Below are 111790 nucleotides of genomic sequence, written 5' to 3' on the forward strand. Positions count from 1 at the left end.
GGGGCGTGCGCAAGTGGCGACTGATCGAGGCCGCCGGCGTCATGGAACCGCTGGCGGGGTTGTACGTGCAGCGCTGCGGGCTGAGTCCCGAGGCGGCGCAGAGGCTCCTGGAAGACCAGCGCGTCCATAGCCGGTTGCCGGAACCACTGCGGGTGGCGCACATGATCGCAGGCGGTGTGACGACCGGGGCGAGTCGTCACCGTCCGTGACCGGGGGCGCGAGCCGTCCGGGAACGGGCGGACATTGGGCCGCCCGCTTTCCGCACGCGACTCCACTGCATGAGTGCAGGCGAGATTGGGGCACCCTCCGGATAGGGCGTCAGGCCTGTGGCTACACTCGTTGCAGGCAAGCCTGAAGGAGGTCTCGATGGCCTGTGCGTATGTCGGGACGTCCGGCTGGAACTACCGGGCGTGGAAGGAAGACTTCTACCGCGGGGTTCCACAGCGCGAGTGGCTCGCCCACTGTGCGCGGTATTTCAGCGGGCTGGAGATCAATGCCACCTTTTACCGCCTGCCCGCGAGTACGACCGTGCGGCGGTGGGCGGAGCAGACGCCGCCGGATTTCGGCTTCGCGATCAAGGGCAGCCGCTTCGTCACGCATATCCACCGACTGAAGGACGCCGGGGACCCGGTTCGGCTGCTGCGCGACCGCATGCAACCGATGGGGAGCCGGCTGCGGGCGGTCGTGTGGCAATTGCCGCCGAACTTCGCGGTGAACCAGGAGCGTCTGGAGGCGTTCACCAACGCGCTGGGCTTCTGGCCGGAGGTGCGGCATGCGATCGAGTTTCGCCATCCCAGCTGGTTTACCGTGGCGGTGGCGGGGCAGCTGGACGCGGCCGGAGTGGGGATCTGCCAGTCCGATGCCCCGGACTGGCCGTGCTGGGAGGCCATAGCGGGCCCGCTGGTCTACTGTCGTCTGCACGGGCATACCCGCACCTATGCCTCGGCCTACAGCGACCGCCTGCTGGACCAGTGGGCCGACCGCGTGCGGCAGTGGCTGGCACAGGGGCGCGAGGTGCATGTCTACTTCGATAACGATGCCGAGGGCGCCGCGCCCCGGGACGTCCAGCGCCTGATCGAACGGCTGCGGGATGCAGGCTGATGGCTCAGGCATCCGCCTCCGCGCGATGGCGGCGGTACAGCCGCAGGGCCGTTAGCCCGACCAGTAGCGAGGCCAGTCCACCGATCACGAACACATGTGCGGGCGTGGCACCGGCGGGCCCGGTAAGCAGCCAGAACAGGACCGGTGCCACCAGCATGGCGGAGAAAGCCAGGAAGTTGCTGGCGGCGATGAAGCGGCCGCGCCGGTCAGCGGGGCTGTGACCCTGCAGGTAGGCGGTGATCGGTACGATGAAGAAACCGGAGGCAATGCCCAGCAGGGCCATCAGCACCAGCGTTGCGGGGTAACTGTCGGTGGCGAAGTACAGCAATGCGCTGATCAGGGCCGCCGCGATCATGCCGGCCGGGGCATGGTGCATGGCGATGCCGCCACGCGACAGGTAGCCGGCAAGGATGCTGCCGGTTCCGATGCCGAGCGCCAGCGTAGTCAGGATGATGCCGGTCGCGAGCTCGCCCAGCTCCAGATGGACCTCGGCGAACAGTGGGACGTTGAGTTGGTACAGCGTGCCCAGAGCCCAGAACCATGCGATGCCGAGGATCACCATGAACAGGACGCGGTGTAGCCGGATCTCGGTGACCGACTGCATGACGGTCGCGAACGGGTTCAGGCGGAACGGCGCGGGGTTGTCGGTGGCCAGGGTCGGGGCGATGAACAAGCTGGTCACCAGACCGGTGACGGACAGCGCCACGATCAGGGCCGCCGGGACCCACAGCGCCTCGCCGGCGAACTCCATCACGAAGCCGGCCAGCGCGGTGCCGAGGATGATCGCCAGGAACGTCCATAGCTGGATGTGTCCGTTGGCGCGCGATAGCTGCGGGTAGCGCACCAGCTCCGGCAGGATGCCGAACTTCGCCGGGCTGAAGAACGTGCTTTGCAGGCCCATCAGGAAGGTGGTCACCAGCAGGCCGGGGAAGTTGTCGGTGATCAGCATCAGCGCGGCGGTCAGCAGCACCGCGGCCTCGGCCATGCGGGTGCAGACGATCACGATCTTCTTGCTGTAGCGGTCGGCGATGTAGCCCGCCCATGGCGAGAACAGCACGAACGGAAGCAGGAACACGAAACCGACCAGGCTGTAGTAGAAGGTGCCTTCGCCCTCGGCGACGAACTCGCGGATGGCGATGAAGATGACCACCAGCCGGAAGAAGTTGTCGTTGAGGGCGTTGATGAAGACCGTCGCCATGTGGGCGACGAAGCTCTTCCTGCGGATGTCCGAGGTCTCGGTCATGGGATCTGCGGCGCGGCGGGGTTTTTGAAAGAACTATAGGTCAGGTTTGAGCGCAAAACGGGGCGGAACACGCGCAATGTCGAAAATAGAGATGAAACGAGGTTAAATCGGGTGTCATTGGCGCTCGAAGCTGCAATTTCTGCCGTCGAATGGGTATTCCAGGGAGGGGCCCATGCGACGAGCCCATCGCCACTACGTACCGGGTCATTGCTGGCATGTCACCCGCCGCTGTCAGAAGCGGGAATGCCTGCTGAAGTTTGCCCGGAAACCACGGCCGGCAAACAAGAAGACACCCATGACCTTGTTTGCGGACTGCATCGTCGGTTTTTGCAGTGAGTCCCGGATGCACGCGACCCGAGGAGAAGAAGGGGGCACCCATCATCCTCCATGAGCAAGAATTCACGTGGGCCGAGCTCATATGGCACTCCCGCGCCTACCAGGCGAGCGCCAGCAAGCCGGCCCCGAGGCAGACGACGATGACCGGGATGATGGTCTCGCGGATCACCTGACCCTCGCGGGCCTGCAGGCCGGCGGCCCCGGCCGCCATGGCGATGTTGTGCAGCGAGATCATGTTGCCCACCCCGGCGCCGATCAGTTGCAGGGCGAGGACGGTTGGGAGCGCCATGCCCAGGGCATCGGCAGTGTCTGCCTGGAGTTGTGCAAACAGCAGGTTGGAGACGGTCGCGCTTCCGGTCATGAACGAGCCCAGGGCGCCGAGGAAGGCACTGAACATCACGAAGGTCCCGCCCAGTGATTCCGCCAGGCCCTGCCCCAGCACCTGTGGCATCGACGGCAGGCCGGCGGCGTTGGAGCCGGAGCTCAGCAGGAGCTGGGTGAGGGCGATGATGAACGCCAGCACGATGGCCGCCACGCGCAGCTTGCCCCAGGTGGCGGCCACCGCCTGACCCAGCGTGGCGCGGCTTACGCGGAACAGGATCAGCGCGGTGAGCAGGGCCAGGCCAAAGTAGAAATAGGGTGTGTACAGCGGGGCGAGGCTTTGCCCCAGCTCAATGCCGTGGAACTCGCCCGGTGACCAGCGCACGGACTGCAGGGCCTCGCGCAGCGGCATGATGGTGCGCGAGGCGATCAGTGCCACGGCCATGACCGCGAACGGCACAAAGGCCAGGAGCACGCGCCCGACTGGGGCCCGCTCGACCTCTGGGCGCCGTTCGTGCCGGGGTAGCAGGAAGCCGCGATGGGCCGCCAGGGCAATCACCGCCATTGCCACCACGCCGCCGATGATCGCGGGCAGTTCCGGCCCCACCAGCCAGGCAACCAGCAGATAGGGGATGCCGAACGCCAGCGCCGACAGCACGGCGAAGGGCACGAACTCGCGGAAGCGCCCGCGTTCCTCGCCGAGGGTCGCCACCCAGACCATGAATAGCGTAATGAACGGTGCGAGGACGGTGTGGATGACCGCCGTCTGCAACACGGCCGAGCGGGTGGTCTCCGCATCCAGGCCGAGGCCGGCGAAGCCGATGATCACGGGCGTTCCGGCCGCACCGAAGGGGACGGCGGTGCTGTTGCCGATCAGGGCGATGGCGACCGCCTTCAGGGGCCGCATGCCGAAATACACCAGCAGCGGTGCCGCCAGTACCGCGGGGGTGCCGAAGCCGGCGATGCCCTCTACGAAACCGACCAGCCCCCACCCCAGCAGCATGGCCAGCACCCGGTGGTCGCGCGAGACGCTGGCGATGACTGACTGGATTGCACTCATGTGCCCGGTCCCGATCATCACGTTCAGCACCAGCAGTGCCATCAGGATGATCAGCAGGACCTCCACGAAAACGATGGCAGCATCCAGCAGACTCGCTACCAGCACCGTGCCCGATATCTGCCAGACCAGAACGGCCAGCACCAGGGTGGCGAAATAGGCGATGGGCGCCGCTTCAAAGGCCGGCCGCCGCAACGGCACCAGCCACACGAACAGCAACACGAACGGCACCAACGTGAGCCAGAACAGCACGATCCCTCTCCCGTTATGCGCAAGGCGTCATCCTAACCCGGGGCTCGGTTCGGGAATAACCGAATCAGGCTGCCACAAGGCCCCTTGGCGTTATGCCCCGCGAAGAGCTCGCAGGGTCGCGCAGCGTCCTGGAGGTCAGGGCCGGACGCTCGGCCCCATGGGCCGTGGATACTTGTCTATAGTGACGCTGAATTGCTCACGTCCGGGTCTACATGATGCAGAACTCCGAAACCCAGTCATCCGGGGGCGCCGCGGATGCCCTTGATACGGACTTCTTGAAGAAACTTCCGAAGGTGGTCGATGACCTCCGGGACCGCTGGTACATCGTGCGCCAGCGCGGGTTCCGGCCACAGGACGTGATGGATGTCCGGGGCATAACGCGGGCTTTGGTGAGCGGTCTGACCGGCTCGGCCATGGTTGACTCTTTCACCACCGCTCGCCGGATTGATGAGCGGCTGGCGCAGTATGCGGCCACCACGGTGCGTCCCAACCCGGCCGATCTCGAGACCATTGGAGCCCTGGTTCTGCGGCTGCGCGAAAGTGTGCGCGGCGAAGTGCCGTTCGCCGCGGACGACGCCGAGACGGCCGCGTCGGGCCCGATGATCCAGCGGCCTCTGGTATGCCTGTTCGGGGCGGATGCTTCGCCGGAGAGCGAGACCGCCTTGCTGCTGGGAATACACGGCTATTCGGTTGTTGCGTGCGCCGATGAGGCAGCCCTGCCGCATCCGGGCGACGCGACCCCACCCGACGTGATGATCGCCGAACTGGCGGCGATGGATGACGCCGAACTGTCGCGGCTTGTCCATCTGCGTGACGCTTCGCTGCCGGGCGTGCCGCTGGTCATCCTGGCGCCAGTCAGCGGAGGAGCCGCAGGACAGGCCGAGCTGCATGTGCTCCGCGCCGGTGCCGATGCCCTGTTGAAGCGGCCCGTGACGGACCTGGACTTGGTGGGGGCCATACGCGGGCTGGTGCAGGACGACTTTCTGATCCCGTACCGGGTGCTGATGCTCGGCGCGGACACCGGGTCTGTCGAGGAGCCGGCGTCCATGTTGCGGCAGGCCGGCCTGGAGGTGGGCATCAGCGTGGACCCGCTGGAGGTGGTTGATCGAGTGGCGGATCGTCGGCCAGAGGCGGTAGTGATCGCCGGGTCTTTGCCGGGGGTCACCGCGGAGGAGATCAGCCGTCTGTTGTTGCCCCACGACATGTCTCTGGATATCCCCCTGTTGGCTTTGGATGTGCCGGGGGCACCGGATGGCTCGCCCGGCAATGGGATGCTCGACTACCTGCCGCCCGCCAGTACCGATGCGGACATCGTCTGCCGGGTTCGTGCGCGGGCTGCATGGCACCGCCGTACTCGGTCGCGGGCGCACGGCCAGGCCGAGCGTGTCCGATCGCCGACACTGGTGCATCCCCTGGAGTTCGAGCGTCTCGTGTTATGCCATCTCGACGGCCTTGATCCTGCGCAGGGGGCCGCGGTGGTCCTGCAGTGGGCGTTCGATGACCCGGGGGCGCTACTCGCCCGCCTCGGTCCGATCGACTACCAGCAGACTCGCAACCAGTTCGTGCGCCGGATTCGCGGGGCCATGGCCCCGGGTGATCTGGTGGTGAGCCATGGTGAGGCGGGCTTGATTGCGATTGCCCAACGCAAGGACGTGAAGGAGATCGTCGAACTCGCGCAACGCGTGCATGAGCAGACTGCCGGTGCCGCTGTGTCCGGTCTCCCCGGTGGAACCGTTGCGGCCAGCATCGGTGTCGGACAGGTGATGTGGGAACGTCCGCTCAAGGCTTTGGACCGTGCCATCGCGCTTTGTAGCGAGGCCCGCGACAGCGGCGGCAACCGGGTGCAACTGGATCCGGAGTTGCTGACGCCGGATCTGGAGGTCGAAGAGCGCAATCACTGGCGGCGCACCATTGCCCATGCCATCAAGGAAAAGCGACTGTTCCCGGTGTTTCAGCCGATCGCGAATATCAGTGGGTCCGATCAGATCGAACGCCATGAGGTGCTGCTGAGAATCCGCGAGCCGAATGGCAAGATCCTGTTGCCGGGACAGTTCGTCGAGATGGCGGAACGGCTCGAGCTCGACCGGCATCTCGATCGCTGGGTCATCAGTAATGCCCTTGGCATCCTCAATGCCCGAACCGTGAGCCATCCGCAGTCGCGGCTGTTTGTGAAGATGTCCCGCGGCTCGCTCGGCGATTCGAGCTTTTTGCCCTGGCTGGGCAAGCAACTTGCCGTGCACCCGGTATGGCCGGGAAGCCTGGTTCTGCAACTCCGCGAGGGCGATGTGCTGGGCCGGATGGATCAGCTCTCGGCCTTTGGCGATGCGCTTCGGGATTTGGAGATCCGCATCGCCCTGGAACACTTTGGCGCCAGTACCGATGCCGATACGCGCCGGATGCTTGCCGAAATGCGGCCCGACTACGTCAAGATCGCGCGGGAACTCACCGTGGGGCTGCATCACTCCGCCACGCCTTCGTTACGGCTCAACGGCCTCCTGGGTCAGGCCAAGGAGGTCGGTGCCTACACCATGGCCAGCTATGTGGAGGATGCCGATGGTCTGGCCTTGTTGTGGCAGGCCCAGATCGACCTGGTTCAGGGGAACTTCATCCGGCAGCCAGAGGAAGAGCTGCGCTACGAACTCGAGTTTCCAGGCCTGGACGACGCGGGCTGATCGGCTCGGTCAGACAGGACAGTACGCCTGCGAAGAATGCGGTCAGGCCGGCAAGGCGCAGGGGGCGGTCACGAGCAACGGATGGTCCAGGACGGTAGGATCGGCAGGCGGGGTCGCCAGGCCCCGCAGCGACGGACCGTTCCAATCACATGACGCAGGGAGGCGTTCATGATTCTTCTGGTTGTATACAGTTTCGCGGTACTGGCCGCATTGGTGATGCTGTTATCGCGACGGCGCGCCGCGCTTGGCGTGCGGGTGTTGTATGCCTTCGCGACCTTGGCGCTGCCCTTTGCCACGGTATTGCTCGCGCATGCGCTGAACGGTGGCGAGGCATCCGGGGCGGGGGCTTTCGGGCTGGTGCTGTTCGCGTTCCTTGGGAGCCCGTTGTTGATGTGGTGGGTGTTTGCCTATCGCCACCCTGCAGGGGTCCCCGAGGACCCTGCTGAGAGGGGCATCGCGCCGGGCTCACCGCCGCCGGAGGCGGCCAGATCGGCCGCGCCGGATGCCGTCCAGGAGTCCGCGGTGGCCGCGGCACAGCGGTCGACTGCGCGGATGCACCCCTTTCACCGTGCGGCGCTGGTGCAGACGCCGGGGTCGCTCCTGCTGGGATTGGGACTGGCTGAAAAGCTCGGGGGTAATGACGGTCCGATCTTTCCGTTTCTGGCGAATGGCTGGCTGGTCGACGGCATGCTGGTGCTGGGGACGGTTCTGTTTGCCGTATCGCTCCGTATGATCGTCGCAGAACTGCGCCGGCCGTCCGAACCGCAACGGGATACCGAAGCGCTGGGAATCCGTAACCCGCGTCGCTGAGCCACCCGCAGACGCAGTTCGCCGCGACCGCTTCTCGTACGCCCGGTGACTGTTCCGGTGGACTGGATCTTGTGAGCTCTCTAACGGAACGGCGCTTCCGGGTATGACGGATCGGTAGCAAGCCTCTCTGGCGCGGGCTATGTTCTGGGTGGAGCCGCTGTGGTGGACGAATTCCTCGACTCGCGGGATCGGCCCTAAAATGGTCGGTCGGCGTGGACGGAGGACTTGTGTGGGGTCGTGGGTATGGATGAGTAGCGCGGTACGGAGGGTTTCGTCATGCAGAGATACGTCGTCGGCAGGGTGGAATCCGATTCGCGGGCAGGGCCTGGCTTGCGGTACCCATGACGTCGGTGGTTGTCACCGCGGCTGGCTGGGGGACGAAGGTATGACGACCGCATGGGGTGACCCCGCTTGAAGGTGCTCGTCATCCTCGGCCACCCGCGCGCCGATAGCCTGTGCGGGGCGCTGGCCGAAGCCTACAGCGAAGGGGCGCGCGCGGCCGGGACCGAGGTGCAGTCCCTGAATCTGGCGAGCCTGGAGTTTGATCCGCACGTCCACACCCCTTCGCCCAATCAGCAGCCACTCGAAAAGGACCTGGAGATCGCGCGCGGCCTCGTCGAGTGGGCCGATCATCTGGTGTTTGTCTATCCCACCTGGTGGGGCACCATGCCGGCGCTGCTCAAGGGCTTTCTGGACCGGATCATGATGCCGGAATTCGCCTTTCGCTCCTGCGAGGGCGGTACCGGGTACGAAGGGTTGCTGCAGGGCCGCTCGGCGCAATTGATCACGACCATGGATACGCCGCCGCTGATCCACCGGCTGGTGTATCGCCAGCCAGGTGCCAATGCGATGGCGCGCGCCACGCTGGGGTTTTGCGGCGTCCGGCCGGTGCGCTCGTTGATGTTCGGTTCGGTGCGCCATAGCGACGAGGCCCAGCGCGAGGCCTGGTTGCAGCGCGCAGGCCAGGAAGGGCTGCGTCTGGCCAGGGGGCGCGAAAGTGCGGGCGAGTGGCTCGCGCACAAGGCCGGTGCCTGGCTCCAGGCGTTGCGCTTGCAGTTCTATCCGATGACCTTTGTGGCCTACGCGGTGGGGGCGCTGGCCGCCGCCCCGGCGGGTGGGGTGTTCGGCAACCCGGTGTTCTGGCTCGGGTACCTGTGCCTGTTTCTACTGGAAGTGGCCACGGTGCTGGTGAACGAACGCGTGGATTTTGGCTCGGACCGGCAAAACCGGTTCTATGGCCCCTTCACCGGTGGGTCGCGCGTGCTGGTGGAGGGGCTGTTGTCCGCGCGCGAGCTGGGCGGTGGGATTGCCCTCGCGCTGGTGGGCTTCGCCCTCGCGTTCGTGGCGTTGCTGGCGACCGCACCCGGGGATTCGGGGCCGATCCTGGTGGTGATGGCCGTCCTGGCGGTCCTGGCGATCGGCTACACGGCGGCGCCACTGAAGCTTAGCTATCGGGGGCTGGGGGAGCTGGACGTTGCGCTGACGCACAGCCTGGGTGTGCTGCTGTGTGGCTATGTGTTCCTGGCGGGCGACTGGGCCGCACCCTTGCCCTGGCTGCTGAGCCTGCCGCTGTTCCTGGCGATTCTGCCCTCGATCACGCTATCCGGCATTCCCGACCGCGAGGCGGACGCCGCGGTGGGCAAGGGCACCCTGGCCGTGCGCCTGGGGAACGACGGTGCGCTTTGGGTGGCGTTGTCGTTCACCATCCTGGCGGCCGCCAGCGGCGCGTTGTTCGATGCGCTGGGATGGGCGCAGGGGGCCTATGCCGGGATCGGGTATGTGGTGGTTCCGTATGCCGCCTGGCTGGTCTGGCTCCTGTGGCGTGCGCTGCACCGCGAAGGCCCTAGGGGCCGCATTGACGGATTGATGGCGGCATCCCTGGGCTATGTGCTCTGGTTCGGACTGTTCCCCCTGGTGAACCTGGTCAAGGGCTGATGGTGGGTGGCTCCGGGGCGATGATGGGGGGGCATCGTGGGCCAGTGCGTGGCACGCGTTATTCGGACGGCGGTTCACTGGTGAAGCGCTGCTGGCTGCTGACATCGGGGGTGCCGCGCAGCCTTCTCTGGGCCTTCCCGCGCCAGTTGGGGACCAGGGCTTGGCAATTGGCGGCAGGTCGATCTTGGCCGCACCGGTACGTGCAGAAAGCCTTTTCCGGAGTACCGAAGCCGATGGGCTGTTGCCTTTCCGCGGGTCGCCTTCTTTCGGCCCGATCAGGCACCCGTTATAGTCACAATGATCGGGGGGCATTTCCACCGCTATTGCGGGAAGGCCCCGTTGATGCCAGACGACGCATCGACACGCAAGGGGAGGGGGGATGCGGGCACAACTCCGGTTACGGAACACCTGGCCGGCCTATGCGCGGTTCATCGGCATTTCGGTCGCGATCGTCACTCTGCTGGCGGTGGTCCAGATCCTGTTTGTCTATGGGGCCGATCGTTTCGAGTCGCGCTTGCTGGCGATCCCTTCCGTTGTCGGGATCCTTTTCGGGTTCATGCTGGCGCGCATGCACCTGCTTCGGTCGCAGACCGACCTCCTGAATACCTTTGTCGAAGCGACCCAGGCCAGCAGTGACCACGAGGAGGCCATTCGGCATTTGCTGCGGGTGGTTGCCGAGCAGCTGCGGATGGACGGGGTTGTCCTCTATGAATTGGACCCGGTCGGGGTGAGCGTAAGGCGACTCCGGCACTACCCGCCGCACCGCGCCTCGCCGTTGTCCGAACGTGCGCTACAGGAGCTTTCGGCATTGTCCCTTGAGGAAGGCCGGTCCGGTACCTGCGAGGAACTGCGCTCCCGGGGCCTGGATTCGCTTCCGGCTTGCCTGGAGACGATGGAGCTTTCGCTTCCCGACAACCAGCGTGGCTTGTTGGTGCTCTATCGTGACGATGCGAGGCGCAAGCCACCGGACGCGCTGGAACGGCGGTTCCTGCAACTCAGCGCCGACTGGCTGAGCATGACCCTGACCCACATGCACCAGCGGGAGATCATCGCCACGGAACGGGAACAAAACCGGCGCGAGAAGGAGCGGGCCCAAACCACGCTGGAGTCGATTGGCGACGCGGTGATTACCACCGACGACCATGGGCGGATCGACTACGCCAACCCGGTGGCCAGCTTGTTGCTGGGCGAGCCCGCGGCACAACTGGCGAAACGGCCCCTCGACGAGGTGGTATGTCTGGAAGACGAGAGCGGCGGGGACTCGATGTCCGCGCGGCTCGAATCCAGTGGTCAGGTGCTCGCGGAAGCAGGCCACCCTGCCCATATGCGCCTGCACACCGCGAACGACCAGACCCGCCCGGTCCAGCTTTCCTTTACCCCGATCCTGAATCGCGCCGCCGACAGCCAGGCAAGCGTCCTCGTGATGCGTGACATCAGCGAGCTGCGCGAGGTGATGCGCCGGCTCGACTATCAGGCCACACACGATGCCCTGACAGGGTTGCTGAACCGGCCGGCGTTCGAGGCGTGCCTCGAGGAACAGCTACGTTCCGCGCGCACGCACGACACCCGGCACACCCTGTGCTATCTCGACCTCGACCAGTTCAAGATTATCAATGACACCCGTGGGCATACCGCGGGCGACGAGCTCCTGCGGCAGATTTCGGCCCTGTTGCTTCATTTGTTGCACGAACGCGATATCGTCGCGCGCCTCGGAGGGGATGAATTCGGGATCCTGATGGTTGACCGGGACATCGAGGACGGACGAACCCTGGCCGAGGAGATCGGCCGTGAACTGGCCAGCTTCCGTTTCTACTGGGACGAGGCGACCTTCTCCGTGTCCGCCAGTCTGGGGCTGGTCGAAGTCAGCGGGGCGAGCGAGTCGACCCAGTTGATCCTGCAGCAGGCGGATGCGGCCTGCTACGTGGTCAAGGACACGGGACGCAACCAGGTGCGCGTGTTCCGGGCGGAGGACGAGGACTTGCGTGACCGGGCGGGCGAACTGCACTGGGTCAGCAGCATTCCGGACGCAATCGAGCAGGAGCGTTTCGAACTCTGGGCACAACCCGTTCGCACGCTGGCGGATGACACGGATGCCTATTTCGAAGTCCTGCTTCGCCTGCGTGACCGCGATGGCCAGTTGGTCCGGCCGGATACCTTCATCCCGGCGGCCGAACGTTATGACCTGATGGGGCAGGTCGACCGCTGGGTGGTGTCCCGGACGCTGGCGTACATGCAGCAACTCCAGGCTGCCGGGTGTGGTGCCCTTCCGGTGATGGGGATCAACCTCTCCGGCTCGTCACTGAATAACGATGCCTTCCTGGTGTTTCTGCAGGAGTCTGTGGCGAGGTCCGGCCTCCCCGGTGACCGCTTGTGCTTCGAGATCACCGAGACCGCTGCGGTCCGGCACCTGCAGCGAACCGCCCGGCTGATGACCGAGATGCGGCGAACGGGTTGCCACTTCGCGCTGGACGATTTCGGCAGCGGCCTGTCCTCGTTTTCCTACCTCAAGCATCTGCCGGTGGATTATCTGAAGATCGACGGTGACTTTGTTCGGGACATCAACACCGATCCGGTCGATCTCGCAATGGTGCGTGCCATACACGAAGTGGGACAGATCCTGGGGCTGATCACGATTGCGGAACACGTGGAAAATGATGCCATCCGGGCGCGCCTCGCGGAGGTTGGCGTTACTCACGGGCAGGGCTACGGCCTGGCGCGTCCGGAATCATTGGCCGGTCCGGTACGCGTCCATCGGGCGGGCGAATGGGCTACGCCCTGATGCGGAAGATGTATCCCGGATGGCCAACCGGGTTTACCCGTGATTCCTCGCGACCCCGGGAAGGATGAGTTCGCGACGATGGTCTCGGCCGTTCTCTACCGGCATAAAGTGGTCGCCCGGCAAGGGAGCGCAGGCGTGCGAGGGCGGATGCGAGTGAGGGCAACTGGCTGATCAGGCGGGAGGGGGTTCCGACGCCGATGATGGAATTCCAGTGCGGACGGACATGAGGGCAATCCCTGTCTCGCCTGCTCGGGCCATCGGAAAACGGGACGTGAAAGCCTGGTGACCGGGAAAATCGCCGGGTCTCTTCCGAGGCCCGGCGAGTTGATGGGCGTTGCCCTGCGTCAATCGATCTTGATGTAGGCAAAGCCCTTGTCATTTTGTAGTTCGGCGAGCCGAACTACACCGGATGGCACGAGATCCACGTTGCCGTGGACGTCACTTGCATCCAGACGGACACGGGTCCGGGTGATGTCACACAGTTCGTACTTGACCCCATGCGTCTGGTGCAGGCCGGATAGTCGTGTGCGCAGTTCGTCGCGCTCCTCCTGAAATTCGGCATCCACCTCGAATGGGGTTTCCTCAAGGTTGTCGTCGGTGGCAAAGCGGATGCCATCCGACATGAACACGACCCGCACGTCCACATCCATGAACTCGTTCTGGTAGTGCGTCATCATGTTGTTGATGCTGGTAAGCATCGAAGAAAGCCGCTGGGGATCGCCATAGTCCACGTGGTAGACGACCTTGGCCTCGGGCTCGAAAGCCCCCGCGGATGCGCTCCATCCGAGTCCGACAAACGCGGCACAGGCAAGTGCGGCCAGAAGCCGGGGTCGCGGCCTGGCGGGAGCCCGGCGGTTCCTTGCCGGGGATTCCGAATATTTCATTTGAGTCTCCTTTGATGAGTTTTCAACGTTCGTTATTGGTTTTTTTTGGTGATTCGCCCGTTACACCCCTGTTCCGGGCATGGGTACTCTAAACCGAGCCTATCGGTGGCGCCAGCTCAGGCGCGGGGGGCTGTCCCGGGGGGGGGGAGCAGAACGGCAGAAAGCAACCTCGGCAACACGGATTGACGGAACTCTTCAGATCCGCGGTCGGGGGGTTGTTGGCCGGCCTGTTGCCGGCAAGCATCCTGAAGGCGCTTCGCTTGCACGTGTCGAATGTCATTTCGAGGTTTCGGTGCCGGGGCGGACCGAGTCCCACGTGAAGCTGGGGGTGGAGCTGGAGCGGGTGCTCTGCGCGGATGGAATGGCTGGTGATGATGGGCAAGCGTGCAGGCGCGGGATTGCGGAAGGTGAAGTGGTGCTTGCAGCTGTTACGGAGGGTGCCGAATTGCGTGTGCCGGGCGCCCGGCTTCATTCGCGCTGGGCGGAGCACGGGGCCATGGCACCCGAGGGTTTTGCCGCTACAAGCGGTTGGGGCTTCTTCCGACCGTAGGCGTCACATCGCTCGAGCGGATGGTCGCGGCGCTTGAGGGGTCGGAACGAGACCTTCGTCGTCGCCGAAGCGCGATTTTCTGCAACGGCGCGCGCGGGCGGGACGCACGTTCTCTCGTTTCCTAGGGGGCGGATTAGCGATTGGCGGGCCCACCGGCGAGGCGCTGCTGGCTGCTGGCATCGGGGGCGCGGCGCAGCTTTCTCCGGGCCTTCTCGCGCCAGTTGGGGGCCAGGGCTTCGCAATGGGCGAGTTGCTGCAGGTGCTGGTGGTTCGGCTGTCGATAGATCGCGGCCATTGCGGCGGCGATGCTGAGGCCTTCCGGCTGGCGTTCGAGCCGTTCGATGGTGTCGCCCGGAGTAAGGGTGCCGGGCTCCAGAACGCGGTAGAACCAGCCGCAACGCCCGGTTTCCTGGACCCGGCGTGCCAGGCCGGGGATGTCGAAGCGGACGTCCAGCTTCCAGCAGGGTGTTCGGGGCTGGCTGACCTGCACCCGGACGGAGCCGATGCGATAGACATCGCCGATGTGCACGCTGTGCTCGTCCATGTCGCGGCTTGCGAGGTTTTCGCCAAAGCCGGGGGGCTCGAAGCGCGTGGCCCGCGCCGGGTGCTCCGTCTGCCACCAGGCGTAATGGTCGAGGCAGTAGTGGAGCAGCGCCCGTTCGGGACCGCCGTGATTGTCAGGGTCGGCCTGTTCGTCACCGGTCAGGCCGAGGCGATCCACTGATACCTCGCCTGGCACGGGTTGCTTGTCGATGGCGCTGGCGCGGCCCTTGGCGTAGTCGGGGGCCACGCGGCCGGTGTAAAGGCCACTGAGGGTGGAGATCGTCATCTGGGACCTTTCCCTGTTGTCGTGACGTTGACCATACAACAGCCCGGGCGCGCCGATAGAGGCCGAGAATGAGCGATCCGTTGGGCCTTCATCGCCCGCTCAGGTAGATCAGGCGGGCGATGAAGGCGATTCCCAGGATGATCCAGCCGACCGGGTAGGGCAGTATGCCCGAAAAGAATGCGGTCAGGCTGGCGACGAGCAGGACGCCGATGACGAGCAGAGGGATATCCATCCCCTTGAGAGCCAGGATTCCGGTAGACGTTCCGCGCGGGCGGGACACGCCGGGCACTTGCGCTTACGGGTCGCCTTGCCACTGATCGAGGATCTCCAGGATCGCGTCGATGGCCGGGGGTTCGTCCGTCAGCGGGCCGGGTACCAGCAGCCCACGATGCGAGGCCTCGAGGATCAGCGGGTCCGGATGCCCGTCCAGGTGCAGGGATTCGACCGGCACCACGCCGTCGCCCAGTTCGTCGTCGGTCTGCTCCCACCATTCGCTGATGCGCCCGGCCACCGCCTCGAGGTCGATCTGTTCGTCCAGCGCGGCGAGGCTCTCGCGCATGGCGGGGGTGGGTTCGGGCAGTTTGCCGCCGATGATGCGGACCGGTATGCCGTCCGGCCAGGGGCGTGCGTTGAGTTCGGCCAGGAAGTGGCTGCCCGGGCGCAGGTCGATCTTGGCCGCGCCGGTGCCGTCGCGCAGGCCGGCAAACAGCGAGAAGCGCTGCTGCTGGATGTCGGCCAGCCACTCGCGTACCTCCAGCCAGACTCGCAGCCGGGCCCACTCGGAGCCATGATTGGGGGTGGCCACCAGGATCACGCCGTCGATGCGGGGTCCCTTCGCGCTCGGCGCGGCGCCTACTGGGTGGCGGTAGCGGGTGATGAAGTCGCGAATCACCAGGCCGCCCATGCTGTGGCCAATCAGGATCACTGGATGGTCCGGATCCAGTTCGCCCCAGTATTCGGCCAGCAGGTCGGTGCTGTGCTCAATGGCCTGATCGTTGGGGTAGCGAAACTCCCAGCCGTTGAGCTCGGCTGCATCCAGGGCCTGCGCCAGTTCGTCCCAGATGTTGCCGGGTTCATCCAGGCCGTGCAGCATCAATACATCGGGTGGCGCGGATGTGCCGAATGTCTCGGAGCGGGGCACGAAACCCACCAGTTCCTCCGGCAACTCCATTGCCTCGGGAAACCACTCGTGCAGGCGATCCTGTACTTCAATGCGCAGCTCGCGTTCCTGTTCCGGGTGCTGTTCCGTCCAGCTTAGCCAGGCCGCCAGGACCATTAGCGGCAGCACGACGAGCATGCCCACCACAATCAGGCGAGTGCGCAGGCGAGGCTTTGGACGTGTGCGGCGGCTCATGGCGTATCACCATCCGACATGTGTCGCGCCTCGGCAAGGGTCGGGTCAGCTTTCTCTTTCGGAGCCTGCTAGGCACAGTGCACATGGAGATTTCGCCGAACAAGGAATTCACGATGGCGGGAAAGTCACCTTTAAAAGCCAAGCCTCTGCGTAACCCTGGGGAGTCGTTGGCACGTCACATCGATGAAACAGTTGACCGGGAAGCGATGAAGTACGTGCTTTTCGCTCTCGTGCTTCTGGCGTTCACGGCTTTGGAGTGGATCCGAAGCGTTACCGGGACGGAGCCGATCCCTGGGGTGTTCTCCGTCGTGGCGTTGGTCGCTGTGATGGTTGCTGCCTACAAGGTCGTCCGGACAAAAAAGAAGGTTCGGGCGATGAAGTTGGGTTTGGATGGAGAAAAAGCGGTTGGGCAGTATCTTGAACGCCTGCGGGCTAACGGTGCGCAAGTGCTTCATGACTTTCCAGGGGAGGGTTTCAATGTGGACCATGTGGTGGTCCATCCAAGCGGTGTATACGCCATTGAGACGAAGGCTTATTCGAAGCCAGTGACAGGTGAGCCGCAGATCGTGTTCGATGGCGAGCACGTCGAGATTATGGGGCGACGGCCCGAAAGGGATCCGATCCGACAGGCTCGAGCCTGTGCTTCCTGGGTGCGTGAGAGGATCGAAGAAACTACGGGGAAGAAGGTTCCGGTGCGCCCGGTTGTCGTGTTCCCCGGTTGGTTCATCCAGCCCACGGCTCAGTCCAAGAAAAGCGACGCATGGGTGCTGAACCCCAAGGCCCTGCCCGCATTTATCGCGCATAGTGACACGGTTTTGGCGGATTCGGACGTACATTTGATTGCGTCTTCGCTGGCTCGTTATGTCCGTAACTCGTAGTTCTGGAGACGCTCCATGAAGATCCCGGTTTTGCCTTTTTTGCCCCTGTTGCTGATCCCGTTTCTGCTGACCGCGTGCGCCGGGCTGGATGTCCGCGACTTCGGCCTCGACGGGGGTGGTGGTGATCGTGCCGACGAGGCGATCCGTGAGGCCCTGCGGGTGGGCACCGAGCGCACGGTGGAGCGGACCGGCCGCGAGGACGGCTACTGGGGCAACGCGTTGATCCGTATCGGTCTTCCGCCAGAGCTGGAGCAGGCCGGCGATACGCTGCGGCGCGTCGGGTTTGCCAGCCAGGTGGACGATCTGGAGCGGCGGATGAATCGTGCAGCGGAGTCCGCAGCGCAGGAGGCCGTTTCGGTGTTTGTCAGTGCCATCCGCGGGATGCGGCCGGAGGATGTGTATGGGGTGCTGCGCGGGGCCGATGATGCCGCCACGCAGTATCTGCGCGATGCGTCGGAGTCCACCCTGCGCGAGCGCTACATGCCGATTGTGCAGGAGCAGATGGAGCGGGCCGACGTCTATCGGGTGTACCAGCCGCTGCGCGACGCGGCGGGCCGCATTCCGGGCCTGTCGGGGCTGGACGTCGATCTGGATCGCTACGTGACCGATCACGCCCTGGATGGCCTGTTTACCATCCTCGCGGACGAGGAGCGTCGCATCCGCGAGGACCCGGCCGCCCGCACGACCCAGCTCCTGCGTGACTATTTCGGTCAGTAGCGCACTGCGTGCAGATGGCCGGTGTGCGGCGTGTCGGAAAGCAGCAGGGATGGGATCTCTTCGGCCCGTAACGGGCGGGCGAAATAATAGCCCTGGATGCAATCGAATTTCAGTTCGCGGCCGATTGCCAGTTGTTCCTTCGTCTCCACGCCCTCGGCAATGGTCCGTAGGCCCAGCGACTCGGCCAGCAGGACCATGCCGCGCGAGAGGTCGTGGGCGGACGGATCGATCCCGAGTCCGGAGATCAGCTGGCGGTCGATCTTGAGGATGTCGATGGGGAAGCGGTTGAGGTAGGCCAGCGAGGAATAACCCGTGCCGAAGTCGTCGATGGCGAGCTGGATGCCGAGTGACTTGAGCTGCTTCAGGGCATCGGTGGCCGCGTCCATCGCCAGCACCGTTTCGGTCAGTTCGATGTGCAGCAACTCCGGCGGTAGCCGATGGCGATCCAGCGCGGCCGCGACATGGGCCGCCATTTCGGGGCGGACGATGTCGTGCGCCGAGAGGTTGATTGCCACATACCATGCGGGGCGGCCGTGTTCGGCGGCCAGAGCGTTCCACGCGGCCGCCTGGCGGCAGCCCTCGTCCAGGGCCAGATCGCAGATGTCATGGATTAACGTGGAATCCTCCGCCACGTCCAGAAACTCCGCCGGGGATAGTTCTCCGCGGATGGGGTGTTGCCAGCGGATCAGCGCCTCGACGCCGACATGGCGCTCCTGCGCCAGGGAGTAAATCGGTTGGTAGCGCAGGAAAAACTCGTTGTGCCGCAGCCCGCGCCGGATATCAAACTCCTGGCGCATGCGCCGCAGTTCCTCGGTGACCGGGTGCAGCGCGGGGATGACCAGCCAGGCCATCAGCTGGCCGATGCCGACGAAGAATCCGGTACGGGTTAGCCAGCGTTCGGTCTCCTGCGCGATGCCGGCGGTGACATCCACCGGCGTCATGGGTCCGGCCAGCACGCCGGCCACCAAGGCCACGACCAGGGCGGCGCCCGCGCCGAAGCGCGCCGCGGCGAACAGGATGGGCACATAATAAAAGTGCGGGACGATACTGTCGGCGCCACCCGCGGTGTAGACGATCAGCCAGGACAGGGCGAGCCCGCCGAGGATCAGCAGACTAGCGCCCACGAATGACATGCCCACCCAGGCACGGAGTGTGGTGCGCGCGAGGTAGTCGGTGTAGCGGATGCCACCGGTGGAGGGCAGGGCCGAGGGAAACCTGGACATCGCGCTCTTCCTTTGGCCAATCCCGGGCCGGTTATTACACCTTCGGCTGTGCGACAAGGCGGCACGGCTTCAGGGTGGCATGTCCAGTCGTCCAAGCGACCGCGCCTGTATCCCGAGTGTAGTACATGTGAGTCAGAACACCGTTCTGCAGATCGGCAGCGCGGATCTGGCAAATCGGTACCCCAGGAACGCTGCGGGGGCGTTCCTGATACACCTAAAAGGAAGCGATTGCCGGGCGCGAGGATCCTTCCGTCTGGCCGTTCGCGGACCTTGAGGAACTTTGGTCCGGGCTCCTGGCAGACCGTCGATAGATCGCGGGCGCACGGTGGACGCGATTCAGGCGAGCAGGCGCAGGACGAGCCGGGGTGCCAGGTTGGCCTGGGCGAGGATGGCGATTCCGGCCTGCTGGAGGATCTGGGCACGGATGAGCGCCGCGACCTCGGCGGCGTAGTCGGCATCCAGGATGCGGCTGCGCGCGGCCTGGAGGTTCTCGCTGCCGATGCCCAGGTTGTCGATGGTGGACTCCAGGCGATTCTGCACCGCGCCCAGACGACTGCGCCGGGCGCTGATCTGGTCCAGGGCCTGGTCGAGTCGGGCGAGGGCGTCGCTGGCGCCCTGTGCGGTGCCCAGGTCGATCCCGGCGAGGTGGCCCTCGACCGCGCGGGTGGCGGGCATGTCCAGGGCATTGAGACCGGCGTCGCCGCTGATGGTGATGGTCTCGCGTGCGGTGATGTCGAGGCGCCCATCGAAGCTGGCGGAGGCGCGGCTCGGGTCTCCGAGCTCGCGGTTGATGGCGGTGGCCAGGGCCGCGACCGAGTCATAGTCCCCGTCCGGGACGTCGATCGCCGGCCGCTCGCCGATGCGGATGCGGAAGTCGCCCGCCACCGTGAACGGGCCGCTGGCGAACAGCGCTGTCAGATCCCCCGACCGGCTGGTCGCGATCGCGCCGAGCTGGCGCGTGCCCATGCCGTCGCCGAGGTCCACGGCGAGGGTCTGCCCGGCGTTGGCACCAACCTGAAAGAACGCGGTGGGGGCGCTGCCATCGAGCAGGGTCCGTCCATTGAAGGTGGTCTGGGTAACCACCCGGTCGGTCTCGGCCAGCAACTGCCGGGCCTCGCGGTTCAGGGCCTGGCGGTCGGAGGCGGACAGGGTGCCGTTGGCCGCCTGCAGGGCCAGCTCGCGGATGCGCTGGATGTTGCCGCTCATGGAGCCCAGCCCGCCCTCGGCGGTGCGGGCCAGCCCGATGCCGTCCTGCGCATTGCGCATGGCCTGGTTCAGGCCACGAATCTGGGTGGTGAAGCGTTCGCTGATGGCCATTCCGGCGGCATCGTCGCGCGCCGAGTTGATGCGGCGCCCGGAGGCCAGGCGTTGCAGGGCCACCTGCAGGGCGCCCTGGGAAAGCCGCAGGTTGCGCTGGGCGTTGAGCGACAGGAGATTCGTGTTGATCACCTGGGCCATGTTGTCGGGTCTCACGGCCCGTCACCGGGCCTGTCGGTACCCGGTGCCATGCCGCCGGGATCATGCAGCCGAAGTTTCGCGGCTACAGTGCGTTAACGGCGGTCTTGAACCTAACTTTAGGCCCGGGAAACCCAATCATTTCCATGGTGGCCCCAACCTGTTCGGTACGCCCCATAGCGCTTGCAGGCGCTCCTCCAGGCCGCAATGGGTCACGTAGTCGGCGTAGCGTTCCGGGTGGTTGCGGTAGTAGTTCTGGTGTTCGTCCTCGGCCCGATAGAAGGGTGCAGCGTCCCGTATGCGCGTCACGACCGGTTGGTCGAAGCGGCCCGAGCGGTTCAGCTCGGCCCGTGAGGCTTCGGCGATGGCGCGCTGGGCGGCATCCTGCGGAAAGATGGCGGTTCGATAGTGGGGCCCGCGATCACAGAACTGCCCGTGGGGATCCAGCGGGTCAATACTGCGCCAGAAGGCCTCCAGGATCTCGCTGAAGCCGATGCGCTCGGGGTCGAAGAGGATACGCACGGCCTCGACGTGGCCGGTGCGCCCGGTGACCACCTGCCAGTACCCGGGATCGAGGGTATGCCCCCCGGTATATCCAAGCTCGGTTTCAAGCACGCCTTCCAGCGTGTCGAAGGGTGCTTGCATGGACCAGAAGCATCCGCCGGCCAGCACCGCCTGTTCGGGCTCCTCGGCCTGTGTCAGGGCCGGCGCCAAGAACAGGAGCAGGGCGGCGAGCCAGAGTGTGCGAGTGAAGGACATGATGCCTCCCCAAGATGTGTGGGCCGTTGGTGAGACCCGTCCCCGCGCGGATGGTGCCCGCCCCGGGAGGATGCGGACTCCCGAAGCAGTCCCTACGGGTGATCGCGCGGGATGGAAGAGATGGATTCCACGACCAGGTTGGCGCCGTCGCGGATCTCGTCGACGATGCCCTGGACGGTCTGGACCTGGGCGTCGGCCTGCTCGGCGACCTCACGGACCGTGTCGATGCGATCGGCGATTTCGCGTGTGCGTTCCAGGTTGCTGTTGATGACCTCGGCGATTCGGGTGGTTGCTTCGCTGGTGCTGGCGGCGAGCTTGCGCACCTCCTGGGCAACCACGGCAAAGCCGCGGCCCTGTTCGCCGGCGCGAGCAGCCTCGATGGCGGCGTTCAGGGACAGCATCCGGGTGGTCTCGGCCACGGTGCGGATGGTCTCTATGATGGACTCGATGTTGCGTGCCTCGGCGTTGAGCCGTTCGACTGCCTCCTGGGTGCTGGTCACCTCGGCACGAATCTGCACGGTGTGCTGTGCGTTGAGCCGCAGTGAGTCCTCGCCGCTGCGGGCGTGATCGGCGGTCTTGCGGGCCATGTCGTGGGCGACGGCCGAGGCCTCGCGGGTGCGCTGCGCCGTATGCACGCTGGCGGTGATGTCGGTGGCGAACTTGATGACCTTCTCCACCCGGCCTTGTTGGTCGAGAATCGGATTGTAGGTGGCCTCCAGCCACAGCTCCTGGCCGTTGGCCTTCAGCCGCCGGAACTTCCCGCTCATGAGCTGGCCCTGCGCCAGGCGCTCCCAGAAATCGGGATGATCGCGATAGAAGGTCTCGTCGCAGAAGATACGATGATGCTGGCCGCGTATGTCGTCGAGGTTGTACCCGACCGCTTGGAGGAAGTTGTCGTTGGCCTTGAGGATCTCGCCTTCCGGGGTGAACTCGATCACCGCCATGGAGCGGTCCAGTGCGGTGAAGACGGCTGCCTGGTCGCGCAGCTGTTCCTGCTTTTCGGTGACGTCGTAGGCGATCTTCGCGATCTTCTCCACCTGGCCCTGGGTGTCGCGCACGGGGAAGTAGGTGGCTTCCAGCCAGATGGTTTCGGCCGTGCGCGTCACTCGGGGGAAGGTTCCGGTATGCGATTCCCCGGCCGCCAGGCGGCGCCAGAAGTCGCGGTACTGCACAGAGCGTGCGTACTCGGGGCTGCAGAACATCCGGTGGTGCTGGCCGATGACGTCCTCGCGCGGGTGGCCTATGGTCTTCAGGAAGAGCTCGTTGGTATCGAGGACCTGGCCGCGCGGGGTGAACTCGATGTAGGCGACGGCCTCCCGAACTGCGTCTAGCACGGCCGCGTCGGTGGTTCCCGTAGCAGGATGGGCCGTCGGCGAATCGGCGGGGTTGAAGAACATGGCGAGCTCCTTGTGACCGGGTGCGGTAGAGGCCGTTGAAAACAATGTACAGGTCATGTACAAGAAAAGTACAGATATTTCCTGTTAGGAGCGATGCATGGTTGATTGGGCAAGAATCACGGTGCCAGCCGCCGCCCTCTGGCTGGGAGTCGCGGTCCTGCTGGCCGGGTGTGGGGGCACCTTCCCGCAGCCCGGTCCGGATCCGGAATTCGACGACGGACTGAGTGCGCAGGCCCTGTTTCAGCGAACGCTTGCGGCCCACGGCGGGGACCTGCGCGAATACCCGGGTGATCTGAATCAGGCGACCGATGGCGAGTGGGGGCGCGTGATCCAGCGCCTACAGCCGCTGGTAGCCGACGGCGACTACCGCGGCCAGGGCGAAGAGCGTTATCGCCCCGCCGATGATCTGTATGCGGTCCACTACACCGGTCCCGAGGGCACCAAGAGCGTCTTCCGCCACGGTGACGAATTCCGCTTGTACTACGATGGCGAGCGCAGTTCGGACCGCGACCGGATTCGCGCCAGCGCGATGACCACGGACGCCGGCGAGCTGTTCCACTACGGTCCGAGCTTCGTCAAACACCGGGCGACCGACATGGAGCGGCTGGCGGACCAGCGCGAGGGCGGTGTGAACTACCGCCGGGTACTGGCCACCATTGAGCCCGGGTTCGGCGAGGCGGACGAAGACCGGGTGGTGATGTGGATCCACCCCGAAACCGACCTGCTTTATCGCGTGCATGTCACCCTGAACGGCTTTGGCCCCACCCAGGGTGCCCACGTGGATACGACCTTCCTGGAGTACGCGGAGATCGAGGGGTACACCCTGCCTACGCGCTTCGAGGAACGGGTGCGCGGGCCGCTGCGGCTGTTCGTGCACGAGTGGTGGGTGACCGGTCGGGACAGCGGACGCGACTGGGCGCCTGCGGATGTCCGTGGGCCCGGTTTCTCGGGGGCTGCGGCGCCCCCCGCGGCGGACACTGCTGCACCGTAAGGGGATATGTTCGGGTGTGCCGTCATCGGCTCGCCATGAACGACGTGAGCCGACCCAGGGCCGATCTGCCGCCTCCGAATGCCCCTGCGGTTCCGGATGCGCCGGCGGTCGCCGATTGCTTGTGGGTCGCTGTGCGGCCGAGGCCTACTGGCTGGAGGTCGCGGAAGCGCTCGAATCCGCCCCCGACGGGATGTCGGACAAGCCACCTTCCTGAAGGCGCCGGACCACGGCCAGTGCCGTGCGGCGGCTGTAGTCGTGGATCTTCCAGTGATCCGGCATCCAGCCGACCAGGAAGCGGTAGAAGTCGGCCTGGGCAATGGGGAACAGCGCACGCCACTCGTGCTCGATGGCGTCGGCTTCCGTGCCCTTGCCCCGTTCGTTCAGGGCCTCGCGCAATGCCGCGAAATAGGCATCCAGCAGGTCGGCCTCCCAGTTCTCCTGTTCCCGTTCGTCCAGGCAGCTCCCGAGGAAATAGGCCACATCGCGCATGCCGCAGCCGCCCCCGACATACTGGAAATCCACGGCGGCAACGGCGTCGCCCTCTGGCGCAAAGCAGAAGTTGGCGACCTTGGCATCGCCGTGGACCAAGCTGCGGTAGCGGGCGCCGGTCAGGGCGTCGTCGAGGGCCGCCGCCGTCTCGCGAATCGCCGGGTCCTCGATGGCGGCCCATTCGTCCGGGCGGGTGGCCAGATGCCAGTAGCTGCCCTCGGGCCACAGGCCGGTGGGCTCCCGCCCCATGAAACGCGCGTGGAAGCGGGCGAGCCAGCGCAGGCAGAGCCGCGCCTCGGCGCGGGTCAGGTGGTCCCTGCGCTGCGGGAAACCGGCAGCGTCGAGGTCCTCCAGCACGATCAGGTGCTCGTCGCCGATGGTCGCGGTATCCAGACAGCGGGGCACACGGCTGGTGGCGTCGCATTGGTTGGCCCAGTCGCGGTACCAGGCCATCTCCACCTGATAGGAGCGGAGCTTGCGCTGATGCGAGCGGTTGTTGCTCCAGCCGCGCGGATGGTCCAGCTCGTCGGGGAACACGATGTGCTTGAGGATGACTGTGGGGGAGTCGCCGCCTTCAAGAAGGTAGCGCACGATCTCGCCGTAGCCGCTCCAGAGGGTCTGGATGACCGGGCCGCGCACCGCCGTGCGGGCACAGGTGGCCTGCAGGACGAAACGGGTCGCTGCGTCGGTCATCCGCGGTCGGGCAGGGCGCGACAGCTCCAGAACACGCCCAGCATCTCGAGCATGGCGGCGTCGTCGCGGGTCCAGAACACGATGTCGTCGGTGGGATTGGCGTAGCGCCCGCCGTAGGCCGTCTCGGTGGCTTGTAGTCGGGCGCGGGCCCCGTTGAAGGCCAGGACGGCCTGCTCGTCCTCGAAGGTGGCGGTGAGTTCGGGGCCGTAGGCGCAGATGTAGGCCACCTCGCGCGGGGCATCATCGCCCCGCGGCAGCGCGCTGCAGCCGGCGATCAGCATGATTCCTGCCAGTACGATTGCTAGGCGCACGCGGTGCTCTCCGGTTGGTGATGGTCCATCGTAGGGAAACACGGATCGATGTGCATGCTCGCTGCGTCGTCGCTTGGGCGCGCGAACATGGCGCGGGGAACCGCTCAGGCGCTGCGGCCCGGGTGCGCTGCGGCGGACGAAGCGGGCTCGGCGAGCATCCGTTGGCAGTCGGCGGCTGGCTGCGGGCGGGCAAACAGGAAGCCCTGCAGGGTCTGGCAACCGGCCTCCTGCAGGAAGGCTTGCTGCGCCTCGGTCTCCACGCCCTCGGCGACGGATTCGAGGCCCAGGTTATCCGCGAGGCTGAGGATGGTGCGCACGATGGCGCCCGCGCTCGACTCGGTCTCCAGGTCCGCGGTGAAGCAGCGATCGATCTTCAGCACATCCAGCGGAAAACGGCGCAGATAGGCCAGCGATGAATACCCGGTGCCGAAGTCGTCCAGGGCCACGCGTACCCCGCGCTCGCGAAATTGCCCCAACGTGCGGATGACCTGATCGGTATCGGCCATCAGCATGCTCTCGGTGACCTCCAGCTCCAGGGCGTCCGCACTCAGGTGGGTGTGTTCCAATACCCGGTCGATGTTGTGTGCCATCTGGCGATCCCGAAACTGGGGGGCGGCCAGATTGACGGACACGCGGACCGGTGGCAGCCCGGCCTGATGCCAGCTCCGACACTGACGGCAGGCCTCGGTCAGTATCCACTGGCCCAGTTCGACGATCAGCCCGGTCTCTTCGAGGATCGGGATGAAGGCGCCTGGCGAATGCACGGTGCCGGCTCCATCCTCCCAGCGCAGCAGGGCCTCGACGCCGACGATACGGCCATCGCCGGCCGCCACCCGTGGCTGGTAGTGGAGAAAGAAACCTTCCTGGTGATCGACCGCGCGCCGCAGTTGGCCCTCCAGCGAGACGCGTGTCCGCACGTCGTTGTTGAGCTCGCCGGAACAGAACTGGATGGAATTGCCCTCGGTGCGCTTGGCCTGGTGCATCGCGGATTCGGCGCGGCGCATCAGGTCGGACGCATCCTGGGTGTCGTGGGGATACACGGCGACCCCGACGGAACCGGGCACATAGAGCTCGTGCTCGCCAGCCTTGATGATCTGGCGCAGCGGCTCCAGCAGGCGGGTGACGGCGCCCGCGACCGAGCCGGGAGACTCCACCGGGAGCAGAGCGCCGAACTCGTCGCCGCCCAGGCGTGCCAGCACGCCACCGACCGGCAGACGGTTTTCCAGGCGCCGGGCCACATGTTGCAGGACCTCGTCGCCGGTGGCCTGGCCCATGCCTTCGTTGACGCTCTTGAAGCGATCCAGGCCGATGTGGGCCAGCACCAGTGGACGCCCCAGGCGCTCGGCATCGGCGACGGCCTGGTCGGCGCGTTCGGCAAAGCGGGTGCGGTTGGGCAGGCCGGTGAGGGCGTCGTGGTAGGTGATGAAATGGAGGTGGCGCTCCGCCTCGCGCCGTTCGGTGATGTCGTGCACCACGCCGGCCATGCGTTGGGGCCGGCCCTGGGTATCGAAGTCCACGCTCCCGCGCTGGTAGACGATGCGGACGGAGCCATCGGGGCGGACGATGCGGTGCTCGATGTCGTATTCCGGTCCTCCGGGGGTGAGGGCGTCGTCGACCGCGCGCTGCACGCGCTCGCGGTCGTCCGGGTGCACGGCCTGCATGAACGCCTCGTGGGTCGCACCCCATTGGTCGTATTCGAGGCCGAAGATGCGGAACACCTCGCTGGACCAGCGGATGCCCCCGGCGTCGAAGTCCGAGATCCAGTTGCCCAGATGGGCGATCTGCTGTGCCTCCTGCAGTTCCGCCTCGCGCCGTTCCAGCGCCTCGCGCGCCGCGCGACGCTCGGTGATGTCCTGGAACGAGACCACGGCGCCGGTAACACGGTTGCGGGCATCGAACAGCGGGGCGGCGTTGATCAGTACCGGGAACCCGTGTCCCGCGCGGCTCCAGAAATACTCCTCGCAGGCCTGCAACGGCTCGCCGGTGCGCAAGACCCGGTAGACCGGGCATTCCGTGGCGGGGAAGGCCTGGCCGTCGGGCCGGCTGTGGTGCGACAGTTCGTGCGAATTGTGGCTCAGGGCCTCGTCTTCGCTGGCGAACCCGAGCAGTTCGCAGGCCGCGGGGTTGAGAAAGGTGTAGTTGCCATCGGCGTCGATGCCGAAGACGCCCTCGGCCAGGCTCCCCAGCAGGTTCTCGCGCAGGAGTTCGCCCTGCTTGCGGTCCGTGACGTCGATTCCGAGGGTCTGAAAATGGGTGATCTCGCCGGCCTCGTTGAAAAAGGCGCGGCTGGTCCAGCGGATCCAGCGGTCGGCCCCGTCGCCGCGGCGCACCGGGTTCTCGATGGTGCGCACGGGCGCGTCGGGGGTATAGCGCAGCAGGTCGGCGCGGTTCTCGGGCTGCCGCTCTTCGGGGAGGTCATGGATCCAGCGGTGCCCGAGCAGGCTGCCGGCGGGCGCCGCGAAGTATTCGTGGGCCGCCCGGTTGGCATAGAAGATGGTGGTGTCGGGTCGATAACAGATGATGATGAAGGGGTGGTTTTCCACCAGGTCCTCGTACTGGACCTTCACCCCGGACGAATTGCTCATGCATTTCCCCTGTCGGACGCGTCCTGCTGGCCCCTTCCACCCGAACGCGTTGTCCCGAGTCTGTCAGGGGAATTCTGAAGGCGCAAACCGTATTCAAGAGGCAGATTTCAGGGGCGGCCAAGCGGCGTCAATGCGGCGCGGTTCAGTGGGGCGCGGGTACGGGCGGAGATGTCAGCGCGGGCGTTCGCGGGAATCGAGTTGATCCAGCGGGTCGTGGGCATCCTCGCGCTGGCGGACGCGTTGTTCGTGTGTCCGGGGGTCGGTAAGGGAGGGATCCGCCTGCACGTTTCGCACGACCAGGAAGGTCCATACCGTCGCAAACACCCACAGGAACAGACCGATTGCCAGCGGGAAGCCGCCGTAGCCGGAGATGCCGGCCAGGCCGGTCAGCAGGGCATAGGCGATCGACACGAGGGCGGCCGCCCAGGCAATGGCGATCGGCGCGGCGCAGCTGTGGGCGGCGGCGCCGTAGCGGTACGCCGCCACCGGTGGCAACACGATGCCGAGAAAACGGTAGAGCGCAGGTTCCCGCGCGGGTTGATGCAGGCTGGTCATGTCGATCCCTCCCTCCGAGGTGCCGCTTTCCCCGGAGTCTGGTCCGAATCCGGGATGTTTTCCACGTGGCCCGGCGCCCGCTGCGCGAGGACTGGACGTGGATCACGGCCCTGGCGCTCGGCCCGGCCGCGAATGGACTGCGTTCCGGCCCCCGTGCGGGGCTTGGGCCGGTTGCTATCCGTTCAGATCACCGGCGATGGGGATGGTTCAGGGCCTGGGTTTGGCGGTGTCGGCCGCGGCAATGGCGACCCGGTCGCGCCCGCCGCGCTTGGCCTGGTACAGGGCGCGGTCCGCGGCCTCGACCACCTGCGTGGCGTGGCGGGTCTCGTTGGGGGTGAGGCAGCCGACCCCGGCGCTGGCGGTCAGTGTGGGGGCCACGCGGGAACTCGCGTGCGGGATCGCCTCCTCGCGGATGCGCTGCAGGCAGCGCTCGGCCAGCGCGTGAGCCGCGTCGATATCGGTGTCCGGCAGGATTAGTACGAACTCCTCCCCGCCCAGGCGTGCCAGCAGGTCCTGTTCGCGGCCGACGACGCCGGCGAGGCAGGTGGCGATCCGCTGCAGGCAGCCGTCGCCGGCCGGGTGGCCGTAGCGGTCGTTGTATTCCTTGAAATGGTCGATATCGAGCATGATGGCGGAGAGCGGGCGCTGGTCGCGCCGGGCGTGGGCCCACTCGCGTTCGAGTACGAGGTCGAACTGCCGACGGTTGGCGATGCCGGTGAGCGAATCGCGGTAGGACAGGGCCTCCAGTTCGGACTTCAGGCGCAGCAGTTCTTCTTCCTGTTGCTTGCGCTCGCTGATGTCGAACATGAACCCGACCAGGGCCTCGACCTCGCCGTTCTTGCGCATTACGTGGACGACGTCGCGGATCCAGATGTAGTGCCCGTCCCGTGTCAGGGCGCGGTAGTCCGCTTCGTGGTCGACCCCGGACTGCGACTGGGTGACGCAGAAGTTGACGACTGATTCGCGATCGTCCGGGTGCATGCGCTCCACCCAGTCGTCGATGCTGACCCAGCTCTCCGGCGTCCAGCCCAGCAACGCCTCGATCTGCGGGCCGATATAGGTGAAGCGCATGGTGGCCCAGTCGATCCTCCACGGGATGGCACGGGTGGACTCCAGCAGCGTGCGATAGACGGTGCTGTCCGGTTCCATCTCGGGGTGCGTGGTGGGCGATTCGATGCCTGGTCCCGGGGCCGTCCCTGTGTTCTCCGGCTGGTCGGCTGCGGTCGCGTTCATGGCGAATCAAGTCCTTCTTCGGGGCGCAGGCGGTATTGCGTGGTGGTTGGATTGATCAGCTGGCGGCGAGGGGCTGGATCAGCAGCTCGATCTGCGGGGAGAACGCCTCGCTGCCGAGGTTCCCGGCCGGAGTGGTGGTGCCGAAGACGCGCAGGACCAGGCGTTCGGGGGCGACCCCGGCGTTCTCCAGGCGGCGGCCCGCCGCCATCACATCGTCCTCCGTGCCCTCCGACGAGGTGTCGGATGCGTCCATGCCGTGTCCATGCGCGATGACGGTCACCAGGCTGGCACCAAACTCGTCAAGCAGCCGGCCGATGGTATCCAGGGCGCGGGCCTGGTCGGCACCTTCCGGCAGGGTCACGCGGATACCCGAATCCTGATGATCGATCGCGCTGGGTTGTCCGGACAACTCCTGGCGCAGGCGGGCCCCCAGGACGTCCATGTAGTAGCCCAGGCGGCCGGGGTCCAGGGTTTCGTGACCCTGTTCCCTCAGGAAGACGCGTCGTTCGCTTTCGGCACTGGACGAGCGGGCGATGTGCAGGCCCAGCGACGGTTCGGTGGGTTCCGTCGAGCGGGTTTCCGTCTCCGTCTCGGTATCCCTATCCGTACCTGCGGCCGTGTCCGTGTCCGTCTCCGTTTCGGGCCGGCTATCGGTGCCTTCGGGTGGCGCCGTATCGGTTTCCGGCGCGGCGGGTTCGGAGGCGGGGCGGTCGCCAGTGGGAGCCGGTGCATCCTGCTCCACCGGCCACAGGGCACAGCCCGAGGCCATCGCGGACAGTAACAGGGGGAGCGCCAGGATGCGGCCCGAGCGACGGGTGTTCGAAGATTGGAACATGGTCTCCTCAGTGTTGGCGGCACCAGTCGAGGAAGGCCTCGGCGGACAGGGGACGGCTGAAGTGGTAGCCCTGTCCGCCTTCCACGCCCTGCGCGCGCAACCATTCGACCTGGTGGGCCGATTCGATGCCCTCGGCGACGATCTGCAGATTGAGCGAGCGGGCCATCTCGATGATGTGGCCGATGACATGGCTGGTCACCGCTTCGTGGGCGATGGCATCGGCAAAGGTCTTGTCGATTTTTAGTGTATCGAGTTCGAAGCGTTCCAGGTAGGCAAGGCTCGAATATCCGGTACCAAAGTCGTCGATGGCGATGTGGTGGCCGCGCCGGCGCAGTTCCCGCAGGCGGGCGCGTATGGCGTCTTCGTTGAGCAGGGAGCGTTCGGTCAGCTCCAGCTTGATCGCGGAGGGTGCGACACCTGCCTCGCGCAGGGCCTTGCGCAGCGCATCCCCGAAGCGGTCGGAGGCCAGGTCGTGGCCGGTAATGTTGAGGTTGATGGTCTGCTCGGGATGCGCCCGCAGGTTGTCGCCCAGATCGCGGAGGATCGCGCGCAGGATCGCCAGGGTCAGATCGGTGGCCTGCCCGGTGTCCTCGGCGAGCGGCACAAAGACATCCGGGCGGATGGTCTCGTCGCCCTCGCGATGCCAGCGGGCCAGGGCCTCGGCACCCCGGCAACGGCCGTCCGCGAGGTCGACGATGGGCTGGTACTCGACACTCAGGCGCTCGTTGGCAATGGCCTCGCGCAGCTCGCTGGCCAGGCTCAGGTGGCGGCGCAGGTAATGCAGGACCAGGAGTAGCCAGAGGGTCACCAAGAGCAGCCCGAAGATGCCCGCCACGATCAGGGTGGACAGGTAGCGATCCCAGAAGGCCGCCAGCGGCTGCGCGGCAATGATGTCGATCGGGAAGATCGTGTCCAGCGAGAAGCGGCTGACGATGCGCCCCTGGGCGCGGTCGACGCTCAGGCCAATGGGAGTGGTGTCGGGTGATGGCAGGTTGGCGTCAGCGGGATAGCGGCTCATGGGAAGGCCTTCGACCCACAGGCCGACCCGTTGCTTGTCCAGCAGGCCCGGACTGATCAACAGGCGTGGGTCGATCGCGACATCATGCTGGCCGAAGCGCATCAGGAACAGCTCCACACCGCCCACGGCGGTGTCCGCGCTCGGCCACCAGGCGACCACGCCGGTGTCGTAGATGCGGCTGGCACGCGGTGGTGTGAGGGCCTCGCCCTGGACAAACCCCGCACCGCACTGGCGTTCGGCCGCGCGCCAGTAACCGATGGCACGCACATGAGGCCGCGCGATGGCCGCGTCCTGAAGGCGTTCCAGGTGCTCCGGGGAGCAGGGCTCCAGGTCCAGCTGGTTGAGGCTGTCCAGCAGTTCGCGGGCGTCTACCAGCGCGGCTTCGGTCTGTTCGCCCAGGCGCTGGGAGAGTTCGGCCAGGCGCTTCTCCTCGGCGACCACGGATTCCTGCCACAGGAACCAGGCCAGGGCGGCGAGCGGCAGCAGGATGCCGAGCAGGGTCGCGGCGGAGACCGAGAGCAGGACCTTGTCGCGTCGGGTGACCATATTCACCAGGGGCCGGGATCGAACGGATCGAGAGTAGCACGGGGCGGACCTCAGGCCCGTACCCGCAATCCCACGGAGATTCGGCAACGTCTATGGTCAGAATGAGGAGTCCGTGTCGGGAGGTGTTGTCATGAACCAGGATCGGGAAGAGGGCGGAGATGGGGGCGCGACGATGTCGCACGAAACATCCGGAACGCGAATGCCGCAGGCCCTGCGCAGCCGGATCAGCATGCATGACGGTGTCACCGTCTGGTGCGACTGCTGTTCCTGCGAGGCCGAGCCGTACTGGGCGGAGGTGGCGGAGGAGCTGGGAATCGATCCGGATCCGGGCGTGGCACGTGGAGGGCGCGCCCGCGGGTCAGTCGCAGCTCCCGACTGAGTCACGGGCGCAGATGCGGCCGTCGGTCCAGATGCTGCGGCTTAGGTAAGCAGCGTCCAGCCGGGCACCGGAGAGGTCGGCATCGGTCAGGTTGGCGTGGGCGAGATTGGCATTCTCGAGGTTGGCATCGACCAGGCGAGCCTGGATCAGGTCCGCGCCGGTCAGGTTGGCGCCAGCGAGATTCGCGCCCTCCAGTCCGGCCAGGGCGAGGTCCGCGAAACGCAGATCCGCGTCGGTCAGCCGGGCACCATGCAGGCGCGCCCCGGCCAGGCGGGTGCTGTGAAGTGACGCGCCCGTCAGGTCGGCATCGCGCAGGTCGGCGCCGGCCTTGTCACAGTAGTTCCAGTTGACCCCGGGCCCCGCGGCCTGTTCGCAGTTGGGCCCGGGGTCGCGCTCGAAGGCAATCCCGAAGGCGAGCAGCAGGCCGACGGCCAGGGTGACTGCAAGGCCACCCGCGATCCAGGGCCGCGGCCCGCGGACCCACTGATTCCAGGGCGGCGCTGGCCGTTCCAGGATCTCGGCCCATTGTTGGCGATGGGAGATCATCGCGGGCGATTCGGGACAACGGCGGTCCCCCTTGCGGCGCTCGCGGATCTCGGCGGGCGGGTTGTCGTCGCGCCGTTCCCGCCGGCGTTCGTCCTCGCGCAGGCGGGCCTGGTTCAGGCGTTCGCGGCCCTCCGGGGTGTGGGCGTTCTGCAACTCTTCGGGGATCAGGTGAGGGCGCTGGTCGATGCGCCACCAGGTCTCGCGGTCGAGGCTGACCTGGTCATCCGGGCGCAGCCGGCCCAGGATCAGGAAGCGGCTGATCGAGCGCTGAGGGTAGGGCCCGCAGACCTGATCATCGCGTCGGGTAAACCACAGCTCATGGCGTCCGTCGCCGGTTCCCGGGGGCGGATCTTTTGCATCTGGCCGGGGATCGGGGTTATCGCTGGTCACGGTTCTTGCAGGCTCCCCTTGGCACCGCGTCCGTTACGGTGGATGCCGCGAGTATAGGGCATGAAACCGGGCTTCTGGGCACGGATTACCGGCTGGGGGCCGGGGGCTGGATGCCCCAGGTATCGAGCTGGTCGCGGAGTTCCCCGGCGGCGGGCTCCGCCTTCTCCAGGATTTCGTCGATCCGGTTGAAGTGCAGCAACCGGATGCCACCAGTATCCGGTACCAGGTAGAGATCCGGCGGGTCGAGGCGGGTCATGTGGCGGATGATGGAGCCCTGCATGATGCTGAAGCTCTTGAACAGCAGGTCGGTGATGCCGAGCTCCTCGGTGGCGTTCGGCGAGCCATTGCCGGACACGTCCACGGCGATCACGTAGTCGTATTCGCCCTGCAGCAGATCATAGGGCAGCGGATTGGAGGCTCCGCCGTCGATCAGGGTCTGGCCGTCGTCGTGCCGGACCGGTTCGAACAGGCCGGGCACTGCCATGCTTGCCTCGATCGCCAGGAACAGGTCGCCCTGGTCGATCACCACGCTCTCGCCGGTGCGAAAGTCGGTGGCGACCACGGCGAAGGGGATGCGCAGGTCGTCGAAGTCGCGCGCCTCGGTGTGCTCGGCGAGGAAACGCAGGAACTCGCCCGAATCGAACAGGGCATTGCGGCCCAGTCGCAGGGGGACCAGGTCCAGCAGCTTGATCTCGGAGCGCGCCAGCCCGGTCAGGGCATCAAGCTCGGATCCGGAAAAGTCGTCGAACAGGTCGAAGATCTCGTCGGCATCGAGCCCCGCGGCGTACAGGCCGCCGATCACGGCGCCGATGCTGGTGCCGGTGATGCGGTCGGGCAGGACCCCCCGGTCGTCGAACACCTGCAGCATGGCGATATGCGCCAGCCCCCCGGCCCCGCCCGAGCCCAGCGCCAGGCCAATGGTGGGGGCGGGGGCGTCAGCGGTGTCCGCAGCCAGTGCGACCGGGGCGGTGGCCAGGAACAGGGCGAGGAAAAGGAACGACAGGCGTCTCATGGGGCGATGCGCTTCCGGGGCGTGGGGGTGTCATGCTGCTACCCTGAGCTCGAATGCACGGACGGGCAAGCAGAGGGTCGCGCATGCGGGTCACAACAGGGAGTGGCGAGAGGGTCCCGCGCGGCTTCAAGTGGAGCTATCTCGCCTTCGTGCTGGTGCTGGTTCCGGTGTATGCCGTGGTGCACGGCTGGTTCAATTTCCTCTGGTTTTCCAACGTGGCGTTACTGGGCGGGCTGCTGGCGGCCTGGCTGGAGAGTCGCCGGATCGCGAGCATGATGCTGGTGGCCGTGGTGCTTCTGGAGCTGGGCTGGGTGCTGGATTTCCTGCTGAGCATGGCGGTCTGGGGCTGGGCCCCGCTGGGAGCTGTGCACTACATGTTCAACCCCGAGATCCCGCTGTTCGTGCGCCTGCTGTCGCTTTACCATCTGCCGCTTCCGTTCGTGCTGATCTGGATGGTCTGGCGTCTCGGGTATGACCCCCGTGCCTGGCGTTACATGGTGGTGCTGGGCTGGGTCATCCTGTTGCTGACCTTCGCGCTCGCGGATGCCGACAACAACGTGAACTGGGTGCTGGGTCCGGGTGGGCAGGTGCAGGAGTGGATGCACCCTGTGGCATGGCTCGCGGTGGTCATGGCGGTATGTTCCGGGGTGTGGTGGCTGACGCATCTGCTGTCTGCCTGGCTGTTGCCGCAGCGCAGCATCGCGCGCTGCGGGCGGGCTTGGTAGGCTGACGGGCTTCCCCGAGCGAGGAAACGGGAGCGGAAATGATCGAGACTACGCCGGTAGAGCGGGTCGGGCTTGTCGAACCGGACACGTTCCTGCGGCAGTACAAGGCGGTCGCGCAACCGGTGATCCTGGAGGAGCTGACCCGAGAGTGGCCGGCACGGGAGCGCTGGACACCCGACTATTTTCGCGAGGTCGCCGGGGATGCCGTGGTGCCGCTGTACGACAGCCGGCCCGCGCGCGACAACGAGCATCAGCACGCCGCGTCCCTGTACCTGCCGCTGGCGGAGTATCTGGACCTTCTGGAAGGGGGCGAGCGCGATCTGCGCCTGTTCTTCTTCAACCTGTTTGCCGCCCGGCCGACGCTGGCGCGCGACTTCGAGTTTCCCGACATCGGTTTGCGACTGTTCCGCAAGCTGCCCGTGCTGTTCATGGGCGGCAAGGACGCGCGCGTGCAGATGCACTTCGACATCGACCGCCCGGATATCCTGTTGTGCCACTTTGGCGGGCCGAAACGCGTACTGCTGGTCGCTCCCGAGTACACGCCGTACATGTATCACGTGCCTTTCTCGTTCAGTGCGCTGGCCTCGGTGGACTTCGAGGATCCCGACTACCAGCGCCATCCGGCGCTGCGGCATGTGCAGGGCCACCTGGCCGAATTGCACCACGGGGACGTGCTCTATATCCCGCCGGGGTTCTGGCACTACGTGCTGTATGACGACATCGGCTTTTCCATGGCACTGCGGGCGTTTCCGCGTGACCTGCCGAATGTCGCGCGGATGCTGAGCAACCTGCTGGTGACGCGGACCATCGAGGGCACCATGCGCAAACTGGTCGGGCAATCCTGGAACGACCGCAACGAACGCCGCGCGGTGGAACGCACCGAACACTTTCTCGCCCGGCATCCTGCGGCCTGATGGATCCATGCACGCGCTCGCGGAGTAAGATCAGGGTGCTGGCCTTTTCTTCTTCTGCCTGGAACGAGGTGCTGCTGTGAGTGAAGCCCTGCACGTGGTCTGTCCGCATTGTGACGCGGTGAATCGAATCCCTGCGACACGGCTGGGTGCCGGCCCGAAGTGTGGCCAGTGTCATCGGTCGTTGTTCGGCCAGGATCCGCTGGAACTGACCGCCACGAACTTCCTCCGCCACCTCGAGCGCAATGATATCCCGCTGTTGGTGGACTTCTGGGCGCCGTGGTGCGGCCCCTGCAAGATGATGGCTCCGCAGTTCCGCCAGGCCGCGGCGGATCTCGAGCCGACCGTGCGGCTGGCGAAGGTGAATACCGAGGCGGAGCCGGAGCTGGGCCGGCGGTTTGCGATCCGCAGTATCCCGACCCTGGCGCTGTTCCGCGGCGGACGCGAAGTGGCGCGCCAGGCGGGCGCGATGGGGGCGGCGGATATCGTGCGCTGGACCCAGAGCCAGGTTTAGCCGGGCAAAGGTGGCTTCGTCGCGGTCGTCAGCACCGTAGGATGCCGACGGTAATCAATCAGCGGCTGCCCAGTTCGCGCCAGGCCTCGTGGCCGCAGCTCATGCAGTGGTATTGCGCCTCGAAATGCCCCGGCTGGTTCGCACGTTCCCGGATCGTACCGTCCTGGAAGGTGAAGCTGCGCAGGGTGCAGCGCGGGCATTTTTCGACCGGGTCGCGGGGCGCACGTGGCTCGCTGGCCGCAGGCGTGTGGGTGCCATCGGTCCTGTCGGCGGCGTCCTCGATTGCCTGATTGAGCTCCCGGGTCAACTCGGCCGTGACCCGGTGGGCGGCCTCTGTGGTGTCCTCGCGGGCCATGGCCTCCAGCTCGGCCAAGCGGTCACGGATGTGCTTTAGACGGGTTTCGAGTTCGGTCACGGGCGCCTCCAGGGTGGTATGCCCAGCATAGTCGGTTCGCGTTCGACGGGGGTTAATCCAGCCGGACTACTGTACGGCCGCGGATCTGGCCCTTCAGGATCGACTCGCCGTAGTCCGGCAGGTCTTCCAGGCCGATCTCGCGGGTGATGGCGTCAAGATCATCCCCGGGGAGCAGCGCCGCCAGGCGCTCCCAGGTGCCCCGCCGCCGCTCGGCGGGGCACCGGACCGAGTCGATCCCCAGCAGGTTAATCCCGCGCAGCAGGAACGGCAGGACCGTGGTCTGGAGCTGCGCGCCGCCGGCCAGGCCACAGGCGGCCACCGAACGTCCGTACGCCATCCCGGCGAGTACATGGGCCAGCATGTCGCCGCCGACCGTGTCCACACAGCCCGCCCAGCGTTCGCCCAGCAGCGGCTTGGCCGGCGCGTTGGCCAGCGCCTCGCGAGCCACGATGGTGCTGGCGCCCAGTTGGTGCAGGTAGTTGGCGTTCTCCGGGCGTCCGGTCACGGCGGTGACCGTGTAGCCCAGGCGTGCCAGGAGGCGCACGGCGATGCTGCCCACGCCGCCGGAGGCACCGGTGACCAGAACCTCGCCGGTGCTCGGTTGCAATCCGTGGTCTTCCAGGGCCTGCACCGCCAGCATGGCGGTAAAGCCGGCGGTGCCCGCGGCCATCGCCTGGCGCGCGCTGTAGCCGGGCGGCTGAGCGATCAGCCAGTCGCCGCGGACGCGCGCGCGCTGGGCGTAACCGCCCCAGTGGGCCTCGCCGACACGGTAGCCGGTCAGCACGACGGGATCGCCCGGGCGGTAGCGCGGGTCCGCCGATTCGAGCACGGTCCCGGCCAGGTCGATGCCCGGTACGTGGGGATAATCCCGCACCAGGTTGCCCAGCCCCTGCAGGATCATGCCGTCCTTGTAGTTGAGCCCCGAATAGTGAACCTGGAGCAGGACCTCGCCCGCGGGCAGGTCGTCGAGGGTGAGTGTCCGGATCGTGGCCACCGGGCCGTCGAGCTGCTGTTCCAGGAGCAGGGCCTTGAAGGATTCGGTCATGCGAATCAGCGTCTCGTCAGGGAATGCAACGGCAGCCTAACAAACGGCCGTCTTTTCTGGCGCGAAGGGCGGGGAATGTTGCTAACCTCATTGAGATGGGCGAACGGGATTGCGCATGTTCGCCGGGCGGCGTTGCGCCACGCGCCGATTGTTTCCCGTTGCGAGGATCATCATGGCGGCAGACCCCTCCGGGTGTTTCCATTCACAGATCATTGAATACGCCCCGGTCTGGGTGAATACCCTGGATCCCGAGGGGCGGGTGACGCTGTGGAATCGGGCGGCGGAACGGATCAGTGGCTATAGCCGCGAGGAAGTTGTGGGGCACGCGAGTGTTTGGGAATGGCTTTTCCCCGACCCGGACTATCGCGTAGCGGTCTACGCCGAGGGGCAGGCCATCATTCACGAAGGCCGCGAGATCGCGGGCCTGGAGTCCACCATCCGCACCCGTAGTGGCGAACAGCGCACGCTGTCCTGGTATGCCCAGCGGTTTTTCGATGCCGAGGGCACGCTGCTTGGGGCCAGCGTGATGGGCGAGGACATCACCGAGCGCAAGCAACTGGAACTCAGGGCACAGCACCAGTACCGGTTGCAGGAGGTGGTCTCGGCGATCTCCGCGCAGTTTGCGGACCTGTCGGCGGACGCGGTGGACGCGGCCGTTGTGCAGGCCCTGCAACGTCTGGGCGAGTTCTTCCGGATGGGGCGAGCCTACGTGATCTGTTTTCGCCCGGACCATGAGACGATGGACCTGGTGAGCGAGTGGTGCGCGCCCGGGGTCGCCCCCTTCCTCGACGAGATGCAAGGGATACCCATGGAGGCGCATGGTTGGGTGACCCGCCAGATTCGGCAGGGACACCCGGTGCACGTCCCCGATGTGGGTGCGCTCCCCGAGGCTGCGGTGGTGGAGCAGGCCGAGTTCCGGCGCCAGGATATCGAGTCCCTGTTGCTCATCCCGTTGATCAGTGATCAGAAGGCCTTCGGGCTCTTGGGCCTTGATTCGGTGGCCCGGCACTACGAGTGGAGCCCCGAACAGATCGCCGTGCTGCAGGTGGTAGCCGATATCATCGCCGGCACCTTCGCGCGCAAGGAGGTGGAGGCGGAGCTGGCACGCCAGGCGCGGGTAGACGGCCTGACCGGCCTGGCCAACCGGCGCGAATTCGATGCCGTGCTGGAGCGCGAGTGCGGTTCGCGGCGCGAGGTGAACCTGGCGCTGTTGATGATCGATATAGACCACTTCAAGCCGTACAACGACCGCTTTGGCCACCAGCGTGGGGATGACTGCCTGCGCCAGGTCGCGGAGGTATTGCGCGCCGCGGCACACCGGCCCACCGATCTGGTGGCGCGTTATGGCGGCGAGGAGTTTGCCTGCATCCTGCCGGACACCACCCTGGAGGGTGCGCGGGCGGTCGCCGAGCGGGTGCGCCGCAAGGTCGAGTCGTTGCAGCTGGGCCACCCGGATAACGTGACGGATGCGGTGACGGTCAGTATCGGGGTATCCGCGGTCGACGGGGGACGATCCGTGGCGCCGGAGGATCTTCTGGGGGAGGCGGACCGGCAGCTTTACCGCGCCAAGCGCGAGGGACGCAACCGGGTCTGCGCGGCGGGGCTCTGATTACCCCCGCCGGGGTTATTCTGCGCCGGCGGCGCGCGTCGGGCGTTCGCGCGGATCGGCGGAGCGGGCATCTTCGCGCTCAAGCAGGGTGACGACCGGGACCGACTCGCTGTCTTCGTTCACCAGCTGATCGCCTTCCATCCACGGTGGCGGCAGCTGCGGACGCATGTCCTGGACCTGGGCGAAATTCGGGAACTCCACCTTGGAGAACAGTTCCGCGGCGGATTCCTGCGCTTGCGGGTTTTGCAGGGTCAGCACGAAGCCGGTGGCCAGCACCAGCAGGGAAAACTGGAAGCGCTGATCGCTGTAGGTGGAACGTGAACGCAGCAGGTCGAGCATTGGATGGTCTCTCGGGAGTCTTGCCTGCATAGACAGTACGCCCGGACGAGGGTTTCCATCAAGCAGGCCCGGTGCGGAGCGGGACTTTGAGTTGCCACCGACCCGGGTCGTGTCAGGGGCAGCCGGGGGCGTGTTGCTTCAGGATGCGCGACGGCAGACCAGAAAGACCTCTTCGACGCCGTCGGTGGCGACCATGCCGGGGGTCAATTCGAGGGGCTTTTGCAGGCGCAGTCCCAGGGGCATCAGGAAGCGGTTGTAGACCTTCATCGCGACCGGCCGATGACGTTGCAGGAACCACATGCCGAGGTCATTGAGGCGCGAGGATTTGGGCTTCATGCCGAAGATTGCGCTTTGCTCGATCTGTAGCTGGTGGCGTTCCAGCAGTTGCGTCAGCTTGGCCGGTTCATAGCGCCGGTAGTGGCCGACGATGTCGTCGAACGGCGTCCAGTATTCCGGGTGTAGCGGGGTGGAGAGCAGTACCCGGGCCCCGGGTGCCGCCACCCGCGAGAGCTCGGCCAGGGCCGCCTCGTCGTCTTCCACGTGCTCGACGATGTCCAGCGCGCACACCAGGTCGAAACTCTGGTCGGCGTAGGGCAGGGCGGAGATGGGGGCGGTGTGGGTGATGCCGCCCGCGCTTTCCAGTGCCGCCAGGGCCGGTGGGCTGATATCGACAAAGTGGGTGCCGGCGATCGGCAGGCGCGGGCGCATGCCGGGCCCTACTTCGAGCCGGCGGGTATGCGATTCGGCCAGGCTGGATACCAGGCCCCAGGTGTTGAAGCGCTCCGGGTGCACCAGACGCGTGTCCGCCCACAAGCCATCGTAGAAGCGCTGGTTGACGTCGCCGATGTCCGAATGTTGCTGCGGGGCAGTATCGTGGGTCACGCGGTGGCCGGGCTTGAATGGTGCGCCACAGTGTAACCAACCTGACGGGCGGTCACAGGCTGGCTGGGTAGACTCCGGGAAGCCGTTCTCGGTTTGGCGGGCGGGTCAGCGCCATTCGCTGTGTCATTCGTCGGTCTCAATGCGCCGTGAGTGGCGGCGCTGAATCCGGTGGCGCAGCGCGGCGCCCAGTAGCAACAGCACCGCCAGCGCAAACAGGGGCAGGAGGGTTTGCGGTTGCAGGGCCTCGCCGCTCGCGAGGGCGTCGGTGGCCCCGTGGATGGCGGTGGCGTACACGCCCCACTTGACGGCGAGCCCGAGCACGGCTGCCAGCAGGAAACGGCCAAGTGGAAGGCCCAGCGCGCCGCCGGCGTAGTTCACCATCGAATGGGGAAAGCCGGGGAGCACGCGCAGCGCGATCTGCGTGGCGAGGCCACTGTGGCGGTGCAGGAAATCGGCCAGCCAGGCGTCTTCGCGGCGTTCGTGATCGGGATGGCGCGCCAGGCGGGCGGACACGCGGTACGCACCCCAGGCACCACTGACGCTACCTGCGAGGAGCAGACCGATGGCTAACAGGGGCGGATGGAACGGGGCGATCAACCAGAGGATGAGCGTGCCGGGCAGGGCAAAGATCAGCATCAGGGCCATCAGGAGCACCAGCCCTGCCGTGGCCCAGGGGCCGCCCGCGACGGCATCGCCCCAGGCCAGCAGGCGGACCGGATCGCCCACCCACAGCGCGATGCCGATGCCCAGCGCGATCAGCAGCACCAGCAGGCCGCGCCCGATGTTGGCGCGGGAACACCCGTTGGGTCGGGGGAGGGGGTGCGTCATTGAGCGGGGCCTCCGGGGAGCGTCCGGCGTGATGCGGTCAGAGTAGCGGATGCGCAATCACAAGGTTCGGTGGGCAGGTCGCATCGGCGCCGCGGATCGGTACACTCGGCTCAGGCACCCGGGGAGGAGACGCGCATTGAGCAACAAGCTGGAGAATCAGACGGCACACAAGATCCTGCGCGGGCTCAAGTCGCACTATCCGGTGTTCTACCTTCTCGGCTGGGACGAAGATCGCATGGAGCGGCTGCTGCGTTCGGTCGCACGCTCGTTCTACGGCGAAGACGGCCATCTGGAGGTCTGGTCGGCGAGTCACGGGTTTGGCGAGCACGACGACCCGAATGCACTGACGACGGACCCGGTAGCGGCAGTGGCGCGGGTGGCGGCCGGCGAGACGGATGCCCCGCGCATGGTCCTGCTGAAGGATCTGCCCATGTGGTTCGATGACAACCCGGCGCTGGTGCGCGGAGTGCGCGACCTGTACTACCAGCTGAAGAAGGGACGCAACGTGGTGTTCCTCAGCTGCCCGTTGCTGAAGCTGCCGGAGATCCTGAAAAAGGAGGTCTTCCTGGTCGAGGTGGACCTGCCGTCCGAGGTCGAGGTGCTGGAGCAGCTCGAACACACCCGCGGCGCCGAGGCGGTCCCGCGCGAGCAGTTGTTCCGGGTGGCGGCGGGAATGCGCGGCCTGTCGCTCAACGAGGTCGGGCACCTGAGTGCGCGGCTGTTCCGCGGCAAGCCGCTGCCCGAGGCCGACATGCTGGCCGAGATCCAGGAGGAGAAGGGCCAGATCCTGCGCAAGGAGAGCTGCCTCGAGTTCTATCCGCCACAGCGCTCGCTGGAGGATATCGGCGGTCTGGAGAACCTCAAGGAATGGGTGCGTACGCGCGCCGACCTGTTCACCGAGAAGGCCTGGAACGACAACGTGCCGCTACCCGCCGGGGTGCTGTTCATGGGGGTCAGCGGCTGCGGCAAGAGCATGGCCGCCAAGGCGATCGCCACCGCTTGGGGGTTGCCGCTGGTGCGGCTGGACATGAGCCTGGTGCTGTCCGGCAGTTTCGGTACCCCGGAATACGCCTTTGCCCGGGCCACCCGGATCGCCGAGGAGATCGCGCCGATGGTGTTGTGGGTGGACGAGCTGGAGAACGCCTTCGGTTTCGACAGTCACGCCGCGGGCAGCGCCGGCAATGTAAACATCTTCTCCAGCTTTCTCACCTGGCTGCAGGAGAAGTCGCCCCGGGTGTTCGTGGCGGCGACCGCGAACCGCATCCAGCAGCTCCCGGCCGAGCTGATGCGCAAGGGGCGCTTTGACCAGCTGTTCTTCCTCGATCTGCCGAACGTGGAGGAGCGCAAGGAGATCCTGCGCATTCACGTCCAGCGTCACGGCGGTAACCTGGAGGACTTCAACCTGAACTACATGGCGGCCAGCACCGAGGACTGGAGTGGGGCCGAGATCGAGCAGGCGGTGAAGTCGGCGCGGATCGACGCCTACCAGGAGGGGCGGGTGTTCAACCAGCGCGACGTGATCCGCAACGTCATCAACACGGTACCGCTGTCGCGGACCATGGTGGAGCAGATCCGCGAGATCAAGAGCTGGGTCTTCCAGCGCGCGATCAATGCGTCGAAGCCGGAGCCGAAGGGCGCCGCGTCCGGCCCGCCGAAGCCGCCCGGCTGACCGCCGAGCCTGGTTTTCCGGGCGCCGGAGAGTGGGCCCCGGGTGGCCTATACTCCGGTCAGGGGGACGCCAGAGCCGGTACGGGTCCCGGTCCCCCACGGGTTCGGATACGGGTCGCCGGTGGAGGAATGCTCATGTGGCGCAATGTTTCTTTCGCGATTGTCCTGGCGGCGGTCCTGGGTCTCGGCGGCTGTGCGACCTATCAGGGGTCGCAGGAACAGGCCGGGATGGTGATCGGCGGCGTGCTGGGGGGCGTGCTTGGCTCGCAGGTCGGCTCCGGGCGTGGCCGGACCGCGGCGATCATCGCCGGCACCCTCGCGGGCGCGGCGATCGGTGGCTCGGTGGGCCAGTCCATGGACGAGGTCGACCGGTTGAAGACGGCCCAGACCCTGGAGAGTGTGCGGACGGGTGTGCCCTCGCGGTGGGTCAATCCCGACAGCGGCAACCAGTACACCGTGGTGCCGACGCGGACCTACGAGACCACCGCCGGCCCGTGCCGCGAATACACCATCGACGCGGTGATCGGAGGCCAGACCGAGCAGGTGTACGGGACCGCCTGTCGGCAGCCGGACGGCAGCTGGCGTATCCAGGGCTGAATGGCGGGCCTGGTCCGCGCCTCAGACAGACGCTTCCGGGGTCGGTTGCCCCGGCCCGGCCGAGTCGTCGGCGGTCCGGGTGTCCTGGAAGTCGGATTCGGCTCCAGCATCCAGGGTGCGCGAGACGACGCAGTCACGCCCCTCGCTCTTCGCCTGGTAGACGGCCTGGTCGGCGACCCGGAAGAGGTCGTTCATGTCCACCTCGCGACCACAGGGACGACTGGTCACGCCGAAGCTGGCGGTAATGGTCAGTCCGGCGGGCTTGAGTTCGCGCAGTTGCTGGCGTAGTTCCTCGGCACGGGTATGGGCATCAAACAGGTCGCACTCGGGCAGGACCAGCAGGAATTCCTCGCCGCCGAAGCGCAGGGCGACATCGACCTCGCGCCCGGTGGTACGTAGCAACTCGCCCACGCCAACCAGGACCTCGTCGCCCACCAGATGGCCGTGGCTGTCGTTGATCTGCTTGAAATGGTCGATATCCAGCAGGATCAGGCTGAGGGCCATGTCCTTCTGGTTGGCTTCGGTGAAGAAGCGTGCGGCGCATTCGGCCAGGACATTGCGATTGCGCAGGCCGGTGAGGGGATCGATCATCGCCATGTCGTAGAGTTTCTGGCGCTGGCCCTGGACTTCCTCGAGCAGGCGCTTGTTCGCCAGGAGGTTGCCGATGCGGGCGCGGACCTCGTCTTCCAGCACCGGCTTGGTCACGAAGTCGTTGACCCCCAGGCGGAAGAGCTCGGCGCGTCGGTTCGGGTCGTCGAGGCCGGACATCGCGACGATCGGCAGGCTGGTCTTGTCGGGGAAGCGGTGGCGCAGGCGGCTGACCAACCCCATGCCGCTGATGTCGCCCTCGACCAGGATATCGCTCAGGACCAGATCCCAGGTTCCCTCGTCGAAGGCATTCAGGGCGGCGGAGGCGCTGCGAAAGTGCGCTACTTCCAGACCCATGCCCTCGAGGATGCGAGTCATCACCCGGGCGACGGTGGGGCTGTCCTCGACATACAGCACATGCCCCTTGTGGGCGTGTTCCACCGGCCGGCCGTAGCGTGCGGCCTGGTGGAACAGGTCACGGATGTTGGTCTTGTCGTGGAGATCGGTGGCGCCGGCCTCGAAGGCCGCGCGGCGTATGTCGTGGTCCTGCTTGGTGGTCAGCAGGATCAGCGGCAGATCATGGCCGGCGGGTTTGGCGCGTGCCTGGCGGCAGAACTCGATCCCGCTCATGTCGGGCAGGGTAATGGAGGCGCAGACCAGCTCGAGGTCGTTTTCCTCGATGCGGGCGAGGCCCTCCGCACCACTTGCGGCCATGATCGGCTTGTGTCCGGCGGCCAGGACCATTCGGCTCCACAGCGCCCGGAATACGCGGGAGTGATCGACGACCAGGATCTTCATGGCCGGCCGTCCATTGGGCGGTCTCGCCGGGGCGCGGTCGTGACCGGCGGTCGGAGCGTGTCTGCCGTCATGCTGGGCCCTGACTCCATTCAGTGATCCGCAGGCAAATCCGGATAATGCGCGTCTTCGCACCGGGCTTCAAACGAGCCGTCAAGACGCGCTGGACAGCGCGTGCGGGCACGGGAACAATGAGGCCATCTGGCGTGCGACGAAACACTACAGCCAGGGGAAAGGAGTCCGGCATGAGCTACATGCAGCGAATGGGGAGTCTGCTGCGGTTCGGCAAGGCCGGCGAGCGGCGTACAAAGGCACGCCAAGAGGCCGCTCGCGGGCTGCGGGTGCTGGTGGTGGATGATTCGCGCACGGTGGTCGCGCTGCTCACCAGCATGCTCAAGCAGAACGAGCTGGAGCCGATTGGCGTCGGCGATGCCGAGGAGGCGCTGGCTTTGGCGCGCGAGAATCCACCGGACCTGATCTTCCTGGATATCCTCCTGCCCGGGATGACCGGGTTTGCCATGCTGCGTCAACTGCGCCGGGACCCCGCCACCGCGAAGGTGCCGGTGATCATGATCAGCGGCAACGAGGACGCGGTCGAGCAGTTCTTCCTCGATCGCATCGGCTCCGACGACTTCATGAAGAAACCCTTCGGCCGCGGAGAGGTGTTCACCCGCATCGAGCGCCTGGTGGCGAAGGGGCGTCTTCCGGCCCGCCCGACGCGCTTCTCCGGGTAGGAATCCCGGACCCGCACTCGCGTTTCAGGCGGCGTGCCGGGCCCGCCAGTCGCCGATCTCGTCGTGCAGGCGCTGTTTTGCGCTGGCTTCCAGGAACGCGGCGTCGACGGCGTTGCGTGCCAGTTTTTCCAGGTCATCCAGGTCCAGCTGCAGGGCCGCGGCCGTGGCGCGGAAGTTTTCCCCCACGTAGCCGCCGAAATAGGCCGGGTCATCCGAGCTGATGGTGACGCACAGCCCCGCGTCCATCAGGCGCTTCAGGTTGTGTTGTTCCAGGCGCTCGAACACGCACAGCTTGATGTTGGACAGCGGGCAGACGGTCAGCGGGATCTGCTCCCGCGCCAGGCGCTGCATCAGGTCGGGGTCCTGCTCGGCCTGGACGCCGTGGTCGATGCGCGCGACCTTGAGCAGGTCCAGTGCCTGCCAGATGTAGTCCGGTGGCCCCTCCTCGCCGGCATGCGCGACGGCGGGGAATCCCTCGGCCCGCGCGCGCTCGAACACGGCCTGGAATTTCTCCGGCGGGTTGCCCAGCTCCGCGGAGTCCAGCCCGACCGCGTGGATGTGCTCGCGCCAGGGCAGGGCGGTCTCCAGGGTCTCGATCGCGGCCTCGGCGCTCAGGTGGCGCAGGAAACAGAGAATCAGGCGGTTGGTGATGCCGAGCTCCCGTTCGCCGTCGGCCAGCGCGCGGTGGATGCCGTCGATGACCGTCGCGAAGGGCACGCCGCGTTCGGTGTGGGTCTGCGGGTCAAAAAAGATCTCGGTGTGGCGGACGTGGTCGTCCCGGCAGCGTTCGAGGTACGCCCAGGTCAGGTCGTAGAAATCCTGCTCGGTCAGCAGGACGCAGGCGCCCGCGTAGTAGATATCCAGGAAGGATTGCAGGTCGTGAAACTGGTAGGCGGCCCGAACCTCCTCGACCGAGGCATACGGGAGATCGACATCGTTGCGCTCGGCCAGGGCGAACATCAGCTCGGGTTCCAGGGAGCCCTCGATGTGCAGGTGCAGCTCGACCTTGGGGAGCGTGGCGATGGCGTCTTGCATGGCGGGATCCTGCGGTGTCGGGGAGGAAAGTGCGCAGAGGCTAGAACTGCCCGGGGCGCCCGACAAGTAACCGGGGTCACCCGAGGGGCGAGAGCAGTTCCCGGAAGAACCGCGCCAGCAGGCCGGGTTCCAGCCACAGCATGAAGGCGATGCCCCAGGCGCCGCCCCACAGGTGGGCGCTGTGGTTGATGTTGTCGCGGTTCTGGCGCTGGGCATAGAGCGAATAGCCGACATAGACCGCCGCAAACACGATGGCCGGGACCGGGATAAAGAACACGAACAACAGCGACCACGGCTGCAGCAGGATGTAGGCGAACAGCACCGCGGAGACCGCGCCGGAAGCGCCCAGCGAGCGGTAGCCCGGGTCACGCAGATGGCTCAGGTGGCTTGGCAGACTGGCGAGGACGATGGCGGCCAGATAGAACAGCACGAAGCCGCCCATGCCGATCGCGGGCACCAGCACGCGCTCCATGGCCATGCCGAAGAAAAACAGCGTGATCATGTTGAACGCGAGATGGGTGCCATCGGCATGGATGAAGCCGTGGGTTACCAGGCGCCAGTATTCGCCGCGCTGCACCGACGGTGGATGATGGATCATCGCCTGCAACCAGCGCGGGTTCTGCCATGCGAGCAGGGAGACCGCGACGGTGGCGACGATCAGGTACAGCGTCACACTCGGTTCAAAGTTCACCGGCAACCTCCAAGGACCCGTAGCGCCAGGCCTGCAGGCCGTCGGGCCAGCCGCCCGGCGCCAGCCCGGCCTTTTGCAGCAGGGCATCGAGGAAGGTCTCGGGATCGGGCAGTTGTTCCCAGACCGCAGGGAGGAAGGTGGCGCGGCGCGCTCCGGCCTGAAGGACCAGGCCGTCCCGGCCCGGTTGTAGCTGATCCAGCAGGCCCTTGCGCTGCGCGGCCTCCATGGGTCGCGACGCAGTCAGCAGCGTGACCGAGTAGGCAAGACCGGCCAGTTCCGACGTGCGCAGCGGCAGAAAACGCGGATCATTGAGCGCCGCCGCGCGGGCGTTGTGCAGGACGTCCGCGGCCAGGGGCCGGTGGGCCTCCAGCGTGCCGATGCAGCCGCGCAGGGTTTCCCCTTGCTTCAGGGTGACGAAGCTGGCGCCGGGATCGGGTAGCGGGTCGGGCTCCTGTTCCAGTGCAATGGGGCGGGCGGGGGCATGGTGCGCGGCCCGCCGGATGGCATCCGCGGCCAGTTCCAGCAGGCGTTCGCGCGCCGGCGCGGGCAGGTCGATGGCGTGCGTCATTGCAGCATCCAGGCGCCGTAGCCGACCACCTGGTCGCGCGGGCCGGCGGTGTCGCCGGAGTTGCGCTGGTCCAGTGTGGTAATGGCAAGACCGCGCTGCCGTGCCAGCCGCAACAGGCCCGCCAGCGGCCGGCAGCCGCAAGCCTGTTCCGGCCCCAGCGCGTGTTCGTCCAGTTGTTCGATGGCGCGGGTGGTGGCCGTGTCCAGGCGGCACGCGGTGGCATAGTCGTGGAAGTGGGAGAGATCCGAACTCACGACGATCAGGGTCTCCGGGCCGCCCCACAGCCGTTCCAGCACGCTCGCGACCTGCTCGGACGAGGCATCCCCGACCACCAGCGGGACGAGTTCGAATGTCCCCAGTGCCACCTGCAGGAACGGCAGGTGGGCCTCCAGGCTGTGTTCCGGTCCGTGGGCGATGTCCAGTAACTGGACGCCGGGCAGGTCCGCGATGGCTTCCAGGGCTTCGTGGTCCACGGGGATGTCTCCCAGCGGGCTGCGGTAGGCCGTTGCCGTAGTGGTCGCGATGCCGCGAAAGGGCACGCGATGCGACGGACCCAAGAGGATGACGCGCTGGATCTTCCCCGCCAGGGGGCGGATGTGCGCATAGACCGAGGCCGCCACCGGGCCGGAGTACGGGTAACCGGCATGCGGCGCGATCAGGGCCTTGGGCGGCGCCGCGTCCGTTACCAGCGGGACGGCATCGAGCAAGCGGGTGACCGTGGCGCGCAGCTCCTCGGGCTCGGCCGGGTAGAACTGGCCCGCGATGGCGGGCTCGCGGATGCGGGGCTGTGCCGTCATTGGGGGGGGGCTCCATCAAACATTATGTTGTTGAATATTGGGATTGTGTCCTCATATTCAAGACCATGAATCACGGTCTGGACTGGATATGAACGACATCCCCGAACACGACGCATTCACCGTCGCCACGCGCTACTGGCATGCCCTGGAGGATGGCCGCGTACAGTGCGATCTGTGCCCGCGCTACTGCAAGCTGAAGCCCGGACAGCGCGGCGCATGCTTTGTGCGCGCCAATCTCGACGATGCCGTGGTGCTGACCAGCTATGGGCGTTCCTCCGGCTACTGCGTGGATCCGATCGAGAAGAAGCCGCTCAATCACTTCCTCCCGGGCAGTCCGGTGCTGTCGTTCGGCACGGCCGGCTGCAACCTGGCCTGCAAGTTCTGCCAGAACTGGGACATCAGCAAGTCACGCGAGATCGACACGCTGGCCGATCGCGCTGATCCCGAGACCATTGCACGTGCCGCCGAGGCGCTGGACTGTCGCGCGGTGGCCTTTACCTACAACGACCCGGTGATCTTTCACGAGTACGCCATCGACGTGGCGGCGGCCTGCCGCGCGCGGGATATCCGCACGGTGGCCGTGACGGCCGGTTACATCACCGAGCAGGCGCGCGGCGAATTCTTTGCCGCCATGGATGCGGCGAACGTGGACCTGAAGGCATTTACCGAGCGCTTCTATCACAAGCTGACCGGGGCCCATCTGCAGCCGGTACTCGACACCCTGGAATGGCTGGTGCACGAGACCGCTACCTGGGTCGAGATCACCACGCTGCTGATCCCGGGGGAGAACGACAGCGATGCGGAGATCACCTCCATGGCGCAATGGGTCCGGGAGCATCTGGGGCCGGATGTGCCGCTGCATTTCACCGCCTTCCATCCGGATTTCAAGATGACCGAACACCCGCGCACGCCGATCGAGACGCTGCAGCGGGCGCGTCGCATCGCTCGCGAGCAGGGTCTGCATCACGTGTACACCGGCAATGTGCATGACACGCAGGGCCAGAGCACCTGGTGTGCGGGCTGCGGGCAACGCGTGATTGGCCGCGACGGGTACGAACTCTCGGACTGGAAACTGAACGCCGATGGTTGCTGCAACGCCTGCGGCGCGTCGGTGCCCGGGGTGTTCGAAGCGCGCCCCGGCAACTGGGGCGCCCGGCGTCAGCCGGTGCGGCTAGCCGATTTTCGGGGGTCTGATTCGCAGGGCTTGAAAAGGCCCTCTCCGCGACCTAGTTAACTCGGTAGACAGGATTTGCAACGGAGGTGATCACCATGGACCTGAAAAAGCTCAAGCCGTGGAACTGGTTCAAGCGCGAGGAGACCGCGAGCACGGAGGTCGTGCCGGCTCGGCGCGAGAGCGCCGACCCCTTGATGCGCATGCACCGCGAGATGGACCGGATGTTCGAGGACTTCTTTGGCTCGGCCCTCGGGATGCGCGGGGGTGATGCCGCCGCCTCGCTGCTGCTCAAGCCCAGTGTGGATATCGCCGAGACCCGCAAGGCCTACCGGATCACGGTGGAGGTGCCGGGGATCGACGAGGACGCGATCGACCTGACGGTGGATGGCGACGACCTGATCATCTCCGGCGAGAAGCGCCAGGAGACCGAGGAAGACGACCAGGGCTACCATCGGGTGGAGCGGGCCTACGGACAGTTTCGCCGTATCCTCAGCCTGCCCGGGGACGCCGATATCGATGCCATCTAGGCGCGGTTCAAGAACGGTGTTCTGAAGATCGACATCCCCCGGCGCAAGGACGACGCCCGGCCGGGCGTGCGCCGGATCGAGATCGGCTCCTGAGGGGGGCGTCACACGGCGGCCTGCCGTGCGCTGAATGATCGCCGGGACCGCCCGACGACAAGGATGTGAGACCAGCGAATGACACGACGGATCGTGATCTGTGCGGACGGAACCTGGAATCGCCCGGAGGAGGACGTCGAGTCGGACGTGCCGACCAATGTCCTGCGCCTGGCGCGGGCCATTGCGCCCGCCGATGCCATGGGGGACCCGCAGCAGGTCTACTACGACTGGGGCGTGGGGGCGTACTACGCAAAGATCTCGGGTGGCGTGACCGGGCGTGGCATCCACAAGAACATCCAGGATGCCTATCGCTACATCGTGCAGAACTACGCCCCCGGCAGCGAGATATTCCTGTTCGGTTTCAGCCGCGGGGCGTACACCGTTCGCAGCCTGTGCGGCTTGATCAACAACTGCGGGGTCCTGAAGCGCCCGGATGCACGGTTGATCGAGCAGGCCTTTCGGCACTACAAGAACACCGGCGCCAGCCATGCGCCCGAGGGCGAAGCCTCGCGTACCTTTCGCGCGAAACATGCACATCCCTCGCGGGAGATCCGCTTTGTTGGCGTCTGGGATACGGTCGGCGCGTTGGGAATCCCGTTCTCTTTGCTGGGAATGTTCGATCGTACGGACGAGTTCTACGACACCAAGCTGGGGCCCAACGTGCGCATCGCCCGCCATGCCATGGCGATCGACGAGACACGAGCCGACTTTGAGCCCACCCTGTGGGATCCGCGCCCGGGGCTGGATCTGAAGCAGCTGTGGTTCAGTGGCGTGCATGCCGACGTGGGCGGCGGCTACGCCCCGGATGCCGAGGGGCGTCTCGCGTCAGAGGCCCCGTTGGCGTGGATGATCGAGCAAGCCCGGATGGCCGGGCTGCAAGTGGAGAGGCATCTGCCGGATAACCTGCGCCCCGACCCGCTGGCGTCGCTGCACCGCTCGCGGCGGCACATCTATCGCCTGCGACGGCGCTATCGGCGTCCGTTGTACCAGTCGGGTTACCCGACCGAGGTGCATCCGAGTGCCCTGGAACGCTACCGGAAGGATGTCGACTACCAGCCCGAGAACCTGCGCGCGTTTCTGGACGAATGGGGCTGGCCGGACGCCGACTGAATTCCCCCGGACGGAGTAAACGCTCGCGTTGGGAGGCCGGGTCTCCGTTATCCTGTAGGAATAGCAGACGGAGATTCCCTCAATGCAGCCATTTCCCTCGAAGAACGTGTTTGGCGGGGCCCTGGAGCCCTGTAGTCGCGGGCCGGTCACCGGTTTTTATCGCGACGGCCGTTGTGCCACCGGCTACGACGACCAGGGCATGCATACCGTGTGCGCCGAGCTCACCCGCGAGTTTCTCGATTTCTCCCTGGCACGCGGGAATGATCTGATCACGCCGGTTCCGGAATTCGGCTTCCCCGGCCTGGAGGCCGGGGATCGCTGGTGCCTGTGCGCCGCGCGCTGGCTGGAGGCCTACCGGGCGGGGGCGGCGCCCGGGGTCTTCCTGCGCGCGACGCACGAGGAGACCCTGGCGGTGATCCCGCTGGACATCCTCAAGGAACACGCGCGCGACCCAGCTGATTGAGATGGAGGCCCTCCTCGGAGGGTCGGTCGGGGGCCGGGGTGGGCCCCGCTGAAATACAGGGAGAAGACGGATGGATCCGTACATGGTGGGGCTGACAATCGCTCGGGTCGATAACGTGGGCATGGGGAATCGGGGGGTGGCCGGTGGTTGACCGCATGGCCGTGCCCGAGATCGAACGCTTCCGGATCACGCGGACGCTGGGTACGAGTGCCCGCGACGGGCTCTATGTCGCGCACGACCCGCTGCTGGATCGGCAGGTCGCGATTCGGACGCTGACCAACGTCGCGGCGGACGCTTCGACCCGCCAGGCATTGCTTGAAGACGCCCGCCGGTTAAGCCGCTTTCGGCACCCGAACATCGCTCCAATCTTCGAGGCGGGGGACTACGCCGAGGGCGTCTATCTGGTGTTCGAGTACGTCGAGGGCGAGACCCTGGAGCAGATCCTGGCGCGCGGACCCTTGCCGATCGATCGCGCCCTGGCCCTGATGCGCGAGCTGCTGGATGCGGCGGCTGCGGCGCACGAGCAGGGCATCCTGCACGGGGCCCTGCAGCCGGCGAACGTGACCGTGAACCCCGAGGGACATGCGCGCATCACCGGGCTGGGCATGGCGCTGCCTGACGTGGCCGCGCGCGGCGAGAGCCACCTGCCGGATACACCCTACTATCTGGCGCCGGAACGGCTGGCGAACGAGGCCGCGACCGAAGGGTCCGACGTGTTCTCCCTGGGGGCCTTGTTCTTCGAGATGCTGACGGGCGAGCGCGCGTTTGCCGGTGATAGCCCCGCGGCGATCCGGCAGGCGATGCAGGCGGGGGCGCTGGAGCCACCCTCCGGTCGCACCGGCAATGGCGACGAACGCTTCGACGCCCTGGTACTTCGGGCCACCCGCCCGGATCCCGCCGAGCGTTTCGCATCGGCCCGCGAGTTTCGCGAGGCGCTGGTGGTGGCCGTCGAGGGCGAAGGCCAGACGGGCGACGGATCGCAGGACTTCATCCTGCGGCGGATCCGACGCAAGCCTGATTTCCCCGGCATCTCCAGCCACATCCGCGAGATTACCCAGTGTTCCGACGACACGATGAAGCGCTCGGTGGCCGAGCTGTCGAATGCCGTGCTGAAGGACTACGCCACCACGCAGAAGCTGCTTCGGCTGGCGAATTCACCCTTTTACAGCAACTTTGGCGGCAATATCCGCACCGTTTCGCGCGCGATCGTGCTGCTGGGCTTCGAGCAGGTGCGCACGGCGGCGCTCGGGCTGGTGCTGTTCGAAAACCTCAAGGGCGGGCGTCATTCCGGACGCCTGATGGAGGCGCTGGTCGGCACCCTGTTCAGCGCCATGCTGGCGCGCGACCTGGCGGAACAGGTCGGCGGGGTGGAGAGCGAGCAGGCCTTTGTCTGTGCGCTGTTCCACGATATCGGCCGCATGCTGGTGTTGTACTACCTGCCGGAGGAGGCGGACGAAATCCGCATTCGTGTGGGTCAGGGTACGAGCGAGGGCAGTGCCGCCCGTCAGGTCCTCGGGATCTCCTACGAGGCCCTGGCGCGCAGCGTGCTGGAGGACTGGAACTTCCCGCGCGAGATCGTTACGTCGGTGGAACGGGCTCCCTCGGGCACGCTGCCGGCAGCGCGGGATGCCGACCAGCGCCTGCACCGCATCGTCACCCTGGCGTCGGAGATGGGGCAATGCATTACCCAGGCGGATCGCGACCAGCAGGGCGCCTTGCTCACCGATCTGCGCAAGCGCTACGAACGTGCCCTGGGCGTGGATGCCCGCGGCATGCAGCGGGCCATCAAGTCCGGGCGCGAGCACATGGATCACTTCCTGACGGTGGTCAAGCTGCCGCCGGAGGGCCGCGAGCCGCTGAACCGGCTGAAGGCGAATCTGGGTGTGCAGATCGATGACAGCGACGCGGCGGATATCGAGCCCGCGGGGGGGAGCGGCGAAGCGGCGGCGGCCGCCACCGCCGATCCTGACGCACAGGCCGCGGCACTGATGGAGACCCTGACCGACATGCTGGACAGCATGGTGGGCGAGTTCGAGCTGAACACCTTGATGCAGGCAACGCTCGAGACCCTGTACCAGACACTCGGTCTGCGCCGGGTAATGCTGATGCTCGCCGATCGCGAGCATCGGGTGCTGGTGGCGCATACCGCCTTCGGAAAGGATGCCGAGACGCTGTCCGGACGGCTGCGACTCACGCTTGCGGGCAAGGGCGACATTCTGTCGCTGGCCCTGGAACAGAAGAAGGACCTGGTCATCACCGACAGCCACGAGGCCTCGATCAGCCGTTATATCCCCGACGAGTTCCGCCAGGCCCTGGACGCGCGCAGTTTTCTGCTGCTGCCGCTGGCGGTGCGCGATCGTTGTATCGGGCTGCTGTATCTGGAATTGCCGGAAGGCGCCGCCGTGGAACCGACGGTCCTGCGGGCCCTGAAGGCCGTTCGCAATCAGATGGCTCTGGCCATTCGGCAGGCGCGCGATTGACGCCGCCTTCACCCGCGCACGCGCGCGGGTGAAGGCGGTCTGCACAGTGTCGATCGCTCCCCCTCAGTCCGCCGGATGGGACCGGCGGATGCCGGCTTTTGCGAACGACTAACGGATTCTGCACTCAATCGCTGTTTCCCCTCGATAAGTGGCGCTAAGGTGGAGATGATGCAAAGCTGGTCGAACATTATGGCGGCCAGATGCGACAGTTGGACAACAGTGGTATGCCCTGGGGACTGTTACAGCAGGAGATCCCGGTTTCCGATCTGCAGGTTGGTATGTACGTCAGCCGGCTCGATCGTCCGTGGCTGGAGACGCCCTATCTGGTCGAGGGGGTGCGGATTCGCTCGCAGGACGATATCGACGAGCTCGCTCGCCATTGTGTGCATGTGTTCGTTGATCTGGATAAGAGCGCGCCGGAGTCGCTGAGCCGGCTGCCACCGGCCGCGGGATCCGCACGGGCTGCCGCGACGGCCTCGAGCCGGGCCGAGGCCGCCCAGTTCCGCGGCATGACGGTCTATCGCGATCACTGCTCGGTGGAGCAGGAGCTCCCGGCGGCAAAGGAGGCTCAGGCGATTGTCGGGCGTGTTCTGGAGCAGATCCGTGCCGGCATGGAGCGCAATCCCGGGGTACCTCTGTCGGCGGCCCGGGAGGCGTCCGAGGCGTTGCGCGAGAGCGTGGAGCGCAACCCGGACGCCCTGCTGCTGCTGGCCAGGCTGAGCCACTCGGACGACGTGCTGTACGCCCACTCGCTCAATGTCGCGATCCATCTTCTGGCGCTGGGCCGGCACATGGGGCTGGATCGAGCCGAATTGTCGATCCTCGGGCTGGGGGGGCTGCTGATGGATATCGGCAAGATGCAGATGCCGCCGACGCTCCTGGGGCGCCGCACGCGGCTGTCCCCGGATCAGCGGCGCGAGATTCAGCGGCACGTGGAATATGGCGAGACCATTCTGCAATGCTCCCACGGGATCCCGGAGGGCGTGCGCGACATTGTCGCCCAGCACCACGAACGCGAGGACGGGCGTGGCTACCCACGGGGTCTGGTGGCCAACCAGATCAGTGCCTATGCGCGCATGGCGGCGATCGTGGATTCCTACGAGGAGATGCTGACGGAGGGCGGCCTGGCCGGGACCCCCTTCGAGGCCCTGAAGGAACTGCGGGAGAACGCGCGCTGGGGGCTGAATTCGGCGCTCGTGGATCAGTTCACCCACTGCGTGGGGCTGTTTCCCGTGGGCAGCCTGGTGGAGCTGGATAACGGCGAGGTCGCGATCGTGCTGAGTCACCGCCGTACGCAGCGCTTCATGCCCCGGGTGATGCGCATCCTCGATCCGTCCCATATGCCGTATCCCGACCCGTGGGAGCTGGATCTGGGGTCGCACGCGCCGGAGTCCGAGGGGGCGCGGCGGCAGATCCTGCGCGACCTTCCGGCGGGTGCCTACGGGGTCGATCCGGCGCGCTATTATCTTTGAGTAGGTGCGCATTCCGTACATGGGATCCGCATCTACTGATTTCGCCGCATGGGCGTAGCCGCCGGAACTCTGCCGATGTCGAAGCTGTTGGATTATCAAGATTTTCTCCGTGCCCTGGATGGGGTTTCCCCGTGCCCGCAGGAGGCCGGGGCGCAAGCAGCCGTGACCGTCATCGAACTGGAGGGGCTAAGGGACGTGGACGCGGCCCTGGGGTATGCCGCGGGAGACGAGCTGATCCGGAACGCGGGTCAGGCGCTGGCCCGCGCCCTGGCGGACGGCCTGGTCGGTATCACTGGACGCCATCAGATCACCTGTGTGCAGCCGGCCGTGGCCGGGAGTGGGTTCGCCGAGCTGGCGGCCCACAAGATGCTGCGGGTGTTGAGTGAACCGTTTGCCTGTGGCGAGCGGCAGGTGCTGCTTTGGCCGCGTGCCGGGCTGGCTCTGGCGGGCCCCCGGATGGCTGCCCCGCAGGAGTTGCTGGCTCACGCCTATGCTGCAGTTCGGCAGGCGCGGCGGGCTCGGGCGCGCCTGCGCCTGTATGCCCCGGAGGCGGCGGCAACCATGCTGGAGGGCGTGGATCTGTGGTCCCAGCTGGGGCAGGCCATCGAGGAGGGAAGCCTGCACCTCGAGTATCAGCCACAGGTCGCGCTGGCATCGGGCTGCGTGCAGTCGGTGGAAGCCCTGTTGCGCTGGGATCACCCGCAGTACGGTGCGATCCGTCCGGACACCATGGTGCGGGCGGCGGAGGGAACGGACCTGATGCCCCGGCTGACGCACTGGGTCTTCAACACAGCCCTGCGCCAGTGTGCCGAGTATCGCCAGGCCGGACTGGACGCGGGGATCTCGGTGAACTTTTCTGCCGATGACCTGCAGGAACGGGAGGTGGTGGATCTGGTGGCGCAGTCACTGGAGGTCTGGCAGGTGCCGGCGGAGAGCGTCACGGTGGAGCTGACCGAAACCGCGATGATGGAGAGCCACGACGCCGAGGCGCGTGCGGCCCTGCACGGTATGAAGGACCTGGGCTTGCGGGTGTCCATGGATGATTTCGGTATTGGCTATTCGTCGATGGAGCGGCTGCTGCGCATGCCGCTGGACGAGCTCAAGATCGACATGACCTTTGTCCACGAACTGGTGTCCAGCCGGCCGCACCAGCGCATCGTGGAATCCATGATCGGGCTCGGCCAGAAGATGGGCTTGAGCGTGGTGGCCGAGGGAGTGGAAGATCAGGAAACCCTCGAGCGCCTGCGCGCTCTGGGCTGTGACCTGGTGCAGGGGTTTTACCTCGGGCGGCCGGCGCGCCTGGCGCAATTCATGCACCAGACGCGTTCGGGCCTTGGCCCGGGCGTGTGCTGAACGCGCCCACCTCGTCCTCGTTGCGGCGCGTCAGCGCATCGCTCCCGCCGTCCGGAAGCCTGTCGCGTGCTCCCGGGTCAGGCAGTCGGTCACGTCGCCCCCCGCCCGTGGATGGTCATCCAGCAGGGGCAAGGCGGGGCTTGTCGGGCCCGTTCTTCGTGGGGGATCCCTGGGTGATCATGCGCCGCGCCTGCCGGCATCGCGCGAACGCAGGTACCAGTGGATGACGATCCAGTCGTACAGGGCATGGGTGACGATCACCACCAGCAGGTTGCCGGTCAGGTGATAGAGCAGCCCGAGGTAGAGCCCGATAACGGTGGCGAACACGAAGTACAGGCGGCTGATCGAATGGGCGAGTCCAAACACGATCGCCGCGGCGACGATGGCCCACTCGGGTGACCAGCGTTCGGTCAGCCAGCCCTGCAGCACGCCCCGCACCAGCAGTTCCTCGCCCACGCCGGCGAGGATGGCGATTAGCAGTACGGCGCCAGGCAGGGCGTGGCGAAAGAGCTGGTGCACGAAATCGCGCACCTGGTCGGCCAGTGCGCGGTAGGGCTCCCAGCCGCTGATCGCGAGCGTGCCGAGCAGCATCAGCATGGGCAAAACGGCAAGGATGCCCAGCGCGGCGGCCTCCAGGCTCCAGTCGATTCGCTCGTCGAGCGGGATGCCGGCCACCCGGGCCAGGATCAGGGCGAGCGGGATCAGCGCGGCCTGAAAGGCCAGCCCGGCCAGCAGCGGGTGTCGCGCGACCGCTTGACGGAGGCTCATGGGTGTTGGGCCGGGGCGTGTGGACTCATCCGCGAGAGGATGCCCGATTCCGGGGGTGGTTGTCCCGAACGGAACGACCCCCGCGGCGCCGAGACCGGCGGGCGCGGGGGCCGGGTGGGGAGGCTGGATGGCCTGTGGTGGCCATCCAGACGGGGGCCGGCGTCAGGTCTTGGCTTCCTCGATGCGGATCAGGGCCAGTTCGTGGAACAGTCCCTTCATCAGGCTGACGCACATCAGCAGCAGCACGATGACGAATGGCAGGCCGGTGCTCACCGCCCCCGCCTGCAATGCATTGAGGGCCGCCGCACCGCCAACCGCCAGCAGGACCCCCGCAACCACGCCCTCGGTGGTGGCCCAGAACAGGCGCTGGGATTGCGGGGCGTCGGTCTTGCCGCCCGAGGTGATGGAGTCGATCACCAGGGAGCCCGAGTCCGAGGAGGTGATGAAGAACACCAGCACCAGGGCGATCGCCAGGAACGAGGTGATGGCGGTGAACGGCAGGTGCTCCAGCATCTGGAACAGGGCCAGGGAGGAGTCGGAGATGCCGTCTGCCAGGGCCCCGATGCCGTCCCGCGCCTGGGCCAGGCCGGAACCCCCGAAGGCGCTCATCCAGACCACGGTGACCAGGGTCGGCACCAGCAGTACGGCGGTGACGAACTGGCGTACCGTGCGGCCGCGGGACACGCGGGCGATGAACATGCCGACGAACGGCGACCAGGAGATCCACCAGGCCCAGAAGAAGATGGTCCAGGCGTGGTAGAAGGTCTCGTCCTCGCGCCCAACCGGGTTGCTGAGCGGGATGAAGTACTGCACATACCCGGTGACCGTGGTGCCGATGTTGGAGAGGAATGCGAGGACGCCCCCGGCCACCATCACGAACAGCAACAGCAGTGCGGCGAACACCAGGTTGATGTTGCTGAGCACCTTCACCCCGCCGTGGATGCCGCGCATGATCGACAGCAGAGCGATGATGGTCACGCCGATGATGATGGCGACCTGGGTGTTCAGTCCGGAATCGATGCCGAACAGGAACTCCATGCCTGAGGCGGCCTGCTGCGCGCCGAGGCCCAGCGAGGTGGCCAGACCGAACATGGTGGCGAGCACGGCGAGGGTGTCGATCACGTGGCCGATCGGGCCCCAGATGCGCTCACCGAGGATCGGATAGAACGCCGAACGGATAGTCAGTGGCAGGCCCTTGTTGTAGGCAAAGAACGCGAGCGCCAGGCCGACGACCGCGTAGATCGCCCAGGGATGCAGGCCCCAGTGATACATGGTCGCCCCGAGCGCCGCCTGCCGGGATTCCTCGGTCCCGCCTTCGATCCCCAGCGGTGTTCCGAACCACTCGGTGAAGTAGCCCACCGGCTCGGCCACGCTCCAGAACATCAGGCCGATGCCCATGCCCGCGGCGAACAGCATCGAAAACCAGGAAATGACCGAGAATTCCGGCTTGGCGTCCTGGCCACCGATGCGGATGCGCCCGATGGGCAGGACGATGAGGGCCAGGCAGAACAGGACAAAGATGTTGCCGGCCGACAGGAACAGCCAGTCGAAGGTGCGGCCGATCCACTGACGTGTGTTGTCGAGGTGCTCGTTCGCCTGTTCCGGAAAGACCAGGGACAGGATGACGAATACGACAATCAGCAGGGCGCTGACCACGAAGACCGGGTTGTGCAGGTCCAGCCCCAGCGGGTTGATGTTCTGCTCGCCAATCTCGTGGTCGGTGTCGTATTCGGCTTCCAGTTCCTTTTTCTGCTCTTCGAGATCGTGCGGATTCTCGCTCACCGTCTTCTCCTCGCTTCTTGGTCTTGTATGGCGGCCACACCAACTGCCGCGGTGGCAATCTCGTTGAGTAAAGACCGGCAATCGGCGGATTGCAAAGGCCGCGGCCGGTTCTTGTTGGGCCGGCGTAAGAAAACACTGATCAGTGTTTCCCTAGCGGCGCGGGGCCTCACAAAGCGCGCGCACATGGGCCGCCGCACTTCGACCCAGGGCCGGGAGGGCGTAGCCGCCTTCCAGCATCGAGACCAGACGCGCGCCGGCATACCGCGCGGCGATGCGGGTGAGTTCGTGGGTGATCCACGAAAAGTCGTCCGCGTCGAGGTTCAGGCCCGCGAGGGCGTCGTCCTGATGCGCGTCGAAGCCGGCCGAGACGAGCACCAGTTGGGGGCGGAACTGTTCCAGTGCCGGCAACCAGTCGTGGCGGACCGCCGCGCGGAATTGCGCCCCGGTCGTGCCGGCGGCAAGCGGGGTATGTATCAGATGGTCCCGTTCGGCTCGCGGCGTGTCCGGGTAGAACGGGTGCTGAAAGCTGGAGCAGTAGAGCACTCGGGGATCATCCCGGAAGATGTCCTCGGTGCCGTTGCCGTGGTGCACGTCGAAATCGGCGATGGCCACGCGCGACAGCGCGTAGTGCTCCAGGGCATGCGCAGCGGCCACCGCGATGTTGTTGAACAGGCAAAAGCCCATCGCGCGATCGCGTTCGGCATGATGGCCGGGCGGACGGATGGCGCAGAAGGCATTGTCCACGTCCTCCTCCATGACGGCCCGCACGCCCTCGATGCCGGCCCCGGCGGCGCGCAGGGCGGCCTGTAGCGAGTGTTCGCCCATGGCCGTGTCCGGGTCCAGCAGCGCGTGATGTCCTAGGGCGGGGGCGTTGGCGCGAATGCGGGCGACGTGCGCCGGGGTGTGCACCCGCTGGAGCTGCGCATCGGTGGCTGGCGGGGCATCCAGAAGGTGCAGGCCTTCCATCAGGCCTTCGTCGAGCAGGGCGTTGCGAACGGCGTGCAGGCGGTCGGCCCGTTCCGGGTGGTGGGGCCCCGAGTCGTGCAGCAGGCAGTCGGGATGCGAGATATACGCCGTATGGGTCACGGAAAAGCCTCCGCGCGATCATCTCCAGAGAGTATAGGTGCATGCGGAGTACGTGTGCGGTGGCCGCGCGGCCGCCGGACCTTTACCGTGGTACCGACGATGAACCACCCGTGCAGAGGGGAACCGCATGAAGGCCTTGTTGATTGATCCGGAGCAGCAGACGATCGAAGCCGTGGACGTCGAAGGACGTGACGACATCGCCCGGCTGATCGGGTACGACACGCTCGAGTCCGACGAGATCGGGCCGGATGGTGATCGCCTGTTCTTCGACGAAGAGTGTTTCCTGCGCGGAACCACCGGGCGCTTTCAGATCGACAGCGTGATCCCGGTTTCCGGCAAGGGGCTCGTGGTTGGCAGTGACGACGCTGGCGCGACCCTTAAGGACGTCGCATCCGATCTGGAGTCCATCCGGGGCCGGATGAAGTACCTCTAGGGCGAGCTCAACGAAGCTGGCTGTCCTTGGAGGCCCGCCGGTTGTAGGGGCTGGTGGCCTGCTGTGCCGCGTCCTCCGCCTCCTGGCAGCCCAGGCACAGGCGCACGCCCGGCAGGGCCTGGCGCCGGCCTTCGGGAATCGGCGCCCCGCATTCCTCGCATTCTTTCAGACCTTCCCCGGTGGGAATCTGGCTGCGCACCCGTTGCAGGGCGTCCTCGACCGTGTTGTCGATCTGCTCCTGCTCCGCACCGTCTTTTGCCCATCCGCCTGCCATCGCGAGGCCTCCGCCCGTGGTCAACAAGACTGAGACCGGCGCAACCTGGCCTGAAGTTCCCGCAGCGCCGCCTTCGAGCCGTATTGGCGAGGCGGGCTATCCGTGTCCGAACTCGCGGGCGACGTAGTCGATGTCCTTGTCGCCACGACCGGAGAGGTTGGCCAGGATCGTCGTGCCCGGGTTCTCGCGGCCGTGCTTCATGGCCCAGGCCACCGCATGGGCGCTTTCCAGGGCCGGGATGATGCCCTCGGTGCGCGAGAGCTGGTAGAAGGCATCCAGGGCCGCGTCGTCGTTGATGGCGTGGTAGGCGACGCGCTGGGTGGTCTTGAGGTAGGAGTGCTCGGGGCCGACGCCGGGATAGTCCAGCCCGGAGGCGATGGAGTGGACCGGGGCCGGGTTGCCCTCCGCGTCGGCCAGCAGCATGCACTTGAAGCCGTGGATCATGCCCGGCTTGCCGTAGGTCATGGTGGCGGAGTGCTCGCCGAGCTGGGTGCCGCGCCCCAGCGGCTCCACGCCGTTGAGTTGCACCTGGGCGTCCTCGATGAAGCCGGCGAACATGCCCATGGCGTTGGACCCGCCGCCGACGCAGGCGACCACGTGATCCGGCAGCTCGCCACCACTCATCTCCAGGTACTGTTCGCGGGCTTCGATGCCCACCACCGACTGGAAGTTGCGCACCATCAGCGGAAACGGGTGCGGCCCGACCACGGAACCGATCGCGAACAGGGCCTCGTCTGCCTGCGACAGGTAGGACTGGAAGGCGGAATCCACGGCCTCCTTCAGCGAGCGACCGCCGAAGGAGACGGGCACTACCTGGGCCCCCATCAGCTTCATGCGGGTCACGTTGGGTGCTTCCTTGGCGATGTCGATCTCGCCCATGTGGATCTCGCATTCCATGCCGAAGTAGGCCGCCGCAGTGGCCAGCGCCACGCCGTGCTGGCCGGCCCCGGTCTCGGCGATCAGCTTGCGTTTGCCCATGTGCTTGGCCAGCAACGCCTCGCCCATGCAGTGGTTCAGCTTGTGCGCGCCGGAGTGGTTCAGGTCTTCGCGCTTGAGATAGATATGCGCGCCCACCGAACGGCTCAGGTTATGGGCGTAGTACACCGGCGTCGGGCGCCCCTGATAGTGCTTGCGGATGTAGCGAAGTTCGTTCAGGAAATCGCCGGAGCGCGCCAGGGTCCGATAGGCGTGGTTGATCTCGGCGAAATGCGGTTCCAGCTCCGGCGGCAGGAAGGCGCCGCCGAATTCGCCGAAGTAGCCTTCCGGGTTGGGGAAATCCTTGAGATACGACATGGGCAGTCTCGATGCCAGGTTGGTGGGCCGGGTGGAAGGGCCCGTTGGGTCGGATCGGGTTTCGTGACCCGGGGTGACCGGGCCGGGTCCATATCATCCGTTCCCCGAACCCGATTGCCAACCCGGGCGGATCCCGGTCCGCGTCGTCCTACGCGGAAAAGGGCAGGTCGTTATAGCGGATTACGCGGTCCAACTGGGTCGCGTCGAGCTCGAGGCCGTAGTCCTGCTGCAGACGCGTGCGCAGCTCGGTGGCGGTGGTCGGGGGCGGGTCCATCTCGCGGGTGAACTGGCCGACGTCCTCGATGACGGCCCAGGGGTAGAGGATCCAGCGCCACTCCTGCACGGCCTGACTGTGGAAATCGGCGGGGCACTGGGTGCTGGCCTTTTCATGCAGCACGGCGGTGCGCACGGCGGCCGGATCGAAGCCCTCCAGATGGGGGCGGGCGGCCACCAGGGTGTCGCCGGAGTCGTTGACGTCGTCCACCAGCAGGACCTGTTCACCGCGCACATCCCCGGCCAGCGGGACCGTCACCGCCGCTCGCTGTTTTTCACGGGCCCCCGAGGTGTAGTGTTCGACCTTCAGGCTGAGCAGCTTGTGCACGTGGAGGAAGTCGCACAAAAAGCGCGCCGGCATGAATCCGCCGCGGGCGATGGCCACGATCGTGTCCGGCCGAAAGTCGCTGGCCCGTATTTGGCGTGCCAGGTCGTCGGCGGCGCTGACCACCTCCTCGACCGAGATCAACTGCACGGGCATCTTGCCGGGTTCAGCCATGCTCGGCGATCTCCACGCCCGCTGCCTTCATCTTCGCGCGCGCCTCCGTGCCGCCCTGCGGCGAAATCGGCAGCGAGGCATACGGGATCAGGTGAACGTCAAATCCTTCCTCGCGTGCGCCCAAAGCGGTCGCCGCAACGCATACGTCCAGGGCCAGTCCGCCCATCCAGATGCGTTTTATACCCCGGTTGCGCAGTTCGCCCGCCAGCCCGGTCTGGTCGAAGGCGGAGTACTGGTCCTGGTCGAAGCGTACCCCCGTGGTGACCTTGACGGTGCCGGCCGGCAGGGCCAGGTCCGCGTGGAAGCGGGCCCCGGGCGAATCTTGCAGGCAGTGCGGGGGCCAGGGCCCGCCTTGTTCCACGAAGCTCGCATGCCCGGCTGGGTGCCAGTCGCGCGAGGCATACACCGGAATATCCAGCGCGGCGGCCGCCTCCAGCCAGCGGTTGAGTACCGGGATCACGGTATCCCCGTGCTCGATAGCCAGCGCGCCGCCGGGGCAGAAGTCGTTCTGTACGTGGATCACCAGCAGGGCGTCGCCGGCTTGCAGGTGATTGCGCGGATCGTCAGTCATTTGAGTGGTCTCCGTCTCCAGTTTCGGACGTTCGACCCGATGCGGCGTAGCGGGCCTGGATGGTGCGGGTCACTGCATCCTGGTGTGCCTGCAGCGCGGGACTGATGGCTACGGGATACGGCGTTTCGGCGGGCTCGATGGCGCGGATCCCGGGGGGCAGTTGTTCCAGCTGCGCCCGGGCATATTCGCGCAGTGTATCCAGGTCACGGGAATGGCCCGGCAGGCGCTGGCCGTCACGCATCACGGGCTGCAGCAGCGGCTCCCCGGGCTGGCTCTCGTCCTGGCGCCCGATGGTGTCGCCCGCGAACCGGTTGCCTTCCCGGCGGCGATAGATCTGCTTGGCACCGGGCAGGATGGGCTTTCCGCTGGAGAGCTTGAGACGCCCTTCGCCGGCGTATTCGGCCAGCTTGTAGGCAATGTCCAGGTCGGGGGCATCGGGGGCAATGCCCATGCTGGTGCCGACCCCGAAGGCATCGATCGGTGCGCCGTGTGCCAGTAGCTCGGCAATCCGGTGTTCGTCGAGCCCGCCGCTGGCGAAGATCCCGACCTGTTGCAGGCCTGCTTCATCCAGCATCCGCCGTGCCTGGCGGGCCAGTTCTCCCAGGTCGCCGGAGTCGAGGCGGACGGCGTGTACGCGGAAGTCATCGCCCAGCTCACCGCTCAGCTCGATGACCCGGCGCACCCCTTCGAGGGTGTCGTAGGTATCGACCAGCAGCACCGTTTCCGGATAGAGACGGGCAAAGGCGCCGAAGGCCTCGGCTTCGTCATGGTGCGCCTGGATGTAGCTGTGGGCCATGGTGCCACTCACCGGTACGCCGTACTGCTTGCCTGCCAGTACATTGGAGGTGCTGGCGACGCCCGCGATATGGAAGGCGCGTGCACCCTTCAAGGCAGCATCCAGCCCGTGCATGCGGCGCGCCCCGAAATCGACCACCGGCCGCCCGTCGGCCGTGGCCACCAGGCGGGCGGCCTTGCTGGCCTGCACCGTTTGCAGATGAATCTGGTTCATCACCAGGGTCTCGATCAGCTGGGCCTCGGGGAGTGGCGCGGTGACCTCGAGGATGGGCTCGTTGGCGAAGACCGGGGTGCCCTCGGGCACGGCGCGGACCGTACCGGTGAAGCGGAAAGCCTCCAGCCAGCGCAGGAACCGTTCGGAGAAGCGGTCGAGGCCGGCCAGGTAGTCGAGATCCGACGGCTCGAAACGGAGGCCTTCGAGTTGTTCCAGCACCGTATCGAGTCCGCAGGCCAGGAGATAGTTGCGCCGTTGCGGCAGGCGGCGTACGAACAGGCTGAAGACCGCTGGCTCGTACAGGCCTTCTTCGAAATAGGCCTGGAGCATGGAGAGCTCGTAGAAGTCGGTGAAGAGCGCCAGGCCATCGTCGCTTGGGGTTGCGCTGCGCCCGGCCGCGATCATGCGGTCAGTTCCTCCAGGATCCGGACGTGGATGTCGTGATCACCCTTGGTGTGCAGCACGAAGCGGACATGGCCGACGGCATCCAGTCTGGGGGTGGCGGCGATCACGGTTTCCAGGGCGATGCGCGCGGCTTCCTCGACGGGGTAGCCGAAGGCCCCGGTGGACAGCGCGGGAAATGCGATGCTGTAGGCCCCGGCCTCTTCGGCGCGGGTGAGGGCGTTGCGATAGCAGGCAGCCAGCAACCGGCTGGCCGGTTCGTCGTGCCCGTAGACCGGTCCCAGGCAGTGGATCACGAAGCGATTGGGCAGGTTGTGGGCATCGGTCAGTACGGCCTGGCCGGGCTCGATTGGGGCCAGCGGCTGGCATTCACGCTCCAGGCCGGGCCCCGCAGCGCGGTGGATGGCCCCGGCCACGCCGCCGCCGGGCCGCAGCCAGGCGTTGGCGGCATTGACGACCGCGTCCATGTCGCGCTGGGCGGCGATGTCGCCCATGGTGCATTCGATGGTGACGCCGCGAACCTTGACGCGCATGTGTCTCTCCCGTGCTGAATGGTCTCGGCTACTACGGCCCTTGTCTCAAGCATAGGGTACGCATTCCGGTCAGGTGAACCGGCGACCCGTGCTTATCTAGCGATGCGGTCGCGCACCTCCGCGGTCAGTTCCAGCGAGCGCCGGCGCGCCGCATGGTCGAAGGTGGAGGTGGTCACGATCAGTTCGTCGGCGCCGGTCTGCTCGAGAAACCGGCGGATCTCGTCTTCGACCGTATCCGGCGCGCCAACCGCGGAACAGGCCATGGTCTGTTCGACGATCGCGCGTTCGGCGCGGTCGAGGCGTTCGCGGTAGCCCTCGATCGGCGGTTGGATCGGTTCGGGCCGACCCCGCCGCAGGCTGACAAAGGCCTGTTCCATGGAACTGGCCAGCGTCCGCGCCGCGGCGTCGGTGTCGGCGGCATACACGTTGTAGCCGAGCATCGCATAGGGGCGATCCAGCCATGCGGAAGGCCGGAACTGGCTGCGGTACAGCTCCAGTGCGTTCATCAAATGCCCGGGGGCGAAGTGCGAGGCAAACGCATACGGCAGGCCCATCTGCGCGGCCAGCTGGGCACCGAACAGGCTGGAACCGAGGATCCAGACGGGCACGTGCTGGCCGGCGCCGGGGATGGCGCGGATCACCTGGTCCGGCTGGGGGTCGTCGAAATAGCTCAGGACCTCGGCGACGTCACGTGGGAACTGGTCCGGGTCGATATCCGGGGCCCGGCGCAGGGCGCGCGCGGTGGTCGGGTCGGTGCCGGGTGCGCGCCCCAGCCCGAGGTCGATGCGGCCCGGGTACAGCGCGTTCAGGGTGCCGAACTGTTCGGCGACCACCAGCGGGGCGTGGTTGGGCAGCATGATACCGCCGGCACCCACCCGAATGCGCTGTGTGGCGGCTGCCACCTGGCCGATCACCACCGCCGTGGCTGCGCTGGCGATGCCGGGCATGTTGTGGTGTTCCGCCAGCCAGTAGCGCTGGAAGCCGAGGGCCTCGGCGTGTTGCGCAAGATCGAGGGTGTTGTGCAAGGCGTGGGTGGCGTCCCGGTCAGCGGTGATCGGGGCCAGGTCGAGTACGGAAAAGGCAGTCATGTACCTGATTGTACCGACCTGCTTGATCCGTGCAGACGTGGGCGATCCCGATGGGGTCTATAGTCGAAGGAAGACACTGCGGAGGGTGCGCCATGAGTATCCCCAGGACCCTGAACAACTTTCTGGACGAACATGCGGTGACCTACCAGCTGGTGCCCCATCCGTATTCGAATTCGGCCAGCCGCACGGCCGAGGCGGCCCATGTCCCGGGCGACGCCGTGGCCAAGGCGGTGTTGCTGGTCGAGGAGGATGGACAGTACCGATTGGCCGTCGTGCCGGCCACGCGCCGCGTAAAACTGGGGCAGTTGCACCGGTTGTTGGGCGAGCACGTGGGCCTGGCTACCGAGGACGAGGTGGCCAGCGTCTTTGCTGACTGCGAACGCGGCGCAATCCCCGCTCTGGGTGCCGCTTACGGGCTGGAAACCCTGCTTGATGACAGTATGCTGGAACAGCGCAACGTGTATTTCGAGGCTGGCGATCACGAGTCGCTCGTCCGGCTGCGCGAAACGGATTTCCTCCATCTGCTCGGCCAGCCGCGGCGGGGCCAGTTCAGCGCCCACATCTGACGTCCGCTCCATCAGCGTCTCACGCGTGGGTCGGATCGATCTTGCAATGCCACATCGTCTACCGTCAGCCTGAGTTCGTTGCGACAACTGGGTGACGACGATGGATCCGTTTCTGGAGATGGCGCTCGACGAAGCGCGTACGGGGCTGGGCGAGGCGGGGATCCCGATCGGGTCGGTGCTGGTGCACCGGGGCGAGGTGATTGGGCGCGGGCACAACCGGCGAGTGCAGCAGGGCAGCGCGATCCTGCATGCGGAGATGGATGCGCTGGAGAAGGCCGGCCGGCAGTCGGCGCAGGTGTATCGCGAATGCACGCTCTACACCACGCTCTCGCCCTGCGCGATGTGTAGCGGCGCGATCGTCCTCTACGGCATTCCGCGAGTGGTGATCGGGGAGAACGAGTCGTTCCTGGGGGAGGAGGCGTGGTTGCGCGGTCACGGCATCCAGGTGGACGTGGTCCAGGACCCGGGCTGCCGCGAACTGATGCGTTCGTTTATCGAGACGCACCCCGAGCTGTGGCACGAGGACATCGGCCACTGAGCCGGATAGCCGGCGCAAGAGCCGCGCCCCGGCGTGTCCCTCAGCGTCTCCTTCAGGGTGTCTCGAGCCGCTGCTGATCGGCGTAGGGGTAGTCGCTGGCCTCCAGGTTTTCCTGAAAGGTCTCCAGGCGTTCCACGGCGAGGTCCGTACGGTTGAACTGGGCAATGTGGAACAGTGCGTCCCCTTCGTTGATCAGGGGCAGGTTGAGCTGACCAATGATGATGCCGGAGGCCGGGGCGAGGATCTCGGTCTCGGTTTCGCCAAACGGGTCGGAGATGATCGCCAGGCGGGTCTGGTCGCGGACCACGCGGTCCCCGTGGCGCACGAAGGTGCGCAGGATGCCGCTTTGGGGCGCGCGGACCCAGCCGCTGGTGCGCGCCATGATGGGTTCCTTGCGCGGGCGCCGGCGTACGGCCGGCAGCATGCCCAGATGGCGCATCACCTCGATGATGCCGTGCACCCCGCCGCGGATGGAGAGCTCGTCGAAGCGCAGGGCCTCGCCGGCCTCGTACAGCAGGATGGGGACTTCCCGTTCCGCGGCGGCCTCGCGCAGGGAGCCGTCGCGCAGGGCCGAGTTGAGAATCACCGGGGCCCCGAAGGCGCGCGCCAGATCGAGGGTCTCGGCGTGATCGAGGTTGGCGCGGATCTGCGGCAGGTTGGAGCGGTGGATGGCGCCGGTGTGCAGGTCGATGCCATGGGTACTGTTCTGCACGATTTCGCGCATGAACAGGCGCGCAACGCGAGCCCCCAGTGAGCCCTTCTGCGAGCCGGGGAAACAGCGGTTCAGGTCACGCCGGTCGGGCAGGTAGCGGCTCTGGTTGATGAAGCCGTGCATGTTGACCACAGGGATGGCAATCAGGCTTCCCTTCATGCGCCGCAGGGCCGGGACTTTCAGCAGGCGCCGGATGATCTCGACGCCGTTGATCTCGTCGCCGTGGATGGCGGCGCTGACAAACAGCACGGGACCCTTGCGCCGACCGCACAGCACCTGTACCGGCATGTTGGTCGGGGTGTGGGTGTACAGCGCTCCCAGTTCCAGCTCCACCGTGCGCCGCTCGCCGGGGCGGACGGTGGTGCCACCAATGGTGATCGGCTTGTTGCGCAGCGACCGGGGTATGCCGGGCATCAGGGAGCCACCGAACAATGTGCATACGCACGCGCGGGTCGCTCTTGCGTGCGGTCCACCCGCTGCGAGTGACGTGTAGCCTTGCGACTCGAGGACACTAGCCGCTCCCTTTGGTCTTCGTCCGGTTGGGCTTGGCGTTCTTCTCGATGAACTCGATGATCATGCCCGCCACGTCCTTGCCCGAGGCATTCTCGATGCCCTCCAGGCCGGGCGAGGAGTTCACCTCCATCACCACCGCGCCATGGTTGGAGCGCAGCAGATCCACGCCACAGACGTTCAGGCCCATGACCTTGGCCGCGCGTACCGCGGTGGCACGTTCTTCCGGGGTAATGCGGCACAGGGAGGCGCTGCCGCCGCGGTGCAGGTTGGAGCGGAACTCGCCGTCCTTGGCCTGGCGCTTCATCGCCGCGACGACCTTGTCGCCGATCACGAAGCAGCGGATATCCGAGCCCTTGGCCTCCTGGATGTATTCCTGCACCAGGATGTGCTGCTTCAGGCCCATGAAGGCCTGGATCACGCTCTCGGCCGCCTGCTTGGTCTCGGCGAGCACCACGCCCAGCCCCTGCGTGCCTTCCAGCAGCTTGATCACGCAGGGCGCGCCGCCCACGGTCGCCAGCAGGTCATCGATGTCATCCGGCGAGTGGGCAAACCCGGTCACCGGCAGGCCGATGCCGCGGCGCGAGAGCAACTGCAGGCTGCGCAGTTTGTCGCGCGAACGCGAGATGGCCACCGACTCGTTCAACGGGTAGACGTTCATCATCTCGAACTGGCGCAGGATGGCGGTGCCGTAGAAGGTGATCGATGCCCCGATCCGCGGGATGACCGCGTTGAACTGGTCGAGGATGTCGCCCTTGTAGTGGATCTGCGGGCTGTGCGCGGTGATGTTCATGTAGCAGCGCAACGGATCCACCACACGGACCTCGTGGCCGCGCTGTTCGGCCGCCTCGACCAGGCGTCGGGTGGAATAGAGTTTGCTGTTGCGCGAAAGGATGCCGAGTTTCATTCAGGCGCCTGCTGGGCTGTAGGGATTTGCGGTCGGTGGCTGGCGACAAACGAGGCCTGGGGATCGACAAGAAAGCGACCGCGCATGGCCTCGCGGCCGAGCAGCATGCGAAAGAGCATGGTATCGCGGCTGGTCAGGGAGAGTTCAACTGGCAGTACTACGGCACCGAGTTGCACCCGGGTGGCGATGAAGTAGCGCTCCCCGGTGTGCCCGCCGGAATCCGTCACCTTGCGGACATCCAGCACCGGTGCCTCGCACCACATTTCGGTCTCGCTATCATGCTGGTGGGGGTGAATGCCGAAGCGCACCCACTCGTGGTCATCACGTGTGAAGGGTTCGATCTGGAAGGTATGCAGCGCGGAACTGCGGGCTCCGGTATCGACCTTGCACTTGATCGCGGGGATGCCGAGGTCGGGCAGGCCGACCCATTCGCGCCAGCCGAGGATGGGCCGGTCGCGGATGTGGGGTGAGGTCTGGCTGGAAGGGGACGGGCGATCCACGTCGGCTCCCGGAAAGGATGGAAGCCTCACTATAACCAATCGCCCGCCCGGCGCGAGTGAACCTCAGCGGGGCTGCGCCCGTGCGGCGGGGATCGAGCAGGTGCTCAGTCCTCGGCGATTGCCGCGTTGGTCAGGTTGTCCAGCGCGTTGCTCATGGTATCGAGGATGTCATCGCGGTCGTCGATGCCGTGGCGTTCGGCCATCCATTCCGGATCGTTATAGGCGAGCCAGGTCTGGCCGTCTGCGTCGGTCCACGCCAGCGCCTTCATCGGCAGGTCGATGCCGGCGGTCTGCTGGCTGGTGAACAAGTGGCTGCCGAGCGCCGGGTTGCCGAACATCAGGAGTTCGGTCGGGCCGAGTTCGATATCCACGCCGTCCGCCTTGGCGGCGTGGTCCCAGCGCAGGGCGACGCCGATGTCGTTGGCTGCCAGGGCATTCTCCAGCCGATCCAGGGTCTCGGAGGCGGAATGCGGGCTGGCCTTGGCGATCATCCCGGGTACGTCGGCGGCCAGCGCCGGGGTCGCGATCAGGGCCAGGGGCAACAGAGCGGTCAGTAGCGTCTTCTTCATGACAACGTCCTCGTGCAGTAATGGGTGCGTCGAGCGGGTGGCGACGATCGACCGGGTGGTTTCGTCATCACGTCCGGAAAAGGTAGGCGACCCATGCAGAATTTTCAGCGACCGGTCGGCGGAAGCGTGATCGGGTCGTGGGACGACGCCCGTGTGCGGTGTTCGGCCCTGGGTGGCCGAACACCGCTCGAGGATTACTGCATCAGCAGATAGCCTTCGTGCTGTAGTTCGATGATCTCGGCATCGGCCATCGGTACGACGTTCACGAAACCATGCACGTCTTCCACGTCGATGCCGCGCAGGCGCGCCGAGGCCTCGCACATGCGGAACTCGATATTGCCGGCCTGGGTGAGCGAGCGGGCGCGGCGCATCAGTTCCTCGTGCTCGCCGAACTCGTCGCGAGTGAAATACGGGACCTCGGCACCGTGCAGCACCAGGACGATGTGCGATTCGAACGGGTCCGCCTCGTAGATGTTGTTCAGCATGCTCACACGGTCCAGTACGCCCTCCAGTTCGCTGGGGCTGCTGGTATACACGTCGTAGACCACCTTGCGGGGCTCGTACTGCCGGTCCATCTTTTCGGCCGAGCCCCAGGGCAGGTTGTCGTCCGCGCCGGCCACAAGCGGCGTGGCCAGGAGGCTGGCGGCGGCCAGCAGGATCAGCAGAAGACGGGTCAGTGGGCGGTTGTTTCGTTTCATGGGGGACTCCGATTGTTGCAGTAGTGCGTGTGGGATTGACGTTCTCGCCCGCCAAAGCGTTCCCCGGCAAGTGGACTTTACATCCGGGTTTCCGGCCCCTGGCTGCGCAAAACGCGCTCGAGGATGGATTCCATCGCAAAGGTGATGCGCCGGCCCAGGGTTTGCGGACGATGGTAGATCAGCTCGAATACGTCCGCCTCGCGGGTCAGCTCCAGTAACAGATCGTCGCTGGTGCGCAGTTCGTCGGCCAGGCCCATCTCGCGGGCCTGTTCGCCGTACCAGTGTTCCCCGGTGGCGACCTGCTCCAGGTCCAGTTGCGGGCGGTAGCGGGCGAGGAAGGTCTTGAACAGCTCGTGGGCCTCTTCGAGTTGTTCGCGGAATTTCTTGCGCCCCTCGTCGGTGTTCTCGCCCAGCATGGTCAGGGTGCGCTTGTACTCGCCCGCGGTGAGCAGTTCGATGTCGATATCGTTGCGCGACAACCAGCGGTGAAAGTTGGGGATCTGGGCGACCACGCCAATCGAGCCGAGCACCGCGAATGGCGCGGCGACAATGCGGTGACCGACCGCCGCCATCATGTAGCCGCCGCTGGCGGCGACGCGGTCCACCGCCACGGTCAGGTCCAGCCCGGCTTCGCGCAGGCGTGCCAGCTGGGCGGCCGCGAGCCCGTAGGAGGGCACCAGCCCGCCGGGGCTCTCCAGGCAGACGATGGCGCGGTCCTGTTCCGGTCGCGCCATGGTGAGGATGGCCGTGACCTCCTCGCGCAGGCTCTCGACGCTGGAGGCGCGGATATCACCGTCGAAGCGCAGGACGTACACGCGCGGGCGTTCGGCATCCGCCTCGCGGTCGGAACGGGTGCCACCGAGCTTGTCGGTCTGTTCGGTTTCGGTTGTGGTGGTCGAGTCCCCAATCCCCTTGCGCGGCAGCTTGCGTGCGGCCCAGTGGCGCAGGCGTTCCACCCGCCCGCGGCGGCGCTCCACTGCCCGGCGCACGGTCTTCTCCATCCGCTCGAAACGATCGTTCAGGCGTTTGACGTGCAACCGGTCCGGCTTGCCCTCGCGCGACCGGCCGACGAGGCCGGCGATCGCACTCAACACAATGAGCCCGGCGATCACCGCCGTGGCGGCCTTGGCGACGAAAAGTCCGTATTCCTGAAGAAATTCCATTGGGTGTCCTTGATGAGCCGGGATGTCCGCGCAGGCATAATGCCAGCATGGATACCGATACAGTTGAAGACCCTCGTAGCGCGGGACGGTTTCACGGCCAGGAAGGTTCCGCGGCCGGTCCGACGCCGGAGCCGATCATCCATGCCGGGTATGCGACCCTGAGTCTGCGCCAGGTCGATGCATGGAACGGCGTGCCCAAGGGCACGGCCTTCCGTCTGTTCAAGGCGCGCAAGCATCAGCTGCGCGAGGGCGTGGACTTCTTCTACATCCCGGAAGGCCGCGACCCCGAACTCACCGAGACCCTGCGCCTGGACGGCCGAATCTACCCCTCCACCGTACACCTGGTCCTGCTGACCGGCGCGGCCTATGCCCGCATGCGCGAGGAATGGCATGCGCGGACCCACAATCCGGGCTGCGGCTGCCCCGAGGAACACTAGGGGTGCGCGCATCAATGGTCCCGTTCGTGCTCGAGTCGATTGTGCTCGCTGCCCCGGCAGAGCGACCGCCATGCCCTCGCTCTGCACAAGGGAGGCGCAACGCCGTCAGCGGGCCCAACTTTAGAAGGCAAACGCGGCCGCGGCGTGTCATTCAATGGTTTGTAGGGTTGGTGCCCCAGGTTTCCCGACCCTGTGTTGCGACCCGAGACAGACCAAAACCGGCCGGTAGCATCACGCTCGGTGGCGCGCCGCGCCAGGTTTCGGGAAACCCGGGGCACCAGCGCGAGCGGGTAGATTGATCCGCGTCACTCTCGAACAGTGGCGCATGCTGCAGGCGGTGGTGGACGCCGGGGGCTTTGCGCGTGCTGCGGAACGGGTGCACAAGAGTCCGTCGAGCATCAACCACGCGGTGCAGAAGCTGGAAGAACAGCTGGGCGTGGACGTCTTCGAGATCAAGGGCCGCAAGGCGGTGCTCACCGCGGCCGGCGCGGCGCTGTTGCGGCGGGCCGGCCACCTGCTGGAAGAGGCGGCGGAGATCGAGACCCTGGCCGGTGCGCTGGCCGCCGGGGTGGAATCCGAAATCCGGTTGGCAGTGGATCAGCTCCTGCCGCGGGCGCCAGTGATCGGGGCCCTGGAGGGGTTCTCACGGGCCTACCCGGCCACTCGCATCCAGCTGCACGAGGTGGTGCTGAGTGGTGGGCCGGATCTGCTGCGCGAAGCGGCGGTGGACATCCTGCTGGGTCCGGAACTGCCATCCGGCTATCTCGGGACCTGCCTGGGCGAGTTGTCGATGGTGTGCGTGGCGCACCCTTCGCATCCCCTGGCGCAGGGTGAAGCGCCGCTGACCCGGCGCGATCTGCAGCCGCACCGCCAGGTCGTGGTGCGGGACTCGGGTGCCCAGGCCTCCGGTGAGGGCGGCTGGGTGGAGGCGGACCAGCGCTGGACGGTGTCGCACATGGGTACGGCCTGCGAGATCCTGCGCTCCGGGATCGGCTTCGCCTGGATGCCGGAGGACCGGATCGCCGAGGATCTTGCCGCGGGAGGCCTGGTCGAACTGAATCTGGAGGCCGGGGCGCGTCATGCGGTGCCGTTCTACATTACGCATGCCGATCGCGACCGCGCCGGCGCGGCCAGCCAGTCCCTGATGGACGCACTGGAGCAGGCGTTTCGAACCGAGCGGTCGTCCTGATCGCCGCTTGGGGGAACGGGTTCGCCCGCGAAGCCCCGCCCGCGTCGGACGATGGCCACGAAGCACAACCCAAGAAGTCCCAACCAGCAAGGAACCAATCATGTGCGGGATCGCAGGAGAATTCGTCTGGGGTGAACGGCGCGCGAGCGGCGAGGCGGTCGCGCGCATGCTGCCCTGTCTGGAACGGCGCGGGCCGGATGCCGACGGCCTGTGGGCCTCCGGGCGTGTGGCCCTCGGGCACCGCCGGCTGTCGATCCTGGACTTGTCGCAGCGCGCGCACCAGCCGATGTTCGATCCGGAGACCGGGCTTGCGCTGGTGTTCAACGGCGCGATCTACAACTTCCGTGCGCTGCGCAGCGAACTGGAAGGACGCGGCCACCGCTTCTTCTCCACCGGCGACACCGAGGTCATCCTGCGCGGCTACGCCGAGTGGGGCGAGGGCATCGTCGCGCGACTGCATGGGATGTTCGCGTTCGCACTGTTCGATGGCAACGCCCAGCGTCTGTTGCTGGCGCGTGACCGCATGGGCATCAAGCCGTTGTACCTGGCCCGCGTCGGTGAGGGCATCCGCTTCGCCTCCAACACCCAGGCGCTGCTGGCGGCCGGCGACGTGGACACCGAGCTGGATGCGGAGGCCCTGCACATGCTGTTCTCGCTGCACGCGGTGGTGCCCGCGCCGCGCACCGTGCTGCGCGGCATCCGCAAGCTGGAGCCGGGGCACTACCTGAGCATCGACGCGCGGGGCCAGGAGCGGTTGCAGCGCTACTGGACGCTGCATGCACACCGCCCGTCCGAGCCGGTATCGGACGGCGAGTGGCAGGAACGCATCGAGCATTCGCTGCGCCAGGCGGTGCGCAAGCGGCTGGAGGTGGCCGATGTGCCCGTCGGCGTGCTGCTCTCCGGCGGGCTGGACTCGTCGCTGCTGGTGGCGCTGGCGATGGAGGAGGGTGCGCAGGATCTGCGGACCTTTACCGTCGGCTTCGAAGACCAGCCGGAGGAGAAGGGCTCCGAGTTCGAATACTCGGATCCGGTCGCCGAGCGTTATGCCACCGACCACCAGGCCACGTTGATCCCCAACGACCAGGTGCTGGCCCGATTGCCGGAGGCGGTGGGTGCCATGGCCGAGCCGATGTTCGGCCAGGATGCGGTCGCGTTCTACCTGCTGTCCGAGCAGGTCTCGCAGCATGTGAAGGTCGTGCAGTCCGGTCAGGGCGCCGATGAGGTCTTCGGCGGCTATTTCTGGTATCCGCAGATGGCGGAGGATCGACATGGGGACTGGGTGGAGCGTTTCCGGCGCCACTACTTCGACCGCGATCATCCGGAGATGGCCGAGATGCTGTGCCACCCGCCGGCGAACGACGTCACCGGTGACTGGCTGCGCGAGCAGTTTGCCGAACTGGAGACCGACCGCGCGGATTCCTTCATCGACGCCGTGCTGGCGCTGGACGTGACCACGCTGATCGTGGACGACCCGGTCAAGCGCGTGGACAACATGACCATGGCCTTCGGCCTGGAGGCGCGGGTGCCGTTCCTGGACCACGAGCTGGTCGAGACCGCCGCGGCGATGCCGCCGCACCTGAAGCTGGGCGATGGCGGCAAGGACGTGCTGCGCCGTATCGCTCGCGGCCGGTTGCCGGACGCGGTATTGGACCGGCCCAAGGGTTACTTTCCGGTGCCGGCACTGAAGTACGTGCGCGGTGACTTCCTCGAGTTCATGCGCGACATCCTCACTTCGCGCGCCTCGCGCGAGCGGGGCCTCTATCAGCCGGCCTTCATCGACAAGTTGCTGGACGCGCCCGACCAGTACTTCACCCGCATCCAGGGCTCCAAGCTCTGGCACGCGGCCCTGCTGGAGTACTGGTTGCAGACCCACGTGGACCGGTAATCGCCGTATGGAACGGGTGCGGGTCCGGCGCGTCTACGACCCGGTCGACCCCGGGGATGGGGCGCGTGTGCTGGTCGACCGCCTGTGGCCGCGCGGAGTGCAAAAGTCGGCGCTCCTGCTGGATGCCTGGGAAAAGTCGCTCGCTCCGTCCACCGACCTGCGACGCTGGTTCGGCCACGATGTCGAGCGCTGGCGCGAGTTCTGTCGCCGGTACCGGGCGGAACTGGGAGCGGCTCCCGAGGCCTGGGGCCGCTTGCTGGGGTTTTCCCGTCGCGGCCGCCTGACGCTGCTGACGGCGACCCGGGACGTGGAGCACAGTCATGCAGCGGTCCTGCGCGCGCTTCTCGCGGCCGAACGGGCCGAAGAGGCGGCGAATGGCGAGCGCGCCTCGCCGGTATGCTTCGCGCCCGACGAGCCCGGACCGGATCCGGATTGACCGCGCCGCGTCTCCTTCAGGACTCCTTCAGGCGCGGCATCAGCATGGTGAGGTTGCAGGGCATGGTGCGGTCGTCGAGCTGGGCCTGGATGATGCGGTCCCAGGCGGTGCGGCAGGCGCCGGTGGAGCCCGGCAGCACGAAGAGATAGGTCCCGTTGGCGACGCCGGACAGGGCGCGCGACTGCAGGCTGGAGGTGCCGATCTCATCGAAGGAGAGCATGCGGAACAGCTCGCCGAAGCCCTCGATGGTTTTGTCCAGCAGGACCGATGCGGCCTCGGGGGTGCCGTCGCGGCCGGTAATGCCGGTGCCGCCGGTGGTCAGCACCGCGTCGATAGCGGGATCGGCGATCCAGCGCGAGAGTTCGGCGCGGATGGCATAGATGTCGTCCTTCACGATCTTGCGCTCGGCCAGCCGGTGACCGGCGCTTTCAAGGCGTTCCACCAGGGCGTCGCCGGAACGATCCTCCGCGAGTTCGCGGCTGTCGGAGACGGTGAGCACGGCGATGTTCAGCGGTGTCTTGACGGGCGTGGTTTCCGGCGCGGAATCGGTCATGGCAACGTCCTGTTGGTGTATCGTGGCGTCCATCTTAATGAGTTGCTGGAGTTCCGGGAATGTCGGAGCGGGTACAGAAGGTCCTGGCGGCGCGCGGGCTGGGTTCGCGGCGCGAGATCGAGGGCTGGATCGAGCGCGGCGAGGTGCAGGTGAACAACCGCACCGTGAAGCTGGGCGACCAGGTCGACGAGCACGACGTGATCCGCGTGCGCGGGCGCATCGTGCGGCGCCCGGAGCATCCGCATCGGTGGATCGTGTATCACAAGCCGGTGGGCGAGATCTGCAGCCGCTCGGACCCCGAGGGGCGGCGGCCGGTGTTTGCCAGCCTGCCGCGGTTGAAGGGGCAGCGCTGGGTGGCCGTGGGACGGCTGGACCTGAATACCTCGGGCCTGCTGCTGTTCACCACCGATGGCGAACTGGCCAACCGGCTGATGCACCCGAGCATGGCCCTGGAACGCGAGTACGCGGTGCGCGTGCTGGGCGAGGTGCCGCCGGCGACCCAGGACATGCTGCGCGAAGGCGTGGAACTGGAGGATGGCGCGGCCCGTTTCGACAGTCTGGAAGAGCAGGGTGGGGAAGGCGCCAATCACTGGTTTCATGTGGTGGTCAGCGAAGGCCGCAACCGGCTGGTGCGCCGCCTGTGGGATGCGGTCGGGGTCACGGTCAGCCGCCTGATCCGGGTGCGCTACGGGCCGGTGGTCCTCGGGCACGGGCTGAAGACCGGTGCGGTGCGGGATCTGGAGACCCGCGAGGTGGCCGGGTTGTACGAGGCGTCGGACCTGCCCGTGCCCGACTCCGTGCGCACGCGCGGTCGCGGCGGCCCGCGACGCGATCCGCGCGGCAAACCGCGGGATCAACGCCCCGGCAAGGCGGCGCCGGCGGGCAAGGCCCGCACCAGCCGGGCGGCGCGCGAGGACGGCTGGAGTTCGTCGCCGCCGAAGAAGCCGGGCAAGTCTTCGTCCCCCGCGGGGCGCGACGGCTCCCGGGGCGCGAAGCCTGCGGGAGGTCGACCCGGCGGCCGCTCGGGCGGCGGTGGCAAACCGGGCGGTAGCCGTCAGCGGTAGCGCCTGTGCGGATCCCCGAGCTTCTGGATGCCCTGCGCGCGGAGTACGGTGACCTGCAGTGGTGGCCGGCGGAGACGGCGTTCGAGGTGATGGTCGGCGCGGTGCTGACGCAGAACACCAGCTGGACCAACGTCGAGAAGGCGCTGGCCAACTTGCGCGGTATCGACGCGCTGTCGCCGGAGGGCTTGATGGCCCTGAGCCAGGAAGAGTTGGCCGAACACATTCGTCCCAGTGGCTATTTCAACGTGAAGGCGGATCGCTTGCGCCATCTGCTGGCCTTCCTGGAGGCGTCCGGCGGGATCGAGGGTCTGGCGGCGCTGGACACCGACGTGCTGCGCGCGGCGCTGCTGGGGGTCAAGGGTGTCGGGCCGGAGACCGCCGACGATATCGTGCTGTACGCCTTCGAGCGCCCGGTGTTCGTGGTGGATGCCTATACCCGCCGGTTGTTCGAACGTCTGGACCTGCCGCAGGCACGGGCTTCGTACGATGCGCTGCGCGAGCACGTCGAGGTGGCTCTGGGGCCGGATGTGGCGGCGCTGAACGACCTGCATGCGCTGATAGTGGAACATGGCAAGGAGCGCTGCCGGCCACGGCCGCGCTGTGATGCCTGTCCGGTGCGGCGGCACTGCACCCACGCCGAGGCCTGAGACCCACCGCCCGGCCGGTTGACGCCCGCGGCGGGGCGCCGGAACCTGAGAGGCATGTCCGACTGACCAGGGAGGTCCCATGCGTTACCTGTACACCCTGTTGATTATCGTGTTCGTCGCGGTGGTTGCGATCTTTGCGATCCAGAACCTGCGTCTCGTAACGCTCAACTTCCTCACCCTGTACGTAACCCTGCCACTGGCGCTGCTGATTGTCGGAATCTACCTGCTGGGTCTGGTCTCCGGGGGTGCCCTGGTCGCGTTGCTGAAGCGCTGGATACGCGGCGCCAGTCGTTGAGCCGCGTGGTGTCCTTCGGGGCGGCATCCCTCGATGGCTGACATGATCCGCCGCCATCCGCTGGCGGTGATCGTGGTAGCGCAGCTGTTCGGGACGTCGCTGTGGTTTTCGGTCAACGGGGTCGGGCTGTCGCTGCAGCAGGCACTGGGGTGGTCGCCCGCCGAGATCGGCTGGCTCACGATGGCCACCCAGCTCGGTTTCATCACCGGGACCCTGGCGGTCGCCGCCACGGGGCTGGCGGATCGCTTTCGCGCCAGTCGTGTGTTCGCCATTTCGGCGCTTTTCGGGGCCGGGCTCAACGCCGTCTTCATCCTGCTCGCCGGCGTCTGGGAGCTGGCCCTGCTGACGCGCTTTCTGGTCGGGCTGGCACTGGCCGGGGTCTATCCGCTGGGCATGAAGCTGGTAATCGGCTGGACCCCGCAGTACAAGGGCTGGGCGCTGTCCTGGCTGCTCGGAATGCTGACCCTGGGGACCGCGCTCCCGCATCTGCTGCGTGGCGCCACGCTCGATTTCCCGTGGGCGGTGCCCGTGCTTCTGGCCTCGGGCCTGGCCCTGCTGGCCGCGCTGATGATCCTGCGTCTGGGGGATGGCCCGCATCTGCCGCCACCGGGGCGCACGCCGGGGCTCGGGAAGGGCTTCCATGCCCTGGCACGGCGGGATTTTCGCGCCGTGGCCGGGGGCTACTTCGGGCACTGCTGGGAACTGTATGCGTTCTGGACGCTGGTGCCTCTGCTGGTAGCCCGTGAGCTTGCACGAATGGAGGCCGATGCGGCCCTGATTCCGTGGTTGGCCTTTGGCGTGATCGCGCTGGGGCTGGCGGGCTGTGTCTGGGGTGGGCGCCTGAGTCGGGGCCTGGGAAGCCTGCGTGTGGCGCGGGTGGCACTGGCAACCTCGGGTCTGGCCTGTCTGCTGTACCCGCTGCTTGCCGGGCAGTCGCCCTGGTTGCTGTTCGGCCTCCTGGCGCTGTGGGGGCTTACGGTGATCGCGGACTCGCCGCAGTTCTCCGCGCTGGCCGCGGACAGCGCGCCGGAGGATGCCGTGGGTTCCGCGTTGAGCGTGATGAATGCAATCGGCTTTGCGCTGACCTTGCCGGGCATCTGGCTGACCGGCTGGTTATGGGCGGATGGCGGGGTGTGGGTCCTGTGGCTGTTGCTGCCCGGCCCGTTGCTGGGGCTCTGGGCGCTGGCGCGCCTGTCGGCGCCGCGTCGCTTCAAGGAAGGCGCTGATTAATTCGCACCTCGGTGGTGGCGCGGTAGTGCGGGACGCTCAGGCGTCCGGGTCCGGGGGTGTCGTCAGCAGGGTCTGTGCGCGCAGCAGCAGCTCGGCGGCGGCATCGGGCTGTTCGCGCAGGGCGCGGCTCCAGTGGGGAAAGAGGTTTTGCTCCTCGCGGCCCTCGTGCTTGGCCAGCGCGCCGGAGATCAGGGCGAAGAACGGGGCCACGGCCCAGGCCTCGTCCACGCCTTCGCTGAATTCGTGTTCCAGCATCGCGGTCTGTTCCAGGATCTCGTCGTGCTCGCGCAGCATAATCGAGGTGGGATCCTGGCCGTTCGGGCTGCGGGGCAGGTCCAGCAGGGGGACGATCAGGTCGTTTTCCACCTCCACGTGGCGCCGCAGGCCGTCGACATAGGCGTGGAAATCCGGCGCTGCGCCTTCCAGGTCGCCGGCGTTGACCTTGTGCAGGGCGCTGGCGAAAAGGCGGTCGATGCGCAGGTGATCGCGCTCCAGCAGGTCGACCAGGTCCACCGGGGCGACGTCCTCGCGGCGTTGCACCGCGAGCTTCCACAAGGGCGGGCCGTCTTCGAGCACCCGCCAGTGGATGGCCTGGCGCAGCTGCAGGCTGACCGCGTCCATCAGCATCTTCGGTTCCTGATCCAGCCAGACCTCGAAGACCTGACCGCTGCGCAGTTCGCGCAGGGTGTAGTACGCGCGGGTGTGGGCATGCTCGGCCAGGCCGCGGAGGTCGAGTACGAAATCAGCCACGGTCCGCGCTCGCGATGCCCCGGCGTGCGGCCATGGCGGCACCGATGGCGCGGCGGTCTTCCGGGCCTAGCAGGTGCTCGGCAAAGGGGAGTACGGCGCGCTCTTCCAGATCGAGGTGGATGCGGTATTGGCGTATCCAAGCGTCGGCCCCGTCGAGGTCCGCCGGCTGGCCCGTGGCGATGCGTTGCAGGGCCGGCTCCAGTCGATCCCAGCCGGCCTCGATCTCGTCATGTTCGGCGGTCAGGCGGTCCAGCCATTCGCACAGTTGCGGATGACTCTCGGGGTGGCCACAGTGCTGGCGCAGCACGGGGAACAGGTCCTGGTCCTCGTCCGCGTGGTGGTTGGGCGCTGCCTCGTGAAAGTAGTTCAGGACCCGTTGCGCGGCGCCTCGGGCCTCTTCGTCGGCGCCTTTGTCGGCCAAATGGGCGGGCAGGCGCTCGAGGATGTCCAGAGAGTTGAGGATTCGGCGATGGCAAGCCCGCAGCAACTCGATGGGCTGCTGGAATCCGGGAACACTTTCGTGGAGTTGCGCGTGCATGGGGTACCGGACCTTCGCAGAGTGGTCAACAAGCAGGCGACTTTCGCCGAAGCGCTCGCGCCCCGTCTTGATCTCGATCAATGTAAATTGAATATAGCTTAAAGTATGCTGTGCGAAACCTGCCCTGGAGCCTTTGATGCACCCTCGGAACCGGATGTTCATCCTCGCGGCCCTCGCCTATGCCCTGCTGGGCGGGCTGCTCGGCATCCTCTGGCTGGCCCATCCCGGCCTGATCCCCGGCAATGTGCCGCGCATCCATGGCCACCTGATGCTGCTGGGGTTCGTGACCATGATGATCTATGGCGTGGGTCTGCATGTGTTGCCGCGCTTTTCCGGACGTTCGCTGTTCTCCGAGCGCCTGGGCCATGTGCAGTTCCTGCTGGCCAATCTCGGGCTCCTGGTGATGATTGCGGGCTGGCTGGTCTTTCATAACCCGACCGTTGCGGTCGGCGGGGCGATGGCCTGGGGGGCGATGATCCTGTTCGCACTGAACATTGCACTCACCGTGCGTCACTACGGTCCGAAGGGGGCGTAATGAGTCATACGGAATACAACGGCTGCGAGCTGCCCGACGACCTGTTCTATGACCTGGACTATGTCTGGGTCCGTCCGGAGGACGACGGCACCTTTACCCTCGGGATTACCGATCCCGCCCAGACCATGGCGGGGCGGGTGCAGTACTTCCGCTTTCGCAAGCCGGGTTCGCACCGCGCCGCGGGCAAGCCGGTGGCGCGGCTGGAGTCCGGCAAGTGGGCGGGGGGCATCCCTACGCCATTCGACGGCACCATTGAGCGCATCAATCCGGCCGTGGAGGCCGATCCGGGGCTGGTGAACGTGGCCCCCTATACCGATGCCTGGGTCGTGGTGATGCGCCCGGACGATCCGGAAGCAGCGCTGGAGCGGCTACATACCGGGGCCGAGGCGATTGCCGGTCTGAAACAATGGGTCGATCGCTACGACATCCACTGCATGCGCTGCGCGGACTGAGACCAGGGGAGACCGATTCATGAAGGTGGAACTGCTGGTATCCGAGTGGTGTGCCTCCTGCCACGATGCCGAGCGCATCTGGCGCGAGGTGGCGGAAAACAAACAGATCGACTTCGCGGTGGTCGACATGGGCCAGCCCGAAGGGCGTGAACTGGCGACCCGGCTGCGCATCCGGTCGATCCCGGCTGTGGTGGTGGATGGCGAGCTCAAGCACATCGGGCTGCTGGATCGCACCGCCGCGACCGTACTGGTGGCGGAGGCCCCGGAACGCACACAGAAGGCCGCGCGCCATGTCGGGCTGGGGTTGTCGGCCTCCAGCCGGGCCTCGGTGCTGGGCGCGATGATCTGGCTGCTGATCGCGGGTGCCGCGTTGCCACTGGGCGGGTTCTTCCTCGAGGGTGCGGCGCGTCCGGCCGCGCTGCATGGCTTTACCCTGGGTTTTCTTCTGTTGCTGATCATGGGGCTTGGCGAGCACATGCTGCCGCGCTTTACCGGCCACCCGATCGCCAGTGGCTGGCTGTGGGCCTGGACGCCGCAGGTCCTGGTGCATCTGGCCGTGCTGGGCATGGGGCTCGGCTGGATCCTGGGCGTTGCGATGTTAACGGCGGTGGGTGCGGTGGCGGCGCTGGCCGGGCTGGCCCTGTTCACCCTTCGGGTCGTCCCGCTGCTGGTACGGCCGTCGGTGTGAGCTGCAGGCACGATAGAATTGCGTCTCGCGCAGCCAACGGAGTCCTCCTGTGAGTCTTTTCGAGAAGCGTATTCGCGAGCTGGAACAAAGCCTGCCGCATCTGGAACCAGGGGAGGTGGCGCGCTGGCTCGAGGAAGAGAAACCGTTTCTGCTGGTGGATGTGCGCCAGCCCGAGGAGACGGCCGCGGGGACGATCGAGGGCGCGATCAACATCCCGCGGCCCAAGCTAGAGGCCGGTATCGAGTCTCATATGGCGGATGCGGACCAGCCCGTCGTGGTGTTCTGTGGCGGTCGCGGCCGGTCCCAGCTCGTGGCCGACAGCCTGCGCACGATGGGTATCAATGCGCATGTGCTGCGCGGGGGCTACGCGGCGTGGCGGGAGACCTGGCCTCGGTGAGGGCGCAAGGCAAAGGCTAGGGAGACGCTGATTAATTCGCACGTCCGCGTTGGTGCCCCATTTTTTCCGAGACAAGGCGCGGTGCGCAGCGCCGTAGTCACTCTACGGTCAAACGCCGCAACGCAGGATCGGGGAAAATGGGGCGCCAACCCCTTGAGGGCTCGGCCGCCCGTTGTTGACGAAAATGGGCCCGTTGACCGCGTTGCGGCTTGCTTATGTAGCTCGGCTACACTTCGCTCACCGAGCCTTGTCAGCGAGCAAAATCGATCGAGCGCGGACGTGCGAATTAATCAGCGTCTCCCTATGTGCGGCTCCCGCTTACGAGCACTGTGATGGGCGCTATGGCTTTTTTGCCGGGTCTTGGCTAGTCTCCCGAGTAAGTTTCCCGGTTTCCGGAAATTCCCTGAATATTATTTGCCTGGCGCGTCTCCCCGGAGGCGCGTTCTGCATTTTGGAGTAAGAAAGTGAACAAGCCGAAGATCATTGTCTCCACCACGGACATGGAGCGCCTGGACAAGCTGCTGGAGTCGCTTCCGGATGGCAGTTTCCCCGGCAAGGCCGATCTCGAGTCCGAACTGGATCGCGCGGATGTCGTGGATTCGCACGAGGTTCCGGGTTCGGTGGTGACGATGAATTCGAAGGTCCGGTTCCGGGTGATCGAGTCCGGCGACGAGTTTTCGATGACACTGGTGTACCCACGTGATGTGGACGAGAGTGGCGGCACGCTGTCGATCCTGGCGCCGGTGGGCAGTGCGCTGCTGGGCCTGTCCGAGGGCGACGAGATCGAGTGGCCGCGCCCGGGCGGGGGGCAGATGCACGTGCGCATCGAGGAGGTCGAGTATCAGCCGGAGCGCGCGGGCGAATACCACCGCTGAGGCGGCGTCCCCCCTCAGCCCCAGTAACCCTGGCGATACCACTGGCCGCTGCGCAGGCAGCGGTACAGCCAGAGCCGGCGGCCCTGACGGTCGCGGCTGCAAGCGTAGTCGCGGCGCGCGTCCTGGCCGTGATCCCACCAGCCATCTTCCAGTCGTCCCAGCCATTGGGGCTGGTCGGGGGGCGCGGCGGGCTCGGGGCCCTGTAGCCAGAGGGCCGTTCCGCAGGCCCGTTGGCCCGGGGTTGGAGCGGTGGGGGTCGGAGTGGTGGCGAGATCGTGTCGCGGCCGCTGGGCATCCTCCGGTCTCGGTGTGCGGCGGTTGATCAGACGGGCGACGGCCTGCTCGCCCAGCCGGGCGCGCAGGCGAGCCAGCACGGCGGGTAGCTGATCGGCCGGTGGTCTGCTCGCCGGGTCTGCGGCGAGCAGACTGTCGCCCCGGGCCGGTGGGTCCAGCAAGCGGGGTGCCTGCAGGCGCAGGCCGATCACCGCCTCCGGCAGGGTCTCGCGATCCAGTCGGGTCTGCCACAGGGGCAGCCACTCGTCGGTGCGAATGCCCGGCTGCCCGCGCTCCAGTGAGATGCGGGTACACGCCTCGCGGTGGGCCAGTTCCAGTGTCATCCCCTGCAGGCTGCGGTTCAGGCCGCGCAACTGCGCCTCGGCCTGGCGCAGCAGCCGCTTGAGCGGGAAGGCCAGGGTCGCCGTGGCGTGGATCTCGTGCTCCAGGCGCAGGGACAGATCCAGCACCGGGGGTGGCGCAAAGCGGGGCAGGGTCTCCGCGCGCCGCGCCAGCAGTCGGTCCAGCAGGTCCAGCAACTCCGGTCCGTGGCGGCGGGCCAGCTCGGGGCGCGACAGGCGTAGCAGATCGCCCAACTGGCGCAGGCCCACGGCGCGCAGGCCCTCGCGGGTCGCGGTGGCCAGTGGCAGGGCCTCCAGCGGAACCGGGGACAGGATGCGGCGCAGGGCCTCGGGGTCTTCCGCGATCGCGGGGTTGCGCAGGCGGGCCAGCAGGCGCGCGGCGGCGGGGCTGCGGGCCAGGCCGATACGGGGATGGAAGCCCAGTTCGGTCAGCGTGTCCCGCGCCTGGTCGCGCAGGGTCTCGAGGCCGCCGAACAGGCGGCGGCTGCGCCCGACCTCCACCAGGATGCGCTGTGCCTCCGGCTCCGGGTGCACGTGATCGGAGAACCGCAGCAGTACGCCGGCCAGCATCTCCAGTTGGGCCTGCAGGGTGTCCGGGGCATGCTCGACCAGTTCCGGGGTATCCAGCACCGCCAGGGCATCCCCCAGCGCCATGCCGGGGCGGGCACCCGCCTGACGGGCGGCGCGGTTGGCGGCGTGCACCCGGGGGGCAGGGTCGGATTCCACCACCAGCAGGGGGCGCTGAAGCCGCCCGGGGTCCGGCTCCGTCCGGGCCAGCGCATCCAGTGCAAGGTGCGGCAGGTCGATTGCCATCCAGTGTTCCTGCCGCGGCCGGGCGTCGCGGGTGGCGGTGTGCGTCTCCGGTGGCCGGGGTGCGGTGGCGGGCAGGGCTGCGGCCGGAAGCAGGCTCAGTTGTTGTCGGACCGGCTCCGGGTGTGTGGCCGCACGCGAGGGACGGGCAGGCTGGCCCATCTCAGGCCTCCGGTGGTTTGGGAACCTGCAGGGGGTGGCCGGAGCGGGCCCAGTGGCCGGCCCCCTTCAGGCAGTGCAGTTCCAGGCCGGAGGCCGCGGGCTGCCAGCGCAGGCGCTGGTGGGCCGGCGAAGGCTGTGCCGCGGCGTTTGGTGGCCGGTACAGGATCGCGCAGGCCCGGCTCTCGCTGGCAGCCAGACGCAACCGGCGCAGCAGGGCCGTCTCCACGGGGCCGCGCAGCCAGGCGAGCAGGACGCCGAACGCCGGGTCGCGCAGGCACTGCTCGCCGGCCCACAGGGTGTCGCGATCGTGCTCGGTATGGATCAGCAGGACTCGCTCCGGCGGGATGCCGAGGGTCTGCCAGCCGGGTAGCCAGGGCGTGGCCGGCGGTGCGATCAGCGCGATCCAGTAGCCGTCGCGGCCGCAGGCGGCGAGCATGGGGATCAGCAGCCGGGTCTCGCCACAGCCGAACGGGGCCCCCAGCAGTTCGATCAGCTGGCCGCGCGGCCAGCCGCCGCCCAGGGCCCGGTCCAGTTCCGCATGGCCGCTGGGCCAGACCGGGGCATCCGGGGCCGGGGCGGCGCTGCGTCCGCGCCAGAGCGCCGGGTGGTCGAGCAGGGTGTCCAGCGTGCCCATGGCTTAGGTTTGGGGGTCGAGATCGCGCAGCACGCCCACGCCGATCCCCTCGATGGCCAGGTCCTGGCGCTCGAGGTCGATCTCGATGGGGGCGAAGTCGGGGTTCTCCGGGAGCAGGCGCACCTTCGGGCCGTCCTGCGCGAAGCGCTTGACGGTGACTTCGTCCTCGATGCGGGCGACCACGATCTGGCCGGGCCGGGCCTCCGGGGTCTGGCGCACGGCCAGCAGGTCGCCGTCGAGGATGCCGGCGTCGCGCATGCTCTCGCCGTGTACGCGCAGGAGATAGTCCGGGCGGGCGCGGAACAGGGCGTCGTCGACCCGATAGTGGCGCTCGATATGCTCGGTGGCAAGGATCGGCGAGCCGGCGGCGACGCGCCCGACCAGAGGGAGTTCGGCCGGTGCGCCACGGGCGGCGCCCGGCAGGCGGATGCCGCGGGAGGTGCCGCCCAGCAGTTCGATCGCGCCTTTCTTCTCCAGGGCTTTCAGATGGCACTCGGCCGCGTAGGGCGAGCGGAAGCCGAAGGCCCGGGCGATCTCGCTGCGGGTCGGTGCCGTGCCCTGGGTGGCGATGGTCTCGGCGATGTAGTCGAAGATGGCTTGCTGGCGTGCAGTGAGCGACACGGGGCACCCTCCGGTATACTGTCTATATATACAGTACAGGGGTGGCTGGTGCGAGGACAAGAGCGGCGCATCCATCCGGAGTGCGTGTTTGCTCCTGACGGCCGGTTTGTTCCACCACGAAGCGCACGAGAAGGCACGAAGAAGGTCAAGGGCGGTTGCACCACAGAGGATTACGGAGAAAACCCAAGGAGGTGTCGCGGCCCGGGCGTAGGATGCTGTTGAGCGAAGCGAAACGCATCGATCCGGGAACCTCGCCACCCTTGGGATGGCTACACGATGCGATTCGCTTCGCTCATCACATCCTGCCGGCCGTTGCCTTTCTTCGTGCCTTCGTGGTCAACCCGTCCTGGGTTTGAGGTGGTGTTCAGGTGGGGGTGTAGTCCAGTGGCAGGGCGGTGCGGTCGACCACGCGGCGCAGCACGAAGCTGGAATGGACGCTGTCCACGCCCTCCAGGCGGGTGATGCGGCGCAGCAGGAATTCCTGGTAGGCATCCATGTCGGGGACGACCACCTGCAGCATGTAGTCGGCGGACTGGCCGGTAATCAGGTAGCAGTGCTGGACCTCGGGGTAGCTCGCCACGGTCTCCTCGAAGTGGGCGAAGCGCTCCGGGGTGTGGCGGTCCATGCCGATATGGATCAGGGCGGTCAGCTCCAACCCCAGGCTGCGCCGATCCAGCAGGGCCACGCGGCTCAACAGGACGCCGGCCTGTTCCAGGGCACGCACCCGACGCAGACAGGGGGAGGGGCTGAGCCCCACGCGATCGGCCAGGGCCTGATTGGACAGGCTCGCATCCTCCTGCAGGATCTCGAGGATGCGGCGGTCATAGCGGTCGAGTCGGTGCGGTTCGGGTTTCATGGTTGAATATTGCTCTACATTGGCTTTATTGCGCAAGGATAGTGCGCAACTATTGCGTTATTTGGGAAAAACGCAAGGTTATGCCGGGGACAATGCGTTAGGATAATGCACAGATAGAAATCCGGAGCGCGGCACCCGACCACACGGCGAGGCCGCGCCCCTTACAGGAGACGAACACGATGGCCTTCGATCACACCAAGTACGCCCCGTTCCCGCCGATCGACAAGTCCGATCGCCGCTGGCCGGCCCAGCGCACCACGGCCGCCCCGCGTTTCTGCGCGGTGGATCTGCGCGACGGCAACCAGGCGCTGGTGCACCCGATGAGCGTGGAACAGAAGATGCGCTTCTTCGAGGTGCTGGTGGAAATCGGTCTGACCGAGATCGAGATCGGCTTCCCGGCCGCCTCGCAGATCGACTACGACTTTACCCGCCGCCTGATCGATGAAGACCGCATCCCCGAGGGCGTGTACATCCAGGTGCTGACCCAGGCGCGCGAGGACTTGATCCAGAAGACCTTCGCGGCGCTGGAGGGCGCCCCGCGCGCGGTGGTGCACGTGTACAACTCCACCAACCCGGCGCAGCGCGAGCAGGTCTTCCGCATGGATCGCGACGGCGTGCGCGGCATTGCCGAGAACGGTGCACGCTGGGTGCGGGATTACGCGGCGAAGTACCCCCAGACCGACTGGATCTTCCAGTACTCGCCGGAGAGCTTCTCCACCACCGAGCTGGACTTCGCGGTCGAGGTGGTCGATGCGGTGAATGCGATCTGGCGCCCGGACCAGGGCCAGAAGGTCGTGATCAACCTGCCGGCCACGGTCGAGTCCGCCACGCCGAACGTCTTTGCCGACCAGGTCGAGTGGTTCTGCGACCACGTGCAGTACCGCGAGCATTTCTGCGTGTCGCTGCATACGCACAACGACCGGGGCACCGGTGTGGCCGCGGCCGAGCTGGGCCTGCTGGCCGGGGCCGATCGCCTGGAGGGCACGCTGTTTGGTAACGGCGAGCGCACCGGCAACATGGATCTGGTCACCGTCGGCATGAACCTGTACTCGCAGGGCATTGACCCGACCATTGACCTGTCCGACATGGAGCGGCTGATGGATGTGTACAAGGAGTGCACCGACATGCCCATCAACCCGCGCCACCCGTGGGCGGGCGAGCTGGTCTACACCGCCTTCTCCGGCAGTCACCAGGACGCGATCCGCAAGGGCCTGGCGCATTACAAGGAGAAGGGCGGCCACTGGAACGTGCCCTACCTGCCGATCGACCCGAGCGATCTGGGCCGGCGTTACGAGGAGGTCGTGCGTATCAACAGCCAGTCCGGCAAGGGTGGGGTCACGCATGTGCTGGAGCGCGACTACGGCATCGAATTGCCGCGCTGGCTGGCGATCGAGTTCGCCCGCATCGTGCAGAAGGATGCCGAGACCTCGCAGATCGAGGTCTCCTCGAAGCGCATCCACGAGCTGTTCGAAAAGCATTACCTGACGCCGGTTACCGGCTGGGATCTGGTGCGTTACGAGATCGAGAAGGACGGTCCTGTAGTGCGGCTGGATGCGACCATGGGACCGCCCGGGCGTGAATCCCGCCTGCGGGGCGAGGGCCACGGCGCGGTCGCGGCGCTGACCTCCGCCATGGAGGCCGAGCGTGGCGTGCAGGTGAAGGTCACCCACTTCGACGAGCACGCGATGGAGTCCGGTACCGAGGCGCGCGCCATGGCCGCCGTGGACGTGCAGGTCGATGGCGAACGCTCCGTGGGCGTCGCCCTGGGCGAGGACACCACTGCCGCGACGCTGCAGGCCGTCCTGAACGCCACCGGCCGCCGTCTGGGCGAACGCGCTGCCGAGCCGGCCGCCGTTAACGCCTGATTCCGGCGGGGCCCCGCCCCTGCCAAGTCTGCGGTCTACCGTAGGGTGCGTAGAGCAAAGCGAAACGCACCGTCACCCAGGCGTTTGGGTCGCGATGCGATTCGCTGCGCTCATCGGCATCCTACCTACGGATAGGTTGGATGCCCGAGGCGTCAGAATCGTCGAACGGTCAGCCCCATCGATGAAGCCGCATCCGCGAGGACGTTGTCTGCGGTGGCGATCACCGGAATCTCATGGTGGCGCGCGGTTGCGATGTGCAGCGCGTCCAGCGTCCGCAATGGATGTTCGGGATAGCGGGTGATCAGGTTGGTCGCTTCGTCGAACAGTGAGTCGTCGAAGGGATAGAGTTGTAACGAGGCGCTGGAGATGTCGTCCTGGAAGGTGGCGAAGATGATCGTTTCCAGTTCCTGCGGCAGCTCCCCTATGCGTCGGCGTCGTGCGAGCAGGGACCGCAGTTCGGTCGCTACCAGGTGGCTGATGATCGCGACGTCGACGCGCTGCAGATAGTCGACGAAGGCCTCGGATCCCGGTTCGTTCAAATACCACTTGGCCAGGGCACTGGTGTCGAGGTAGCTCCGTTCATCCGCGCTCGTCACGCTCTTCCCTCAGGAGGGTTTCCGAGGGAACCAGTGGTCCGGTTCGCTGGCGAAGTTCGTGGTGGTCGGGGCGCTGGCGCCCGCGACGAACGGGCAGGACCCGTGCAATGGGCTTTCCGTGACGGGTGATGGTGATTTCCCCGGACGCCTGGACGATTTCGTCCAGATGCCCAATGGAGGCTCGCATTTCGCGGACGTTGAGCTCTTTCATGGCGCCACCCTAAGTGTGCTTCATGTTTCGACATTGAAGCACACCGCCGTGTGTTCGGCAATGACGGGGCCGAGTGAGCAGTAAAGGGGGTTAACGTACGCGTTTCTCCAGCATGGTTTGCATGCGGGTCAGGCGTTCCTGGAGCTTGAGGGTTTCTTGCTGTATCTCGTGGATCTCCGCGTGCAGGGCCTGGTTCTCTTCGTGCACGCTGTCGTGGATCATCTGCTGCTCGATCTCCATCGAGCGGTCGTGCATGCGCTGCATGGCGTCCACGATGATGGCGATGAACAGGTTCAGCACGGTGAAGGTGGCGATCAGGATGAAGGGCACGAAGAACGCCCAGGCCCAGGGGTAGATTTCCATCACCGGGCGTGCGATGTCCTCGGACCAGCCCTCCAGCGTCATCACCTGGAACAGGCTGTACATGGTGGCGCCGAGCGTGCCGAACTTCTGCGGGAAGGATTCACCAAACAGGCCGGTAGCGATGATCGCGAACACGTAGAAGATCAGCACCAGCAATCCCATGATGGAGATGATGCCGGGGATCGCTCGCAGCAGCGCCTCCACGATGAAGCGCAGCTTCGGCACCATGGAGACCAGGCGCAACAGACGCAGCACGCGCAGCACCGAAAATGGCCCCGAGGCCGGGATCAGTGCGATCCCCACCACGAAGAAATCGAACACGTTCCACGGGTTGCGCCAGAACCGCAGGCGGTAGACGAACAGCTTGGCCAGCACCTCGGCGGTGAAGATCGACAGGATGATGGCGTCCGCACTCAGGATCACCGGGCCCATCCAGCCCATTACGGTGTCCGAGGTCTCGAGCCCCAGGGTCAGGGCGTTCAGCAGGATCAGGCCAATGATGAAGCGCTGGGTCAGCCGGGCCTCGATAAAGTGTTCCAGGCGTGCACGCAGCGTGGGGGTTTCGCTCATGGTGTCGAAGATCGTTGGAGTCCTTGGGGACGCGCAAGAGTAGGGTAAAGCCGGGGTTCCGGCAATCGCGCGAGCGCAAGCACGCGCCACGTCAGGAGTGCCTGGCAGACGGCACGAATGGACAGATTCCCGGGAACGGAAGGAGAGCAGGGATGTGGGATGAACGCTACGCCGAGGACGACTACGTCTACGGCACTGAACCGAATGATTTTCTGCGCGCGGCAGTGGCCAACGTGCCGCGCGGGCGGGCCCTGTGCCTGGCCGAGGGGGAGGGCCGCAACGCGGTGTTCCTGGCGCAGCAGGGGTTCGACGTGCTGGCGGTGGACAGCTCCGCGGTCGGCCTGCAGAAGGCCCAGCGCCTGGCCGAGGACCGGGGGGTGCAGATTGAGACCCTGGTGGCGGATCTTGCCGACTACGCGATCGAGCCGGACTCCTGGGATCTGATCGTATCGATCTTTTGCCATTTGCCCCCGGACGTTCGGCGCCGCCTGCACGCCGAGGTGGTCGCGGGCCTGCGCCCGGGCGGGGTGTTCATCCTCGAGGCCTATACGCCGGCGCAACTCGAATGGGGCACGGGAGGTCCGCCCACTGCGGAGTTGATGATGACGCGGGAGGTGCTGACCGAGGAACTGGAAGGGCTGGAGTTCGAAGAGGCCGTGGAACGCGAACGCGACGTGATCGAGGGGCGTTTCCACACCGGGCGCGGCGCGGTGGTGCAGGTCCTGGCGCACAAGCCGCGGAACGACTGGGGCTAGGGAAACACTGATTAATGTACGCGCTCGAGTCGCTTTTGCGTGCGAACAAGGCGCGGTGATTGCCGTGCAGTCATTCTGCACAAGGGAGCCGCAACGCCGTGCGCGCGCCCGTTTTCATCAACAACGGGCGGCCGAGCCCCTACTTTCAATGATCTGTGGGGTTGGTACCCCAGGTTCCCCGATCCTGCGTTGCGGCCCTTGGCGGTAGAACCACTACCGGCTGCGCACCGCGCCTAGTCTCGGAAAACCTGGGGTACCAACGCGAGCGTGTACATTAATCAGTGTTTCCCTAGACGCGGGCGCGCCCGTCCTTGGAGGTTGCCGGGCCGGTGTTCAGGCCGCTGCGGGCGGGACGGCCACACCCGCTTCGCGCAACCAGTTTCCCAGGGTGATCAGCGGTAGCCCCACTAGCGCGGTCGGGTCGTCGCCGCTCATGCGCGCGAACAGGCTGATGCCCAGCCCCTCGGACTTGAAGCTGCCGGCACAGTCCAGCGGCTGGTCCAGTGCAACGTAGCGCCGGATCTCCTCGGGGCTCAACTCGCGGAAGGTCACGGTGAACGGGACCTGGCCTGTCCGCACCTTCCCGGTGGCCGTGTCCAGCAGGCACAGGCCGGTGTGGAACGTAACCGTTTCCCCGGACAGCGCCGCGAGTTGCGCCTCGGCGTGGACGCTGTCGCCGGGCTTGCCGAGGACCTGCCCGGCGTGGCTGGCGTTCTGGTCGGAGCCGATGACCAGATGGTCGGGATAGACATCGGCGACCGCCCGGGCCTTGGCCTCGGCAAGGCGTGCCACCATCGCCTCGGGCAATTCATGCGCCAGCGGGGTCTCGTCCACCGCCGGGCGCGCGGTCTCGAAGGGCAGATGCAGCCGCTCCAGCAGTTCGGCGCGATAGCGCGAGGTGGAGGCGAGGACCAGTCTTCGTGCGGTATCAGCCATCGTCGCCGTCGATCTCGATCAGGGCGTCGTCCGGATTGGCGGCGGCCCCCTTGGTGATGTTCACTGCGGTGACCGTGCCGGATACGGGGGCGGCGATTTCCGATTCCATCTTCATCGCCTCCAGCACCAGCACTGGCTGCCCGGCTTCGACCTTGTCACCCTCGGCCACCAGCACGTCGATGATGGTGCCGGGCATGGAGGTGGTGACGTCGCCCGGCCGGGTCGCACGGCGCGACTTCTTGCCTCCGCTGGCCCCGCGGCTGCGTTCGGCGCCGCCGTTGCCGGCGGTCTCGATGCTGTCCAGGGTCTCGATCTGGACCTCTTCCGGCATCCCGTCGACCGTCACGTACATCGGGCGGGTGTCCTCCCGGTGATGGCCGGAGCCGTTGACCTGGATGTGATAGGTCTCGCCGTGGAAGGTGACGTTGAACTCCACCGGGGCCGGGCAGCCGGCCTGGGTGTTCTCCGGCAGGTTGAGCGGTTCCGGGCTGAGCGTGCCGTCGCGGCGCTGCTCCAGGAATTGCCGACCCACCTCGGGGAACAGGGCGAAGGTCAGGACATCCTCCGGGCCCCGGGCGAGGTCTCCGATCTCGTCAGTCAGGGTGGCCATCTCCGGCTTCAGCAGGTCGGCCGGGCGGCAATCGATGACATCGGCATTGCCGATGGCCTGTTGCCGCACGACGCTGTTGATCGGGCCGGGCGCCCGGCCGTAGTGCCCGGTCAGGTATTGCTTCACCTCGTTGGTGATGGTCTTGTAGCGCTCCCCGGCGAGGACGTTCATCACCGCCTGGGTGCCGACGATCTGCGAGGTGGGGGTGACCAGCGGCGGGTAGCCCAGGTCCTCGCGGACCCGTGGGATCTCTTCCAGCACCGCGTCAAAGTGATCCAGCGCGTTCTGGTCGCGCAGCTGGTTCGCCAGGTTGGAGATCATCCCGCCGGGCACCTGGTTGATCTGCACGCGGGTGTCGACGCCGGTGTACTCGCTCTCGAAGCGCTGGTACTTCTTGCGCACCTCGTGGAAGTACAGCCCGATCTTCTGCAGCGCGACCAGATCCAGGCCGGTGTCGTGCTCGGTGCCGGCGAGGGCGGCGACCAGGCTCTCCGTTGGCGGGTGGCTGGTGCCCCCGGCGAATGCCGAGATCGCGGTCTCGATATGCCGGCAGCCGGCCTCGATGGCCTGCCAGTGGCACAGCTCGGACAGCCCCGATGTGGCGTGGGCGTGCAGGTGGATCGGCACGTCCAGGGCATCCACCAGCTCGGTGACCAGCTCGCGGGTGGCGCTCGGGGTGAGCAGCCCGGCCATGTCCTTGATCGCGATGCTCTGCGCGCCCATCGCGACCAGCTCGCGCCCCAGGGCGACGAATTCGGCGGCCGAATGCACCGGTCCGGTGGTGTAGCAAAGCGTGCCCTGGGCGTGGCCGTCGGCCTCGCGGGTGGCCTCGATCGCGGTGCGCAGGTTTCGCGCGTCGTTCATCGCGTCGAAGATGCGGATGATGTCGATGCCACCGGCGATCGAGCGCTCGACAAAGGCGCGCACCACGTCGTCGGCGTAGTGGCGATAGCCGAGCAGGTTCTGTCCGCGCAGCAGCATCTGCAGGGGGGTGTTCGGCAGCGCGGCCCGCAGCTGGTGCAGCCGCTCCCAGGGGTCCTCCTTGAGAAACCGCACGCAGGCATCGAAGGTGGCACCGCCCCAGACCTCCAGCGAGTGAAAGCCGATGGCGTCCATCTGCTCGCAGATTGGCAGCATGTCCTCGGTGCGCATGCGCGTGGCAATCAGGCTCTGGTGGCCGTCGCGCAGGGTGACATCGGTGATGTGAACTCGGTCCATGGTCAGTCCGGTGGCCGGGGTTATAACCCGTGGTGGGCGGCGAGGGCTGCGGCAACCGCCACGGCCAGCTGGCGGTCCGAGCGCTTGCCGGGGAAGTGCGTCAGCTCCGGGTGGGCCGCGACGAACCCGGTATCGAAGTGCCCGCTGCGGAAGGTCGGGTGGTCAACGATGGCCAGGTGGAACGGGATGGTGGTCTTGACCCCGAACACGCCCATGTCCCGCAGGGCACGATTGGCGCGGGCCAGCAGGTCGTCCCACTCCAGGGCCCAGCAGATCAGCTTGGCGCACATCGAGTCGTAATGCGGCGGGATGGTGTAGCCGGTGTAGATGGCCCCGTCGGTGCGCACGCCCGGGCCGCCCGGGGCGAAGTAGCGGGTGATGCGGCCGAAGCTCGGCAGGAAGTCGTTCTTCGGGTCTTCCGCGTTGATGCGGAACTCCATCGCATAGCCGCGGCGGGTGATCTGCGATTGTTCGTAGCGCAGCGGCTCGCCGGCGGCGATGCGCAGCTGTTCCTGCACGATGTCGACCCCGGTGATCATCTCGGTAACTGGATGTTCCACCTGAAGTCGTGTGTTCATCTCCATGAAATAGAATGAATCATCCGCGTCCATCAGGAACTCGACGGTGCCGGCGTTCTGGTAGCCGACGGCGAGCGCGGCGCGCACCGCCAACTCGCCCAGATACTGGCGCTGCGCCTCGTCCAGCTGCGGCGAGGGGGCGATCTCCACCAGCTTCTGGTGGCGGCGCTGCACCGAGCAGTCGCGTTCGAACAGGTGGATCGCATGGCCGTGGGCATCGCCGAGGATCTGCACCTCGATGTGTCGCGGATTGACCACGGCCTTCTCGAGGAAGATCTCGGTGCTGCCGAAGGCACGGGTGGCCTCGGAGCGCACGCGCTCGAAGTTGTGCTCCAGAGCGGCGGCATCCTCGCACAGGCGAATGCCGCGTCCGCCGCCGCCATTGGTGGCCTTGAGCATCACCGGGTAGCCGATGCACTCGGCCACCTCCAGCGCCGCGGTGACGCCCTCCAGGTTGCCCTCCGAGCCGGGTGTGACCGGCACCCCGGCCTCGATCATCGCCCGGCGCGCGGCCACCTTGTCGCCCATGCGGCGGATCACCGACGCATCCGGGCCGACCCAGATCAGATTGCGGGCGGCGCAGGCCGCGGCAAAGTCGGGGTTTTCGGAGAGGAAGCCGTAGCCCGGGTGCACCGCGTCACAGCCGGCGGCGCGCGCGACGCTGATCAGGCGATGGATGCTGAGATAGCCGCCCATGGAGTCCGGGCCGATGGCGTAGGCCTCGTCGGCCTTCTTCACGTGCAGGGCGTGGCGGTCGGCATCGGTATAGACCGCGACCGAGATGATCCCCAGTTCGCTGCATGCCCGGATCAGGCGCACGGCGATTTCGCCCCGGTTGGCAATGAGCAGCTTGCGAATCAAACGGAAGGCCCCGGGCAGGTCGATGACAACCCGAGTATCGACGTCGTTTGGGGCGGCTGCAAGTTTCTGTTTCGCTTTGACAGATCGCCCTCGCGCGCGTATATTCCGCGCCCTTGCAACCGAGCCGTTTATGAGTCGCATCCCCGTTTCTCTTGACCCGTGGCAACCGCGTGCGCGGCACCTGGAATTCGAGGGTGACCTGCGTGCGGAAGAGCTGCCGCGGTTGCGTGCCGATGCCCTGGCGGGACACCCGTTGCGGGTGCACGCGCAATTCCAGCTGAAACGCGGGGCGCTGGACGAGATACGGCTGAGCGGGACGATTACCGGCGAGCTGTGGCAGACCTGCCAGCGTTGCCTGCAGCCGATGGCATGGGAATTCCGCCTTGAACCGGATGCCGTGCTGCTGCCACCGGAAGGCACGCCGGCGGGCATGAGCGAGGGCGATGACTTTGTCGCTCTCGAGGCGGATGGCCTGTTGCGCCCCGCGGCATGGGTCGAGGAAGAGATCCTGCTGGCGTGGCCACTGGTGCCGCGCCATGCGGACTGCGAACCCGCCGCCGGGGCCGAATTCGAGGAAGGCGAGGGCGCCGAAAATCCGTTCGCGGTGCTCGAACAACTCAAGAAGGGCGGCCCGGACCGGGGCGGCTCATGACGTGAGCGCCGGCCGGGGCATTGTCCGGGCCGAACCGTTATACTTGCGCCCGATTTGATACCGGGCTCACTCCCGTCGCCACGGGATTTTGATCAATCTGGAGATGCATCATGGCTGTTCAGCAACGCCGCAAGACTCGTTCCAAGCGCGATATGCGCCGCTCCCACGACAGTCTGACGGGCGCTACTCTGTCGACCGACCCGACCACCGGCGAGATCCATCGTCGTCACCACATGACTCCGGATGGTTTCTACCGCGGTCGTCAGGTGATCCAGCAGGCCGTCGAAGTCGACGAAGACGAAGATTAAGGTCCAGGGAATGACCGTCCCGGGGCCACGGCTGCGTTTGCGCCGTGGCCTTTCCGCGTTTGAATACGGCCGCTGTGCGGTCGTCCGTCGGGCCCGAGCATGACTGCCAGTTTTACCATCGCACTGGACGTGATGGGCGGCGACCACGGTGCGTCCGTCATCCTTCCGGCTGCGCGCCGTTCACTGAAGGTCGCAGACGATTTCCGCCTGTTGCTGGTCGGTGACCAGGAGACCATCGAGTCCGGGATATCCGGCTGGTCCGCGAGCGAACGCGAGCGGGTCGAGATGGTGCATGCCAGCCAGGTGGTCGGCATGGACGAGTTGCCGGCCGTGGCCCTGCGCACCAAGCGCGACTCCTCCATGCGGGTCGCCATTGACCAGGTGAAGAACGGGGCGGCCCAGGCCTGCGTCTCCGCCGGCAATACGGGTGGTCTGATGGCCACTGCGCGGTACGTCCTGAAGACCCTCCCCGGCATCGATCGTCCGGCCATCGCCACGGCCCTGCCGTCGATGAACGGGCATACCCACATGCTCGACCTGGGCGCCAATGTGGATGTCGAGGCCGCGCATCTGTATCAGTTCGCGGTGATGGGATCGGTGCTGGCGAATGCCGTGGACGGCCTGGAGGCCCCGCGGGTCGGCCTGCTGAACATCGGCTCCGAGGCGATCAAGGGCAATGACCGCGTGCGCGAGGCCGGCCGCATGCTGGAAGAATCCAGCCTCAACTACATCGGCTTCGTCGAGGGGAACGACGTCTACTGTGGCGATGTGGACGTGGTGGTCTGTGACGGCTTTGTCGGCAACGTCGCGCTGAAGATCAGCGAAGGCGTGGCCAAGATGATCTCCTCCAAAATGAAGGCGGAGTTCGATGCATCGGTGTTTTCTCGATTGTCCGGCCTGTTCGCACTGCCGGTACTGCGCCGGATCCGTCATCGGTTCGACCACCGCCGTTACAACGGTGCTTCGCTGCTGGGCTTGCAGGGTGTGGTGATCAAGAGCCACGGCAGTGCCGACGAGCTGGCCTTCGAGCACGCGATCCGCATTGCCCGCATCGAGGCCGAGGCGAACATCTCGAGTCGGATCGACAAGCAGCTTGGCCAGCTCCTGGGCCAGGAGACAAGCGAGTGAAGCATGCACGCATCAGCGGGACCGGGAGCTATCTGCCCGAGCGCATCCTGACCAACGCCGAGCTGGAGGCGATGGTCGATACCTCGGATGCCTGGATCCGCGACCGCACCGGAATCCGCGAGCGGCATATCGTCGCCGAGAACGAGGTGACCTCGGATCTCGCGCTGAAGGCCGCCGAGCGTGCAATGGACGCCGCTGGCATCCGCGCCGCCGACCTCGACCTGATCCTGGTCGCAACCACCACCCCCGATCAGATCTTCCCCAGCACCGCGTGCATCCTGCAGGCCAAGCTGGGTGTGGGGGGCTGTCCGGCCTTCGATATCCAGGCGGTGTGCAGTGGGTTCGTGTATGCCCTGGCCACTGCCGACCGCTTCATGCAGAGCGACGAGATCCGGCATGTGCTGGTCGTGGGGGCGGAGACGCTCTCGCGCATTACCGATTACACCGACCGCGGCAACTGCATCCTGTGGGGCGACGGTGCGGGTGCCGTGATCCTGTCGCGTTCGCCGGACCCGGGCATCATCTCCACGCACCTGCATGCCGACGGCCACCACAAGAGCCTGCTGGAGGTTCCGGGTGGCGTGTCGCAGCCGGACAGCAACCCGGATCTCGACTTCATTCGCATGGAAGGCCGAGCCGTCTTCCGCGTGGCAGTGAATACCCTGGACCAGATCGTCGACGAGACCCTCGAGTACAACGGGATCGACAAATCCGAGCTGGACTGGCTGGTGCCGCACCAGGCGAACATCCGCATCATCCAGGCGACCGCGAAGAAGCTGAACATGTCCATGGACAACGTCGTGGTCACGGTGGATCGTCACGGCAACACCTCGGCCGCGTCCATCCCGCTGGCGCTGGATACCGCCGTGCGCGACGGTCGTATCAAGAAGGGTGACCTGATCCTGACCGAGGCCTTTGGCGGCGGATTCACCTGGGGATCCGCGCTCATCCGGATGTAACCGGGGTCCGCGGACGCGTCATCGCGAGGCGCGCAGCGCCGTGGCGATCGACCGGGAGGGTCCTCGGCGTCCTGGGGAAACACAAGGAGCATTCGGCATGGGCCGCGAGATCGAACGCAAATTCCTGCTGGCCAGTGATGCCTGGCGTGACCGTGTCGTGCGTGCGCAGCGCATGCGCCAGGGCTACCTGTGCGGCAACGACCGCGCGTCCATCCGCGTGCGGGTGGACGAGGGCGGTGCCAACCTCAACATCAAGAGCGCGACCCTCGGCGTGGAACGCGACGAATACCAGTACGACATCCCCGTGGACGAGGCCCACCGCCTGCTGGACACGCTGGCCGGCCCGCAGGTCGAAAAGACCCGCCACTGGGTGGACGTCGAGGGCTGGGAATACGAGGTCGACGTGTTCGAGGGCGCCAATGCAGGCCTGATCGTCGCCGAGCTGGAGTTGCCGAGCAGCGACGCCGAATTCCCGCGTCCGGACTGGCTGGGCGAGGAGGTCTCGCACGACCCGCGCTACTACAACACCGAACTCGCCCGGAATCCCTATCGCGAGTGGCCGGATGCCTCCTAGCGAGATCTTCGCCGCGGACTGCCGCGCCTGCCCGCGGCTGGCGGGCTTTCTGGAGGACGTGCGGGCGAAGCACCCCGAGTATCACGCCGCGCCCGTGCCGTCCTTCGGCCCGCTGGATGCGCGGCTGCTGATCGTTGGCCTGGCACCCGGCATGCACGGGGCCAACGCCACCGGGCGCCCGTTCACCGGCGACTATGCCGGTGTGCTCCTGTATCAGACCCTGCACGAACACGGCTTCGCCAGTGCACCGGAGAGCGTGCGCGCGGACGACGATCTGGAACTAATCGACTGCCGCATCACCAACGCGGTCAAATGCCTCCCGCCGCAGAACAAGCCGACGACCGAGGAGATCCGCACCTGCAACGGGTTTCTGGCCGCCGAGATGACGGCCATGCAGCCACGGGTGATCCTGGCATTGGGCAAGATCGCCCACGACGCCATCCTGCGTGCGAAGGGCCTGCCGCTGTCGAGTCTGCGCTTCGCCCACGGCGCCGAACACGCGCTGGACGCACACACCCGTCTGATCGACTCCTACCACTGCTCGCGCTACAACACCCAAACCCGCCGCCTGACCCCCGCCATGTTCGCCGAACTCTTCGCCCGCATTCGCACTTACCTCGCGTAGATATTCGCGTCGGAGGTCAAATCTTCCAGTCATTGCGAGGCGCTTAAGGCGCCGTGGCAATCGGCGGGGCCGGCGAGGCGGTCAACTACTTATGCGATCAGCACCCGAAGTGGCGGCAAAAGTGGGCGCGGATATCTGCAAAGGTTGGTTCTCCCAGTTTTGCGTACTGGTGGGTGATCGGTCGGCTGCTGAGGGTGAAGATCTTGTCGTAGCGGACCCAACTCGTTTTGGGAAGAGAACCCTCTGTCAGCACCTCGGAGGTGATTTCGAACGCATGATCAGCGTCTCCCTAACGCGGCGGAGTCTCCGAAGCGATCGACCTCGGAAAGGACCAAAACGGGGCGGCGTTTGCGGGTCGTCAGGTCTGAAAAGGGGAATGGGATTGCAACGATGGCCCCCGGCTCAGCGATCATCCCAGACCTAGTCCTCGGGGGTGTCCCAAATCGGTCCCAGTGTCGTCTCCTGCGCCTTCTTGAGGTCTTCGATCGGGGTGTCACTCAAACCGTGCTTCGCCTCCAGATAACCAATGAAATCGAGCACCTCGCGCGAGAGGGGCTCCGGCAGGCGCTTGGCCTCCTGATAGATCTGTTCGGCGATGTCCATGGCTCGACCCTCTCGATACGTTGGCTTTCGGGGCGGGAGGCAAGAGAAAAACTGAGTATCAGGATAGCCCGGACATCGCCGGGCTCGCACGCGGGCTATGCCGGGCGGCGGGGGAGTTCGGGTATCCTGAAAGGATCATGAGTACCTCCGAAACCGGATTCGATCACAAGCGCTTTGTGCAGACGCTGACGCAGTCGCCCGGCGTCTACCAGATGCTGGATGCGGCCGGGAACGTGCTGTACGTCGGCAAGGCGCGCAACCTGAAGAGCCGGGTCCCCAGCTACTTTCGCGGGAGCGACGACCGCGGGCCGCGCATCCGCTCGATGGTGCGGCAGATCGCGGATATCCGCGTCGCGGTGACGCATACCGAGGCCGAGGCGCTGCTGCTGGAGGCCAACCTGATCAAGCGTCACCGGCCGCGCTACAACGTGCTGCTGCGCGACGACAAGAGCTATCCCTACATCTACGTCTCGAACCAGGAATACCCGCGCCTCGGGTTTCATCGCGGCGCGCGCAAGAAGGGTATGCGCTACTTCGGGCCGTACCCCTCGGCCGGCGCGGTGCGCGAAAGCCTGGCGCTGCTGCAAAAGCTCTTCCAGGTGCGCCAGTGCGAGGACAGCGTGTTCGCGCACCGTTCGCGCCCCTGCCTGCAGTACCAGATCGGGCGTTGCACCGCGCCCTGTGTCGGCTACATCTCGCCGGAGGACTACGCGCGCGACGTCGAGGCGTCGGTCAAGTTCCTGGAAGGCAAGAGCGAGGCCGTGATCGAGGAGTTGATGGAGCGCATGGAGGCGGCCTCGACGCGCCTGGACTTCGAGCATGCCGCGCGCCTGCGCGACCAGATCGCACGGCTGCGCCAGATCTCCGAACAGCAGTTTGTCTCCGGCGGCGAGGGGGATGCCGACGTGTTTGCCCTGGCGCAGGAGGCGGGGACCTGCGCGGTGGAGATCTTCTTCGTGCGCAACGGGCAGAACCTGGGCAACAGCGAGCTTTTCCCGAACGTGCCGGAGGCGACCGAGACCGACGAGATCATGGCCGCGGTGCTGGCGCAGTACTACGCGGAACGCGAGCCGCCGGCGCGCATCCTGCTGTCGCACGAGCCGCAGGGTGCCAAGACCCTGGAGGCTTACCTGGCCGAGCGTCGCGGCGGCAAGGTCGCCCTGGCCTGGTCGCTGCGCGGTGACCGCGCACGCTGGCTGGACATGGCGCGGCGCAATGCCGAACTGGCCCTGAAGACCCGCATTGCCAGCCAGGCGGGTCAGACGGCGCGCCTGGATGCGCTGACCAGCGAGTTGGCCCTGGAGGAGACGCCCAAGCGCATGGAGTGCTTCGATATCTCGCACACCGGCGGCGAGGGCACGGTGGCCTCCTGCGTCGTGTTCGGGCCGGAGGGGCCGATCAAGTCGGATTATCGGCGCTTCAACATCGAGGGGATCGAACCGGGCGATGACTACGCGGCCATGCATCAGGCGCTCAGCCGGCGCTTTTCACGGCTCAAGAAGGGCGAGGGGCAGGAACCGGATATCCTGTTCATCGATGGCGGCAAGGGTCAGGTGACCCAGGCGCTGAACGTGTTGGCCGACCTCGGGCTGGACCACATCAAGGTCGTGGGCGTGGCCAAGGGCGAGGAGCGCAAGGCGGGCATGGAAACCCTGATATTGAGCGGGGTAGAGGCGCCCTCTATACTCCCCGCGCATTCGGGTGCGCTGCATTGGATCCAGCAGATCCGCGACGAGGCCCACCGCTTTGCGATCACCGGGCACCGCGCCCGCCGTGCCAAGGCGCGCAAGGAGTCCACCTTGGAGGCGATCCCGGGGCTGGGGCCGAAGCGTCGCAGCGCACTGCTGAAGCACTTTGGCGGCCTGCGCGGGGTCAGCCGGGCCGGGGTCGAGGAGCTGACCAAGGTGCCGGGGATTCACCGCCGGCTCGCGCAGGCGATTTACGACCAGTTTCACGAGAGTTGAGCCACTGCCATGTTTCCCCAATTGCCCACCTGGCTGACCTGGTCGCGGATCGTGATGATCCCGTTACTGGTGCTCGCGTTCTACGGCCTGTCCATGCCGCAGGGCGGAATCGTGGCGGCCATCATCTTCGCCCTGGCGGGCGTGACCGACTGGCTGGACGGCTATCTCGCCCGGCGCTGGGAGGTGACCAGTCGGTTCGGGGCATTCCTCGATCCAGTGGCGGACAAGCTGATTGTCGCCGCGGCCCTGGTGCTGGTGGTGGACCACAACCCCGAGCTCGGCATTGCGCTGGCCGCGATCGTCATCATCGGGCGCGAGATCGCGATCTCCGCGCTGCGCGAGTGGATGGCCGAGGTCGGTGGCAGCGCCAAGGTGGCGGTGTCTTGGGTGGGCAAGGTGAAGACCACCGCGCAGATGGTGGCGATCTTCCTGCTGCTGTGGGCCGAGCCCATTGTCGGCCTGCCGACGTTCGTGATCGGCGAGTGGCTGCTGTACCTGGCCGCCGCCCTGACCCTGGTCTCCATGATCCAGTACATGCTGGCGGCCGCGCGCTCGCAGTAAGGGGCGGCGTGTTTGTCGGCCGGGGCTTTGGGGCTACACTGCGGACACCTGCCCGGTGCTGCGCGTGGACTGCCCATGCCCGTTTCTGATCTTGATCTTGACAACACGCAGACCCTGGAGGCCCTTCAGGGTCTGTTGCCGGGTTTTGTCTATCAATTGCGCAGGACGCCCGATGGGCACTTCGACTATCCCTACGTGGGTGAAGTGGTGGAGGGCTGGTTCGGTGTGGATCGTGCGGCCCTCAAGAAGGATGGGGCGCCATTGTTGGACTGTATCCACCCCGAGGATCGCGAAGCGGTGATGGGGAGCTCAATGGAATCGGTCGAGCATTCGGAGCCCTGGCTTCAGGAATTCCGCATGCAGTGCCGCGACGGCACAGTGATCTGGCTGTCCGCCTATGACACCGCGCGTCGGCTGGCGGATGGCACGATCATTTGGACCGGCTTCGCCACCGATATCACCACGCGCAAGGAGCTCGAGACGGAACTGCGCCAAAGCGAGGCGCAGTTCCGTGCCTTCGTCGAGACTGCCAGCGACGTGATCTATTCGCTGCGCCCGGACGGCGTGCTCACCTACGTCTCCCCCAACTGGACGGAGAACCTCGGCTATCCGGTCAGCGCGGCGATCGATCACTCGATCGACGAATATGTGGACCCGGAGGATCTGCCCGCGTGTTACGCGTTCCTGCAACGGATTGCGGACACCGGGAAGAAGGAAAGCGGTATCGAGTACCGCATCCGCCACCAGGACGGGCATTACCGCTGGCACACCAGCAATGTCTCGCCCGTGCTGGACGACGCGGGCCGGGTGACGGCGTTCCTCGGCATCGCTCGGGACATCACCGAGCGCAAGGAGACCGAGGCGCAGATGCAGCGCCTGGCGCATTACGATCCGTTGACCGACCTGCCCAATCGGACCCTGTTCTACCAGATCCTCGATCACGAGCTGACCGGCGCGCGCCGTGAGGACCAGCAGGTCGCGCTGATGTTTGTGGATCTGGACGAGTTCAAGCCGGTCAATGACCAGCATGGTCACGCAATGGGGGATCGGCTCCTGCGTCTGGTGGCCCGGCGGCTGTTGGGTTCCATAAGGCAAAGCGATGTGGCGGCGCGCATCGCGGGCGACGAATTCGTGGTGATGCTGCCACGCTTCCAGTCGGCGGAGACGAGTCGTGCGCAGGCCGTGGCAATCGGCGAGAAGATCCGGGCTGCGCTGGCCGAGCCGTTCGACTGCGACGGGACCGAGGTTCAGATCTCCTGCAGTATCGGGGTCGCCCTGTTCCCGCTGGATGCGGCGGATGGCCCTGCGTTGTCGCGGGCGGCGGATGCGGCGATGTACGTGGCCAAGAACGCCGGGCGCAACCAGGTGGTCGTTTTCGACCGGGCGGTGCACGGCGGAGATGCGATTGGTTACCGCGGGTATTGACCTGCGGCCAATCTGCGGTAGAATACGCGCCGATAACGAAGAGCGGGAATAGCTCAGCTGGTAGAGCACAACCTTGCCAAGGTTGGGGTCGCGAGTTCGAATCTCGTTTCCCGCTCCAACAGATTTTTGAAACCCCGGTTCGCCGGGGTTTTCTGTTTCGGCCTCTGGAGATGCGCCAGCATCTGTGGGGCCGAAACCCACCCGATACAGGCTGGGTGGCAGAGTGGTTATGCAGCGGATTGCAAATCCGTGTACGCCGGTTCGATTCCGACCCCAGCCTCCATCATTGCAGCACCTGCGACAGGCCGCCCTTTGGGGCGGCCTTTTGCGTTTGCGGCGCCCGCACCCGGGGTGTTGGGTGTCGCCGGTCAGGGTTCTGCATGAAGCCCCGTTCCCTCAATGCGCGAGGCGCGGCAAAAGCCCCCCGTTTTTCGTGGGGCGGGTGCTTCGGACGACGCCAGAGCCGAACTTGCGCATCGGGCGCGCATTGCCGATCAGTGCATGGCACTATGCGGGAGTCCGCCTTCCCGAGAGTGTGTGTGCGCGCAACGGATTTGCCCCAATCGGCCCGAACCAGGCGGCCCCTGCTACGGTGGGTGCGGGAGATGCGCGTTTTCCGCGGCCTTGGCCTCTCGTTGGCCTGCCTGCTCGTTGCGTTCGGGGCGCCGTCCTCCGCGGCCTCCGCGCCGGATCTGCGCGTGGGCGTGTACGACAACGCGCCCAAGGTCAGCGTGGACGCGCACGGGGAGGCCGACGGCCTGTTCGTCCGCCTCCTGGATTCCATCGCCCGCCGCGAGCATTGGCAGATCGAGTACGTCCCCTGCGAATGGGCGCAATGCCTTGCCGATCTGCGCGAAGGCCGGCTGGATCTGATGCCCGATGTGGCCCGGACCGGCACGCGCGAGGCATTCTTCGACTTTCACCAGATTCCGGTCGTCCAGGGCTGGAGCCAGGTATACGCGTTCCCGCAGTCGGGGTTCGGCAGTCTGGAATCCATGGGTTCTCGGCGCATCGCCGTGCTGGAGGGTTCGGTGCAGGAAAGCCACCTGCGCCGGCAACAAATCGGCGACCCGGGTCTCGAGTACCAACTGGTTCCCTACAGCGATCTCCCCGCGGTGCTGGCCTCGGTGCCGGCCGGCGAAGCCGATGCCGCCGTCAGCAATAACTTCTACGGACGCCAGCACGCCCGCGCCTACGGGCTGGTGGAGACGCCGATCACCTTCGGCCAGGTAGGTCTGCACTATGCGGCCGCGCCGGGCGCACAGGCGGAGCGTCTGGCACTGATCGACGCCTATCTGGAGCGCTGGAAGCCCCTGGCGGGCTCGCCCTACCAGGAGGCCCTTGAGGCCACGCTGCTCGCGCAGGACGAGCCGGGCCTGCCGGGCTGGGTGATGTGGGCTCTGCTCGCAGCGCTGGCTCTGGTATTGCTGTTGGCGGTGATGGGCGTGTTCCTGCGCTGGCAGGTGCGTCTGCGTACCAGTGAGCTAAGGGCGGTCAACCAGCGTCTCGAGCACGTGCTGGACAGCGGACCTGCGGTGACCTACCAGCTCGATGCCCGTACCTTCGAGCCCTTGTGGGTTAGCCCCAATCTGCAGCGCCTGTTCGGGATTGAACCTGCGAGCGCGATGCGTCCTGGTTGGTGGGAACACCAGTTGCACCCCGAGGACCGAGCGAATGCGCTGCGCGAGAATCAACGCCTCCTTGAGGATGGTGAGATCGTGCGCGAGTTTCGCCTGTTCGATGGCTGGGGCAAGCTGCGCCACGTACGTGACGAGATACGCGTGGTGGCGAGCGATAACGTGCGCGGCGGGCAGGAAATCGTCGGCAGCTGGACCGACCTGACCGCCAGCATGGAGCAGAAGGAACAGCTCCGGCAGATGACGCACTACGATGCGCGTACCGGCTTGCCCAATCGCGCCCTGTTGCAGGACCGTCTGGGCCACACGGTGGAACGCGCCATGGCGGACGGCGAGGCGCGCTGGGTTGTGCTGATGGACCTGGACCGCTTCCGCAACGTGAACGAGACCCTGGGGACCGCGGCGGGGGATATCGTGTTGCAGGGCATTGCACAGCGCCTGAGCCAGGCCCTGTCGCCCGAGGACACGGTAGCCCGTATCGGTGCCGACGAGTTCTGCCTGATCATCGAGAGCCCGCCCGAGGAAGCCCTCGGCACCTTCGTGCAGTCGCTGATCGATACCCTGCGGGCACCCTTCGAGATCGCGGGGCGCGCGCTGGTGCTCACGGCGAGTGTCGGTGTGGCGCGTTTCCCCGACGACGGCCAGACGCGCGAAGAGCTCCTGACCGCCGCCGAGCTGGCGATGCAGGATGCGCGGCGCCGGGGAGGGGACAGCTGGTGCGCCTACGACGCCGAGATGGGCACCCTGACCGAGCATCGGCTGTTCCTGGAAAACGACTTGCGGCAGGCCATCGTCAACCACGAGTTCGTGCTCCACTTCCAGCAACAGTTCAACCTGGCCAGTGGCGAGTGCGTGGGGGTCGAGAGCCTGGTGCGCTGGAACCATCCGCACCGGGGCATGGTATCCCCCGCAGAGTTCATCCCGCTGGCCGAGGAGACCGGCCTGATCCAGGCGATCGACCGCTGGGTGCTGGAGGCGGCCTGCCGCCAGCTCGCAGCCTGGGACGAGGCGGGCCGGAACATCCCGATGATCGCCGTAAACTTGTCGGCGCGCGAGCTGCACGACGAGCAACTCGTCACCACCGTGCGCGAGACCCTGGGGCGCTTCGCCATCGCGCCCGAACGCCTGGAGGTCGAGCTGACCGAAACCATGATCATGGAGTACCCCGAGCGCGCCCTGGCGGTCCTGCGTCGGCTGGACAGCCTCGGCGTGCGTCTGGCCATGGACGACTTCGGCTCCGGCTACTCCAACCTCGCGCACCTGCGTCGCCTGCCGCTGCACCGCCTCAAGGTCGACCAGTCGCTGGTGCGCGACATCGGCCATTCCCGCCACAACGAATCCATCATCCGCGCGATCATCGCGCTGGCCGCCGCCCTGGAACTGGACCTTATCGCCGAGGGCGTGGAAGAAGAACCCCAGCGCGCCTTCCTGCTGCAGGAAGGCTGCGCCATCGGCCAGGGTTTCCTGCTCCACCGCCCGGCACCGGCCGCTGACCTGTTCCGCTAATCGTGTGGTGATGGAGTTCCGAAGCGTCGAGCTGGCCTTGCTAGTGGTGCGCGCCCGGAAAATGCGGCGAGCCGAGCCCGGACGGAGCTATATTTGTACCGGGCTCAGAGAGTGCTGGGTGGCGGATTTTTCGTGTGCCGGAAGCCCGTGATCAGGATGCGAATTTGTCCCTGAACCGCGTCACGGGCTTGGCACCAATGCGGCGGAATCGTGAGGGAAGAGCTGCCGGGCGGCCGTCATGCCTTGCAGATAGCGCGTTTGGCGGGCATCGCACCGGGCCGTGAGATGGGTTGGTGTTCCGATGGCGCTGCCGAATTGCTGCAACATGCGGCTGGCCGCACGGATGAACTGATCGGTGCTGCGGTGCTGGGAAAACCGACGCGATGCATCTGTTATCGTTCTTCTTGGATCAGCTGCCTGTGGTACCCCATGGGTACGCCTGAATGGGTTTGGGATAAGAGCCACCCATCCTACGGTGGCCGGTGGTCCACCCCATCTGGCCGCAGACGTTGCCCTCATTCTGCGAACTCAGCGGCAGTAGGGGAATACCAAGACACGCAGGGTGCCACAATGAGTAATCAGCTTTTGTCGGTTGTTATTCCCACTGCCAATCGCCCTCAATTTTTGCCGCGTGCGGTGACAAGTGCCCTTCACTCTGCACCCGACGGGAACGTCGAAGTCATTGTGGTACCAAACGGTCCGGATGAATCGTGGCAAGCTGTTGCTGAGTCTTTCCAAGAAGACCGGCGCGTTCGTTGGGAACCCATCTCCACGGCGCACGCTAATGCAGCACGAAACCATGGGCTTGCGTCATCGCAAGGTCTTTTCGTTCGATTTCTCGATGATGACGACTACCTTTACCCGGAGGCTAGCCGGAAACAATGCCGGGCGCTTCTCGACTCAGATGCCGATATGGCTTCGGGTGATGTCGAAGTTGTTAGCGACCGAGGGAATCTCATACGTACCCTTGTCCAACCCGCAGTAAACGATTTTGTTGAAGGTACCTTAAGCCCTAGCCGACGATCCCAGCAGGGTGGTCATCTGTATCGACGAGAATTGCTCGATGGGTTGAGGTGGGATGAAAGGTGCCGCGTGGGGCAAGATACTATATGGATGATCCAGTTGGCCGGGCTTCGTGAGCTGAATTGGATAAAAACCCCAGGACCGGTAGCGGCCTGGATGCAACATCGTGGGACCAGAGTCTCGCGGGGCCGGGATCCGGGCGATGCCGCCTTGAAGAATATCGTAGAGCATATACAGTGGGCGGTTACCGAATTGGATAGGCAGGACAGGCTCACTGATGAGCGCCTGCTGGCGGCTTCGCAGTCCTTGTGGTCCAACCTGCAAAAGGGCCTTCGATACGACTTCATGTATTGGGAGCGCGTCGCCAGAATTGCAGAGAAGTACGCACCTAACTGCCGCCCGCCTTCAAGAATTCATCGTTTTCCGATTGCCAGAGATCTGCCTCCGTTAGTTGTTGAGACGGGCCTGATCCCAGTGAGGACTGCTTATCATCCAGTAAGGGTTTTTCTTGACGCGATTGGTGTGAGTCGGGTTTAGGATGGGGGCAATCAAAGGAGGCGTTGAATGATGCCATCCTGCTTTCTCAGAATGCCCACTCTGTATCATTTTGCATGACTGTGCAGTGGCAAACGGACTTGCGGTTTGCTTCGGAGTCCTCCGTCTGTGGTCGAAGTACACCGCGGCACATCCCTGTGCCGAGGGAAGCGCCGATTAGTGAGCGTTACCCAAAAAGGAAATGCCTCTGGCTACGCACCCTGGTCGCTGCGTTAAGGCATCGATGTGAACTCCATAAAGAGGCTTATCGTGAACGGGTTACCCAGCATTGACGTGGTATATACCTGGGTGGATGA

112 protein-coding genes, 2 tRNA genes and 2 pseudogenes (2 of these 116 running past the window's edge) are annotated in these 111790 nt (G+C 66.4%); 56 read left to right on the plus strand and 60 right to left on the minus strand.

The annotated features are described in order from the left end of the window. Both G315_RS0106315 and G315_RS0106320 read left to right on the plus strand, forming a co-directional pair. On the plus strand, positions 1–209 hold the 3' end of the coding sequence (locus G315_RS0106315; RefSeq protein ID WP_026338832.1) for a DUF99 family protein. 358 nt of this gene lie to the left of the window's left edge; 209 of the gene's 567 nt are visible here — the last part of the coding sequence; its start codon lies off the left edge, out of view; it ends in the stop codon at positions 207–209. A gap of 157 nt (positions 210–366) precedes the next feature. Continuing rightward, positions 367–1101, plus strand: a complete 735-nt coding sequence (locus G315_RS0106320) for a DUF72 domain-containing protein (protein ID WP_018144259.1) — start codon at positions 367–369, stop codon at positions 1099–1101. Positions 1102–1105: 4 nt separating this feature from the next. On the opposite strand, the gene G315_RS0106325 is transcribed toward G315_RS0106320, so the two are convergent. Next, complete coding sequence (locus tag G315_RS0106325) at positions 1106–2344, minus strand: MFS transporter (protein ID WP_019612133.1); 1239 nt, start codon at positions 2342–2344, stop codon at positions 1106–1108. Positions 2345–2777: 433 nt separating this feature from the next. Further along, a complete protein-coding gene (locus G315_RS0106330) occupies positions 2778–4310 on the minus strand; it encodes an L-lactate permease (protein ID WP_018144257.1) in 1533 nt (510 codons plus the stop codon). 212 nt (positions 4311–4522) lie between these two features. Between G315_RS0106330 and G315_RS0106335 the strand changes: the two genes are divergently transcribed. The 4 genes from G315_RS0106335 (at position 4523) to G315_RS0106350 (ending at position 12506) form a co-directional block, all read left to right on the plus strand. Next, the gene (locus G315_RS0106335; protein WP_019612134.1) at positions 4523–6982 is read left to right on the plus strand and encodes an EAL domain-containing protein; all 2460 of its coding nucleotides are present in this window, start codon (positions 4523–4525) and stop codon (positions 6980–6982) included. A gap of 168 nt (positions 6983–7150) precedes the next feature. Continuing rightward, positions 7151–7792, plus strand: coding sequence for a hypothetical protein (locus G315_RS0106340; protein WP_019612135.1), 642 nt, complete (start codon positions 7151–7153; stop codon positions 7790–7792). A 411-nt stretch (positions 7793–8203) separates the two neighbouring features. Then, entirely contained in the window at positions 8204–9727 is a 1524-nt protein-coding gene (locus G315_RS0106345) for an NAD(P)H-dependent oxidoreductase (RefSeq protein WP_019612136.1), read from the plus strand. Between the two features lie 379 nt (positions 9728–10106). Continuing rightward, positions 10107–12506, plus strand: coding sequence for an EAL domain-containing protein (locus G315_RS0106350; protein ID WP_019612137.1), 2400 nt, complete (start codon positions 10107–10109; stop codon positions 12504–12506). Positions 12507–12850: 344 nt separating this feature from the next. Here G315_RS0106350 and G315_RS0106355 read toward each other — a convergent pair whose 3' ends face one another. From G315_RS0106355 to G315_RS0106370, 4 genes are all read right to left on the minus strand, one after another. Beyond that, positions 12851–13390: a DsrE family protein gene (locus tag G315_RS0106355; RefSeq protein ID WP_026338833.1), complete on the minus strand. Its 540-nt coding sequence runs from the start codon at positions 13388–13390 to the stop codon at positions 12851–12853. Between the two features lie 683 nt (positions 13391–14073). Next, positions 14074–14769: an MOSC domain-containing protein gene (locus tag G315_RS0106360; protein WP_019612139.1), complete on the minus strand. Its 696-nt coding sequence runs from the start codon at positions 14767–14769 to the stop codon at positions 14074–14076. A gap of 88 nt (positions 14770–14857) precedes the next feature. Beyond that, a complete protein-coding gene (locus tag G315_RS14635) occupies positions 14858–15001 on the minus strand; it encodes a hypothetical protein (protein WP_019612140.1) in 144 nt (47 codons plus the stop codon). 63 nt (positions 15002–15064) lie between these two features. Then, entirely contained in the window at positions 15065–16123 is a 1059-nt protein-coding gene (locus tag G315_RS0106370; protein ID WP_026338834.1) for a lecithin--cholesterol acyltransferase, read from the minus strand. Positions 16124–16206: 83 nt separating this feature from the next. Between G315_RS0106370 and G315_RS0106375 the strand changes: the two genes are divergently transcribed. Further along, a complete protein-coding gene (locus G315_RS0106375) occupies positions 16207–17001 on the plus strand; it encodes a nuclease-related domain-containing protein (protein ID WP_019612142.1) in 795 nt (264 codons plus the stop codon). A gap of 15 nt (positions 17002–17016) precedes the next feature. Continuing rightward, complete coding sequence (locus tag G315_RS0106380) at positions 17017–17718, plus strand: DUF4197 domain-containing protein (RefSeq protein ID WP_019612143.1); 702 nt, start codon at positions 17017–17019, stop codon at positions 17716–17718. On the opposite strand, the gene G315_RS0106385 is transcribed toward G315_RS0106380, so the two are convergent. The 4 genes from G315_RS0106385 to G315_RS0106400 all read right to left on the minus strand — a co-directional run bounded on the left by G315_RS0106385 (position 17712) and on the right by G315_RS0106400 (position 22552). Continuing rightward, a complete protein-coding gene (locus tag G315_RS0106385) occupies positions 17712–18941 on the minus strand; it encodes an EAL domain-containing protein (RefSeq protein ID WP_019612144.1) in 1230 nt (409 codons plus the stop codon). The two genes, G315_RS0106380 and G315_RS0106385, sit on opposite strands and share 7 nt — an antisense overlap. A 336-nt stretch (positions 18942–19277) precedes the next feature. Further along, positions 19278–20399: a flagellin gene (locus G315_RS0106390; RefSeq protein ID WP_019612145.1), complete on the minus strand. Its 1122-nt coding sequence runs from the start codon at positions 20397–20399 to the stop codon at positions 19278–19280. A gap of 135 nt (positions 20400–20534) precedes the next feature. Then, positions 20535–21155 carry a peptide-methionine (S)-S-oxide reductase MsrA gene (gene msrA, locus G315_RS0106395; RefSeq protein WP_019612146.1) on the minus strand — a complete coding sequence of 207 codons (621 nt, stop codon included), beginning with the start codon at positions 21153–21155 and terminating at the stop codon, positions 20535–20537. A gap of 92 nt (positions 21156–21247) precedes the next feature. Next, positions 21248–22552 carry a PAS domain S-box protein gene (locus tag G315_RS0106400; protein WP_019612147.1) on the minus strand — a complete coding sequence of 435 codons (1305 nt, stop codon included), beginning with the start codon at positions 22550–22552 and terminating at the stop codon, positions 21248–21250. A gap of 97 nt (positions 22553–22649) precedes the next feature. Between G315_RS0106400 and G315_RS0106405 the strand changes: the two genes are divergently transcribed. Continuing rightward, a complete protein-coding gene (locus tag G315_RS0106405) occupies positions 22650–23543 on the plus strand; it encodes a hypothetical protein (protein ID WP_051080787.1) in 894 nt (297 codons plus the stop codon). Between the two features lie 144 nt (positions 23544–23687). On the opposite strand, the gene G315_RS0106410 is transcribed toward G315_RS0106405, so the two are convergent. The 7 genes from G315_RS0106410 to G315_RS0106440 form a co-directional block, all read right to left on the minus strand. Further along, positions 23688–24725: a phosphotransferase gene (locus G315_RS0106410; protein WP_019571690.1), complete on the minus strand. Its 1038-nt coding sequence runs from the start codon at positions 24723–24725 to the stop codon at positions 23688–23690. Next, positions 24722–25006: an MliC family protein gene (locus tag G315_RS0106415; protein WP_018175725.1), complete on the minus strand. Its 285-nt coding sequence runs from the start codon at positions 25004–25006 to the stop codon at positions 24722–24724. The genes G315_RS0106410 and G315_RS0106415 overlap by 4 nt, the downstream gene beginning before the upstream one ends. A 134-nt stretch (positions 25007–25140) precedes the next feature. Continuing rightward, entirely contained in the window at positions 25141–27621 is a 2481-nt protein-coding gene (locus tag G315_RS0106420) for an EAL domain-containing protein (RefSeq protein ID WP_019612148.1), read from the minus strand. A gap of 171 nt (positions 27622–27792) precedes the next feature. Next, complete coding sequence (locus G315_RS0106425; RefSeq protein WP_018175727.1) at positions 27793–28176, minus strand: hypothetical protein; 384 nt, start codon at positions 28174–28176, stop codon at positions 27793–27795. Positions 28177–28383: 207 nt separating this feature from the next. Then, positions 28384–29409 (minus strand): sensor domain-containing diguanylate cyclase, encoded by a 1026-nt coding sequence (locus G315_RS0106430; protein ID WP_019612149.1) that lies wholly within the window; start codon positions 29407–29409, stop codon positions 28384–28386. Between the two features lie 55 nt (positions 29410–29464). Then, positions 29465–30244: a hypothetical protein gene (locus G315_RS0106435; protein ID WP_019612150.1), complete on the minus strand. Its 780-nt coding sequence runs from the start codon at positions 30242–30244 to the stop codon at positions 29465–29467. Between the two features lie 7 nt (positions 30245–30251). Then, positions 30252–31808 (minus strand): EAL domain-containing protein, encoded by a 1557-nt coding sequence (locus G315_RS0106440; protein WP_019612151.1) that lies wholly within the window; start codon positions 31806–31808, stop codon positions 30252–30254. Positions 31809–32007: 199 nt separating this feature from the next. Between G315_RS0106440 and G315_RS0106445 the strand changes: the two genes are divergently transcribed. Next, positions 32008–32187, plus strand: a complete 180-nt coding sequence (locus G315_RS0106445; protein WP_019612152.1) for a hypothetical protein — start codon at positions 32008–32010, stop codon at positions 32185–32187. Here G315_RS0106445 and G315_RS0106450 read toward each other — a convergent pair. Together G315_RS0106450 and G315_RS0106455 are read right to left on the minus strand one after the other, a co-directional pair. Next, positions 32167–33123 (minus strand): pentapeptide repeat-containing protein, encoded by a 957-nt coding sequence (locus tag G315_RS0106450; RefSeq protein ID WP_019612153.1) that lies wholly within the window; start codon positions 33121–33123, stop codon positions 32167–32169. The two genes, G315_RS0106445 and G315_RS0106450, sit on opposite strands and share 21 nt — an antisense overlap. A gap of 85 nt (positions 33124–33208) precedes the next feature. Beyond that, positions 33209–34135, minus strand: coding sequence for a patatin-like phospholipase family protein (locus G315_RS0106455; RefSeq protein ID WP_019612154.1), 927 nt, complete (start codon positions 34133–34135; stop codon positions 33209–33211). 149 nt (positions 34136–34284) lie between these two features. Here G315_RS0106455 and G315_RS0106460 point away from each other — a divergent pair, with 149 nt between their 5' ends. The 3 genes from G315_RS0106460 to trxC all read left to right on the plus strand — a co-directional run bounded on the left by G315_RS0106460 (position 34285) and on the right by trxC (position 36285). Continuing rightward, on the plus strand, positions 34285–34860 hold the full coding sequence (locus tag G315_RS0106460) for a hypothetical protein (protein WP_019612155.1): 576 nt from the start codon (positions 34285–34287) through the stop codon (positions 34858–34860). A gap of 38 nt (positions 34861–34898) precedes the next feature. Beyond that, on the plus strand, positions 34899–35774 hold the full coding sequence (locus G315_RS0106465; protein WP_019612156.1) for a cupin-like domain-containing protein: 876 nt from the start codon (positions 34899–34901) through the stop codon (positions 35772–35774). A 76-nt stretch (positions 35775–35850) separates the two neighbouring features. Beyond that, a complete protein-coding gene (gene trxC / locus G315_RS0106470) occupies positions 35851–36285 on the plus strand; it encodes a thioredoxin TrxC (RefSeq protein ID WP_026182010.1) in 435 nt (144 codons plus the stop codon). Between the two features lie 58 nt (positions 36286–36343). Here trxC and G315_RS0106475 read toward each other — a convergent pair whose 3' ends face one another. Then, positions 36344–36700, minus strand: a complete 357-nt coding sequence (locus G315_RS0106475; protein ID WP_018144230.1) for a hypothetical protein — start codon at positions 36698–36700, stop codon at positions 36344–36346. Positions 36701–36752: 52 nt separating this feature from the next. Next, positions 36753–37745, minus strand: coding sequence for an MDR family oxidoreductase (locus G315_RS0106480; RefSeq protein ID WP_018144229.1), 993 nt, complete (start codon positions 37743–37745; stop codon positions 36753–36755). Positions 37746–37917: 172 nt separating this feature from the next. Between G315_RS0106480 and G315_RS0106485 the strand changes: the two genes are divergently transcribed. Continuing rightward, positions 37918–39354, plus strand: a complete 1437-nt coding sequence (locus G315_RS0106485) for a diguanylate cyclase (RefSeq protein WP_018144228.1) — start codon at positions 37918–37920, stop codon at positions 39352–39354. 15 nt (positions 39355–39369) lie between these two features. Here the strand turns inward: G315_RS0106485 and G315_RS0106490 are convergent, their stop codons facing one another. The 3 genes from G315_RS0106490 to G315_RS0106500 all read right to left on the minus strand — a co-directional run bounded on the left by G315_RS0106490 (position 39370) and on the right by G315_RS0106500 (position 41403). Further along, the gene (locus G315_RS0106490) at positions 39370–39693 is read right to left on the minus strand and encodes a hypothetical protein (protein WP_018144227.1); all 324 of its coding nucleotides are present in this window, start codon (positions 39691–39693) and stop codon (positions 39370–39372) included. Positions 39694–39831: 138 nt separating this feature from the next. Continuing rightward, complete coding sequence (locus G315_RS0106495; RefSeq protein ID WP_018144226.1) at positions 39832–40575, minus strand: class I SAM-dependent methyltransferase; 744 nt, start codon at positions 40573–40575, stop codon at positions 39832–39834. A gap of 123 nt (positions 40576–40698) precedes the next feature. Further along, on the minus strand, positions 40699–41403 hold the full coding sequence (locus G315_RS0106500; RefSeq protein ID WP_018144225.1) for a TVP38/TMEM64 family protein: 705 nt from the start codon (positions 41401–41403) through the stop codon (positions 40699–40701). Positions 41404–41539: 136 nt separating this feature from the next. Between G315_RS0106500 and G315_RS0106505 the strand changes: the two genes are divergently transcribed. Both G315_RS0106505 and G315_RS0106510 read left to right on the plus strand, forming a co-directional pair. Next, the gene (locus G315_RS0106505) at positions 41540–43072 is read left to right on the plus strand and encodes an AAA family ATPase (RefSeq protein ID WP_019612157.1); all 1533 of its coding nucleotides are present in this window, start codon (positions 41540–41542) and stop codon (positions 43070–43072) included. A 134-nt stretch (positions 43073–43206) separates the two neighbouring features. After that, positions 43207–43668 carry a glycine zipper 2TM domain-containing protein gene (locus tag G315_RS0106510; protein ID WP_018144223.1) on the plus strand — a complete coding sequence of 154 codons (462 nt, stop codon included), beginning with the start codon at positions 43207–43209 and terminating at the stop codon, positions 43666–43668. 21 nt (positions 43669–43689) lie between these two features. Here the strand turns inward: G315_RS0106510 and G315_RS0106515 are convergent, their stop codons facing one another. Beyond that, positions 43690–45054 (minus strand): diguanylate cyclase, encoded by a 1365-nt coding sequence (locus G315_RS0106515; protein ID WP_018144222.1) that lies wholly within the window; start codon positions 45052–45054, stop codon positions 43690–43692. Positions 45055–45296: 242 nt separating this feature from the next. Here G315_RS0106515 and G315_RS0106520 point away from each other — a divergent pair, with 242 nt between their 5' ends. Continuing rightward, entirely contained in the window at positions 45297–45785 is a 489-nt protein-coding gene (locus G315_RS0106520) for a PleD family two-component system response regulator (RefSeq protein WP_018144221.1), read from the plus strand. A gap of 24 nt (positions 45786–45809) precedes the next feature. Here G315_RS0106520 and G315_RS0106525 read toward each other — a convergent pair whose 3' ends face one another. From G315_RS0106525 to amrB, 4 genes are all read right to left on the minus strand, one after another. Further along, positions 45810–46820: an adenosine deaminase gene (locus G315_RS0106525; RefSeq protein ID WP_018144220.1), complete on the minus strand. Its 1011-nt coding sequence runs from the start codon at positions 46818–46820 to the stop codon at positions 45810–45812. 76 nt (positions 46821–46896) lie between these two features. Then, positions 46897–47511, minus strand: coding sequence for a rhomboid family intramembrane serine protease (locus G315_RS0106530; protein WP_018144219.1), 615 nt, complete (start codon positions 47509–47511; stop codon positions 46897–46899). Next, a complete protein-coding gene (gene amrA / locus G315_RS0106535) occupies positions 47501–48079 on the minus strand; it encodes an AmmeMemoRadiSam system protein A (RefSeq protein WP_018144218.1) in 579 nt (192 codons plus the stop codon). The genes G315_RS0106530 and amrA overlap by 11 nt, the downstream gene beginning before the upstream one ends. Further along, a complete protein-coding gene (gene amrB / locus G315_RS0106540) occupies positions 48076–48876 on the minus strand; it encodes an AmmeMemoRadiSam system protein B (RefSeq protein ID WP_018144217.1) in 801 nt (266 codons plus the stop codon). The genes amrA and amrB overlap by 4 nt, the downstream gene beginning before the upstream one ends. 88 nt (positions 48877–48964) lie before the next feature. On the opposite strand from amrB, the gene amrS reads away from it, so the two are divergent. The 7 genes and pseudogenes from amrS (at position 48965) to G315_RS0106575 (ending at position 57548) form a co-directional block, all read left to right on the plus strand. Then, positions 48965–50110, plus strand: coding sequence for an AmmeMemoRadiSam system radical SAM enzyme (gene amrS, locus G315_RS0106545; RefSeq protein WP_018144216.1), 1146 nt, complete (start codon positions 48965–48967; stop codon positions 50108–50110). 35 nt (positions 50111–50145) lie between these two features. Continuing rightward, positions 50146–50670, plus strand: a pseudogene (locus G315_RS13760) (Hsp20/alpha crystallin family protein). Positions 50671–50748: 78 nt separating this feature from the next. Beyond that, positions 50749–51780: a DUF2235 domain-containing protein gene (locus G315_RS0106555; protein ID WP_018144214.1), complete on the plus strand. Its 1032-nt coding sequence runs from the start codon at positions 50749–50751 to the stop codon at positions 51778–51780. A gap of 82 nt (positions 51781–51862) precedes the next feature. Then, positions 51863–52243, plus strand: a complete 381-nt coding sequence (locus G315_RS0106560; RefSeq protein WP_018144213.1) for a DUF2237 family protein — start codon at positions 51863–51865, stop codon at positions 52241–52243. 155 nt (positions 52244–52398) lie between these two features. Beyond that, positions 52399–54723 carry an HDOD domain-containing protein gene (locus G315_RS0106565; protein ID WP_018144212.1) on the plus strand — a complete coding sequence of 775 codons (2325 nt, stop codon included), beginning with the start codon at positions 52399–52401 and terminating at the stop codon, positions 54721–54723. A gap of 224 nt (positions 54724–54947) precedes the next feature. Continuing rightward, the gene (locus tag G315_RS0106570; protein ID WP_051069914.1) at positions 54948–56195 is read left to right on the plus strand and encodes an HD-GYP domain-containing protein; all 1248 of its coding nucleotides are present in this window, start codon (positions 54948–54950) and stop codon (positions 56193–56195) included. Between the two features lie 75 nt (positions 56196–56270). Beyond that, positions 56271–57548 (plus strand): EAL domain-containing protein, encoded by a 1278-nt coding sequence (locus tag G315_RS0106575; protein ID WP_018144210.1) that lies wholly within the window; start codon positions 56271–56273, stop codon positions 57546–57548. A 177-nt stretch (positions 57549–57725) separates the two neighbouring features. Here the strand turns inward: G315_RS0106575 and G315_RS0106580 are convergent, their stop codons facing one another. The 3 genes from G315_RS0106580 to G315_RS0106590 all read right to left on the minus strand — a co-directional run bounded on the left by G315_RS0106580 (position 57726) and on the right by G315_RS0106590 (position 61184). Further along, complete coding sequence (locus G315_RS0106580; RefSeq protein ID WP_018144209.1) at positions 57726–58316, minus strand: CPBP family intramembrane glutamic endopeptidase; 591 nt, start codon at positions 58314–58316, stop codon at positions 57726–57728. Between the two features lie 162 nt (positions 58317–58478). Then, positions 58479–60098 carry a BCCT family transporter gene (locus G315_RS0106585; protein ID WP_019612160.1) on the minus strand — a complete coding sequence of 540 codons (1620 nt, stop codon included), beginning with the start codon at positions 60096–60098 and terminating at the stop codon, positions 58479–58481. Positions 60099–60248: 150 nt separating this feature from the next. Continuing rightward, entirely contained in the window at positions 60249–61184 is a 936-nt protein-coding gene (locus G315_RS0106590; protein WP_018144207.1) for a histone deacetylase family protein, read from the minus strand. Between the two features lie 127 nt (positions 61185–61311). Between G315_RS0106590 and G315_RS0106595 the strand changes: the two genes are divergently transcribed. Next, positions 61312–61617: a hypothetical protein gene (locus tag G315_RS0106595; RefSeq protein ID WP_018144206.1), complete on the plus strand. Its 306-nt coding sequence runs from the start codon at positions 61312–61314 to the stop codon at positions 61615–61617. A 7-nt stretch (positions 61618–61624) separates the two neighbouring features. On the opposite strand, the gene G315_RS0106600 is transcribed toward G315_RS0106595, so the two are convergent. From G315_RS0106600 to G315_RS0106630, 7 genes are all read right to left on the minus strand, one after another. After that, on the minus strand, positions 61625–61891 hold the full coding sequence (locus G315_RS0106600; protein WP_018144205.1) for a DksA/TraR family C4-type zinc finger protein: 267 nt from the start codon (positions 61889–61891) through the stop codon (positions 61625–61627). Positions 61892–61987: 96 nt separating this feature from the next. Further along, entirely contained in the window at positions 61988–63184 is a 1197-nt protein-coding gene (trpB, locus tag G315_RS0106605) for a tryptophan synthase subunit beta (protein WP_018144204.1), read from the minus strand. A 148-nt stretch (positions 63185–63332) separates the two neighbouring features. Continuing rightward, a complete protein-coding gene (locus G315_RS0106610) occupies positions 63333–63956 on the minus strand; it encodes a phosphoribosyltransferase (RefSeq protein WP_018144203.1) in 624 nt (207 codons plus the stop codon). Then, on the minus strand, positions 63949–64527 hold the full coding sequence (locus G315_RS0106615) for an isochorismatase family protein (protein WP_018144202.1): 579 nt from the start codon (positions 64525–64527) through the stop codon (positions 63949–63951). Before G315_RS0106615 ends, G315_RS0106610 begins: the two co-directional genes overlap by 8 nt. Continuing rightward, positions 64520–65941, minus strand: a complete 1422-nt coding sequence (locus G315_RS0106620) for a nicotinate phosphoribosyltransferase (RefSeq protein ID WP_019612161.1) — start codon at positions 65939–65941, stop codon at positions 64520–64522. Before G315_RS0106620 ends, G315_RS0106615 begins: the two co-directional genes overlap by 8 nt. Continuing rightward, a complete protein-coding gene (locus G315_RS0106625) occupies positions 65938–66471 on the minus strand; it encodes a macro domain-containing protein (protein WP_018144200.1) in 534 nt (177 codons plus the stop codon). The genes G315_RS0106620 and G315_RS0106625 overlap by 4 nt, the downstream gene beginning before the upstream one ends. 92 nt (positions 66472–66563) lie before the next feature. Beyond that, positions 66564–67559, minus strand: coding sequence for an LLM class flavin-dependent oxidoreductase (locus tag G315_RS0106630; RefSeq protein ID WP_019612162.1), 996 nt, complete (start codon positions 67557–67559; stop codon positions 66564–66566). A 92-nt stretch (positions 67560–67651) separates the two neighbouring features. Between G315_RS0106630 and G315_RS0106635 the strand changes: the two genes are divergently transcribed. Beyond that, on the plus strand, positions 67652–68125 hold the full coding sequence (locus tag G315_RS0106635; protein ID WP_019612163.1) for an aminoacyl-tRNA deacylase: 474 nt from the start codon (positions 67652–67654) through the stop codon (positions 68123–68125). 100 nt (positions 68126–68225) lie between these two features. Continuing rightward, positions 68226–68663 (plus strand): nucleoside deaminase, encoded by a 438-nt coding sequence (locus G315_RS0106640; RefSeq protein ID WP_018144197.1) that lies wholly within the window; start codon positions 68226–68228, stop codon positions 68661–68663. A 52-nt stretch (positions 68664–68715) separates the two neighbouring features. On the opposite strand, the gene G315_RS0106645 is transcribed toward G315_RS0106640, so the two are convergent. The 6 genes from G315_RS0106645 to sohB all read right to left on the minus strand — a co-directional run bounded on the left by G315_RS0106645 (position 68716) and on the right by sohB (position 73722). Further along, positions 68716–69789: a succinylglutamate desuccinylase/aspartoacylase family protein gene (locus G315_RS0106645; protein ID WP_038034714.1), complete on the minus strand. Its 1074-nt coding sequence runs from the start codon at positions 69787–69789 to the stop codon at positions 68716–68718. Positions 69790–69886: 97 nt separating this feature from the next. Further along, positions 69887–70792 carry a 30S ribosomal protein S6--L-glutamate ligase gene (rimK, locus tag G315_RS0106650; protein ID WP_018144195.1) on the minus strand — a complete coding sequence of 302 codons (906 nt, stop codon included), beginning with the start codon at positions 70790–70792 and terminating at the stop codon, positions 69887–69889. Beyond that, positions 70789–71292: an ATP-dependent zinc protease gene (locus G315_RS0106655; RefSeq protein WP_018144194.1), complete on the minus strand. Its 504-nt coding sequence runs from the start codon at positions 71290–71292 to the stop codon at positions 70789–70791. The genes rimK and G315_RS0106655 overlap by 4 nt, the downstream gene beginning before the upstream one ends. A 104-nt stretch (positions 71293–71396) precedes the next feature. Further along, the gene (locus G315_RS0106660) at positions 71397–71861 is read right to left on the minus strand and encodes a DUF302 domain-containing protein (protein ID WP_018170061.1); all 465 of its coding nucleotides are present in this window, start codon (positions 71859–71861) and stop codon (positions 71397–71399) included. 194 nt (positions 71862–72055) lie between these two features. Then, a complete protein-coding gene (locus G315_RS0106665) occupies positions 72056–72559 on the minus strand; it encodes a DsrE family protein (protein WP_018144192.1) in 504 nt (167 codons plus the stop codon). 77 nt (positions 72560–72636) lie between these two features. After that, on the minus strand, positions 72637–73722 hold the full coding sequence (gene sohB / locus G315_RS0106670) for a protease SohB (protein ID WP_019612164.1): 1086 nt from the start codon (positions 73720–73722) through the stop codon (positions 72637–72639). 47 nt (positions 73723–73769) lie between these two features. Between sohB and G315_RS0106675 the strand changes: the two genes are divergently transcribed. The 4 genes from G315_RS0106675 to G315_RS0106690 all read left to right on the plus strand — a co-directional run bounded on the left by G315_RS0106675 (position 73770) and on the right by G315_RS0106690 (position 77669). After that, the gene (locus G315_RS0106675; protein WP_018144190.1) at positions 73770–74159 is read left to right on the plus strand and encodes a hypothetical protein; all 390 of its coding nucleotides are present in this window, start codon (positions 73770–73772) and stop codon (positions 74157–74159) included. A gap of 295 nt (positions 74160–74454) precedes the next feature. Then, the gene (locus G315_RS0106680) at positions 74455–75348 is read left to right on the plus strand and encodes a LysR family transcriptional regulator (protein ID WP_255349437.1); all 894 of its coding nucleotides are present in this window, start codon (positions 74455–74457) and stop codon (positions 75346–75348) included. Between the two features lie 100 nt (positions 75349–75448). Continuing rightward, entirely contained in the window at positions 75449–77233 is a 1785-nt protein-coding gene (locus G315_RS0106685) for an N-acetylglutaminylglutamine amidotransferase (protein WP_019612166.1), read from the plus strand. A 7-nt stretch (positions 77234–77240) separates the two neighbouring features. Beyond that, complete coding sequence (locus tag G315_RS0106690) at positions 77241–77669, plus strand: DUF488 domain-containing protein (protein WP_019612167.1); 429 nt, start codon at positions 77241–77243, stop codon at positions 77667–77669. A gap of 16 nt (positions 77670–77685) precedes the next feature. Here the strand turns inward: G315_RS0106690 and moaB are convergent, their stop codons facing one another. Further along, positions 77686–78222 (minus strand): molybdenum cofactor biosynthesis protein B, encoded by a 537-nt coding sequence (gene moaB, locus G315_RS0106695; RefSeq protein ID WP_018175763.1) that lies wholly within the window; start codon positions 78220–78222, stop codon positions 77686–77688. A gap of 59 nt (positions 78223–78281) precedes the next feature. Between moaB and rluB the strand changes: the two genes are divergently transcribed. The 4 genes from rluB to G315_RS0106715 all read left to right on the plus strand — a co-directional run bounded on the left by rluB (position 78282) and on the right by G315_RS0106715 (position 81458). Beyond that, a complete protein-coding gene (gene rluB / locus G315_RS0106700) occupies positions 78282–79286 on the plus strand; it encodes a 23S rRNA pseudouridine(2605) synthase RluB (RefSeq protein WP_019612168.1) in 1005 nt (334 codons plus the stop codon). A gap of 5 nt (positions 79287–79291) precedes the next feature. After that, positions 79292–79933 (plus strand): endonuclease III domain-containing protein, encoded by a 642-nt coding sequence (locus G315_RS0106705; protein WP_019612169.1) that lies wholly within the window; start codon positions 79292–79294, stop codon positions 79931–79933. 79 nt (positions 79934–80012) lie between these two features. Beyond that, complete coding sequence (locus G315_RS0106710) at positions 80013–80228, plus strand: lipopolysaccharide assembly protein LapA domain-containing protein (protein ID WP_018144183.1); 216 nt, start codon at positions 80013–80015, stop codon at positions 80226–80228. 42 nt (positions 80229–80270) lie between these two features. After that, complete coding sequence (locus tag G315_RS0106715) at positions 80271–81458, plus strand: nitrate/nitrite transporter (protein WP_019612170.1); 1188 nt, start codon at positions 80271–80273, stop codon at positions 81456–81458. A 36-nt stretch (positions 81459–81494) separates the two neighbouring features. Here the strand turns inward: G315_RS0106715 and G315_RS0106720 are convergent, their stop codons facing one another. Beyond that, positions 81495–82208, minus strand: a complete 714-nt coding sequence (locus tag G315_RS0106720) for a hemerythrin domain-containing protein (RefSeq protein WP_019612171.1) — start codon at positions 82206–82208, stop codon at positions 81495–81497. Further along, positions 82201–82827 carry a hemerythrin domain-containing protein gene (locus G315_RS0106725; protein ID WP_019612172.1) on the minus strand — a complete coding sequence of 209 codons (627 nt, stop codon included), beginning with the start codon at positions 82825–82827 and terminating at the stop codon, positions 82201–82203. The genes G315_RS0106720 and G315_RS0106725 overlap by 8 nt, the downstream gene beginning before the upstream one ends. Positions 82828–82882: 55 nt before the next feature. Between G315_RS0106725 and G315_RS0106730 the strand changes: the two genes are divergently transcribed. From G315_RS0106730 to rnk, 5 genes are all read left to right on the plus strand, one after another. After that, positions 82883–83281, plus strand: a complete 399-nt coding sequence (locus tag G315_RS0106730; protein WP_026182008.1) for a hypothetical protein — start codon at positions 82883–82885, stop codon at positions 83279–83281. Next, the gene (locus tag G315_RS0106735; protein ID WP_018144178.1) at positions 83281–83733 is read left to right on the plus strand and encodes a glycine cleavage system protein H; all 453 of its coding nucleotides are present in this window, start codon (positions 83281–83283) and stop codon (positions 83731–83733) included. The genes G315_RS0106730 and G315_RS0106735 overlap by 1 nt, the downstream gene beginning before the upstream one ends. Before the next feature lie 19 nt (positions 83734–83752). After that, on the plus strand, positions 83753–84421 hold the full coding sequence (locus G315_RS0106740) for a thioredoxin family protein (protein ID WP_019612173.1): 669 nt from the start codon (positions 83753–83755) through the stop codon (positions 84419–84421). A 49-nt stretch (positions 84422–84470) separates the two neighbouring features. Then, positions 84471–84818, plus strand: coding sequence for a rhodanese-like domain-containing protein (locus G315_RS0106745; RefSeq protein WP_019612174.1), 348 nt, complete (start codon positions 84471–84473; stop codon positions 84816–84818). Between the two features lie 464 nt (positions 84819–85282). Further along, entirely contained in the window at positions 85283–85693 is a 411-nt protein-coding gene (gene rnk / locus G315_RS0106750; RefSeq protein WP_018144175.1) for a nucleoside diphosphate kinase regulator, read from the plus strand. 14 nt (positions 85694–85707) lie between these two features. On the opposite strand, the gene G315_RS0106755 is transcribed toward rnk, so the two are convergent. From G315_RS0106755 to G315_RS0106775, 4 genes are all read right to left on the minus strand, one after another. After that, positions 85708–87141: a DNA polymerase Y family protein gene (locus G315_RS0106755; protein ID WP_019612175.1), complete on the minus strand. Its 1434-nt coding sequence runs from the start codon at positions 87139–87141 to the stop codon at positions 85708–85710. Positions 87142–87301: 160 nt separating this feature from the next. Then, a complete protein-coding gene (gene imuA / locus G315_RS0106760) occupies positions 87302–87934 on the minus strand; it encodes a translesion DNA synthesis-associated protein ImuA (protein ID WP_019612176.1) in 633 nt (210 codons plus the stop codon). A 3-nt stretch (positions 87935–87937) separates the two neighbouring features. Then, complete coding sequence (gene lexA / locus G315_RS0106765) at positions 87938–88555, minus strand: transcriptional repressor LexA (RefSeq protein WP_019612177.1); 618 nt, start codon at positions 88553–88555, stop codon at positions 87938–87940. 364 nt (positions 88556–88919) lie between these two features. Then, entirely contained in the window at positions 88920–89411 is a 492-nt protein-coding gene (locus G315_RS0106775; RefSeq protein ID WP_018144171.1) for an Lrp/AsnC family transcriptional regulator, read from the minus strand. 179 nt (positions 89412–89590) lie between these two features. Here G315_RS0106775 and G315_RS0106780 point away from each other — a divergent pair, with 179 nt between their 5' ends. Next, entirely contained in the window at positions 89591–91276 is a 1686-nt protein-coding gene (locus tag G315_RS0106780; RefSeq protein ID WP_019612179.1) for a 2-isopropylmalate synthase, read from the plus strand. Positions 91277–91428: 152 nt separating this feature from the next. On the opposite strand, the gene G315_RS0106785 is transcribed toward G315_RS0106780, so the two are convergent. The 3 genes from G315_RS0106785 to G315_RS0106795 form a co-directional block, all read right to left on the minus strand. Beyond that, a complete protein-coding gene (locus tag G315_RS0106785) occupies positions 91429–91872 on the minus strand; it encodes a type II toxin-antitoxin system VapC family toxin (RefSeq protein ID WP_019612180.1) in 444 nt (147 codons plus the stop codon). Then, positions 91856–92083, minus strand: coding sequence for a type II toxin-antitoxin system Phd/YefM family antitoxin (locus G315_RS14135; RefSeq protein WP_018938068.1), 228 nt, complete (start codon positions 92081–92083; stop codon positions 91856–91858). Before G315_RS14135 ends, G315_RS0106785 begins: the two co-directional genes overlap by 17 nt. A gap of 90 nt (positions 92084–92173) precedes the next feature. Beyond that, on the minus strand, positions 92174–93016 hold the full coding sequence (locus G315_RS0106795) for an ion transporter (RefSeq protein ID WP_018649964.1): 843 nt from the start codon (positions 93014–93016) through the stop codon (positions 92174–92176). Between the two features lie 152 nt (positions 93017–93168). Here G315_RS0106795 and G315_RS0106800 point away from each other — a divergent pair, with 152 nt between their 5' ends. After that, positions 93169–93771: a cyclopropane-fatty-acyl-phospholipid synthase family protein gene (locus G315_RS0106800; RefSeq protein WP_019612182.1), complete on the plus strand. Its 603-nt coding sequence runs from the start codon at positions 93169–93171 to the stop codon at positions 93769–93771. A gap of 333 nt (positions 93772–94104) precedes the next feature. Here G315_RS0106800 and G315_RS0106805 read toward each other — a convergent pair whose 3' ends face one another. The 3 genes from G315_RS0106805 to G315_RS0106815 are packed head-to-tail and all read right to left on the minus strand — an operon-like array spanning position 94105 to position 97974. Next, complete coding sequence (locus tag G315_RS0106805; protein WP_019612183.1) at positions 94105–94707, minus strand: nucleoside triphosphate pyrophosphatase; 603 nt, start codon at positions 94705–94707, stop codon at positions 94105–94107. Next, positions 94700–96535, minus strand: a complete 1836-nt coding sequence (oadA, locus tag G315_RS0106810; RefSeq protein ID WP_019612184.1) for a sodium-extruding oxaloacetate decarboxylase subunit alpha — start codon at positions 96533–96535, stop codon at positions 94700–94702. The genes G315_RS0106805 and oadA overlap by 8 nt, the downstream gene beginning before the upstream one ends. A 20-nt stretch (positions 96536–96555) precedes the next feature. Continuing rightward, entirely contained in the window at positions 96556–97974 is a 1419-nt protein-coding gene (locus G315_RS0106815) for an acetyl-CoA carboxylase biotin carboxylase subunit (RefSeq protein WP_019612185.1), read from the minus strand. Between the two features lie 130 nt (positions 97975–98104). Between G315_RS0106815 and G315_RS0106820 the strand changes: the two genes are divergently transcribed. From G315_RS0106820 to G315_RS0106845, 6 genes are all read left to right on the plus strand, one after another. Beyond that, positions 98105–98626, plus strand: coding sequence for a DUF177 domain-containing protein (locus G315_RS0106820; RefSeq protein WP_018144164.1), 522 nt, complete (start codon positions 98105–98107; stop codon positions 98624–98626). A gap of 110 nt (positions 98627–98736) precedes the next feature. After that, complete coding sequence (gene rpmF, locus G315_RS0106825; RefSeq protein ID WP_018144163.1) at positions 98737–98934, plus strand: 50S ribosomal protein L32; 198 nt, start codon at positions 98737–98739, stop codon at positions 98932–98934. Between the two features lie 99 nt (positions 98935–99033). Then, positions 99034–100062, plus strand: a complete 1029-nt coding sequence (plsX, locus tag G315_RS0106830) for a phosphate acyltransferase PlsX (RefSeq protein ID WP_018144162.1) — start codon at positions 99034–99036, stop codon at positions 100060–100062. Beyond that, the gene (locus G315_RS0106835; protein ID WP_018144161.1) at positions 100059–101021 is read left to right on the plus strand and encodes a beta-ketoacyl-ACP synthase III; all 963 of its coding nucleotides are present in this window, start codon (positions 100059–100061) and stop codon (positions 101019–101021) included. Before plsX ends, G315_RS0106835 begins: the two co-directional genes overlap by 4 nt. Before the next feature lie 97 nt (positions 101022–101118). Then, positions 101119–101595, plus strand: a complete 477-nt coding sequence (locus G315_RS0106840) for a CYTH domain-containing protein (RefSeq protein ID WP_018144160.1) — start codon at positions 101119–101121, stop codon at positions 101593–101595. Continuing rightward, on the plus strand, positions 101585–102220 hold the full coding sequence (locus G315_RS0106845; RefSeq protein WP_019612186.1) for a uracil-DNA glycosylase: 636 nt from the start codon (positions 101585–101587) through the stop codon (positions 102218–102220). Before G315_RS0106840 ends, G315_RS0106845 begins: the two co-directional genes overlap by 11 nt. Before the next feature lie 420 nt (positions 102221–102640). Here the strand turns inward: G315_RS0106845 and G315_RS0106850 are convergent, their stop codons facing one another. After that, the gene (locus G315_RS0106850) at positions 102641–102823 is read right to left on the minus strand and encodes a DUF2281 domain-containing protein (RefSeq protein ID WP_019612187.1); all 183 of its coding nucleotides are present in this window, start codon (positions 102821–102823) and stop codon (positions 102641–102643) included. 137 nt (positions 102824–102960) lie between these two features. Between G315_RS0106850 and uvrC the strand changes: the two genes are divergently transcribed. The 6 genes from uvrC to G315_RS0106880 all read left to right on the plus strand — a co-directional run bounded on the left by uvrC (position 102961) and on the right by G315_RS0106880 (position 109916). Beyond that, the gene (gene uvrC, locus G315_RS0106855) at positions 102961–104787 is read left to right on the plus strand and encodes an excinuclease ABC subunit UvrC (RefSeq protein ID WP_019612188.1); all 1827 of its coding nucleotides are present in this window, start codon (positions 102961–102963) and stop codon (positions 104785–104787) included. Positions 104788–104796: 9 nt separating this feature from the next. Then, complete coding sequence (gene pgsA, locus G315_RS0106860) at positions 104797–105348, plus strand: CDP-diacylglycerol--glycerol-3-phosphate 3-phosphatidyltransferase (protein ID WP_018170035.1); 552 nt, start codon at positions 104797–104799, stop codon at positions 105346–105348. Between the two features lie 75 nt (positions 105349–105423). Beyond that, positions 105424–106773, plus strand: a complete 1350-nt coding sequence (locus G315_RS0106865) for a diguanylate cyclase domain-containing protein (protein ID WP_019612189.1) — start codon at positions 105424–105426, stop codon at positions 106771–106773. A gap of 42 nt (positions 106774–106815) precedes the next feature. Next, positions 106816–106891, plus strand: a tRNA-Gly gene (locus tag G315_RS0106870). A gap of 91 nt (positions 106892–106982) precedes the next feature. After that, positions 106983–107056: transfer RNA gene (locus G315_RS0106875), tRNA-Cys, on the plus strand. Positions 107057–107471: 415 nt separating this feature from the next. Continuing rightward, positions 107472–109916: an EAL domain-containing protein gene (locus tag G315_RS0106880; protein WP_026338836.1), complete on the plus strand. Its 2445-nt coding sequence runs from the start codon at positions 107472–107474 to the stop codon at positions 109914–109916. 180 nt (positions 109917–110096) lie between these two features. Here the strand turns inward: G315_RS0106880 and G315_RS14735 are convergent. Next, a pseudogene (locus tag G315_RS14735) lies at positions 110097–110270 on the minus strand (transposase); the annotation flags it as partial. 216 nt (positions 110271–110486) lie between these two features. On the opposite strand from G315_RS14735, the gene G315_RS14150 reads away from it, so the two are divergent. Both G315_RS14150 and G315_RS14155 read left to right on the plus strand, forming a co-directional pair. Continuing rightward, positions 110487–111476 (plus strand): glycosyltransferase family 2 protein, encoded by a 990-nt coding sequence (locus G315_RS14150; protein WP_196801697.1) that lies wholly within the window; start codon positions 110487–110489, stop codon positions 111474–111476. 267 nt (positions 111477–111743) lie between these two features. Next, a protein-coding gene (locus tag G315_RS14155) for a stealth conserved region 3 domain-containing protein (RefSeq protein WP_196801698.1) crosses the window boundary here: on the plus strand, positions 111744–111790 show its 5' portion. It continues 904 nt past the right edge of the window; the window shows 47 of its 951 coding nt (coding positions 1–47); the start codon lies at positions 111744–111746; its stop codon lies off the right edge, out of view.

The sequence above is a fragment of the Thioalkalivibrio sp. AKL7 genome (genome assembly GCF_000381705.1).
GTDB classification, from domain to species: domain Bacteria; phylum Pseudomonadota; class Gammaproteobacteria; order Ectothiorhodospirales; family Ectothiorhodospiraceae; genus Thioalkalivibrio; species Thioalkalivibrio versutus.

Coding starts and splice junctions, on each gene's coding strand:
- G315_RS0106320 (WP_018144259.1), top strand. CDS start 367: ATGGCCTGTGCGTATGTCGGGACGTCCGGCTGGAACTACCGGGCGTGG.
- G315_RS0106325 (WP_019612133.1), bottom strand. CDS start 2,344: ATGACCGAGACCTCGGACATCCGCAGGAAGAGCTTCGTCGCCCACATG.
- G315_RS0106335 (WP_019612134.1), top strand. CDS start 4,523: ATGATGCAGAACTCCGAAACCCAGTCATCCGGGGGCGCCGCGGATGCC.
- G315_RS0106340 (WP_019612135.1), top strand. CDS start 7,151: ATGATTCTTCTGGTTGTATACAGTTTCGCGGTACTGGCCGCATTGGTG.
- G315_RS0106350 (WP_019612137.1), top strand. CDS start 10,107: ATGCGGGCACAACTCCGGTTACGGAACACCTGGCCGGCCTATGCGCGG.
- G315_RS0106355 (WP_026338833.1), bottom strand. CDS start 13,390: ATGAAATATTCGGAATCCCCGGCAAGGAACCGCCGGGCTCCCGCCAGG.
- G315_RS0106360 (WP_019612139.1), bottom strand. CDS start 14,769: ATGACGATCTCCACCCTCAGTGGCCTTTACACCGGCCGCGTGGCCCCC.
- G315_RS14635 (WP_019612140.1), bottom strand. CDS start 15,001: ATGGATATCCCTCTGCTCGTCATCGGCGTCCTGCTCGTCGCCAGCCTG.
- G315_RS0106370 (WP_026338834.1), bottom strand. CDS start 16,123: ATGAGCCGCCGCACACGTCCAAAGCCTCGCCTGCGCACTCGCCTGATT.
- G315_RS0106375 (WP_019612142.1), top strand. CDS start 16,207: ATGGAGATTTCGCCGAACAAGGAATTCACGATGGCGGGAAAGTCACCT.
- G315_RS0106380 (WP_019612143.1), top strand. CDS start 17,017: ATGAAGATCCCGGTTTTGCCTTTTTTGCCCCTGTTGCTGATCCCGTTT.
- G315_RS0106385 (WP_019612144.1), bottom strand. CDS start 18,941: ATGTCCAGGTTTCCCTCGGCCCTGCCCTCCACCGGTGGCATCCGCTAC.
- G315_RS0106390 (WP_019612145.1), bottom strand. CDS start 20,399: ATGGCCCAGGTGATCAACACGAATCTCCTGTCGCTCAACGCCCAGCGC.
- msrA (WP_019612146.1), bottom strand. CDS start 21,155: ATGTCCTTCACTCGCACACTCTGGCTCGCCGCCCTGCTCCTGTTCTTG.
- G315_RS0106400 (WP_019612147.1), bottom strand. CDS start 22,552: ATGTTCTTCAACCCCGCCGATTCGCCGACGGCCCATCCTGCTACGGGA.
- G315_RS0106405 (WP_051080787.1), top strand. CDS start 22,650: ATGGTTGATTGGGCAAGAATCACGGTGCCAGCCGCCGCCCTCTGGCTG.
- G315_RS0106410 (WP_019571690.1), bottom strand. CDS start 24,725: ATGACCGACGCAGCGACCCGTTTCGTCCTGCAGGCCACCTGTGCCCGC.
- G315_RS0106415 (WP_018175725.1), bottom strand. CDS start 25,006: ATGCTGATCGCCGGCTGCAGCGCGCTGCCGCGGGGCGATGATGCCCCG.
- G315_RS0106420 (WP_019612148.1), bottom strand. CDS start 27,621: ATGAGCAATTCGTCCGGGGTGAAGGTCCAGTACGAGGACCTGGTGGAA.
- G315_RS0106425 (WP_018175727.1), bottom strand. CDS start 28,176: ATGACCAGCCTGCATCAACCCGCGCGGGAACCTGCGCTCTACCGTTTT.
- G315_RS0106430 (WP_019612149.1), bottom strand. CDS start 29,409: ATGAACGCGACCGCAGCCGACCAGCCGGAGAACACAGGGACGGCCCCG.
- G315_RS0106435 (WP_019612150.1), bottom strand. CDS start 30,244: ATGTTCCAATCTTCGAACACCCGTCGCTCGGGCCGCATCCTGGCGCTC.
- G315_RS0106440 (WP_019612151.1), bottom strand. CDS start 31,808: ATGGTCACCCGACGCGACAAGGTCCTGCTCTCGGTCTCCGCCGCGACC.
- G315_RS0106445 (WP_019612152.1), top strand. CDS start 32,008: ATGCCGCAGGCCCTGCGCAGCCGGATCAGCATGCATGACGGTGTCACC.
- G315_RS0106455 (WP_019612154.1), bottom strand. CDS start 34,135: ATGAGACGCCTGTCGTTCCTTTTCCTCGCCCTGTTCCTGGCCACCGCC.
- G315_RS0106465 (WP_019612156.1), top strand. CDS start 34,899: ATGATCGAGACTACGCCGGTAGAGCGGGTCGGGCTTGTCGAACCGGAC.
- G315_RS0106480 (WP_018144229.1), bottom strand. CDS start 37,745: ATGACCGAATCCTTCAAGGCCCTGCTCCTGGAACAGCAGCTCGACGGC.
- G315_RS0106485 (WP_018144228.1), top strand. CDS start 37,918: ATGGCGGCAGACCCCTCCGGGTGTTTCCATTCACAGATCATTGAATAC.
- G315_RS0106490 (WP_018144227.1), bottom strand. CDS start 39,693: ATGCTCGACCTGCTGCGTTCACGTTCCACCTACAGCGATCAGCGCTTC.
- G315_RS0106500 (WP_018144225.1), bottom strand. CDS start 41,403: ATGACGCACCCCCTCCCCCGACCCAACGGGTGTTCCCGCGCCAACATC.
- G315_RS0106510 (WP_018144223.1), top strand. CDS start 43,207: ATGTGGCGCAATGTTTCTTTCGCGATTGTCCTGGCGGCGGTCCTGGGT.
- G315_RS0106515 (WP_018144222.1), bottom strand. CDS start 45,054: ATGAAGATCCTGGTCGTCGATCACTCCCGCGTATTCCGGGCGCTGTGG.
- G315_RS0106520 (WP_018144221.1), top strand. CDS start 45,297: ATGAGCTACATGCAGCGAATGGGGAGTCTGCTGCGGTTCGGCAAGGCC.
- G315_RS0106525 (WP_018144220.1), bottom strand. CDS start 46,820: ATGCAAGACGCCATCGCCACGCTCCCCAAGGTCGAGCTGCACCTGCAC.
- amrA (WP_018144218.1), bottom strand. CDS start 48,079: ATGACGCACGCCATCGACCTGCCCGCGCCGGCGCGCGAACGCCTGCTG.
- amrB (WP_018144217.1), bottom strand. CDS start 48,876: ATGACGGCACAGCCCCGCATCCGCGAGCCCGCCATCGCGGGCCAGTTC.
- amrS (WP_018144216.1), top strand. CDS start 48,965: ATGAACGACATCCCCGAACACGACGCATTCACCGTCGCCACGCGCTAC.
- G315_RS0106555 (WP_018144214.1), top strand. CDS start 50,749: ATGACACGACGGATCGTGATCTGTGCGGACGGAACCTGGAATCGCCCG.
- G315_RS0106560 (WP_018144213.1), top strand. CDS start 51,863: ATGCAGCCATTTCCCTCGAAGAACGTGTTTGGCGGGGCCCTGGAGCCC.
- G315_RS0106565 (WP_018144212.1), top strand. CDS start 52,399: ATGGCCGTGCCCGAGATCGAACGCTTCCGGATCACGCGGACGCTGGGT.
- G315_RS0106570 (WP_051069914.1), top strand. CDS start 54,948: ATGCCCTGGGGACTGTTACAGCAGGAGATCCCGGTTTCCGATCTGCAG.
- G315_RS0106575 (WP_018144210.1), top strand. CDS start 56,271: ATGTCGAAGCTGTTGGATTATCAAGATTTTCTCCGTGCCCTGGATGGG.
- G315_RS0106580 (WP_018144209.1), bottom strand. CDS start 58,316: ATGAGCCTCCGTCAAGCGGTCGCGCGACACCCGCTGCTGGCCGGGCTG.
- G315_RS0106595 (WP_018144206.1), top strand. CDS start 61,312: ATGAAGGCCTTGTTGATTGATCCGGAGCAGCAGACGATCGAAGCCGTG.
- G315_RS0106600 (WP_018144205.1), bottom strand. CDS start 61,891: ATGGCAGGCGGATGGGCAAAAGACGGTGCGGAGCAGGAGCAGATCGAC.
- trpB (WP_018144204.1), bottom strand. CDS start 63,184: ATGTCGTATCTCAAGGATTTCCCCAACCCGGAAGGCTACTTCGGCGAA.
- G315_RS0106610 (WP_018144203.1), bottom strand. CDS start 63,956: ATGGCTGAACCCGGCAAGATGCCCGTGCAGTTGATCTCGGTCGAGGAG.
- G315_RS0106615 (WP_018144202.1), bottom strand. CDS start 64,527: ATGACTGACGATCCGCGCAATCACCTGCAAGCCGGCGACGCCCTGCTG.
- G315_RS0106620 (WP_019612161.1), bottom strand. CDS start 65,941: ATGATCGCGGCCGGGCGCAGCGCAACCCCAAGCGACGATGGCCTGGCG.
- G315_RS0106625 (WP_018144200.1), bottom strand. CDS start 66,471: ATGCGCGTCAAGGTTCGCGGCGTCACCATCGAATGCACCATGGGCGAC.
- G315_RS0106630 (WP_019612162.1), bottom strand. CDS start 67,559: ATGACTGCCTTTTCCGTACTCGACCTGGCCCCGATCACCGCTGACCGG.
- G315_RS0106635 (WP_019612163.1), top strand. CDS start 67,652: ATGAGTATCCCCAGGACCCTGAACAACTTTCTGGACGAACATGCGGTG.
- G315_RS0106640 (WP_018144197.1), top strand. CDS start 68,226: ATGGATCCGTTTCTGGAGATGGCGCTCGACGAAGCGCGTACGGGGCTG.
- G315_RS0106645 (WP_038034714.1), bottom strand. CDS start 69,789: ATGCCCGGCATACCCCGGTCGCTGCGCAACAAGCCGATCACCATTGGT.
- rimK (WP_018144195.1), bottom strand. CDS start 70,792: ATGAAACTCGGCATCCTTTCGCGCAACAGCAAACTCTATTCCACCCGA.
- G315_RS0106660 (WP_018170061.1), bottom strand. CDS start 71,861: ATGAAGAAGACGCTACTGACCGCTCTGTTGCCCCTGGCCCTGATCGCG.
- G315_RS0106665 (WP_018144192.1), bottom strand. CDS start 72,559: ATGAAACGAAACAACCGCCCACTGACCCGTCTTCTGCTGATCCTGCTG.
- sohB (WP_019612164.1), bottom strand. CDS start 73,722: ATGGAATTTCTTCAGGAATACGGACTTTTCGTCGCCAAGGCCGCCACG.
- G315_RS0106675 (WP_018144190.1), top strand. CDS start 73,770: ATGGATACCGATACAGTTGAAGACCCTCGTAGCGCGGGACGGTTTCAC.
- G315_RS0106685 (WP_019612166.1), top strand. CDS start 75,449: ATGTGCGGGATCGCAGGAGAATTCGTCTGGGGTGAACGGCGCGCGAGC.
- G315_RS0106690 (WP_019612167.1), top strand. CDS start 77,241: ATGGAACGGGTGCGGGTCCGGCGCGTCTACGACCCGGTCGACCCCGGG.
- moaB (WP_018175763.1), bottom strand. CDS start 78,222: ATGACCGATTCCGCGCCGGAAACCACGCCCGTCAAGACACCGCTGAAC.
- rluB (WP_019612168.1), top strand. CDS start 78,282: ATGTCGGAGCGGGTACAGAAGGTCCTGGCGGCGCGCGGGCTGGGTTCG.
- G315_RS0106710 (WP_018144183.1), top strand. CDS start 80,013: ATGCGTTACCTGTACACCCTGTTGATTATCGTGTTCGTCGCGGTGGTT.
- G315_RS0106715 (WP_019612170.1), top strand. CDS start 80,271: ATGATCCGCCGCCATCCGCTGGCGGTGATCGTGGTAGCGCAGCTGTTC.
- G315_RS0106730 (WP_026182008.1), top strand. CDS start 82,883: ATGCACCCTCGGAACCGGATGTTCATCCTCGCGGCCCTCGCCTATGCC.
- G315_RS0106735 (WP_018144178.1), top strand. CDS start 83,281: ATGAGTCATACGGAATACAACGGCTGCGAGCTGCCCGACGACCTGTTC.
- G315_RS0106740 (WP_019612173.1), top strand. CDS start 83,753: ATGAAGGTGGAACTGCTGGTATCCGAGTGGTGTGCCTCCTGCCACGAT.
- G315_RS0106755 (WP_019612175.1), bottom strand. CDS start 87,141: ATGGCAATCGACCTGCCGCACCTTGCACTGGATGCGCTGGCCCGGACG.
- imuA (WP_019612176.1), bottom strand. CDS start 87,934: ATGGGCACGCTGGACACCCTGCTCGACCACCCGGCGCTCTGGCGCGGA.
- G315_RS0106775 (WP_018144171.1), bottom strand. CDS start 89,411: ATGAAACCCGAACCGCACCGACTCGACCGCTATGACCGCCGCATCCTC.
- G315_RS0106780 (WP_019612179.1), top strand. CDS start 89,591: ATGGCCTTCGATCACACCAAGTACGCCCCGTTCCCGCCGATCGACAAG.
- G315_RS14135 (WP_018938068.1), bottom strand. CDS start 92,083: ATGAAAGAGCTCAACGTCCGCGAAATGCGAGCCTCCATTGGGCATCTG.
- G315_RS0106795 (WP_018649964.1), bottom strand. CDS start 93,016: ATGAGCGAAACCCCCACGCTGCGTGCACGCCTGGAACACTTTATCGAG.
- G315_RS0106800 (WP_019612182.1), top strand. CDS start 93,169: ATGTGGGATGAACGCTACGCCGAGGACGACTACGTCTACGGCACTGAA.
- G315_RS0106805 (WP_019612183.1), bottom strand. CDS start 94,707: ATGGCTGATACCGCACGAAGACTGGTCCTCGCCTCCACCTCGCGCTAT.
- oadA (WP_019612184.1), bottom strand. CDS start 96,535: ATGGACCGAGTTCACATCACCGATGTCACCCTGCGCGACGGCCACCAG.
- G315_RS0106820 (WP_018144164.1), top strand. CDS start 98,105: ATGAGTCGCATCCCCGTTTCTCTTGACCCGTGGCAACCGCGTGCGCGG.
- rpmF (WP_018144163.1), top strand. CDS start 98,737: ATGGCTGTTCAGCAACGCCGCAAGACTCGTTCCAAGCGCGATATGCGC.
- plsX (WP_018144162.1), top strand. CDS start 99,034: ATGACTGCCAGTTTTACCATCGCACTGGACGTGATGGGCGGCGACCAC.
- G315_RS0106840 (WP_018144160.1), top strand. CDS start 101,119: ATGGGCCGCGAGATCGAACGCAAATTCCTGCTGGCCAGTGATGCCTGG.
- G315_RS0106845 (WP_019612186.1), top strand. CDS start 101,585: ATGCCTCCTAGCGAGATCTTCGCCGCGGACTGCCGCGCCTGCCCGCGG.
- G315_RS0106850 (WP_019612187.1), bottom strand. CDS start 102,823: ATGGACATCGCCGAACAGATCTATCAGGAGGCCAAGCGCCTGCCGGAG.
- uvrC (WP_019612188.1), top strand. CDS start 102,961: ATGAGTACCTCCGAAACCGGATTCGATCACAAGCGCTTTGTGCAGACG.
- pgsA (WP_018170035.1), top strand. CDS start 104,797: ATGTTTCCCCAATTGCCCACCTGGCTGACCTGGTCGCGGATCGTGATG.
- G315_RS0106865 (WP_019612189.1), top strand. CDS start 105,424: ATGCCCGTTTCTGATCTTGATCTTGACAACACGCAGACCCTGGAGGCC.
- G315_RS14150 (WP_196801697.1), top strand. CDS start 110,487: ATGAGTAATCAGCTTTTGTCGGTTGTTATTCCCACTGCCAATCGCCCT.